Origin of the sequence: Rhodococcus sp. AB351 (assembly GCF_049538275.1) — a bacterium.
Lineage (GTDB): Bacteria > Actinomycetota > Actinomycetes > Mycobacteriales > Mycobacteriaceae > Rhodococcus.
In genome coordinates, this window is record NZ_JBMVFW010000006.1 from 1 (window position 1) to 114,054 (window position 114,054).

Below are 114,054 nucleotides of genomic sequence, written 5' to 3' on the forward strand. Positions count from 1 at the left end.
TTCGTGTTCGGTCATCGACGACTCCCCACACTCCCCGCCCCGCGTCGACCTTTCGGGCAGGGGGGCGGATACTCGATCTTCCCATCGTCACCCCCGGCCCGATCGATACCCTAGGGGCAAAAGTCATCATTCCGGGACGGGGACGACCGTGGCCGATCCTCCGCGCACACCCGATCCGCGGGAGCGGAGACGGTTGATCGTGTCTGCGGTCGCGCGACCCGCACTCACCGCGCTCGTCCTGGTCAGCGTGTATTTCGTCGTTCCCCTGGATCAGGTCACCGGCGTGTCCGACGTGTTGTTCCTCGTCGGGGGTGGCGTAGTGGTCCTGCTCGTCGGAGGGTGGCAGGTCCACAGAATTCTCGCCGCGGAGTATCCGGCGGTGCAGGCGATCGAGGCGCTCATCAGCGTCGTGTCCCTGCATCTCGTGCTGTTCGCGACCGTCTATCTGCGGATGTCCGTCGTCGCCCCGGACGACTTCTCCGAATCGCTGTCCCGGATCGATGCGATCTATTTCTGTCTGACGGTTTTCGCCACGGTGGGCTTCGGGGACATTTCCGCCGAGTCCGAGCCTGCGCGCGCCGTGGTGTCGGTGCAGATGGTTGCGAACCTGATCTTCTTCGCGGTCGGGGTCCGGTTGCTCGCGGCCGCGGTGCAGTGGCGTCGGCGCAGCCGCGGTGACGACGAGGGGTGAAAGATCCGGGTTCGGTCCACCGGATTCCACGACTTCGCATTCCCACTGCAGGCTGCGGGGTGATCCTTGTAGGGATGCGACTGTAGGGATGCGACTGTAGGGATGCGACTCCACTGACGCCTGTCGGAGGCCGACATGTTGGATTGGGGAACCGTCGTCGTCGACAGCATCGTGTGGACGGCGAAAGCGTTTGCGATCACTGCCCTGGTCTTCGTCGCCGTGATCGCCGCGCTCGTGCGGTTCACGCGTTGGGGTCGCCAGTGGTGGCGCATCGCCGCGTCCTTCTTCGACCCGCGCAACGGCGCCGGCGGCCTCGCCCTCGCCGCGATCGTGTTGCTGCTGACGGTGTTCGCCGTGCGGATGAGCGTGCTGTTCTCCTACTGGTACAACGACTTCTATACGGCGATCCAGAATCTGGACGAGTCGGCCTTCTGGCGGTTCATGCGGGTCTTCGCGATCCTGGCGACGGTCCATGTGGTGCGTGCGCTCGTCGACTACCTGCTCGCGCAGACCCTCGACATCCGGTGGCGGACACATCTGAACGAACGCCTCGTGGACGACTGGCTCGAGTCGGGGTCCTTCTACAAGGATCGGTTCGTCTCGTCGCCGGTCGACAATCCGGATCAGCGCATCCAGGTGGACATCACGAGTTTCGTCACTACCACACGGGTGCTGTCGATGGGGGCGGTGACGGCGGTGCTGTCGATCGTCAGTTTCACGGGAATCCTGTGGGATCTGTCGGGACCGATCACGATCTTCGGCACCGAGATCCCCCGCGCGATGGTCTTTCTCGTGATCGTCTACGTGCTCGTCACCACGGCGGTCGCCTTCTGGATCGGCCGTCCCCTGATCATGCTCAACTTCCTGAACGAGAAGCTCGGCGCGACCTACCGGTACGCGCTCGTGCGGGTGCGCGAGTACGGCGAATCGATCGCGTTCTACCGGGGTGAGAGCGTCGAGCGGGGTGGGCTGCTCGCGCGGTTCGCCGCGGTGATCCGCAACTGGTGGCACATCGTGTTCCGGACGCTGAAGTTCAACGGTTTCAACCTGGCGGTCAACCAGACCGCGGTGATCTTCCCGTTCCTCGTGCAGGGGCCCCGTCTGTTCGCCGGCCAGGTGACCCTCGGCGACGTGATGCAGACGAGCAACGCGTTCGGGCAGGTGCACGACTCGCTGTCGTTCTTCCGCGAGTCGTACGACGAGTTCGCGGCGTTCCGCGCGACCACGATCCGCTTGAACGGATTGCTCGACACCACGCATCAGGCCGCCGAGCTGCCCTCGGTCTCGGTCCGGGTGCAGGAGGATCGGCTGGAACTGGCGGATCTGTCGGTGGAGACCCCAGCGGGTGACCCGCTCGTCACCGACCTGTCGCTGGGTGTCGATGCGGGCGAGGCGCTTCTGGTGCGCGGAGTGTCGGGCAGCGGGAAGACCACCCTGCTCCGCACGATCGCGGGACTGTGGCCGTATGCGCGCGGTGAGGTCGACCGGCCGACCGGGGACGGATTGTTCCTGTCCCAGCACCCTTACCTCCCGCTGGGCACCCTGCGCGATGCCGTCACCTATCCCCGCGCGGCGGATCACGACGACGCCGCGCTACGCACGGCGCTCGAGACCGTTGCGCTCGGGCATCTCGCCGAACGACTCGACACCGAGACCGACTGGGCGCGCACCCTCTCCCCCGGCGAACAGCAACGGCTCGGATTCGCGCGCATCCTGTTGTCGTCCCCGGCGATCGTGTTCCTGGACGAGGCCACCGCCGCGGTCGACGAAGGTCTCGAACACGCGCTGTACCGGACGATGCGGGAAGCGCTGCCGGACGCCGTGATCGTCAGCGTCGGGCATCGGAGCACTCTCGACGCCTTCCACGACCGCGTCCTCGAACTCCGCGGCGAAGGACGCTGGGTGGTCTCCGACCTGGAGAAGTCGCGATGATCCCCGCCATCGACCGTCGGTGCCGCGGTGTCGGATCCGGCCGGACCCGACGACTCTTCCGGGAGGTGCGTGAATGTTCGACACTCTTGTGCCCGAGTCCCAGCGACGCAGCCTGACGGAACTCGACGAGCGTCTGGATCTGTCGGTCGGTGATCGGCAGGCGAAGCGGTCGGCGTTCTGGACGATGCTCACCCTCTCGGCGGTCATCGCCGTGGCGGGGGTGGTCAGTGATTCGACGGCCACCGTGATCGGGGCGATGATCGTCGCGCCGTTGTCCACCCCGATCCTGGGGGTCGGCCTGGGGATCGCGGTCGGACGCGGTGTGTTGATCGCGCGCAGCGTCGCCCGGATCCTCGGCGGCATCGTCCTGGTTGTCCTCCTCGGGGTCGTCTTCGCCCAGGTGCTCGCGAACCCGGGCAATGTCCTGTCGAACTCGCAGGTCCTCGGTCGCACGTCGCCGACGTTGATGGATCTGACGGCGGCCATGGCGACAGGACTGGTCGGGGCGATCGCGGTGACACGCCGCGACGTCGGGGACGTCCTGCCCGGGGTCGCGATCGCGATCTCGCTGGTGCCTCCGCTCGCGGTGGTCGGTGTCTGCCTCGGCTCCGGCGCACCGACACTCGCGCTCGGCGCGTTCGTGCTGTTCGCATCCAACGTGGTCGCGCTGATCATCACGGCCACAGCGGTTCTCGTCGCCGCAGGTTACTCCCGGGAGGCGGCGGAGACCGTCCGGCCCCGGTGGCGACGGGCCTACGCCGTCCTCGCGGTGGCACTGGTCGTCGTCGCGGTGCCGATGGTCGTCAATTCGATGGCGTCGTTGTGGGCACGGCAGATCTCCGCGCAGGCCACGCGGTGGCTCGACGGGACACCCGACGCGGAGGTCACCGGGGTGGACTGGCACGGCACCACGGTGGTCGTCTCCGTGCTCGGCCCGGCCGAGCTACCGCCCCTGGACGAGCTCGACGCCGCGGTCGATGCGGTCCTGCCCTGGGATCCCACCCTGCAGCTCGTCCATACCGTGGGCGCGAACATCGAACGGGTCGAACCGGAGTGAGCGAATGGTCAGGGAGTGACGATCGCGAAGTCCGGATCGGGTTCGTCCAGCACGCTCACCAGCGTCGCAAGTACGCCGTCCACCCCGTCGACGGTGATGCTGCCGTCCGCCACGAGCGGCGTCGGGTCGGCGCCGCCGAGCAGCACCGCGACGAGCAGCGATCGGGTCAGCGTGATGGTGGTGTCCGGCGCGGGCAACGAGCCGTCGGTGTCGAAGTGCACCAGGAGCCCGTTTCGCAGTTGAGTGCGATGCACGATGTTCTCGTCGGTGAGGTTCCAGTCGATCGTCAACGTCGTCGACCATGCCCGCGGACCGTCCACACGCAGTGCGAGCGCGTCGAAGAGCTGCTCGATCGAGAGCGCACCGACGATGTCCGGGGCGGCGGTGACGGTCGGCGTGCCGATCGCACCGTGGCGGAGTTCGTAGGCGCCCATGAGGAAGAAGTTCCGCCAGGTGCCGTTCTCGGAACCGAAGCCGAGTCGTTCGAGCGCGTCCGCCTGCAGCGCCTTGGCCTGCGCGTTGTCGGGGTCCGCGAAGATCACGTAGTTCAGCACCTGCGCGACCCACCGGAAGTCGCCGTCCTCGAACGAGCGGCGGGCCTTCTCCAGGACCTGATCGGCGCCGCCCATGAACTCGATGTGCCGCTTCGCCGATTCGACGGGAGGGTGCTCCCACAGGTGGGCGGGATTGCCGTCGAACCAGCCCATGTACCGCTGGTAGACGGCTTTGACGTTGTGACTGACACTGCCGTAGTAGCCGCGCGTGTGCCACACCTTCTCGATCGCCGGTGGCAGTTCGATCGACTCGGCGATCTCGATTCCGGTGGCCCCTTTGTTGATCGCCCTCAGCGTCTGATCGTGCAGATAGCCGTACAGGTCGCGTTGGAGGGACAGATACTCCGTCAGGCGCTCGGTGTCCCAGGTCGGCCAGTGGTGCGAGGCGAACAGCACGTCGGAGCGGTACGCGAACCGGTTGATCGACTCGGTCAGATACTGCGACCACACGTGCGGATCCCGCACGAGCGCCCCGCGCAGCGTCAGCAGATTGTGCAGGGTGTGGGTGGCGTTCTCCGCCATGCACAGGGCCCGCAACTGTGGGAAGTAGAAGTTCATCTCCGCCGGGGCCTCGGTGCCCGGTGTCATCTGGAACTCGATCTCGACCCCGTCGACCGTCTCCGTCTGCCCCGTGTGCTCGATGTCGATCGTCGGAGCGATCAGGGTCGGCGTTCCGGTCGAGGTCGTCGGTCCCAATCCCGCACCGACGGCACCGCGAGGACCTCGTGGCAACGCCGCTCCGTACATGTAGGCGGCGCGGCGTCCCATCGCCGTGCCCGCGTACACGTTCTCTGCGACGGCGTGCTCGACGAAGCCGGCCGGCGCCAGGACCGGGCATCGCCCGGCTGCGACGTCCTCGACCGTCGTGACACCCTTGACGCCACCGAAGTGATCGATGTGGCTGTGGGTGTAGATCACCGCGGTGACCGGGCGGTCACCGCGATGCGCCCGATACAGCGCGAGACCCGCCGCAGCGGTCTCCGCGGAGATCAGTGGATCGATGACGATCACGCCGGTATCGCCCTCGACGAGCGTCATGTTCGACAGGTCCAGACCGCGCACCTGGTAGATACGCTCCGTGACCTCGAACAATCCCTGCCGCGCGCAGAGTCGCGACTGCCGCCAGAGGCTCGGATTCACCGTCGGAGGGCAGTCGTCGTCGAGGAATGCGTACGAATCGCTGTCCCACACGACGTGGCCATCGGTGTTCCTCACGATCCCGGGTTCGAGAGCCGCGATGAAACCGCGATCGACGTCGTCGAAATCCTGGACGTCCGAGAAGGGCAGTGATCGATCCACCTGCGTGTTCCGGACTGCGGCGGGCGTATCGGCCGATGGGTCGGACATCGCGATCCTTCCGGGTGATCTGCGGGACCCGGCACAGCAGGGAGTGTCGAGTTCGTGATTTCCGTTCCTGTCCTCGACTGTATTTCCGCACGCGCTCCCGGATCACGGCTTCCGTCCAGATCGATCGGCGGTAGCGAGACCTCCCGGAGTTCGCAAATCGGACAACAATTCTCGTTTCGGCCGGAAATCGGGCGTCCGGACTTGGCGATACGACCCGGCATCGCGTATTAGTTGTGTCGCGTCATAAACCTGTGACGGGGGTCATGGTTTGACGCACATGTCGACGGGGCACAGGGGGCCTCGTCACGAACTGCCCGGCGATCCGGGCGGAGGAATTGTGCCGATGCGTCCACCCATGTCGCCCACCGATTCGATGTTTCTCCTCGGGGAGTCCCGCGATCATCCGATGCATGTGGGCGGACTGATCCTTCTCCGGCCACGCGAAGGCACGACCGCCGCGGATCTGGGGGCACTGTTCACCGCTGCCGCGGAGGACGGCGAGGTCGCGCCGCTGTGGCGCAAGCGCGCGGTCCGTTCCCTGGGCACCTTCGGCCAGTGGGCCTGGGAGGAGGATGCGAACTTCGACCTGAGCTACCACGTACGACGCAACGCGTTGCCGCAGCCCGGCGGGCTCGACGAATTGTGGGATCTCGTCTCCCGGCTGCACAGCACGCTGCTCGATCGGAGCCGGCCGCTGTGGCAGATGCACGTGATCGAAGGTCTCGCGGACGGCAGGCTCGCCGTCTACACCAAGATCCACCACGCCCTCGCCGACGGTGTCGGCGCCATGAAGTTGCTGCGCCGCGCCCTGAGCCCGGACTCCGAACGGACCGGCATACCGGCACCGTGGGCACCCTTCGACGCGCCGAGCCGCTCCCACTCCTCCGGGACCGCGCTCGATCTTCCCGAGGCCGCGATGCAGGCGGTGCGGACGGCGACGGCCGAGGTCACCGGCTTCGTGCCTGCACTGGCCGGCACCGTGAACAGGGCGCTGCGCGGCGGAGGCGGATCACTGTCGCTGGCCGCACCGAACACCGTGATCAACGTGCCCATCTCGGGGACGCGCCGGTTCGCCGCCCGCTCGTGGCCGCTGGCCCGCCTGCGTGCCGTGGCGAGAGCGGCCGACGCGACCGTCAACGATGTCGTCCTGGCCATGTCGTCGGGAGCACTGCGCGCCTTCCTGATCGAGCAGGAGGCGTTGCCCGACAAGTCGCTCGTGGCCATGGTCCCGGTGTGCCTGCGACCCGACAAGGATTGCGCCGGAAACGAACTCGGTGTCCTGATGGCAGACATGGGCACGGATCTCGCCGATCCGGCCGACCGGCTGGCCAGGGTGTCGGCATCGACGACGGAGGGCAAGGCCTCCATGCAGGGGATGTCCTCCCTGTCCCGGCTGGCGGCCAGTGCACTCGGCGTCGCGCCGCTGGCGGTGGGGATCCTCACGCGCAATCGCGCGCTTCCGCGACCACCCTTCAACGTCATCGTCTCGAACGTGCCGGGTTCGCCGGATCCGTTGTACTGGAACGGTGCTCGTGTGGATGCTGTGTATCCGCTGTCCGTACCCGTCGACGGTCAGGCACTGAACATCACGTGCACGAGCACCGACGACGCCATCGCTTTCGGGCTCACCTCGTGCAGTCGCAGCCTGCCGCAACTGCAGCCCCTGCTCGATCACTTCGACGCGGCCCTCGACGCGCTCGAGGACGCCTTCGACATCGTGCCGGTCACCGACGGGGCATCCGTCCGTGCGGGCTGACGCCGCGGGGTAGCCGCCAGGCACTCGTGTGCCCGAGTCGGACAACTCCCCCCAGGAATCGCCGTTCTCGTGTGAGAAGGCACTCTGCCGGAGCACTATCGACCGATAGCGGTGTGCCCCACGGGAAGCGTGGATTCCGAAACAGGAACTCGCGTCCCACTCCTCGCGGAGAGTAGGTCCGAATGCAGAAGCTGACGCCGTTCTACGAGAAGGTCCAGACCCACTACGACCTGTCCGACGACTTCTTCGAACTGTTCCTCGACCCCACGCGCACGTACAGTTGCGCCTACTTCGAGCGCGACGACATGAGCCTCGAGGAGGCCCAGATCGCCAAGGTCGATCTTGCTCTCCGCAAGTGTGATCTCCGGCCCGGAATGACCTTGTTGGACATCGGCTGCGGGTGGGGCTCGACGATGATGCGGGCGGCTGAGCGATACGACGTGCACGTCATCGGTCTGACGTTGAGCCGCAACCAGTACGAACACGTGTCCGGTCTGCTCTCGGCGATGTCGTCCGGTGGCCGTACCGCGGAGGTTCGCCTGCAGGGCTGGGAGGAGTTCGACGAGCCGGTGGACCGCATCGTCAGCATCGGAGCGTTCGAGCATTTCCGCCGACAGCGGTACGACACCTTCTTCGAGCGTGCCTCCCGCATCCTGCCCGCCGACGGCCGGATGCTGCTGCACACCATCGTCGGGCATTCCCGTGCCCAGCTCGAGGCGATGAAGGTGGCGGTCACCCGCGAGGACGCTCTGTTCCTGCGGTTCATCATGAGGGAGATCTTCCCCGGAGGGCAGCTCCCCGACCGGGACCTGGTCATCACCGGCGCACAGCGAGCCAGTTTCTGGGTGCAGAACATCGAGTCCTTGCAGCCCCACTACGCCCACACACTCGATCTGTGGGCGCAGGCCCTCGAGGCACGTCGCGACGACGCGGTCCGGATGGCCTCCGAGGAGGTCTACCAGCGATACATCCGGTATCTGACCGGTTGCGCCGCGAACTTCCGACGGCGTCTCATCGACGTCCAGCAGTTCACGCTCGTGAAGCAGCGACCCCGATGATGAGGACCTGCACCAGGTCGTCGCGAGCAGGAGCTCGTCACAGGTGGGACCGGGGACGGAACGAATCCGGCGAGGCGGTACGCCAGTCCGCCGCCCACGTCGACGGCGGATCTGCCAGCAGTTCGCCCGGAGCGAGCCACTCGTAGAGCTCCGTGTAGGAGCGGACGACGGTGGGCGACACCTTCTTCCGGAGCATGTCCGTCGTGAGTCCGCTCGGTTCACCGACGCCCATCGACGCCATGAGTTGCATCGCCTGCCGCACCGTGCTCGCGTGGTACCGCTGCACCCGTAAGGCCTTGTCCGCCACATCGAGCGCCCGTGCTCGTTTCGGATCCTGGGTCGTCACACCGACCGGGCACCTGTTCGTGTGACACCGCTGCGCCTGGATGCATCCGAGCGCCATCATCATCGCCCGCGCCGAGTTGGTGTAGTCCGCACCTTGGATCAGCCGCTTCACCATGTCGTTTCCGGTCGCGACCTTGCCGCTCGCGCCGATCCTGATCCGGTCGCGCAATCCGGTACCCACAAGTGCGTTGTGGACGGTCATCAGTCCGTCGGTGAGCGGCAGACCCACGTTGTCCTCGTATTCGAGGGGTGCTGCGGCGGTGCCACCCTCCGCTCCGTCGACGATGACGAAATCGGGGGTCGTCCCTTCGGCGAGCATGGCCTTGCAGATCGCGAGCACGTCGATGCGGGATCCGACACAGAGCTTGAAACCGACGGGCTTCCCTCCGGACAGCTCGCGGAGACCGGCGAGGAAACGGACCAGTTCGCGCGGCGTGGTGAAGACCGTGTGCGCTGCGGGACTGATGCATTTCTCGTGGGCCGGCACACCTCGATAGCGTGCGATCTCCTCGCTCACCTTCGCTGCCGGGAGAACACCGCCCACGCCCGGCTTCGCACCCTGACTGAGTTTGAGGGAGATCGCCTTGACGTGGTCGTGGGCCGACTTGTCGGCGAATTCCGTCGGGTCGAATCTGCCGTCGCGGTCGCGCGTCCCGAAGTAGCCGGATCCGATCTCCCAGACCAGGTCGCCGCCGCCCTCGAGGTGATACGGCGTCAGGCCGCCCTCTCCGGTGTCGTGGGCGAACCCGCCTCGAGCCGCTCCACGGTTCAACGCCCGGATCGCGTTGGCGGACAGCGCACCGAAACTCATCGACGAGACGTTCAGCAGCGACATCGAGTACGGCCGCGTGCAGTCGGGTCCTCCGATGCTCACCCGCGGCGGTTCGTCGGGTTCGGGCACCGGCGCGGTCGAGTGCACGAGGTATTCGTAGCCGACCTCGTAGATGTCACGTTCGGTGCCGAACGACAGTTCGCCGTGGATGCCCTTGGCGCGTTCGTAGACGACGGTGCGCACGTCCCTGTCGAAGGGTCGTCCGTCGAAGTTCCGCTCGACGAAGTACTGCTGCAATTCCGGCCGTACGCTCTCGAGCAGATATCGCATGTGGCCGAGCACCGGATAGTTGCGCAGCACCGAATGCCGGCGCTGCACGAGATCGTAGATTCCGACCAGCAGCAGGAACGTCAGGAGGACGACCAGCACCCACCAGACCCACCCTCCGACGGCGGCGATCACGCCGACCAGAACCAGGGTCAGGCCCAGGAAACCGACGAGGAAGAACCGCAGCACGGTTCACCTTCTCTCCGCCTACCCGGCGGGACACACATGTCGGACAGCGGCGACCACACTCGCCGCCCGACCGGCAGATCAGTGGGAACCGCGGCGCTTCTGCTGCAACTTGGCGAGCATCTCCTTGGCCTTGCGCTGGTTCTCCGGCTTGGCCGCCTCACGTCGGACGATCTGGATCGCCTTCACCGCGGCGGCGCTCTTCATCGCCTTGCCGAACATTCCCATCGAGCACTCCTCCGCGTGTCGTTCCGAACCGTACTTCCACGATACGGACGCGCGGAAACACCGACGAGCAGCCGCTGCCGGCGGCACGGGCAGTCCCCGTGGAACTGCCCGTGCGCGCAACTCAGTTCGCCGCGTCGGCGATGCGACTGTTCGGCAGCTTCCAGCCCGGCCGTGGGAAGTGGCAGGTGTACCCGTTCGGGTAGCGCTGGAGATAATCCTGGTGCTCGGGTTCGGCCTCCCAGAAGGTGCTCGCGGGAGTCACCTCGGTGACCACCGTGCCGGGCCACAGGCCCGATGCCTCGACGTCTGCGATCGTGTCCACCGCGACCTGCTTCTGCTCGTCGTCGAGGTAGAAGATCGCAGAGCGGTAGGACGCCCCGACGTCGTTGCCCTGCCGGTTCAGGGTGGTCGGGTCGTGGATCTGGAAGAAGAACTCGAGCAGTGCCCGGTAGTCGGTGCGTGCGGGGTCGTAGACGATCTCGACGGACTCCGCGTGCCCCGGATGGTTGCGATAGGTGGGGTGATCGTTCTGCCCACCGGTGTAGCCGACCCGTGTCGACACCACCCCGGGCTGCCTCCGGATCAGCTCCTCCATACCCCAGAAGCATCCGCCTGCCAGAATCGCCTTGCGTGTATCGGTCATTACGCCTCCTCGGGAGGTGGAACCGATACGAGGGCCGCGGCATTCCCACCGCGCACGTTCGTGGTCAGAGCACGAACACCGCCGCCCGCTCGGCGAGGTCGAGGACGGGTTGCGGCAGGATGCCGAGCAGCACCGTCGCCACCGCCGCGAACGCGATCGCCGCGCTCGTCGCCACGGTCGAGGTCGCGAGCCGCGGGGCGTCGTCGGTCGGGTCGGTGAAGAACATCAGCACGATCACCCGCACGTAGAAGTACGCGGCGATCGCGCTGATCAGCACGCCGACGATCACGAGCGGAGCCGCACCGCCCTCGATCGCCGCGCCGAAGACCGCGAACTTCGCGATGAACCCGCTGGTGAGCGGAATGCCCGCCAGCGACAGCAGGAACAGCGCGAACGCCCCGCCGAGCAACGGGGAGCGTCGCCCGACACCGGCCCAGCGCGACAGCTCCCATGCCTCGCCGTCCGGGTCGCGCACCAGAGTCACCACGGCGAACACACCGACCGTCCCGATCCCGTAGACGAGCAGATAGAACAGCGTCGACGAGATCCCGGACGCGGTGCCGGCCACGACGCCGGTGAGCACGAATCCGGTGTGGCTGATCGCCGAGTACGCGAGCATGCGCTTGATGTCGTTCTGCGTCACCGCGAGGACCGCGCCGACGACCATCGTCGCGATCGCGACGGCCCACAGGATCGGCCGCCACTGGTCGGCGGAACCGGGGACCGCGACGTAGAGCACGCGCAGCAGTGCACCGAAGGCGGCGATCTTCGTGGCGGCGGCCATGAACGCCGTCACGGGGGTCGGTGCGCCCTGGTAGACGTCCGGCGTCCACGAATGGAAGGGCACCGCCCCGATCTTGAAGAGCAACCCGACGGCCAGCAGACCCACCCCGACGAGCGCGGTGGTCTCGCTGCCCGCACCGGTGTCGATCGCCAGGGCGATACCGCCGAAATGGACGGTCCCGGCATAGCCGTAGAGCATCGCCACCCCGTACAGGAAGAACGCCGACGAGAACGCGCCCAGCAGGAAGTACTTCAGTGCCGCTTCCTGGGAAAGCAACCGGCGGCGCCGCGCCAGACCGCACAGCAGATACAGGGGCAGCGACAGCACTTCGAGCGCGACGAACATCGTCAGCAGGTCGTTCGAGGCCGGGAAGACGAGCATCCCGCCCACCGCGAACAGCATGAGCGGGAAGACCTCGGTGCGCGCGCCACCCGCCGCGAGCGCCTGCCGTTCGGCCGCGGTGCCCGGAATCGCCGACGCCTGGGGCGCGAAAGCGTCGAGATGCGCACCGACCGCGGCGCGGGAAACCGATTGCGTGCGAACCTGTTCGATACTCCGTTCCGCGACGAGCGCAACCGACAGCACCGCCACGATCAGGACCGATCCCTGCAGGAACAGCGCCGGTCCGTCGATCACGACCGCCCCCGACAGGGTGGTCGCACGGGTTCCCGCGAGCATCACGACGGCGACGAACGCCGCCACGAGCGCGCCCGTCGTCAGGAGCACGTGGGCGAGATAGCGTGCCGAGGCCGGCGCGAAGGACTCGACCAGCACACCGACGACGGCCGCGGCGAAGACGATGAGGATCGGTGCGATCAGTCCGTAGTCGATCGCCGGGGCGGGAATCGACGCGGCAAGAACGACGATGCCCTCGGAGGGGTTCATTCGGCTTCACCTTCCTCGGAACCGTGGGCGGGAACACCACTCTCGGCGACGGGTCGCTCGGCGGGCACCACCGGTTCTGGCCGGGAGATCTCGATCGAGACGAGCGTGTCGTCGACCGCGGGGGTGATGACGTCGAGCGCGGGTTTCGGGTAGATCCCCAGGATGAGCAGCAATGCGATCAGCGGCGCGACCACCGCGACCTCACGAGGCACGAGATCGGAGAGCCTGCGGGCGTGTTCGGCACCGTCGTTCCCGTCGTCACCGTCGTCCCCACCGGGCAGGCGCACGGGTCCGCCCATCATGCGCTGGTAGAGCCACAGCACGTAGAGCGCGGACAGCACGAGCGCGAGCGTCGCGATCACCGCCGCGACCTGGTAGCGCGGATAGGTGCCGACGAAGACGAGGAACTCGCTGACGAACGGTGCGAGTCCGGGCAGGGACAGGGTCGCCAGTCCGGCGACGAGGAAGGTCCCGGCGAGGACCGGGGCGACCTTCTGCACCCCGCCGTAGGCCGCAATGGTGCGGTCGCCGCGCCGCGAGACGAGGAAACCTGCGATGAGGAACAGTGCGGCCGTGGAGATCCCGTGGTTGACCATGTAGAGGGTCGAACCGGCCTGCCCCTGCGCGGTCAGGGCGAAGATGCCGAGGACGATGAACCCGAAGTGCGAGATGGACGTGTAGGCGATCAGGCGCATCATGTCGGTCTGACCGATCGCGAGCACGGCGCCGTAGACGATGCCGATGACGGCCAGGGCCACCACGACCGGCGCGAAGGCCACCGAGGCGTCGGGGAAGAGCTGCAGGCAGTAGCGCAGCATGCCGAAGGTGCCGACCTTGTCGACCACGGCCATCATGAGCACCGCCGCGACCGGCGTGGTCCGCACCGCCGCGTCGGGCAGCCACCCGTGCAGCGGCCACAGCGGAGCCTTCACCGCGAAGGCGACGAGAAAGCCGAAACACAGTGCGCCGAGCACGGCGGGGGTCGCGTCGAGATCCCCCGAGACGGCGGCCGCGGTGACGGTCCGGACGTCGAAGGTGCCCACTCCCGCCGTCTCCCCCAGCCCGGATCGGGCAGTGACCACGTACAGGCCGATCAACGCGGCGAGCATCACCAGGCCACCGAGCAGGTTGTACAGCAGGAACTTCACGGCGGCGCGTGCCCGGTCGGCGCGCGGTGTCCCCGGCGAACCGAACCCGCCGATGAGGAAGTACATCGGGACGAGCATCGCTTCGAAGAAGACGTAGAACAGCAGGATGTCGAGGGAGGTGAACGACACGAGCACCATCGACTCGACGAGCAGGATCAGTGCCACATAGGTGTGCGCGGAACGCGGGCGGGCCGCACCGGCCTCCTCGTCGGCGGCGCGGTGATCGTGCCACCCGGCGGCCAGGAGCAACGGCACGAGCGCGGCGGTCAACAGGACCAGCACCAGGGCGATGCCGTCGACGCCGAGCCGGTAGCCGGCGCCGAACGAGGGGATCCAGTCGTGCGATTCGACGAACTGGAAACGCTCTCCCCCGCGGTCGAATCCGACGGCGACGATCACCGCGACGACCAGAACGGCGATCGACACCGCCAGGGCGATCGAGCGAACGGCGGAACCGAGGCGAGCGGGCAGAGCCGCGATCACGGCGGCGCCGAGCAGCGGGAGCACCCACAGGATCGTCAACCAGGGAACGGTGGTCACCAGTACACCCCCATCACAGCGTCACCAGGACGAGCGCACCGACCACGACGGTCGCGCCGGCGAACATGTACAACGCGTACGAGCGGACGAAGCCGGTCTGCAGCCGGCGCAGTCCGCGCGAGAGCGCACCGATCCCGGTGGCGGCACCGGTGACCGAGCCGTCGATGCCGGTGGACTCCACAGCGTCGAGCGCACGCACGAGGCCTTGACCGGGACGCATGAACACCGCTTCGTTCACGGCGTCGCCGTAGAGGTCGCGGCGTGCGGCGACGGTCAGCGCAGACACTGCTTCGGGTGCCGTCTCCGGGACCGGTGCGCGCACGTACTGCCGGTAGGCGACGGCGACACCGGCGAGCACGACCGCCAGCGTGACGATGGTGACCAGCCAGACGGGCAGACCGGCTTCGTGATGGTCGTAGCCGACAACGGGTTCGAGCCAGTGCTGCAACGCGCCACCGAGCACCAGCAGACCGCCGGCACCGATCGAGCCCACGGCGAGGGCGATCATCGGCCAGGTCATCGAGGCCGGCGACTCGTGCGGGGTGGCGTCGGCCGCCCATCGCCGGTCGCCGAAGAAGGTCAGGATCATCACGCGGGTCATGTAGAAGGCGGTCAGCCCCGCACCGAGCAGCGCGACGCCACCGAGCACGATGCCTTCGACACCGCCGGCCGCGAAGGCCACCTCGATGATCTTGTCCTTGGAGAAGAACCCGGCGAACGGCGGGATCCCGATGATCGCGAGATACCCCAGCCCGAAGGTGGCGAAGGTGATCGGCATGACCGCGCGCAGTCCGCCGTAGCGGCGCATGTCGGTCTCGTCGTTCATCGCGTGCATCACCGAGCCGGCACCGAGGAACAGTCCGGCCTTGAAGAAGCCGTGGGTGAGCAGGTGCAGGATCGCGAAGGCGTACCCGGCGGGCCCGAGCCCGGCGGCGAGCACCATGTAGCCGATCTGGCTCATCGTCGACGCCGCGAGCGCCTTCTTGATGTCGTCCTTGGCGCAGCCGATGATCGCGCCGAAGAGCAAGGTCGCGGCGCCGACGATCACCACCGCGAGTCGCGCGGCCGGTGCGGCGTCGAAGATCGCGTTCGCGCGGACGACGAGGTACACACCGGCGGTGACCATCGTGGCGGCGTGGATGAGCGCGGAGACCGGGGTGGGGCCCTCCATGGCATCGCCGAGCCACGACTGCAGCGGCAGCTGGGCGGATTTCGCGCACGCGGCCAGGAGCAGGCACAGGCCGATGGCGGTCACGGTGCCCTCGCTCGCCGCGGGCACCGCGGCGAAGACCGCGTCGTAGTCGAGGCTGCCGAAGGTCGCGAACATGATCATCAGGGCGACGAGCAGCCCCATGTCGCCGACGCGGTTGACGACGAACGCCTTCTTCGCGGCGGTCGCGGCGGTGGGCTTGTACTGCCAGAAACCGATGAGCAGGTACGAGGCGAGACCGACGCCCTCCCATCCGAGATACAGGACGAGGAAGTTGTCGGCGAGGACGAGCACCAGCATCGCCGCGAGGAACAGGTTGAGATAGGCGAAGAACTTCCGGCGCTCCGGATCGTGCGCCATGTAGCCGACCGAATAGAGGTGGATCAGCGAACCCACGCCGGTGATGAGCAGTACGAAGCAGATCGACAGCGCGTCGAGTCGGAGTCCGAGATCGACCTGCAGTTCTCCGACCGGCACCCAGGTGAACACGGTCTGCTGCGCGAGTCTCTCGCGCGCGTCGAGTCCGAGCAGTCCGGCGAACATGACGGCGCCGAGGACGAACGAGGCGATCGCCGTGGCGCATCCGAGCAGATGTCCCCAGCGGTCGCTGCGACGCCCGAGGAGCAGCAGAACGAACGCGCCGGCCAGGGGCAGTGCCGGTATCGTCCACAGCGCCGAGTTCAGGAACGAAGTCATGCCGCGTGTCCTCTCGGTTCGTCGTGGGCTCTCACACTCACCGTCCTCGTGGGGTCGTCAGTACTTGAGCAGGTCGGCGTTGTCGACGGAGGCGGATCGCCTCGTCCGGAAGATGGTCACGATGATCGCGAGGCCGACGACGACCTCGGCGGCCGCGACGACCATCGTGAAGAAGGCGAAGACCTGTCCGTGGAGGTTGCCGTGCATGCGCGCGAAGGTGACGAAGGCCAGGTTGGCGGCGTTGAGCATCAACTCGACGCACATGAACACGACGATGGCGTTGCGGCGCAGGAGGACTCCCACAGCGCCGATGGTGAACAGCAGTGCCGACAGGTAGAGGTAGTTCTCGGGGTTCATCGCCGGTCCTTCCTCGCGTCGTCGTCGGGTTCGCGCAGGCCGAGTTCGGTGTGGTCCCAGTCGCGTCCGATGCGGCCGAGCAGCTCGCCGACCGACAGTTCGGAGAACGATCCGTCCGGGAGCAGGGCCGGGACGTCGGCGGCGTTGTGGCGGGCATAGACGCCCGCGGCCGGCAGCGGTGTGACCCGCTCTCCTTCGCGGAATCTGCGTGCGGCGAGTTCGCGTTGGGTCTGCCTCGGCTGCAGTCGTTCCCGGTGGGCGAGCACCATCGCACCGACGGTGGCGGTGATGAGCAGGGCTCCGGTGAGTTCGAACGCCCAGACGTAGTCGATGAACAGCAGCACCGCCAGGCCCTCGACGTTGCCGCCGGCGTTGGCGGCGTCGAGTCCCGCGAAGCCGGAGACCGCGGTGTTCCCGATGCCACCGATGAGCATAGCCGCGAAGCCGATCGCCACGACGATCGCGAGAACGCGCTGTCCCTTGATGGTTTCGACGAGGGAGTCGGCGGAGTCGATTCCGACGAGCATGAGCACGAACAGGAACAGCATCATCACGGCGCCGGTGTAGACGACGACCTGCACCACACCGAGGAACAATGCGTCCTGCGCGATGTAGAAGACGGCGAGCACGATCATCGTCATGGCGAGGAACAGCGCCGAGTACACGGCTTTCGGTGCGATGACGACGCCGAGCGCCCCGAGTACCGCGACGGCGCCGAGGATCCAGAACTGCACGGCCTCCCCGGTGGAGGTCGTGGTGAGTTCGGCGGCGAGCAGGGCGGTGGTCACCGGTGTTCCTCCCCGTCGGCGGCGGACGCGTGTTCCGGGACGGGGATCGTGCCCCGGTAGTAGTCCTCGTCGGTGGCGCCGGGTGCCATGGGATGCGGGGGTGGCTGCATCCCGGGTTCGAGGGGGGCGAGCAGGCGGTCCTTCTCGTAGATCATGTCGGTGCGGTTGTCGGCGGCCATCTCGTACTCGTTCGTCATCGTCAGCGCGCGGGTCGGGCACGCCTCGATGCACAGTCCGCAGCCGATGCACCGCAGGTAGTTGATCTGGTAGACGCGCCCGTACCGTTCGCCGGGCGAGTACCGCTCCTCGTCGGTGTTGTCGGCGCCCTCGACGTGGATGGCGTCGGCGGGGCAGGCCCACGCGCACAGTTCGCAGCCGATGCACTTCTCGAGTCCGTCCGGATACCGGTTGAGCTGGTGGCGTCCGTGATAGCGGGGTGCGGTGGGTCTCTTCTGCTCCGGATACTGCTCGGTGTTGGGCTTCTTGAACATCGTCGTGAGCGTCACACCGAAACCGGCGAGCGGGCCGCGGAATTCGACCATCACGATCCTCCTGGGAGACGACCCGCCGGGGCGGGCGGACTCGATCGGGTGCTCGACCGAGCAGGTAGTGGCGGCACGGGGAAGCCCCCGGCCATGGCGTCGAATTCCTCGTCGACGTCGGCGGGTGGTTCCGTCGCCTGTGCGATGCGCCGGGTCCGCCGCCCCTGCAGGGTGAGGTAGGCGAACAGCAGGGCGGTGGACAGCACCCCGGCGACGATGAGGCTCGCGGTGCCGGGCAGGACGTCGTCGGTGTCGAGGATGCGCAGCGCGGCCACGATCATCACCCACACCACCGAGACGGGGATGAGCAGTTTCCAGCCCAGGGCCATGAACTGGTCGTAGCGCAGTCGCGGCAGGGTGCTGCGCAGCCACACGAAGACGAACAGCACGACCCACACCTTGATCACGAACCACAGCAGCGGCCACCAGCCCGAGTTCGCGCCGCTCCACAGCGTCAGCGGCCACGGCGCGTGCCAGCCGCCGAGGAACAGGGTGGTCGCGAGCGCGGAGACGGTGACCATGTTGACGTACTCCGCGAGCATGAACATCGCGAATCGCAGCGACGAGTACTCGGTGTGGAATCCGCCCACCAGTTCACCCTCGGCCTCGGGCAGGTCGAAGGGCGCGCGGTTGGTCTCCCCCACCATCGACACCGAGTACACCAGGAAGGACGGCAGTAGCAGCACGACGAACCACAGGTCGTTCTGCGCGGCGACGATGCCCGAGGTCGACATCGTGCCCGCCTGCAGGAAGACCGCGGCGAACGCGAGTCCCATCGCGATCTCGTAGGAGATGACCTGCGCGGTCGAGCGGAGACCACCGAGCAGCGGATAGGTCGAACCGGAGGCCCAGCCGGCGAGCACGATCCCGTAGACGCCGACGGAGGTGATCGCCAGGACGTAGAGCACCGCGACGGGAAGATCGGTGAGCTGCAACGGCGTCCGGTTCCCGAGGATCGACACCTCCGGCCCGAAGGGAACGACCGCGAACGCCATGAACGCCGGAGCCGTCGCGATGATCGGGGCGAGCATGTAGATCGGCTTGTCCACCCCGGTCGGGATGATGCCTTCCTTGAGCGCGAGTTTCAGGCCGTCGGCGACGGTCTGGAACAGTCCCTTCGGTCCCACCCGGTCGGGTCCGACCCGCATCTGCATCCAGGCCATGATCTTGCGTTCGGCGAGGATCATCACGAGGGTGGTCAGGACGAGGAACGCGAAGATGGCCACGGCCTTGACGACGACGAGCCACCACGGGTCGATGCCGAACATCGACAGGTCCACGGGCTGCTGGGCGGTGACGCTCATCGCGGATCCTCCTCGGCCGATCCGGAACCCGTCGTGGCGGCCCGGATCCGCACCACATCACCGGCGGTGACACCGAGATCGCCGTGCACCATCGAGCCCGGGGAGGCGGTGGGCAGCCAGACGACACGGTCGGGCAGGTCGTCGACCACCAGCGGCAGCGTGATCGAGCCGCGCTCGGTGGAGACCGTGAGCGAATGATGGTCGGCGGCGCCGATCTCCGCGGCCGTCGCGGCCGACAGACGGGCGACGGGTTCGTGCGCCGTTCCGGCGAGGTGCGGTTCGTCGTCCTGCAACCGGCCCGCGTCGAGGAGCATCCGCCAGGTGGCGAGGACCGCTTCCCCGAGAACGGGACGTCGCGGAGGCCGCGGGGACACTCCCGGCGACTCGGGGACGGTGCCCGTCCATCGTCCGAGTTCCGCGAGTTCGTGGCGCAGGGTCTCGACGTCGTGGGGACCGGGATCGTCGAGGCCTCCGTCGAGGTCCATCGCGTCGGCGATCGCCGCGAGCACCCGGTGGTCGGGCAGTGCTCCGGTGTCGCGGAGGGCGATCGGGAAGGCACGTTCGCGCCCCTCCCAGTCGAGGAAGCTCCCGGCCTTCTCGACCACCGGCGCGACGGGGAAGACGACGTCGGCGCGGTCGGTCACCGCGCTGCGTCGCACTTCCAGACTCACGACGAAGCCGGCACCGTCGAGACCCGCGAGTGCGGCATCGGGGTCGGGCAGGTCGGCGGGGTCGACGCCGGCGACCACGAGCGCAGCCACATCACCTTCGGCGGCCGCGGCGAGGATGGCGTCGGTGTCGCGGCCCGGCTCCGACGGCAGGGTGTCGGCCGGTAGACCCCACGCCGACTCGACGTCGCGCCGGGCCTGCGGATCGCCGATCGGGCGACCGCCGGGCAGCAGGGTCGGGAAGGCGCCGGCTTCGAGTGCTCCGCGATCACCGGCGCGGCGGGGGATCCACGCGAGGCGGGCTCCGGTCTCGTCGGCGAGGGCCGCAGCGGCGGACAGCGTGCCGGGCGATGCTGCGGCCCGCTCCCCCACCAGCACGATCGCACCGGGAGTCCCGAGCGCCGCCGCGGCGTCGGCGGATGCGCCGGTGCGGATCGCGTCGAGCGCGCGTGCCTCGTCGCCCGGGACGCAATGCTCGACCCGGCCCGACAGCTTGTGGACACCGCGCGAGGCGAACGGTGCGATCGTGAAGACCTGCAGCCTGTTCCGCCGGACCGCCTTGCGCAGCCGCAGGAAGACGATCGGCGACTCCTCCTCCGGCTCGAATCCGACGAGGAGCACCGCCGGCGCACGGTCGAGGTCGCGGTAGGTGACCTCGAGGCGTCGTCCGGCGACCCGCGAGGCGAGGAAGTCCGTCTCCTCCTCCGACAGGGCTCGGCTACGGAAGTCGATGTCGTTGGTGCCGAGCACCGTTCGCGCGAACTTCGCGTACGCGTAGGCGTCCTCGACGGTGAGCCGGCCACCGGTGAGGACTGCGGCCCTGCCGCGCGCCGCCGCCAGCCCGCGCGCGGCGACGCCGAGCGCCTCGATCCACGAGGCGGGGACGAGTGCTCCGGTGTCGTCGCGGACGAGGGGCGTCGTGAGGCGGTCGTCGGCGGTGGCGTAGGTGAACGCCCAGCGTCCCTTGTCGCAGTTCCATTCCTCGTTGGCCTCGGGGTCGTCCCCGGCGAGTCGGCGCAGCACGGCACCGCGACGGTGGTCGGTGCGTTGGGCGCAGCCGCTCGCGCAGTGTTCGCACACACTCGGTGTGGAGACCAGATCGAACGGGCGGGCGCGGAACCGGTAGGCGGCGCCGGTGAGCGCACCGACCGGGCAGATCTGGACGGTGTTGCCGGAGAAGTACGACTCGAACGGTTCCTCGGTGTAGATGCCGACCTGCTGCAGCGCCCCGCGGTCGAGCATGTCGACGAACCGGTCGCCCGCGACCTGGTCGGCGAAGCGGGTGCAGCGCGCGCACAGCACGCAGCGTTCGCGGTCGAGGAGCACCTGCGAGGAGATCGCGATGGGTTTCGGGTAGGTGCGTTTGGTGTCCTCGAAACGGGATTCTGCGCGTCCGTTGGACATCGCCTGGTTCTGCAACGGGCACTCTCCGCCCTTGTCGCACACCGGGCAGTCGAGCGGATGGTTGATGAGCAGCAGTTCCATCACGCCGCGCTGGGCCTTGTCGGCCACCGGCGAGGTGAACTGGGTGCGCACGACCATCCCGTCGGTGACCACCGAGGTGCACGAGGCGAGCGGTTTGCGCTGCCCCTCGACTTCGACGAGGCATTGGCGGCACGCGCCGACCGGCTCGAGCAGCGGGTGGTCGCAGAACCGCGGGATCTGGATCCCGATCAGTTCGGCGGCGCGGATCACGAGAGTGCCCTTGGGCACGGCGATCTCGGTGTCGTCGATGGTGACGTTCACGAGGTCGGTGGTCTCGGATTTCTCCGCTCCGGCACCGGACACGGCGGTCATCGCTCGCCTCCTTCCGCGGGGGTGTCGGCGGCGAGCGTCGACAGGTGCGGGTCGAACGGGCAGCCGCCGTGCTCGAAGTGGGCGACGTATTCGTCGCGGAAGTACTTCAGCGACGATGTGATCGGGCTGGTGGCGCCGTCCCCGAGGGCGCAGAATGCCCGGCCGAGGATGTTGTCGGAGATGTCGAGCAGCTTCTCCAGGTCGGCTTCGGTGCCCCGCCCGTGTTCGAGCCGCTCGAGGATCTGCACGAGCCACCAGGTGCCCTCGCGACACGGGGTGCACTTGCCGCACGATTCGTGGGCGTAGAACTCGGTCCAGCGCAGCACCGTGCGGACGACGCAGGTGGTCTCGTCGAAGATCTGCAGGGCCCGGGTCCCGAGCATCGACCCGGCGGCGGCGACGTTCTCGTAGTCCAGGGGGACGTCGAGGTGTTCGTCGGTGAAGATCGGGGTCGACGAGCCACCGGGTGTCCAGAACTTGAGCCGGTGGCCGGCGCGCACACCTCCGGCGTAGCCGAGCAACTCCCGCAGCGTGATGCCGAGCGGGGCCTCGTACTGGCCGGGGGTGGTGACGTGCCCGGAGAGCGAGAACATCGCGAATCCCGGTGATTTCTCGGTGCCCATCGAGCGGTACCAGTCCACACCGTTGCGGATGACGAGCGGGACGTTCGCGATGGACTCGACGTTGTTGACGACGGTCGGGCACGCGTACAGGCCGGCGACGGCGGGAAAGGGTGGACGTAGGCGTGGTTGGCCGCGGCGTCCCTCGAGGGAGTCGAGCAGCGCCGTCTCCTCACCGCAGATGTACGCGCCCGCACCGGCGTGGACGACGAGTTCGAGGTCGTATCCGGAGCCGAGGATGTCGCGTCCGAGATAGCCGGCCTCGTAGGCCTCCGCGACCGCGGCGTGCAGGCGCCGCAGCACCGGGACGGCCTCCCCCCGCAAGTAGATGAACGCGTGCCGGGCGCGGATCGCGTAGGCGGCGATGATCACGCCTTCGACGAGGGCGTGCGGGGTGGCCAGCATGAACGGGATGTCCTTGCAGGTGCCCGGTTCGGATTCGTCGGCGTTGACGACGAGATAGTGCGGCTTGTCGTCGCCCTGGGGGATGAACGACCACTTGGTGCCGGTGGAGAATCCGGCGCCGCCGCGACCGCGGATCCCGGAGTCCTTCACCGCGGCGATGACCGTATCCGGGTCCATCCCGAGGGCGATGGGCAGGGCTTCGTATCCGCCGTGCCGCCGGTAGGCGTCGAGGGTCCACGCCTGGTCCTCGTCCCAGTAGCGGGTGAGTGCGGGGGTCAGACCCGTCGGTGGTTTCCCGACGGCGACGACGACCTCGTCCTTCTCCGGTGGTTCCGGTGCCCGCATGTCGTGCTTGCGGGCGACCTCGAGCCCGGCGCGGGAGGCCGGTCCGGCGGTACCGGCGGCCTCGAGCGCACCGGGCCGGTCGTCGGGGATCCCCGCGAGCAGGCGCGCGGTGTCGCGGAAGTTACGCAGCGGGGCGCCGCGCGTCGGTGTGGGTGTGCCGCCGGCGAGCAGGTCGTCGACGAGTTCGATCGCGGAGTCGACGGTGCGGTTGTCGAACAGTTCCCAGTCGACGGTCATCACCGGGGCGTAGTCGCACGCCGCGTTGCATTCGATGTGTTCGAGGGTGATCGCGCCGTCGGCGGTGGTTTCGTCGTGTCCGATGCCGAGCCGGGTGCACAGGGCGGAGAAGATCTCGTCGCCGCCCATCGTCGCGCACAGCGCGTTCGTGCACACCCCGACGTGGTGGCGGCCGGTCGGCGAGCGGCGGTACATGGTGTAGAAGGTCGAGACGGCGGCGACCTCGGCGCCGGTGAGTCCGAGCCGCCGGGCGCAGAACTCGATGCCGGCCGGCGTGATGTACCCGTCCTCCGCCTGCACGAGGTGCAGCAGCGGCAGCAGCGCCGATCGGGGCTGCGGGTAGCGCGCGACGATCCGGTCGGCGTCGGCGTCGAGGCGGGCACGCACGTCGTGGGGATAGCGGCGCGGTGCGTCGGGTGGGGTGAGATAGGTGTCCTCGTCGGGTCGCGGCCCGAGCGGGACGAGGACGGGTTCGCGTCCGGCCGGTTCGGTCATCGGCACGGCGGCGGAGGTCTCGCTCGTGGCCGCGGTGCCGGTGGTCTCCGCACCCGCGGCGCGCACGAATTCGGTGCTCATCGGTCCACTCCCCCCATCACCGGGTCGATGCTGGCGACGGCGGCGATCACGTCGGAGACCATGCCGCCTTCGCACATCGCCGCGACGGCCTGCAGATTCGTGAACGACGGGTCGCGGTAGTGCACGCGGTAGGGGCGTGTGCCGCCGTCGCTGACCATGTGGACGCCGAGCTCGCCGCGTGGCGATTCGACGCCGATGTAGACCTGTCCCGCCGGGACGCGGATGCCCTCGGTGACGAGCTTGAAGTGGTGGATCAGGCCCTCCATCGACTCGCCCATGATGTGACGGATGTGGTCGGGCGAGTTGCCGAGTCCGTCCGGTCCGAGCTGCAGTTTCGACGGCCAGGCGATCTTGCCGTCCTGCACCATCACCGGTCCGGGACGGAGCCGGTCGAGGCACTGTTCGACGATCTTCAACGATTCGCGCATCTCCCCGATCCGGACGAGATAACGCGCGTAGCAGTCGGATCCCGCGGCGGTGACGACGTCGAACTCGTAGGTCTCGTACCCGCAGTAGGGTTCGGCTCGGCGCAGGTCGTAGGGCAGGCCCGTGGATCGCAGGATCGGTCCGGTGACGCCGAGGGCCATGCAGCCGGTGAGATCGAGGCAGCCGATGTCGCGGGTGCGTGAGATGAAGATGGGGTTGTCTGTGAACAGGGCCTCGAGGTCGGCGAGGCGGCCGGGCAGCAGGGCGAGCAGGTCGCGGATCATCGGCACGGCCTCGTCGGGCAGGTCCTGGGACAGTCCGCCGGGCCGGATGTAGGAGTGGTTCATCCGCAGTCCGGTGATCGTCTCGAAGACGTCGAGGATCAGTTCGCGTTCGCGGAAGCCGAACAGCATGGGCGTGGTCGCACCGAGTTCCATGCCGCCGGTGGCCAGCGCCACCAGGTGCGAGGAGATGCGGTTGAGTTCCATGAGCATCACCCGCACGACCTGCGCGCGGTCGGGGACGAGATCCTCGATGCCGAGCAGTTTCTCGACGCCGAGGCAGTAGGCCGTCTCGTTGTGGAACGGGGCGAGGTAGTCCATGCGGGTGACGAAGGTGACGCCCTGGGTCCAGTTGCGGAATTCGAGGTTCTTCTCGATCCCGGTGTGGAGATAGCCGATTCCGCAGCGGGCCTCGGTGACGGTCTCGCCGTCGATCTCGAGGATCAGGCGCAGTACTCCGTGGGTGGACGGGTGCTGGGGTCCCATGTTGACGACGATGTGGTCCTCACCGCTGTCGCGTACGGCAGCGGTGATGTCGTCCCAGTCGCGTCCGACGGCGTCGAAGACGGTCTCGGTCGCGGGTTCGCTCGTCACGTGTACGCCCTCCGTTCGTCGGGTGGCGGGATCCGGGCGCCCTTGTACTCCACCGGGATTCCGCCGAGAGGGTAGTCCTTGCGTTGGGGATGTCCGCGCCAGTCGTCGGGCATCTCGATGCGGGTGAGCGCGGGGTGCCCGTCGAAGACGATCCCGAAGAAGTCGTAGGTCTCGCGCTCGTGCCAGTCGTTCGTCGGGTAGATGCGGTAGAGCGACGGGACGTGCGGGTCGCTGTCGGGGATCGCGACCTCGAGCCGCATCCGGCGGTTGTGGGTGATCGAGACGAGCGGATACACCGCGTGCAGTTCGCGTCCCGACTCCTGCGGGTAGTGCACCCCACTGACCCCGAGGCACAGCTCGAAGCGCAGATCCGCATGGTCGCGCAGGGTGCGGGCCACGAGCGGCAGATGGTCGCGGCGGACGAAGACGGTCAGCTGGTGGCGGTGCACGACGACCTTCTCGACCGCCTGCACGTAACCCACCCCGGTGTCGCCGGACCGTTCGTCGAGGACGTCCTCGAGCGTGTCGACGAGCTCGTCGAGGTATCCGCCGTAGGGACGTTCGGTGCTGCCGGGCAGCGATACCCGGCGCACGAGTCGGCCGTAGCCGCTGGTGTCGCCGGATCCGCGCACGCCGAACATGCCGCGCCGCACGGCGATCACCTCGTCGGTGCGGTCGTCGTGGTCGGATCCTGTCCGTTGGAGATCGGTCATCGCGGCGGCACCGTCAGTTCGATGAGGGGGCGTTGGGCCAGGGCCGCTTCCTCCGCGGCGCGGATCGCCTCCGCCCGGTTCACACCGAGGGGCATCTGCGCGATCTTCTCGTGCAGGGTGAGGATGGCGTGCAGGAGCATCTCGGGTCGGGGCGGGCAGCCCGGGAGATAGATGTCGACGGGGACGACGTGGTCGACCCCCTGGACGATCGCGTAGTTGTTGAACATCCCGCCCGAGGAGGCGCACACGCCCATCGCCAGCACCCACTTCGGTTCGACCATCTGGTCGTAGACGCGGCGCAGCGCGGGGGCCATCTTCTGGCTGACGCGACCGGCGACGATCATCACGTCGGCCTGTCGTGGCGAGGCCCGGAAGGCCTCCATGCCGAAGCGGGCGATGTCGTAGCGGCCGCCTGCGGTGGCCATCATCTCGATGGCGCAGCACGCGAGCCCGAAGGACGCCGGCCACAGCGAGCCCTTGCGCGCGAAACCGGCGAGGGTCTCGACGGTGCTGAGCAGGAAACCGCTGGGAACCTTCTCCTCGATGCCCATGCCCGTCACCTCCCCCGGACCCGGACCGGTCGATCAGCCGCCGGTCCTCCGCTCACGGAACCCGTTCGCATCCAGGACATCCCGTCGTACATGCGGGTCGTCAGTCCCATGTCAGGCCTCCTCGTTTCCACTCGTAGGCGTAGGCGACGAAGACGTTGAACATGAACAGCGCCATCGCCGCCAGACCGAAGACGCCGAGCGCGTCGAAATGGACCGCCCACGGGTACAGGAAGACGATCTCGATGTCGAAGATGATGAACAGCATCGCGGTGAGGTAGTACTTCACCGGGAAGCGGCCACCTCCCACCGGCTGGGGGGTGGGGTCGATACCGCACTCGTACGCATCGAGCTTGGCGCGGTTGTACCGGCTCGGGCCCGCGAGGCTCGCCACCGCGACGGAGAAGATCGCGAAGGCGAGCGCGATGCCACCGAGTACCAGGATCGGTACGTAAGCGTTCATGCGACCTCCGGTTGCTCGCGCGAATCCGGCCGCGGGTCTGCTCGTGCCCGCGAACCCACCCCCGCCGTGCGCCGGGCGGTTCCACCCCGGCTCCGGGTTGTGAGTTACGGCACACACTAGTGCTGTTCGCGTCGGACTTGTCGCGATTTCACGCCCTCGATTCGGGGCGGCGTGTCGGACTGCTCCACAACCGGAAGGAGAGTAGATTCTCCGGCCCCGCATACGAGTTCGCGGCCGGGCGGTCGCGCGCCGGAAGGGTCAGGAGGGGCGGGAGCGAGGGGTGAGCAGAGCGAGCACCTGCCGGCCGAGCCTGATCGGGTCGACGGGATGGCGCAGCGCCACCTCCGCGCCCGACCAGCGGGCGAGCCACTCGTCGTCGGCCCGGGCGATCAACACGATGATCGGCGGGCACGAGTCGAGTTCGTCCTCGAGTTGCTTCGCGATTCCCATGCCACCGGCCGGAGCGGATTCACCGTCGAGCACCGCGAGAGCGATGTCGCCGACGTGCATGCGTTCGACAACGACCGGCGGTGTCGCGACCTCGACGTAGTCGAGTGGAGGCAGGTCCGGGTGCAGGCGGGTACCGAGGGCATCACGAACCTGTTGCCGCACGGTCGCATCGTCGCTGTAGACGAGGATGCGCAGCGAGTCGGTCACGGGCAAGATGCTAACCGAGCACACCCGCCCGTCCGGGGAACCCGCGTGTCGCGGCGGCGCCGCGACATCGGCGGGCCGGGACGAGTTCAGGATCCACTACCGAGGGGATGCCACCGCTCTCGGATCTCGGGACGGGTGGCCGTCTCCGTCTCGTCGTCGTGAATGATCGAGGCGGGCGCGATCATCAGGTGCGCCAGCACGATGCATGCGCCGGTGAGCATGGCGAATGCGGCACCGATCAGATACGACCCGGTGAACACCGCAGCCAGGAATCCGATCGTGAGCATTCCCGTGAGCGCGATGATCGCGAGAATCCGCCGATTCGAGCGTGGCATCGAATCGGACCTCTTGTCCGTGGATGCAACCATGAGCATCTCCGTTCCTCCCCGGAACGACGCATCCCGTACCCCCGCATCCACTCATCGTTCCCGGTCGACGAATCGTCGGTGATGAGCGAACCCCCGCGGTGGCCGAGTGCGGCCGTCCCCTCTCCCGCTCGGGCCGTGAGCGGTTTCGGTAACAGAATACTATCAAATGTGACATCCGTCTCGCGATCTGTTTGTGGGACATCACGAAGTCGTGGACCGCCCGGAAATCTGTCGGTAACCCGCGGTCCGGCCAGAAGGTTAGGCTCACCTCTCGACATGGCCCCGATCAGCGAGAGGTACTCATGAAATTCCGATCCCCGCGCCGCCGCGGGCCGCGCGCGGTAGTCGTACTCGTCGCCGCCGCCGTCGCGCTCACCGCGTGCTCGTCCGGCAGTGGCGACGACGCGAACGGCTCTGCGACAGGCGACTTCGAACCCGTCGCGATCGAGCACGCACTGGGCACCGCCGAGATCGACGCGCAGCCCGAGAGGGTCGTCACGCTCGGGATGGGCTCGGCCGAGACGGCGATCGCTCTCGGTGTCACCCCGGTGGGGATGGAGGAGTATCCCTGGGGCAGCGACGAAACGGGATACCTGCCCTGGATCCACGAGGAGCTGACCGAACGCGGCGAGCCGCTGCCCGAGCAGTTCACCGGCGGTACCGAGGTGGACGTCGAGGCGATCGCCCGCCTCGCCCCGGACGTCATCCTCGCGCCGTGGTCGGGGATCACGCAGGAACAGTACGAGCTGCTGTCGGCGATCGCCCCGACCGTCGCCTACCCCGAACTGCCGTGGACGATCACCTGGCAGGACCAGATCGAGACCATCGGCACCGCGCTCGGCAAACACGATGAGTCGCTGGATCTGATCACCGGGATCGAGGACACCTTCGAACGCACCGCGGCCGCACACCCCGAGTACGCCGGCGTGACGTTCTCCTACATCTACAACACCGGGCCCGGCACGCTGGGTGTCTTCATGCCCGACGAGCAGCGCGTGGCGATGGTCCGCGGACTCGGGCTGACGGTCGATCCGGTCGCCGGGACTCTCGAGGAGACCGAGGGCACCGACTCGGCGGTCATCGGCCTCGAGAACGCCGGACTGCTGAAGGACTCGGATCTGGTCTTCACGTTCTATTCCGACCCGGCGAACCGCGCCGAGATCGAATCGCAGCCGGTCTACCAGCAGATTCCGGCGATCGCGCGCGGCTCGCTCGTCGCGCCGGAGGAGCAGCCGTTCGTCACGGGATCGTCGATGATCAATCCGCTCACCGTGCCGTGGTCGATCGACCGCTACGTCCCGCTCGTCGACGAGGCGATCGCGAAGCTCGACCGCTGAGCCGGACGCACCGGTGGTGCGCCCGGCTGTCGGGCGTCACCGCCGGTGCGCGAGCCTGCGGACCATCAGATCACCGATCGACTGCATGATCTGCACCATCACGATGAGCACGACCACCGCGAGCAACAGCACCGGCGTGTTGAACCGCTGGTAGCCGTAGACGATCGCGAAGTCGCCGAGACCGCCACCACCGATGACACCGGCCATGGCCGAATAGCCCACCAGCAGCACGAGGGTGAGGGTGGCACCGGCGATCAGCGGGGACAGCGCTTCGGGCAACAGCACCTTGCGCACGATCTGCGCGTTGGTGGCCCCCATCGCCTGGGCCGCCTCGACCCGGCCCCGGGGCACCTCCCGCAGAGCGGATTCGACGATGCGGCCGAAGAACGGGATGGCACCGATCGTCAGCGGCACGATCGCCGCGGTCGGCCCGATCGCGGTGCCCACGATGAAGCGGGTGAACCCGATCAGCGCGATCAGCAGGATGAGGAAGGGAAGCGAGCGGAACAGGTTGACGATCACGCCGAGGACGGTGTTGAGCGTCCGGCGGGGCCACAGACCGGACGGTGACGTCAACTGCAACACGATCCCGACGAGCACACCACCGACGACGGTGAGCACGAAGGACACCGCAACCATGTAGAGCGTCTCGAGGGTGGCTTCCCACACCTCCGGGAAGGCGTCGTACCACTGCAGTTTGTTCATCGCGCCTGCACCGTCATTCCGTGAGTCCCTCCAGTTCGGTTTCCGTTCCCCACGCCAGGCTCAGATACGGGCGTTCGGCCACGAAGCCCTCGATGAGTGCCCGATCGGTGCCCGCCGTGAACCGCAGGCGCATCCGTCCCACGGTGACGCTGCCGACCTGTTCGACCCGGCCGCCGACCACAGCGATGTCGGCGTCGATCGCACGGATCATCTCCGCGAGCCACGGTCCGTGCGCGGCATCACCGATCGCGGTGACCAGAGCTGTGTCGGCACCCGAACCCGTCGACGGATCGGTGCCGACAGGGACGAGTGCGTGCCCGAGCGCCGACTCGGGATCGGCGACGAGATCGACGATCCGGCCCGTCTCGACCACCTGTCCGGCGTCGAGCCGGGCGGCCGAGGTGCAGATCCGGCGCAGCACGCCGAGTTCGTGGGTGATCACCACGACCGTGACACCCAGTCGTCTGTTCACCTCGGCGACGAGATCGAGGACCTGATCGGTGGTGTCCGGGTCCAGGGCGCTCGTGGCCTCGTCGCACAGCAGCACCTCGGGTTCGGCGGCGAGTGCGCGGGCGATGCCCACGCGCTGCTGCTGACCACCGGACAGCTGCGAGGGATAGCTCTCCCCCTTGCCGGCCAGGCCGACGAGATCGAGCAGCTCGAGCGCCCGCTTGCGGCGCTGTTCCTTGCCGATCCCGGCCACTTCGAGGGGGAACTCGACGTTCCGGATCACGGTGCGCGAGTGCAGCAGGTTGAACTGCTGGAAGACCGTCCCGATCCTGCGACGGGCCGCACGCAGGTCCGCGCCGGACAGGGTCGACAGATCGTCCTTGCCGAGCAGGATCCGTCCCGAGGTGGGCCGCTCGAGCAGGTTCAGGCAGCGCAGCAGCGTGGACTTGCCGGATCCGGACGGGCCCACGATGCCGTAGATCTCGCCGTCCGGGATCTCGAGCGACACCCCCCGCAGCGCCGCGACCTCCCCGGAGCGCCCGGCTCCGGGGAAGGTCTTGACGAGGTTCTCGACGACGATCATCAGTTCGTCGGGTGGACCGGCAGCACGGCGCCGGAGTAGGTCTCCTCGATCCAGGCAGCCGTCTCGGGCGACTCGAGGGCCTCGGCCAGCGCGGTCACGGCCGGGTCGTTCTCGTTCTCGGCCCGCACGACGAGCAGGTTGGAGAAGGGGTTGTCCTCGACCTCTTCGGTGACGATGGCGTCCTCGGCCGGGTTCAGGCCGGCTTCGAGCGCGTAGTTGGAGTTGATCACGGCGGCGGTGATCTGCGCGTCGTCGAGCTGACGGGCGAGCTGCGGACGCTCGATGCCGACGAGGTTCAGGTTCTTCGGGTTGGCGGTGATGTTCGATTCGGTGACCACCGACAGGTCGGCCTCCTCGAAGGGCACGTCCATCTCGAGCAGACCGGCCGATTCGAGCAGGTACAGCGCGCGGGCGTAGTTGGTGGTGTCGCGCGGCACGGCGACGGTGTCGCCGTCCTTCAGCTCGTCGAGCGAGGCGATCTTGTTCGAGTAGAGGCCGATGGGCTCGAGGTGCACGTCGGCGACGGCGACGAGGTCGTCGACACCCTTCTGCTTCTGCCAGTCCGTCAGGTAGGGCTCGTGCTGGAAGAAGTTCGCGTCGACGTCGCCGGCCTCGAGCAGTTCGTTGGGATCGACCTCACCGGTGATCTCGACGATGTCGAGTTCGTAGTCGCCCAGCGCCCCGGTGCTCACGATCTGGTCGAGGATCTCGACGTGCGGGGTGGACGACGCCGAGATCCGGAGGGTGGTGTCGTCCCCTTCGGACGACGAGCAGGCCGCGAGGCCCGCAGCGAGGGTGAGCGCGGCGGACGCGACGACGATACGACGCAGTGACATCGGGTGGATACCTTCCGTTGGAGATGCGGGGACTTCGGAAATGCGGGGACGGACAGATCGATTATCGGTGTGCGGCGAAGCGGGCGAGGAGATCCGCGTGAAAACGCTCCGCCACGTTCGGGTGTGCCCGCAGGCGGGACTTGAGTGCGTTGAGGCCGTAGACGGCGTGCAGCGTGCCGCCGTGGGCGTCGGGGCCCACGCCGCGGGCGGCCGCGGCGAGATCCGCGGGCAGCTCCACCGGCGGGAGTTCGCGGTCGAGACCGGGATTGAGGAAGAAGGGTAGCGACACGCGGTCGGTGCCCGCCGGCGGCGGCAGCACGCGATGGACGGTCGCCTGGAGGTAGCCGCCGGTGGCGACCTCGAGGAGTTCGCCGATGTTGACGATGAAATGCCCTGGGAGCGGGTCGATGTCGACCCACCGGCCGTCGCGTTCGACCTGGAATCCGGTGCTGCCGGGTTCGGGATAGAGCAACGTCAGCGCGCCGACGTCCTTGTGGCTGCCCACCCCCTGATCGGTGACCGAGCGGTCGTGCCCGGGATACCGCGCGATCTTCAGCAGCGGGTCGGGATCGGCGAAGGCGTCCTCGAAGTGATCGGCGGGGGCACCGAGGGATTCGGCCCATGCGCCGAGCAGTCGGCGTCCGACGTTGCCGGCCTCGTCGATCCACCGCAGTGCCAGTTCGCGTAGTCGGGGGACCTGCTCGGGCCACACATTGGGGCCGTGCAGCACCTCCCAGGGGCGGTCGGGGTCGATCGCGGCGACGGCATCGCGTTCCGGGCCGATGTCGAGTTGTTCGCGCCAGTCGACGTAGCCCTGGGTGCGTTCGCCACCGACACGGGTGTAGCCGCGGAAGTGGGGTGAGCGGATGTTCTCGATCGAGAGCTTGTCCGCCTCGGGGAGGGCGAAGAACTCGCGGGCCGCCGCGACGAGTTCGTCGGCGAGCACGGGGTCGATCCCGTGACCCGCGAGATGGAAGAACCCGATCTCGTGGGTGGCCTCCCGGAGGCGATCGAGCAGGGTGTTGCGCGTTGTTTCGTCGCCGTCGAGATCGGACAGATCGATGACGGGCAATACCGTCGAATCGGACATGATGTGCCTTTCGAACCGCATCGGATGCGAGGAATTCCCGGTCACCGCCGGATCGTCGGTCACAGCGGACTCAGGGGAATCGTGAGAGCAGTGCGAGCAGCCCCGGACAGGGGCGATCAGCGGCAACGACAACACGCAGGAGCCACGGCGCGTCGAGCGCGTGTGCTCACAGTCTGCGTGTGAGTGTTGCCCATCTTCTCCTCCGATGAGGTCGCATGCGACCTTCGACGACAGTGGCGCCACGACGTGGTCCTGATCAAGGCTAATCGCCTCCGCGACCACCCGGCAAATCACCCTCGATCGGAGCAGACACACTATTGACAGCATGCTGCCTTTTTGTCAGCATGCTGTCATGACCGAAACAGTTCACGTCGCCGTGTACGACACCCTGGCGGACTGGGAGATCGGATACGTCACGCCGCACATCGCAGATCCCGAATGGCAGCGCAGTCCCGGCCGGTACCGCGTCCGCACGGTCGGAGCCACGACGGAACCGGTCACGACGAAGGGCGGACTCCGCATCCTCCCCGACACCGTGCTCGCAGACGTCACGCCGGAGGACAGCGCGATGCTGATCCTCGCCGGCAACGACATCTGGCCGACCGACGCCTACGCCCCCTTCGTCGACAAGACCCGGCAGTTCCTCGACGCCGGCGTTCCGGTGGCTGCGATCTGCGGCGCGACCGGGGCGCTCGCGGCTGCGGGACTGCTCGACGAGCGGCCGCACACGAGCAACGCTCTCGAATTCCTGCAGGGCGTCGGCTACGGGGGCGCCGATCTGTACCGGGACGAACCCGCGGTCACGGACGGCGATCTCATCACCGCGAGCGGCATCGCCCCGGTCGACTTCGCCCGCGCGATCTTCGCCCGGCTCGACCTGTACGAACCGCGCGTGCTCGACGCCTGGTACGCCCTCTACGGCGAGCGCGACCCGCGCGGCTACTACGAGCTCATGTCCTCCGGCTCGTGACGGAGCAGCACGCGGCCGAGAAGAACGCGGCCGAGCGGCACCCGGTCGAGGCCGAGCTGCTCAGCGCGGCCGCACTGACGGCCTTCCGGCTCAACGGGCAGTTCCTCGCGCTGGCCGAGACCCTGGCTCGTCCCGTCGGCCTGACCGCGGCCTGGTGGCAGGTCCTCGGTGCGGTCTCCCCCGCTCCGCTGCCGGTGTCCGCGATCGCCCGCGAAATGGGCATCACGCGGCAGAGCGTCCAGCGCATCGCCGATCTCCTCGTCGACAAGGGACTGGCGGAGTACCGCCCCAACCCGGCGCACCGTCGCGCCAAACTCGTCGCGATGACGTCGGCCGGGCGCGACGCGATCCGGGCCATCGGTCCCACTCACACCGACGCCGCGCGGGCCCTGTGCGGGGAGACCGGGACCGAGGAACTGGCACGGATCGTGGAGGGCATGCGCGCGCTGTCGGCTGCCCTCGATCGATCGGCCGATCAGCTCCCCGACGGGCGACGCGGCGGGAAGTGACGGATGAGCCCTTCCTGCACGACGGTCGCGACGAGTTCGCCCTCGATGGTGAAGTAGCGGCCCGTCGCCATCCCGCGGGAACCGGCCGCCACCGGGGATTCCGTGGCGTACAGGTGCCATTCGTCGAAGCGGACCGGACGGTGGAACCAGATCGAATGATTGACCGTCGCCGCCACGATCCGGTCGAGTCCCCACGACAGGCCGTGGGTGGTAAGGATCGAGTCGAGGACGGTCGTGTCGGACGCGTAGGCCAGCGTGGCGACGTGGAGCAGCGGATCGTCGGGTAGTTGCCCGTCGGCGCGCATCCACACGCGGTTGTGGCCGAGCTTCTCCCCCGTTCCCCGCAACACCCAGGCGGGGTCGTTGGCGTACCGCATGTCGATCGGCTTGAGCGCGCCGACGAAATGCGGCAATTGCTCCTCGAAGCCGCGCAGACGTTCGCCGATCGGCGGAAGCGCTTCGGGCAGTGGAACATCGGGAACGGTCACCGAGTGTTCGAGGCCCTTGCCCCACCGCTGGAAGGCGGCGAGCATGACGAACAGTTCCTGGTCGTCCTGGTAGGCGGTGACCATCCGGTTCGCGAAGTCGCGGCCGTCCCGGTGGGTGACGACGTGGTAGTCGATGGGCCGCTTGACGTCGCCGCCCCGGATGAAGTGCGCGTTGATCGCGTGCACGGGACGGTCACCGACGGTGCGTCCGGCCGCGATGAGCGCCTGCGCGACGAGTTGGCCACCGAAGGTGCGGCTGCCGACCTGCGCGGGATGGCCGCCACGGAAGACGTTCTCCTCGACCTGCTCCAGATCGAGGAGGCCGAGGAGAACGTCGAGATCCGTTGTGTCCGACAGTGTCACCGGGTGTCTTTCTCGCCCAGCCGGTGCACGTGGATGAGGTTGGTCGAACCCGAGCGTCCCGGAGGCGCTCCGGCGACGATCACCACGAGGTCGCCGCGTTGGTACCTCCCCAGCGACAGCAACGCCGCGTCGACCTGCTCGACCATCTGGTCGGTGGTGTCGACCGGCTCGACCGAGAAGGTCTCGGTGCCCCACGTCAGCGCCAGCTGGTTGCGGATGTGCGGGACGGGCGTGAAGGCGAGCAGCGGCAGCGGGGTGTGCAGCCGCGCGAGTCGTCGCACGGTGTCGCCCGACTGGGTGAACGCGACGAGCGCCTTGGCGTCGAGACGCTCGCCGATGTCGCGGGCGGCGTACGAGATGACACCGCGCTTGGTGCGCGGAACGTGCGTCAACGCAGGCACTTCCGTCGAATCCGACTCGACGGCGGCGATGATGCGCGCCATCGTGCGGACCGTTTCGACGGGGAACTTGCCGACGGAGGTCTCACCCGAGAGCATCACGGCGTCGGCGCCGTCGAGCACGGCGTTGGCCACGTCGGAGGCCTCGGCGCGGGTGGGACGCGAGTTCTCGATCATCGATTCGAGCATCTGCGTCGCGACGATGACGGGCTTGGCGTTCTCGCGTGCGATCTGGATCGCGCGCTTCTGCACGAGCGGCACTTCCTCGAGCGGAAGTTCGACGCCGAGGTCGCCGCGCGCCACCATGACCGCGTCGAAGGCGAGGACCACGGCCTCGAGATTCTCGACGGCCTCGGGCTTCTCGAGCTTGGCGATCACCGGCACGTGCCGCCCGACGCGGTCCATGACCTCGTGAACGAGTTCGACGTCGGCCGGCGACCGCACGAACGACAGGGCGATGAAGTCGACACCGAGGCGCAGGGCGAACTCGAGGTCCTCGATGTCCTTCTCCGACATGGCCGGAACGGAGACGTTCATCCCCGGCAGGGAGACACCCTTGTTGTTGCTGACGGGCCCGCCCTCGATGACGCGGCAGACGACGTCGTTGCCCTCGACCGCCTCGACGACCAGACCGACCTTGCCGTCGTCGACGAGCAACCGGTCGCCGGCGACGGCGTCCTGGGCGAGTTCCTTGTAGGTGGTCGAGACGCGGTCGTGGTCTCCGACCACGTCGTCGACGGTGATGCGGACCACTTCACCGTGTTCCCACACGGTGCGGTCCTCGGCGAATCGTCCGAGCCGGATCTTCGGCCCCTGGAGATCGGCGAGGATGCCTACGGCGTGCCCGGAGGCCTCCGACGCAGCGCGGACCCGGTTGTAGTGGCCCTCGTGGTCGGCGTGTTCACCGTGGCTGAAATTCAGGCGGGCGACGTCCATTCCGGCGTCGACGAGATTCCGCAGGACATCGGGGTCGGCGGTGGCCGGCCCCATAGTGCAAACGATCTTGGTGCGTCGGGTCACGCTTCGAGCCTAGCCTCCGCGCCTGCGACCCTCCATCCCAGCACCCCGGCGCGTGTCGCCGGGGTGCCGAAGGGACGGAGTCGTCGGGATGTCACGGGCGGAGCTGGCGTCCGTTCTTGTCGCGGACCTTGCCGGTGAGCATGAGGATGCCGTCGATCAGCGGCCAGATGCCCCCGATGCCGCAGGTGAGCCACGTGACGGCGATCTGCGCGACCGCCGTACCCGGCTGGTCGAGATAGAAGCGTCCGGCACCGAAGGCGCCGAGCAGGATCTCCAGCACACCCGCGGTGACCTTGCTCTTGTCGGAGTACGGCTCGCCCGTGTAGGGATCGCGTCCGAAGGGCGCCGCGGCGTCGCAACCGTACGGGTTCGACGGGTCGGGGTAACCGTAGGCGGGCATCACCCCGTAGCCGGGCGGCGGACCGTAACCCTGTCCGCCCTGCGGCGGTGGGCCGTAACCCTGCCCACCCTGCGGCGGCGGACCGTAACCCGGTGCCTGGTGCGATCCCTGCGGACCGGTGTAGCGGCCCTGCGACGGATCCTGCTGCGGGGACCCGATCGGGTAGTGCGGATCGGGTGTCCCGTAGACCGGTCCGGTGCCGCTTTCGGGCCGGCCCTGATGCTCGCCGTAGGGATAGTCGCCCGGCGGCGGATAGTCGGACTCGTGGTCGGCCGGCGGCGGATAGCTGGGCGTGGTTCCCCAGCCCGGTCCGTTGCCCACACCCGAGTAGGTGTCCCATCCCGGTCCCGGAGTGCCGGTGGCACCACCGAGGGAGTCGAGGGTGGGCGGTTGAGCGGACAACGATGCCTGCGCGGTGGCGTCGTAGTCGAACGCGCGTCCGAGATCGGGCGGCGGGGTGTGCTCACTGTCCGAGGACCGCTCCGGTGTGTCGGCACCGGAGGCGGACTCGCTCCGCTTGGTCAGGTCGGGCTTGGCAGGCTCCGTCGTGTCGGGCTCCGGCTTGGCAGGCTCCGAATCGGATGCTCCCGAAGTTCCCGGGTCCTGTGTGGTCACGAGTGATCCCCTTTGCTGTCTCCGGACGTCGCTTCGTCGACTCTACCGGCGGAGGATGACGAGCTGCCCGACTCGGCAGCGGCCGACTCCGAGCTGCCCGACTCGGCGTCCGCCGACTCCGAGGCGGGTACCGCCTTCCCTGCGGCCGCCCCGCCCTCGTCCTGCGCGGCCGGCTCCGCTCCGGCGCCCGCAGCCGCCGGGTTCAGCGACGCCGGGTCCTCACGGCCCTTGCGTGCGAGAACGAAGTAGGCGACCGCGAGCACGAACACGATGCCCGAGGTGAACGAGTTGATCCGGATACCGGCGATCTGGGTCGCCGCGTCGGTGCGCATGAGCTCGATCCAGAACCGGCCCGCGCAGTATCCGGCGACGTACAGGGCGAACAGGCGTCCGTGGCCGATCGTGAACTTCCGGTCGACGAACACCAGCAGCAGCACGACGAGGAGATTCCACAGCAGCTCGTAGAGGAAGGTCGGGTGCACGACGAAGGCCACCTCACCGGTGGACACCCCGTCGACCAGCCCGGGCGCGACCTGCCCGGCGTCGTTGCGCCGTTCGTAGATCTCGAGTCCCCACGCCACCGTGGTCTCGCGACCGTAGAGTTCCTGGTTGAACCAGTTGCCGAGGCGTCCGATGGCCTGCGCCAGCAGGATCGCCGGAGCGAGCGCGTCGCCGAAGGCCGGCAGCGGGATCCCCCGCCGGCGGCAGCCGATCCACGCGCCGAGCGCACCGAAGGCGACCGCACCCCAGATGCCGAGGCCGCCCTCCCAGATCTTCAGGGCGTCGACCGGGTCGTTGCCGTCCCCGAAGTACTTCTGCCAGTCGGTGGCGACGTGGTAGAGCCGCCCACCGATCAGGCCGAAGGGCACCGCCCACACGGCGATGTCGAGGACGGTGCCGGCCTGTCCGCCGCGCGCGACCCAGCGGCGGTCACCCCACCAGATCGCCACGACGATCCCGACGATGATGCACAGGGCGTAGGCGCGGAGGGCGAACGGTCCGAGATACCAGACGCCCTGCGGCGGACTCGGCAGATAGGCCAGAACAGACGCAGTGGATGTCACGAGTGCACGTTAGCGGAGCGAACGCCCTTCGCGAGATCCCGAGTCAGTGCGAGCAACGCGTCGTGTCCTTCGGCGACGGCGGAGACCAGCGCCGAGCCGACGATCACGCCGTCGGCATAGCCCGCGATTTCCGCGGCCTGGGCGCCGTTGCGCACACCGAGACCGACGCCGACCGGGATGTCGGAGTGCGTGCGCACCCGGGCGACGATCTCCGGCGCGCGGTTGTCGACGCTGTCGCGGACGCCGGTGACACCCATGGTCGAGGTGGCGTAGACGAAGCCGCGGCACTTGTCGAGGGTGGTCGCGAGGCGCTCGTTGGTCGACGACGGTGCGACCAGGAAGATCCTGCCGAGTCCGTACTTGTCGGCCGCGGCGATCCATTCCTCCGCCTCGTCCGGGACGAGATCGGGCGTGATGATGCCGAGTCCGCCCGCGGCCGCGAGGTCGCGCGCGAAGTTCTCGACGCCGTACTTGAGCACGAGGTTCCAGTAGGTCATCACGACCGCGGCGCCGCCGACGGCGGTGATCGCCTCGACGGCCGGGAAGACGTCGCGGACCCGGACGCCGTTGGCGATCGCCTCGAACGCCGCGTTCTGGATGGTGGTGCCGTCCATGACCGGGTCGCTGTAGGGGATGCCGACCTCGATGAGATCGCAGCCGCCCTCGACGAGGGTCTTCATCGCCTCGACGGAGCGCTCGACGGTGGGATAGCCGACCGGCAGGTAGCCGACCAGTGCGGCGCGGTTCTCGGCGCGGCAGGTCGCGAAGATCTCGGTCAGGCGTTCGTGCGGGGCGCTCACTGGGCTGCTCCTTCGGGGCCGGTCTGGTCTGCGGACTCGTCGGTCGGCAGGTAGCCGAACCACTTGGCGGCGGTGTCGACGTCCTTGTCCCCGCGGCCGGAGAGGTTGACCAGGACGATGGCGCCCTTTCCGAGTTCGAGGCCGAGCTTGACGGCACCGGCGACGGCGTGGGCGGACTCGATCGCGGGGATGATCCCCTCGGTGCGGCACAGCAACGCGAAGGCCTCCATGGCCTCGCTGTCGGTGACGGCGCGGTACTCGGCCCGGCCGGTGTCGGCGAGCCAGGCGTGTTCGGGGCCGACGCCGGGATAGTCGAGACCGGCGGAGATCGAATGCGATTCGATGGTCTGGCCGTCCTCGTTCTGCAGCAGGTACGAGAACGCGCCGTGCAGGGCACCGTGGGTGCCGCCGCCGATGGTGGCGGCGTGCCGTCCGGTCTCCACCCCGTCTCCCCCGGCCTCGCAGCCGACGAGCTTGACCGACGGGTCGTCGATGAACGGGTGGAAGATGCCGATCGCGTTCGATCCACCGCCGACGCAGGCGACGACGGCGTCGGGCAGGCGACCGGTGAGCTCGCGGATCTGTGCGCGGGCCTCGAGGCCGATGATGCGCTGGAAGTCGCGGACCATCGCCGGGAAGGGGTGCGGGCCGGCGGCGGTGCCGAAGCAGTAGTAGGTGTTGTCGGCGTTGGTGACCCAGTCGCGCATCGCTTCGTTGATCGCGTCCTTGAGGGTGCGCGAGCCGGTCTTGGCGGCGATGACCTCGGAGCCGAGCAGACGCATGCGCGCGACGTTGAGGGCCTGCCGTTCGGTGTCGACCTCACCCATGTAGACGCGGCATTCGAGACCGAGCAGCGCGCATGCGGTGGCGGTGGCGACGCCGTGCTGGCCGGCGCCGGTCTCGGCGATCACGCGGGTCTTGCCCATGCGCTTGGCGAGCAGCACCTGCCCGAGCACGTTGTTGATCTTGTGCGAGCCGGTGTGGTTGAGATCCTCGCGCTTGAGGAAGATGCGCGCTCCGCCGGCGTGTTCGCTCAGGCGGGTGGCCTCGTAGACCGGGGACGGGCGGCCGGTGTAGTCGCGCTGCAGGCGGTCGAGTTCGGCCAGGAAGCCGGGATCGACGCGTTCCTTCTCGTAGGCAGCGGTGACCTCCTCGATCACCGCCATGAGCGCCTCGGGCACATAGCGGCCACCGAAGACTCCGAAATGGCCGCGGACGTCGGGTTCGTGCGCGGTCGGAGTGGCGAGGGCTTCGCTCATCGAGGGAAGCCCTCGGCCCTTGGCGGAAAGTGCGGAATCGTCTGCAGTCACGCGTCCAGTCTGCCCCACCACGCGACGCGGATCACGTGGGGGTCCGGACCGGCCGGGACGGTCAGCGTGCGGGCTTGGGGCACGACGGATGCGTGCCCACCGTCACCAGTTCGGCGACTGCCTGGCGCGGATCCCCACTGGTCACCAGTCCCTCTCCGACGAGCACCGCGTCGGCGCCCGCGCCCGCGTACGCGAGCAGATCGGCCGGGCCGCGAACACCCGACTCGGCGATCTTGAGCACGTTGCTGGGCAGGCCCGGCGCGATGCGCGAGAACGTCGTCTTGTCGACCTCGAGGGTCTTGAGGTTGCGGGCGTTGATCCCGATGACGGTGGCGCCGGCCTCGAGGGCACGGTCGGCCTCCTCCTCGGTGTGCGCCTCGACCAGCGCGGTCATGCCGAGCGACTCGACGCGGTCGATCAGCGCCGTCAGCACGGTCTGCTCGAGGGCCGCGACGATGAGGAGCACGATGTCGGCGCCGTGTGCCCGCGCCTCGTGGATCTGGTAGGGACCGACCACGAAGTCCTTGCGCAGCACGGGAATACGGACGGCGCGACGGACAGCGTCGAGGTCGGCGAGGCTGCCGTGGAATCGGCGTTCCTCGGTGAGAACGCTGATGGCGCGAGCGCCTCCGGACTCGTACGCTGCAGCGAGCTCGGCGGGATCGGCGATGTCGGCGAGAGCACCCTTCGAGGGGCTGGCACGCTTCACTTCGGCGATGACCGCGATGCCCGGTTCGCGCAGCGCGGCCTTGGCGTCGATCGGTGGGGGCGCGGCTGCGGCGGCAGCCTTGACGGAGGCGAGATCGAGGGCCGCCTCACGGGCGGCGACGTCTGCTCGCACTCCTTCGAGAATCGAATCGAGAACTGTCATCGTGGCTCGAGTCCTTTCCCACCCTGCTCAATCCCGATGTGATCAAGCTCATCGGATCTGTCTAGAAGAGTAGTGAAGTGGTTTACAGCGGTCACCGGCGGGTGCCTGTATCACCCTCGCCACCGTCGTCCGTGGGATCCTCACCTGCGTCCAGTGCGTCCCACAGACCGCGTTCGGACAGGGGTTCGTCGTTCTCGGCGCGCCGGGCGGCCGCCTCGCGACGTGCTGCCGGGGCGTCGTACTTCGACGACAATCCGGCCGCCTCGCGCGGGGTGCGCCACAGCGTCACCGCCGCGGCGAGGGCCGCGACGGCGCCGACGATCGCAAGGACGGCCGGCAGCGGATAGGTCTCGACGGCGGTCACGGTCGCGCGGTCGGGCAGCGCGGCGACACCGGCCGCGGTCTCGGGGTCCGCGTCACCGGTGAGCAACCGGACGGCGGGGATCGCGGCGGCGACGGCGACGGCCGCGACCACGAGCGAGACGAGTCGCAGCGCGAGTCCGCGCACCGCGAAGACGGCGGCGACCGCCGCGAGCAGCACGAGAGCGAGCGGGGTCAGTGCCGCCGCCCAGCGGCCACCCTCGAGGTCGTCGACGCGGTCGATCCCGAGTCCGTCGGACGAGACCGCGGTGACCCATGTCATCCGGCTCGACGCCCACAGCAGGGCCGCGCCGACCCCGAGCAGCAGGGCGGCGATGACGGTCGGCCGGCGCCGGCGCCCGGTGGTGGGGGCGGCGTCCGGCGTCTCCGCGGTCACCGTGCGTCACCGCCGTAGGTGGTGAGGGTGGATGCGGCGGCCACGGCGGCGAGGGCGGACATGGCCTTGTTGCGGGCCTCGGTGTCCTCGGCCTCCGGATCGGAGTCGGCGACGATGCCGGCGCCCGCCTGTACGTAGGCGACGCCGTCCTTGACGAGAGCGGAACGGATCGCGATGGCGGTGTCGGCGTCGCCCGCGAAATCGAGATAACCGACGATGCCGCCGTAGATGCCGCGGCGGGTGGGTTCGAGTTCCTCGATCAGTTCCATCGCGCGCACCTTCGGCGCCCCCGACAGGGTCCCGGCGGGGAAACACGCCGTGACGGCGTCGAGGGCGTGCTTGCCCTCCGCGAGTCGCCCGGTGACCGTGGAGACGAGGTGCATCACGTGGCTGTACCGCTCGATGTGGCGGTAGTCGTGCACCTCGACGGTGCCCGGCGTGCACACCCGGCCGAGATCGTTGCGGCCGAGATCGACGAGCATGAGGTGCTCGGCGTTCTCCTTCTCGTCGTGGACGAGGTCCTTCTCGAGCAGGATGTCCTCCTCCTCGTTCGCGCCGCGCCACCGGGTCCCGGCGATGGGATGGGTGGTGGCCACCCCGTCCGAGACCGTCACGAGCGCCTCCGGGCTCGACCCGACGATCGAGAAGGCCGTCTCGCCGTCCGGGCCGGGGATGTGGAGCAGGAACATGTACGGGCTGGGGTTGGACGCGCGGAGCATCCGGTAGACGTCGATCGGCTCTGCATCGCAGTCGATCTCGAAGCGCTGCGAGAGCACCACCTGGAAGGCCTCACCGGCCTCGATGTCACCGATCAGTTTGCGGACGTCCGTGCAGAACGACTCGGTGGTGCGTTGACGGCGGTAGTCGGGTTCGGGCCGCGAATAGGTCGCGACGGTGGCCGGTGCGGGCGCGGCGAGCGCCGCGGTCATCCGATCGAGGCGGGCGACGGCGTCGTCGTAGGCCTCGTCGACGCGTTCGTCGGAGCCGTCCCAGTTCACGGCGTTGGCGATGAGCCAGATCATGCCCTCGTGGTGGTCGACGGCCGCGAGGTCGGTCGCCAGCAGCATCACCATCTCGGGGATCTGCAGATCGTCCTCGGCGAGCGTCGGCAGCTTCTCGAGATGACGGACGACGTCGTAGCCGAGATAGCCGACCATGCCGCTGGTGAGAGGCGGCAGTCCGTGGATGCGGTCCGTGTGGAGCAACTGGAGGGTCTCGCCGAGGACGTCGACGGGGTTGCCACCCGTGGGCGCGCCGGCCGGGACGTTGCCGTACCAGGCGGCGTCGCCGTCGACGACGGTCAGCGCGGCCGGGCTCCCGGCGCCGATGAACGACCACCGCGACCACGACCGGCCGTTCTCCGCCGACTCGAGCAGGAAGGTTCCGGGGCGGTCTGCCGCGAGCTTGCGGTAGGCCGACAACGGGGTCTCCGCGTCCGCGAGCACCTTGCGGGTCACCGGGACCACGCGGTGCTCGGCGGCCAGCTGGCGGAACTGCTCGCGGGTGGTCGTCGAATCGGAACGGCCGCCACCCGAGGAGTCGGTGGTGGCTGCGGGAATGGTGGTGGGCTCGCCGGACATGCGCCCCATCATCCCAGGGACCTCGTCCGGCTCTGCAGCCGCCGTCAGGCGACCTGGAACGAGCGCTTGGCCAGGCCCATCCAGAACCCGTCGACGACCTGGTCGATGCCGCGGCCGGGAGCGTCGGAGGCACCGAGCGTGACGAACAGCGGGGCGAAGTGCTCGACCGTCGGATGCGCGTACGGCATGCCCGGTGCGCGGTGCCGGAAGTCGAGCAGCGCGTCGACGTCGCCGCGCGCGAGCTGCTCGGCGGTCCAGTGGTCGAACTCCGCGGACCAGCCCGGCGCGGGTGCCTCGGGACGCGGGTCGCGCAGGAAGGGCAGACCGTGCGTGGTGAATCCGGAGCCGATGATGAGCACGCCCTGCTCGCGCAGCGGACGCAGTCGTGCGCCCAGGTGCAGCAGGCGTTCCGGATCCAGTGTGGGCAGGGAGATCTGCAGCACCGGGATGTCGGCGTCCGGGTACATGACGGTCAGCGGCACGTAGGCACCGTGGTCGAGTCCGCGGTGCGGTTGCTGCACCACCGGTTCGTCGTCGGGCATGAGTGCCGCGACCTGCCGGGCCAGTTCGGGGGCGCCGGGGCTGGTGTAGGTCACCTCGTAGAAGCGGCGCGGGAATCCCCCGAAGTCGTACACGAGCGGGGTGCCGGTGGTCGTCGACCCGATGGTCAGCGGGGCGGATTCCCAGTGCGCGGAGACCACGAGGATCGCCGTGGGGTGCGGCAGGTCGCCTGCCCAGCACTGCAGCTGCGACACCCACAGTTCGCTGTCGACGAGCGGCGGGGCGCCGTGACTGAGGAACAAGGCGGGCGTGGTCGCGGAATCGGTGGTCATGACATCCCCTCAAGTTGAAGCTTCAAGTATCATAGAGGAGAACCCGTCGCGCGGCCATTCCCATTCCCCGGCCGGGTGCGACAACGACCGAACGAGCGAGGAGCAGGCATGAGCAACGAGGACCCGCGGTGGCTCGATCCGACGCAGCAGAACGCCTGGCGGGCGCTCGTCTCCGTCGTCACGCGACTGCCGGCCGCGCTCGACACCCAGATGCAACGCGACTCCGACATGACGCACTTCGAGTACTTCGTCCTCGCACTGCTCTCCGAGCACCCCGAGCGCCGACTGCGTCTCAACGCCCTCGCCGCCGAGGCCAACGCGTCGCTGTCGCGGCTCTCGCACGTCGTCACGCGCCTCGAGAAGCGCGGCTGGGTGCAGCGGGAACCGGTTCCCGGCAGTCGCGGTTCGTACGCCGTGCTCACCGATGCCGGCTACGACACCGTCGTCGAGGCGGCACCGAGTCACGTCGAGGCGGTGCGCCGGCTCGTGTTCGACGGCCTCGACGACGACCAGGTGCGCGCGCTCGCGCGCCTGGGCTCCGCCCTGGTCGAGCAGATCGACGAAGGGATCGCCGGCGGTATCGGCAAGGCCTGAGCCGCCGCCCTACGACCCTCCCGCGCCCGTCACGTGGCGGGGCGACTCCTCGGCACGTCCCGGAACGGGATGTTCGGGTCGTGGCTGCGTTCACGCGGCATGCCGAGCACGCGTTCGCTGATGGCATTGCGCGCCATCTCCGTCGTCCCGCCCGCGATGCACCACACCTGCCGCATCAGATGGTCGACGCCACGTTGCGCGACCGCTCCGTCGGCCTCGTCCCAGGCGGCACCGTTGGCGTCGGTGAACTCGTAGCCGATGGTGACGAGTCGGCTCTCCACGACACCGGACATCAGGCGGGCGATGCTCGCGGCCTGGTCCGACATGGTCCGAGTCGCCACGCCCGTGGACACCCGCTGTTCGAGGGACTGCTTGACCAGTTCGAGCGTCCGCGCCTCCCCGAGCAGGTCGCGGGCGAGCGGGTCGTCGAGCCGGCCGGCGTCGCGGGCCACGGCGAACAGCTCGGGCATCCGCGAGGCGCCGCGCGAGCCCCCCGCCGGGATCGTCGTGTACGGCGAGTTCCGGTACATGCGTTCGTGGAACATCCAGCGGGTGCCCACGGTCCAGCCGTCGTCGACCTCGCCGAGCCGGTCGCTGTCGGGGACACGCACATCCGTCAGGAATTCCTGGCAGAACTCCTTCGAGCCGCTGAGCATCTCGATGCGGTGCACCTCGACCGAGGGCTGCTTCAGCGGCACCATGAAGACGGTCAGGCCCCGGTTCTTCGGGACGTCCCAGTTGGTGCGAGCCAGGCACAGCGCCCAGTCCGACCACCATGCACCGGTGGTCCAGATCTTCGATCCGTTGAGGATCCAGTCCTCACCGTCGCGGACCGCGGTGGTGACGGCGGCGGCGACGTCGGATCCACCGCTGGGTTCGGAGAGCATCTGCATCCACAGTTCCTCGCCCTTCAGGATGGCGGGGATGTGGCGGCGTTTCTGTTCCTCGGTCCCGAATTCGAGCAGCACCGCGGCGCACGGCACGAAGGTGGGCACCTGCAGGCGGGACGGATACTCGTAGCCGGCGAGTTCCTCGTCGAACACCTGCTGGTAGGCACGTGGCAGCCCCTGCCCGCCGTACTCGCGGGGAAAGCAGATGCCGGCGAAGCCCGCGTCGAACATCGCCCGCTGGATGTCGCGCTCGCGCCGGACGAGGGCGAGTTCCTCCTCGTCGGACGCCTCGGGGCGCAGCACCCCGATGTAGGCCGCGGAGTCGGAGCGTTCCAGGTTGGCGTCGATCCACGCCTGTGCCCGCGCCCGGAACTCGTCGAGCGTCTCGGTCACGTCGGCCCTGTCCGAGGTGTCGAGGGTCATCAGGATGCCTCCCGGAGTTCGACGATGTCGGCGAGACGGGCACGATGTTCGGCCGGGGTGCCGAAGCCGGAGCGGTTCGCGGCCGCGCGTCGCGCATAGAGGTGCAGATCGTGTTCGTAGGTCACGCCGATCCCGCCGTGGATCTGGATGCAGTCCTGCACCAGCTCGCTGCCGTACTGGCCTATGTAGGCCTTTGCGGCGCAGACGAGTTCGTCCGCATCGGAGCTCGATGTCGCGACCGCTCCGGCCGCGCGGTCGGCAATCGCGTGACTCGCCTCGATCCAGGTCTTCATGTCGGCGAACCGGTGCTTGAGTTCCTGATAGGAGGCGAGCGGGCGACCGAAGGAGTAGCGGTCGAACGCCCATGCGACGGTGAGATCGAAGACCGCCTGCAGCGCCCCGACGGATTCGGCGCAGGAGATCACGATCGCGGTCCGCCGCGCGCGGGCGGCGTCGTCCGCTCCCCCGCCGGGTCCACCGACGACGGAGCTCAGCGGCACGCGCACCTCGTCGAAGTGGACCGCGGCGTAGCGCCGCGTGACGTCGATCGACCGAAGCGGCGTGATGCTCACTCCCTGCGCGTCGCGGGGTACGAGCACGTTGGTCACATCCTGCCCGGTCCGACCGGTCACGAGCAGGAGATCGGCGGTGATGACGGCCTCGACGGGGCGTTTGGTGCCGGTGACGACCACCTCGTCGCCGTCGATCCGGATCTCCACAGGCGCGGTGGCGGTCCGGCTGCCGGCGCGCGGTTCGTCCAGGCACCAGGCTGCGGTGGCGCGGCCGGCGAGCAGCGCCGCCAGCGTCTCCTCGTGGTCTTTCCCGTACCGGCCGAGCATCTCCGCCGCGATGTTCGTGGGGCACAGCGGCCCGGGGGCGGCGTGGCGCCCGAACTCGTGGGCGACCAGCGTGAGATCGACGAGTCCGAGACCGCTCAGCGATCCTCCGCCGTGGTCCTCGTCGACGAGCAGGCCGGTCCAGCCGAGTTCGGCCCCGGCACGCCAGTAGTCGGCTGCGAAGCCGTCCGGATCGTCACGGAGGCGGCGGATCCCGTCCGGCGGCACCCTCTCCGCGAGGAACCGTGCCGTGGTGTCGCGGAAGAACTCCTGATCCGGACTCGGATCCAGCAACATGCGTGCCCCTTCACCCCGTCGTCAGAACATAACGCTCTCAATACAGAGAACACTATTCTCATCGGATACGAAAGGGGTGCGCGAAGACGGACTCGGGGTGAACCGGGTCGGGTCAGCCGAGCGGAGTTCCGCCCACGCCCCAGTTCTCGCGGGGCACCTCGGTGATCGTCACCCACACCGACGACGGATTCTTGCCCGAGGCCTCGGCGTACGCGCGGGTGACCGCGGAGATCACCTCGGCCTTCTGCTCGTCGGACAGGCCCGGCGTCTGACTGATCTGGATGAGAGGCATGCGGGCATTGTCGCAGCCCGTCGCACGACCCGCCGATCGGTCCTGCCGTCCGCCCCACGAGATGTCGTGCGAACGGACGACATCCGGCTACTCGGCGATCTGCGGTGTCTCGAGCAGGACGTCGGTGTCGAAGCAGGTGTGCGTGCCGGTGTGGCAGGCGGCGCCGACCTGGTCGACGACGAGCAGCACCGTGTCGCCGTCGCAGTCGAGGCGCACCTCGTGCACGTACTGGGTGTGTCCGGACGTCTCGCCCTTGACCCAGTACTGCTGCCGCGACCGCGAGTAGTAGGTGGCCTTGCGGGTCGCGAGGGTGCGGGCGAGCGCCTCGTCGTCCATCCACGCCATCATCAGGACGGCGCCGGTGGTCCGCTCCTGCACGACGGCGGCGAACAGGCCGTCGTCGTTGCGCTTGAGCCGGGCGGCGATCGCCGGATTCAGGATGTCGCTCATCGGACCGTGATCCCTTCCGCGCGCATCGCGTCCTTGACCTGACCGATGGTCAGCTCCCGGAAGTGGAAGACACTCGCGGCGAGCACCGCGTCGGCACCGGCCTGCACGGCGGGTGCGAAGTGCTCGACGGCGCCGGCACCGCCGGAGGCGATGACGGGCACGTGCACGGCCTTGCGCACGGCCTCGATCATCTTCAGGTCGAAACCGTTCTTGGTGCCGTCGGCGTCCATCGAGTTGAGCAGGATCTCGCCGACGCCGAGTTCCTCGCCGCGTCGGGCCCACTCGACCGCGTCGATGCCCGTCCCGCGACGACCACCGTGGGTGGTGACCTCCCAGCCGCTCGGCGTGGGTTCCTGTCCCGCGGGCACGGTGCGGGCGTCGACCGACAGCACGATGCACTGCGAGCCGAATCGCTCGGACATCTCGCGCAGCACCTCGGGCCGGGCGATGGCCGCGGTGTTGACCGAGACCTTGTCGGCGCCGGCGCGCAGCAGGCGGTCGACGTCCTCGACGGTGCGGACGCCGCCTCCGACCGTGAGCGGGATGAACACCTGCTCGGCGGTACGCGTGACGACGTCGAGCATGGTGCCGCGGTCGCCGCTCGACGCGGTGACGTCGAGGAAGGTCAGTTCGTCGGCGCCCTGTTCGTTGTAGAGGGCGGCGAGCTCGACCGGATCACCCGCATCGCGCAGGTTCTCGAAGTTGACACCCTTGACCACCCGCCCCGCATCCACGTCGAGGCACGGGATGACCCGCACGGCCAGCGTCATGTTCGATCTCCTTCGGAACCCAACTGCTCGGCCACGGACTGTTCCGTCGCCGACTGCACAATCTCCAGTATCTCGCCGTGCACTCCGGGCGCTGCAGCGACCACCGATCCGGAGCCGATCCGCCAGGGCCGGCCCGCGAAGTCGGTGGCGATGCCACCGGCGGCCCGCACGAGTGCGACACCGGCGGCGTTGTCCCAAGGGTGGTGGCCGAACACCACGGCACCGCCGATCGCGCCTCCCGCAGTGAACGCGAGGTCGGCGCCGGTGGAACCGTGCATCCGCAGCCGGGCGACGCGCCGGCTCAGCTCGGTGATGACGGCGAGACGCCGGGTGCCGGGCACCCGACCGCGACTGTCGATGTCGAAACTGCCGACGGCGATCATCACGTCCTCGAGCCGGGCCGGCTGCAGCGGTTCGGTGGGCTTGCCGTTCACGAGCAGCGGCCCGTCGGCGATTCCCGCGAAGCGCTGATTCGTCAGCGGCAGCCACGTGAGGCCGAGGATCGGTTCGCCGTCCTCGACGAGAGCGAGGAGGATCCCGGCCATCGGCAGCCCGGCGGAGTAGTTGATGGTGCCGTCGATCGGGTCGAGCAACCAGACGGTGCCCTCCCCTGCGGACGGGCCGCCGAACTCCTCACCGTGCACGGGGATACCGGTGCGCTCGGCGAGGGCACCGGAGATCCGCCGCTCGAGTTCGAGATCGAGATCGGTCGCGAAGTCGTTCGGTCCCTTGTCGACGGAACGCGGCGCACCGTGCCCGGCGACGAACCGTTCCGCGACCTCGTCGAGTACACCGCTCGCGACGGCGAGCAGCCGGTTCAGGTCTGCGGGATCGGTCATCGGTCAGCGCGAGACGGCGTCGAGCGCCTCGGTCAGCGTGAATCGGCCCGCGTACAGCGCCTTTCCGACGATGGCACCTTCGACACCCTCGTCGACGAGCGTCGCGATGGCACGCAGGTCGTCGACGGTCGAGACGCCACCGGAGGCGACGACCGGCGATTCGGTGGCCGCGCACACCTCGCGGAGCAGATCGAGGTTGGGGCCGGAGAGGGTGCCGTCCTTGGTGACGTCGGTGACGACGTAGCGCGAGCAGCCGTCGCGTTCGAGGCGCTCGAGCACCTCCCACAGATCGCCGCCGTCGGAGACCCAGCCGCGGCCGCGCAGTCGCCACTGGCCGTCGAGAAGCTTGACGTCGAGACCCACGGCGATCCGGTCGCCGAACTCGCCGATGACGCGCGAGCACCACTCGGGATTCTCGATCGCGGCGGTGCCGAGGTTGACGCGGGCACAGCCGGTCGCGAGGGCCGCGGCGAGGGTCTCGTCGTCGCGGATGCCGCCCGACAGCTCGACCTTCACGTCGAGTTCGCCGACGACGTCGGCGAGAAGTGCACGGTTGTCGCCGCGGCCGAACGCCGCGTCGAGATCGACCATGTGCACCCATTCGGCGCCGGCGTTCTGCCATTCGAGGGCGGCGTCGCGGGGCGAACCGTAGCCGGTCTCGCTGCCCGCCTCTCCCTGAACGAGGCGAACTGCTTCACCGTTGACGACGTCGACTGCGGGCAAAAGGACCAGGCTCACTGCGTACACATTAGTGCCTGTACCTGTGACATCACCAAACGCGTGGCCGGGGCGTCAGGAAAGCACCGTGCGTCATGCCGACCGTGCCGCGTCGAGGGCCCGGCAGGTCGGGGTCGGGCGGCCGGCGTACTCGTCGACAGGACCCTCGTACAGCACGGTTCCGCCGTGCCGTCCCGGTCCCGGTCCGAGGTCGACGATGTGGTCGGCGTGGCGGATCACGTCCAGGTGGTGCTCGATGACGACGACGGTGTGCCCTCGGTCGACGAGGTCGTCGAAGACGCACAGGAGGGTGCCGACGTCCTCGGCGTGCAGGCCGGTGGTCGGCTCGTCGAGGACGTAGAGGGTCGGCGTCTTCACTCGTCCGAGTTCCTTGGCGATCTTCACCCGTTGACACTCGCCACCGGAGAGCGTGTCGAGCGACTGTCCGAGGCGGAGGTAGTCGAGGCCCACCCCGGCGAGCGCACTCAGTCGACGCGCGATCTCCGGGTGCGGCAGTTCCTCGAGGGCGCGACCGACGGTGAGGTCGTCGACATCGGCGATCGACAGGCCGTTCACGGTGTGCCCGAGCACCTCGGCGGTGAACCGGCGGCCGTGGCAGGTGTCGCAGACGACCTCGCGTCCGTCCATGAAGGCGAGGTCGATGTACACGACACCGGCCCCCGTGCAGGTCGGGCACGCACCCGCCGAGTTCGCGCTGAACAGGCTCGCTGGCACACCGCTGTGTTCGGCGAACATCCGCCGCAGGGTGGGTGCGATGCCGGTGTAGGTGATCGGGGTGGAGCGGCGATTGGCGCTCACCGGCCGCTGGTCGATCACCGTGGCGTCGTACTGATCGACGAGTTCGGCTGCGAGACTGGACTTTCCCGACCCAGCGACGCCGGTGAACACGGTGAGCACGCCGGTGGGGATCCGCACCGTCAGGTCGCGGAGGTTGTTGCGACACGCATCGGCGATCGTGAGACGACCGGTCGCCTCGCGGGCGGGGTGACCGCGGCCGATGGCGCGCCGCAGCGATCGGCCGGTGGGAGTGTCGGCCGTTCGGAGCCGGTCGAAAGTGCCCTGGAAGACGAGGCGACCACCGGACGAGCCCGCACCGGGACCGATCTCGATCACCTGGTCGGCACGGGCCATGACGGCCGGATCGTGTTCGACGACGAGGACGGTGTTGCCGCTGTCACGGAGCCGTTCGAGGAGCTCGATCATCGACTCCACGTCGGCGGGATGCAGACCGACCGTCGGTTCGTCGACGACATAGGTCATCTCCGTCAGGCTCGACCCGAGGTGACGGACCATCTTGATCCGTTGCGATTCGCCGCCCGAGAGCGTGGTGGTCGTCCGGGCGAGCGCGAGATAGCCGAGGCCGATCGTCACCATCGCCTCGAGCCGGCCCACCAGTGCGGATACCACGGGAGCGGCGCGCTCGTCGTCGATCGTGCGCACGAACTCGAGCAGTTCGGCGATCTCGAGGCGGGACAGCTCCCCGATCGTGCGGCCGCGCACTGTGACCGCCCGCGCGGCCGCGTTCAGCCGTTCCCCGCCGCAGTCCGGGCACGCCTCGGCGCGGGTGAAGCGCCGGATGACGTCCTGTTTGCGTTCGGAGAGGTTGTCGGAGGTGTGCAGGTGGATGCGCTCGAACCTTTCGACGACGCCCTCGTAACCGTCCGGCGGTTTGTGGCCCAGCGCCGCTGCGGCCTCGCCGCCGTGGAGCAGTGCCTCGCGCTCGGCGGGCTTCCACTCGCGCAGGGGTGTGTCCGCGTCGAAGGACCCGATGTCGGCGTACTGGGAGTACCAGTACCCGCCGTTGCCGAATCCGGGCACCAGGATCGCGCCCTCGGCGAGGGACCGGTCGAGATCGAGGAACCGCTCGACGGCACTGACGACGATCTCGCCGAGCCCGGAGCAGGTCGGGCACATTCCCGTGGAGTCGTTGAACGAGAAGCGGTTCGACTCGCCGAGGACGGGTGTGCCCGCGCGGGAGTACAGCAGCCGCAGATAGGTCCAGGTGTCGGTGATGGTGCCGACCGTCGAGCGGGCGTTGCCGCCGAGCCGACGCTGGTCGACGACGATCACCGGCGTCAGACCGTCGATGTGGTCGACGTCGGGTCGCGTCCATTTCGGGAGCCGGTTGCGCGTGAACGGCGGGTACGTCTCGTTGAGCTGGTAGCCGGCCTCCGCCGCGATCGTGTCGAAGATCAGCGACGACTTGCCGGAGCCGGACACCCCGACGATCACCACGAGCCGGTTGCGCGGAACGGTCAGATCGATGTCGGCCAGGTTGTGGGTGCGGGCGCGGCGGATCGTGATGGCGCGGTCTCGCACTGCCGCCTCGGTTGTCGTGACGGTGGTGGTCATGGGTTCGACGCTAGGACCGGTTGCGGCCGGATCCTGGCCGCAACCGATGGGAGTATGGCGCCATGGCGGACGTCACCGAGCGGATGCTCGCGTTGTTGTCGATCCTGCAGACCGGACGCGCGATCGGCGGGGACAAGCTGGCCCGGCGGCTGCAGGTGAGCCGCCGGACGCTCCGCCGCGACGTCGACCGTCTGCGCGGCTACGGGTATCCCGTCGAAACCCGTTCCGGGCCCGGCGGTTTCTATCGCCTCGCGTCGGGACGCTCGATGCCGCCGCTGGTACTCGACGACGACGAGGCCGTCGCGGTGCTGCTGGGACTCGGCGCCCTCGCTGCGACCGGGCCGGCCGAAGGAGGGCTGGACGACGCCGCGACCCGTGCCTACGGCAAGCTCGACCAGTTCCTGCCCGCGCGGCTGCGCCCGCGGGTCGCGGCCGTCCGCGGCGCGGTGGAGACGAGTGCGCTGCAGGCGCCCAGCGTGTCGGCGGAGCTGCTCGGCACCGTGGCAGAGGCGATCGCGCGGTGCGACACACTCACCTTCGACTACGTCGACGCGCAGGGCTCGCCCACCTCTCGCCGGGTCGAGCCGTACCGGCAGGTGCACCACCTGGTGCGGTGGTACCTCCTCGGATGGGACGTCGACCGCGAGGACTGGCGGGTCTTCCGTCTCGACCGTGTGCGCGACCTGCTCCGCACCGGCCGCCCATTCGCACCGCGCCCGCTTCCCGCCGGGTCCGCCACGGAATACCTGCGGCAAGGATTCCGGCAGGGGCGGACACCGGTGCACCTGGACGTGGCGGCCTCGGCCACCCGGGTGGCCGACGCGCTGAAGTACCAGGACGCCGAGATCCGCCCGACGGGTGACGATCGGACCGAAGTGGACCTCGCGGTGGAGTCGTGGCAGTGGCTCGTGCTCGCGCTCGCCGCCCTCGACGCCGACGTCCGGATGCGCGCGGACCCGGAGATCGTGCGGTCCTGCGCGATGTTCGCCGATCGTCTGCGCGCGGCGGCGCAGGACGCCGTCGTCCCCTCCGAGGAGCGCGCGAGGTGACTCAGGGCACGGCAGATCGATCTCGAGTCCGCACAGCTGCGTTACCGGACAGTTCGCGCGCCCAACCGGGGTTCGCTACCGCAACACGCCGGGCGAAGCCCGGTTCGGCGCGTCAGCTTCCGGGACGGTCGTCCTCGGCGGGACCGAAGGCCCGGCGGGCCGACCGCGTCGATACGACACCCATGGCCACGACGGCCGCCACGATGCCGACCAACGCGATGACGAGGCCGACGACCGGCGTGGGCCGGACCGCCACCACGACGATGGCGGTGACGAGCAGCACGACGGTCGCCGCGCCGACGGACAGCAGCGCGTGACGGCCGAAGGAGAACTCTCCGCTCGGTCGTCCGCGCCGCGGCCCGGTCACAACGAGTTGACCCAGTTCTGCAGCAACTGTGCGCCGGCGTCGCCGGACTTCTCCGGGTGGAACTGGGTGGCCGAGAGCGGACCGTTCTCGACGGCAGCGACGAAGCGGCTGCCGTGCTCGGCCCAGGTCACCTTCGGCGGCGCGAGACGCTCGGGAGCGTCGAGCTCCCACTTGCGGGCGGCGTAGGTGTGGACGAAGTAGAAGCGGGTGTCGGCGTCCATGCCGGCGAAGAGCACCGAATCGGCGGGGGCCTCGACGGTGTTCCAGCCCATGTGCGGCAGCACCGGCGCGTCCAGACGCTCGACCGTGCCTGGCCACTCGCCGCAGCCCTCGGTCTCGATGCCGTGCTCGACGCCGCGTTCGAACAGGATCTGCATGCCGACGCAGATGCCGAGCACCGGGCGCCCGCCTGCGAGGCGGGTTCCGATGATCTTGTCTCCGCCGACGCTACGCAGGCCCTTCATGCACGCGTCGAAGGCACCGACGCCGGGGACGACGAGTCCGTCGGCGGCGAGCGCGATCTTCGGGTCGGCGGTGACCTCCACATGCACGCCGGTGCGGGCGACTGCCCGCGTGGCGGAGTGGAGATTGCCAGAGCCGTAGTCGAGGACGGCGACCGTGGTTGCGCTCATGATGTCGATTCTATGTGGTGGGACGGGGACGTTCCGACGGCCCGGCCAGTCGGGCCAGCAACGGCAGCGCCGGGACCAGGACGGCGGCAGCGGCGAAGGCCGCGGGATAGCCGGCCGCGGCGGCCACCGCGCCGAGGGCGAACGAACCGGCGCCGGTGCCGGCATCGAAGCCGATGTTCCAGGCCGCACTCGCCGAGCCGGTGTTGCCCGCGCCGGCGCGACGGAAGGCGACGAGCAGCGCCTCGTTCTGCACGACACCGAAGCCGAGGCCGAAGGCGATCGCGGCGACGATCAGCAGCACCGCTCCCCCGCGGTCGTCGGCGACGAGCGCGAAGGGAATCATCGCCAGGCCTGCCAGGCCGAGACCGACGGGCAGCAACTTGCCGGCGCCGACCCGGTCCGCGACGGATCCTGCCGCGTACCGCCCGATCAGCGAAGACGCGCTGAGCACGGCCAACGCCGCCGCGACGGGCAGGCCGGCGACCGCGATGCGTAGCAGCGAGGTGAGACCGCCGTAGGCGATCGCTCCCGCACCGACCGCGACCAGCGGGAACAGCAGCACGACCGGCGGTACCCGTCGCGCCGTCCGGGACTGTTTCGCGGTCAGCCGTGGCAGACGGCTCGCGGCGAGCAGACCGGCGGACGAGATGATCGCGCCGAGCACGAACACCGGCGTGGTGGAGAACCGCTCGGCGATCGCCAGGCCTGCGGGCAGGCCGATCGTCTGGGACGCGGCGATGGCGATGCCGAGCATGCCGGTGGCCCGGCCGAGCAATCGGGGCGGCGCGAGTTCGCCGACGAGGGCGGCCGCCGCCACGGTGATCATGCCGAAGCCGATACCGCGCAGCGCGGAGATCCCGAGCACGGCCGCCGGGGCCATCGACACGAGGAACAGCAGCGACGGCGGCCCGAGGAACAGGCAACCGGCCGCGAGCGTCGCGCGGTGACCGAACGCGCGCAGCAGTCGCGGCATCGCGAGCTGGGTGAGGACGGTGGTGAACATGAACACCGCCGTCACCGACCCGGCGAGCGTGTCGCTGCCGCCGGCCTCGGCGATCGCCCACGGCACGACCGGCAGCAGCAGCGAGAACCCGCCGAAGGCCGCCGCGGACGTCGACCACGCCGGGATCAGACCACGAACGGTGAACAGTCCTTGTTGTTCCGCCACGTCAGAGCAACCGGAAGACGCCCGCGGCGGCCGCCAGGACGGTAAGAGCCAGCAGCACACCCGCGAACAACGTGTTGCGCGCCTTCCACATCGACCACGTTCCGCCCGCGGCGAATCCGGCCACGATGAAGCACAGGTAGGTGAGGACGACATCCATATGTCAGAGACTGCCCTTCGTCGACGGGATGCCGGTCACACGCGGGTCGGGTTCGACGGCCTCGCGCAGCGCGCGGGCGACCGCCTTGAACTCGGCCTCGGTGATGTGGTGCGGGTCGCGGCCGTAGAGCACCCGCACGTGCAGTGCGATGCGGGCGTGGAAGGCGAACGACTCGAACACGTGCCGGTTGATCACCGTCGAGTAGGGCACGCCGGGATATCCCCCGATCACCGAGTGCACCATGTAGTCGGGCTCACCGGTGAACACGCAGTAGGGACGGCCGGAGACGTCGACCGACGCGTGTGCGAGGGTCTCGTCCATCGGGATGAAGCAGTCGCCGAAGCGCCGGATACCGCGCTTGTCGCCGAGGGCCTGACCGAAGGCCTGGCCGAGGACGATGGCGGTGTCCTCGACGGTGTGGTGGGCCTCGATCTCGATGTCGCCCTGCGCCTGCACAGTGAGGTCGAACGAACCGTGCTGGCCGAGCGCGGTGAGCATGTGGTCGTAGAACGGGATCCCCGTGGAGATCTCGGTGCGACCGGTGCCGTCGAGGTCGATCTCGACGGTGATGCTCGATTCCTTGGTGGTGCGTTCGACGCGCGCGATGCGGTCGCTCATCGGGTTTCCTCGATTTCCGTGGCCGCGAGCTTCTCGCTCACTCGCAGCAACTCGTCGTTCTCGTGGGTCAGGCCGATCGTGGTGCGCAGGTAGCCGGGCATCCCGACGTCGCGGATGAGCACACCCTCGTCGAGATACCGCTGCCAGGTGGCGGGGGCATCCGCGAAGCGGCCGAACAGGATGAAGTTGGCGTCGGAGGGGATCACGTCGTAGCCGAAGCGGGCGAGTTCGGCGGCGACGCGGTCGCGCTGGGCGGCCAGTTCGGCGACCGACGCGAGGGTTTCGTCGGCGTGCCGCAGGGCCGCACGCGCGGCGGCCTGGGTGACGACCGACAGGTGGTAGGGCAGGCGCACGAGCAGCAGCGCCTCGATCACCGCGGGGGCTGCGGCGAGATAGCCGAGCCGTCCACCGGCGAAGGCGAACGCCTTGCTCATCGTCCGCGAGACGACGATCTTCGTCGGGTACTCGTCGATCAGCGACAGAGCGCTCGGCTGCGAGGAGAACTCGACGTACGCCTCGTCGACGATCACGATGCCGGGTGCGGCGTCGAGGATCACCCGCAACTGGTCGAGCGGGATGCTGTGTCCCGTCGGGTTGTTGGGGCTGGTGACGAAGACGACGTCGGGCCGACGCTCCCGCACGGCCGCGGCGGATGCCTCGACGTCGAGGGTGAAGTCGTCGCGGCGGTAGGTGGCCAGCCACTCGGTCTGGGTGCCGTCGGCGATGATCGGGTGCATCGAGTACGACGGCACGAAACCCATCGAGGTGCGCCCGGGACCACCGAAGGCCTGGAGGAGCTGCTGCAGGATCTCGTTGGAACCGTTGGCGGCCCAGACGTTCTCGACACCGAGGGGCACACCGGACGCCTTCGTGAGATAGGCGGCGAGGTCGGTGCGCAGCGCGACCGCGTCGCGGTCGGGATAGCGGTGCAGTTGCGTCGCTGCTTCACGCACGGCTTCGGCGACGTCGTCGACGAGCGCCTGCGTGGGCGGGTGCGGGTTCTCGTTGGTGTTGAGCTGGACGGGCACCGTCAGCTGCGGTGCGCCGTAGGGCGACTTGCCGCGCAGGTTCTCGCGCAGCGGCAGGTCGGCGAGGGTGATGCTGGAGCCGGGGATCTGGGTCACTTCAGCGCCTCGAATCGCAGACGGACGGCTTCGCCGTGGGCGGGCAGGTCCTCGGCGTTGGCGAGGGTGATGACGTGACCGGAGACGTCCTTCAGGGCCGCCTCGGTGTACTCGACGACGTGGATGCCGCGCAGGAAGGTCTGCACGCTCAGGCCCGACGAGTGCCGGGCGCAGCCGGCGGTGGGCAGCACGTGGTTCGATCCGGCGCAGTAGTCGCCGAGGGAGACCGGCGCCCACGGCCCGACGAAGATCGCGCCCGCCGAGCGGACGCGCGCGGCGACCTCGGAGGCGTTCTCGGTCTGGATCTCGAGGTGCTCGGCGGCGTAGGCGTTGACGACCTTCAGGCCCTGCTCGATGTCGTCGACGAGGACGATGCCGGACTGGCTGCCGGACAGCGCGGTGGTGACGCGCTCGCGGTGCTTGGTGAGCTCGAGCTGCGCGGCGAGGGCGGTGTCGACGGCGTCGGCGAGGTCGGTGCTGGTGGTGACGAGCACCGAGGCAGCCATGACGTCGTGCTCGGCCTGACTGATCAGGTCGGCGGCGACATGCACCGCGTCGGCGGTGTGGTCCGCGAGGATCGCGATCTCGGTGGGGCCGGCCTCGGCGTCGATACCGACGACCGCGCGGCACAGCCGCTTGGCGGCGGTGACGTAGATGTTGCCGGGGCCGGTGATCATGTCGACCGGGGCGAGTTCGGCGCCGTCGGTGTCGGTGCCGCCATAGGACAGCAGTGCGACACCCTGTGCGCCGCCGACGGCCCACACCTCGTCGACGCCGAGCAGGGCCGCGGCGGCGAGGATGGTCGGGTGCGGCAGTCCGCCGAAGTTCTTCTGCGGCGGCGAGGCGATGACGAGCGATTCGACGCCGGCGGCCTGCGCCGGGACGACGTTCATCACGACCGACGACGGGTAGACCGCGTTGCCGCCGGGCACGTAGAGGCCGACGCGCTCGACCGGCACCCAGCGTTCGGTGACGGTGCCGCCGGGGACGACCTCGGTGGTGACGTCGGTGCGACGCTGGGCCGCGTGCACGACGCGCGTGCGCGCGATGGCCTCCTCGAGGGCGGCACGGACCGCGGGGTCGAGTTCGGCGAGCGCGCGGTCGAGTTCCGCGGCGGGAACACGCACGGAGGCGGGGCGGACCCCGTCGAACTTCTCGCAGTAGTCGAGTGCGGCCTCGGCGCCGCGGTCGCGGATGTCGTCGACGACGGGACGGACCTGATGGAGCACCGCGTCCACGTCCACTCCGCCGCGGGGCAGCGCGCCCCTGAGCTCCGCAGTGGTGGGAGTACGACCGCGCAGGTCGGTGCGGGCAAGCATGAGGTGTCCTCTCTCGTCGAACAGGGATCACCCTCTACTATCCCGCATCCCCTGATGACGTTCGAAGTCGCGCCCGCGTGAGGAACCTCTCGGCACGGATCACCGTGCTTATGCTGTCGGCATGGACGAGGACGAGTCGCGCCCGAGCACGTTGGGCGAGTTGATCCGCCGCCAGCGTGAGCTCGCAGAGTTGCCCATGCGTCAGCTCGCGGCGATGGTGGGCATCTCGAATCCGTACCTGTCGCAGATCGAGCGGAACCTGCGGGCGCCGAGCGAGCGTGTGCTGCAAGCGATCGCCGAACAGTTGCATCTGTCCGCGGACACCCTCGCGGCCCACGCGCAGGCCGACGACGGAGCGGAGTCCGCCGTCCTGCGGGCGATTCGCGAGGATCCCGACCTGACCAATCCCCAGCGGCGTTCGCTGGAGGAGATGTACGAGGCGTTCCGCGAGGTCACCGTCGCGCGCCGCCGGCGTGGTGGAGGACGCGAACCCGACGAGGAGTGAGCATTCTCACAATCGGCACCGGGCGCGTTCGTGCGTCACGCAGCATCCGAGGTCAGCCCGATTTCGTTGCCTCGTCGACGAACATGCAGGTAGCACGTACCTGGGGGTAAGGTGCGCGGCTCCGTCGGCGACGTCACCATCGGCTCCGGACCATTCACCCAGTTCTGGAGTTGCTCGGTGCTCAACCATCTGCAGAAGAAGCTCACCTCCTCCCTCGACCCGATCGGGTGGGGACCGGCCGTCGCATCCGTCGCCGGCCGTGCAGTGAAGAATCCGCGGGCCGTGGCCGGCGCGACCACGGAGTACGCCGGCCGTCTGGCGAACATCCCGGCGGCGGCGACACGCGTGTGGAACGCCGCCGATCCGCAGCCCCCGGTGCCGCTGGATCCGAAGGACCGCCGGTTCTCCGATGCCGCCTGGAAGGAGAACCCGGCCTACTTCTCGCTGCTGCAGAGCTATCTCGCCACCCGCGAGTACGTCGAGGATCTCGCCGACGCCGGCTCGGGCGATCCCGTGCAGGACGGCAAGGCCCGCCAGTTCGCGAACCTGATGTTCGACGCGCTCGCCCCGTCGAACTTCCTCATCAACCCGGGTGTGCTCGTGCGCGCGCTCGACACCGGTGGCGCGAGCCTGTTCCGCGGCGCGAAGTACGCCCTCGAGGACGTCGTGCACCGGAAGGGATTGCCGCTCAAGGTCGATCGTGAGGCGTTCACCCTCGGCGAGAACATGGCCGCGACCCCCGGCAAGGTCGTCTTCCGCAACGACCTCATCGAGGTCATCCAGTACGCCCCGCAGACCGGCGAGGTACACGAGATCCCGATCCTGGCGGCGCCGCCGTGGATCAACAAGTACTACATCCTCGATCTCGCGCCGCAGCGCAGCCTCATCGAGTGGGCCGTGCAGCACAACCGCACCGTGTTCGCGATCTCGTACCGCAACCCGGACGAGTCGATGCACGAGATCACGATGGACGACTACTACCGGCAGGGTGTCGCGGCAGCTCTCGACGTCGTCGAGGAGGTCACCGGTTCCTCGCGCATCGAGGTGCTGTCGATCTGCCTGGGCGGTGCGATGGCAGCGATGGCCGCGGCGCGCATGGGCAAGCTCGGCGACAAGCGGATCAGCGCGTTCACGATGCTCAACACGCTCCTCGACTACAGCGAGGTCGGCGAGCTGGCACTGCTGACCGACCCGGCGACGCTCGACCGTGTCGAGTTCCGGATGAGCAAGCAGGGCTTCCTCTCGGGCAACGAGATGGCCGGCAGCTTCGACATGATCCGTGCGCGCGATCTGATCTTCAACTACTGGGTGTCGCGGTGGATGAAGGGCGAGAAGCCCGCCGCCTTCGACATCCTGGCGTGGAACGAGGACAGCACCCGCATGCCGGCGAAGATGCACTCGCACTACCTGCGGTCGCTGTACGGCCGCAACGAGCTCGCGCGCGGTGTGTACGAGCTCGACGGCGAGGTCCTCGACCTGTCGGACATCACGTGCGACACCTACGTGGTGGGTGCCATCAACGACCACATCGTGCCGTGGACCTCGTCGTACAAGGCCACTGGTCTGCTCGGCGGGTCGGTCCGATACGTCCTGACCAGCGGTGGCCACGTGGCCGGCGCGGTCAATCCCCCGAACCCGAAGGCGTGGTTCGAGGCCGTCGGCGCGCCCGACGGCGAGAAGCTGCCGAAGCTGCCCGAGGACCCGAAGACGTGGTCGGAGAAGGCCACTCGCACCGCCGGGTCGTGGTGGGAGGACTGGACCGCATGGTCGACGAAGCGTGCCGGTGAGCTCGTCGCTCCCCCGGCGATGGGCAGCGCGCAGCATCCGCCACTGTGCGATGCCCCGGGAACCTATGTCTTCGAGTGACATTGCGCGTTAGCTATCATTTTGCTAACCTGCTAACAGCGCTGATCCGAGCGCACCCCCACAGGGGAAGCCCCGCTCCTGTCACGAGCGCCCACGGAAGGTACACATCATGACCGCACCGACCAAGACCACCGCCGCCAACGCCAAGGCCACCGATGCCGCTGCCAAGGCGACGGAAGCCGCCACGAAGGCCGCCGCCGAGGCCACCGCAACGGCCCAGCAGTCGGCCGAGAAGCTCACCTCGACGGCCGCTGCGGTCGCCGACAAGGCCGCCACCGAGTTCACCAAGACCGTCGACGAGGCCACCGAGCGCTTCCAGGAGTTCAACGCGAAGTTCATCGACGCCGCGAAGCAGAGCGGAAACCTCGGCGTCGACACCTACGAGAAGGCCGTCTCGAGCATCCTGGATCTGCAGGAGAAGGTCGCCGACGCCACCCCCGTCGAGTGGGTCGCCGATCTCGCCAAGGCGCAGGTCTCCTTCGCTCGCGAGCTCACCACCACCGTCACGAGCACCGCTCGCGACCTCCTGAAGTAATCGTCGACTCCTCGATGCAGTCGATACCGAACACCGCATCAGCGGACGTTCTCCGGTGCAGTGCATGCTGCCACTGACACCCGCCCGGATCGCCGCGGCCCCGTTTCGTCTCGGGACCGCGGCGATCGCCGGTTGGAGCGCCTATTTCGCCGGTCTCGTGCGACGTGGCGCCACACCGTGCACATTGGTCTCCGACGCGAACCGGTACAGCCGCGCCCTGACGTCGGCCACGCCGCCGCGCTGGACCACGGACTGGCCGGTCGTGCGCCGGTGGCCCCTCGGAGGTCTGCGTGATTGCAGCACCTCCGACCCCGCACGCGATGAGATCCCGACGCTGCTGCTGCCGCCGCAGGCCGGCACCCACTCGTGCATCGTCGACCATTCCGCCGACCGCAGCCAGGTCGAAGCCCTCCGAGCCGGTGGCCTGACCCGCCTGCACTGTCTCGATTGGGCACCCGCGACTCCCGCGACGGACGGCTGCTCGATCGACGAGCACCTGGCGGTCGTCGCCGAGGCGGTCGACCATCTCGGTGGCCGGGTGAACCTGATCGGCGACAGCCAGGGTGGGTGGCTCGGCACCGTCTACGCGGCACTGCATCCCGGGAGCGTGCACTCGCTGACCGTGGCGGGAGCACCCATCGATTTCCACGTCGACCAGCCGGCACTGTCGGTGCTGGCCCATGCGCCCCGCGGGGCCGCGGCCACGACGATCGACTTCTGGTACGGGGCGGCACGGGCCGTCGGGGTGCCGACCACCGATCCGATCGGTGAGATCGAACGGGCGATGACTCTGCTCGGACTGCTCGACGATCCCGACGAGGTCGCGCGCTGGGAAGCCGAACGGCACTGGTTCACGTGGAAGCAGGAGATCCCCTCGTCCTTTCGCGAGTGGATCATGCGACACCTGTTCGTGGGCAACGAACTCGTCGCCGGCACGCTGAGGGCCGAAGGACGCGTCGTCGATCTCGCGGCCGTCGACTGTCCTATCCACCTGATCGCCGGGTCCGCCGACCCGATCGCGACTCCCCGGCAGGTCAACGTGCTGGCCGAGCACGTGTCGACCCGGCCGGAGAGGATCACCACGACGATCGCCGATGCCGGCCACATCGGGCTGTTCATCGGCCGCCGTGCACTCACGGAGGTGTGGACGCCGCACGCCCGACGGCTGGCGGCGTCGAACTGAGCGCGCTGTCCCCGGCCGTAGCGCGGTCGGGGACAGCGATCAGGACGAGCTGTCCACCCCGAGGCGCGTACACGCCGCCTTGTAGAGATCGACGACGGCCGTGCGAAGCCCGGCCCGGTCGGTCACCGGCTCGAGCCACGGGATGCGCACGGTGTGATCGCGACCGTCGATGACGACGACCCACTCCCCCGCCTCGCGGTCGACGCCGGTCATCCGCGCCTCGACGGCACCGGGCTCGGCGAAGGCACGCACGATGAGCAGGCTGTCGGCCGCGTGGTCGTCGTTCATGTGGGCGGTCACAGCCGCCACCACCTGGCTGTCGAAGTCGGTCACGGGCGCTGAGCGTAGCCAATCGGGGCGGACGACGAGCGCGTCGGTCCCGGTCGCGACCGCCGACGGTTCATTCGACGATGCGGCGCAACGATTCTCGGCACTCGCGATACACCTCGACCGGGTCGCGGTCGTCACCGGCGAGGGCAAGTTCCCCCCACCTGTCCCAACTCGTGCGCCACACCGTCACGGCCAGGTCGGCCACCAGGCGCACCGTCGTCGGATCCACATCCTCCGCCTGCTCGGCGATCCGCTCGCGCAATCGCTCCACGAGTGATGCCTCCTGCGCCGCGGCAAGAGCCTGCAGTTCCGGGTGAGCGGCGAGCAGACGGGCGACGCGGCGATGCTCGTCGAGTTCGGGGTCGCTGTCGCGGCCGACGACCTTCTCCGTCGCACGCTCGATCGCGCGCAGGATCACGGCGGGTTCGGAACCGGCGATGTCGAGCGATTCGATCATCGTCAGAAGTCGCCACTGCCCCGGGAGCGCGGCCTGCTCCTTGGAAGTGAAGTAACGGAAGAAGGTGCGCGAGGACACCCCCGCGCGGTCGGCGATCTGCGCGACGGTCGTCTCCCGCACCCCTTGCGTCTCGAACAGATCCATTGCCGCACTGTGGATCTCGTTTCGGGTGTCGAGCCGCCGGCGAGCCTGGAGATCTCGGGGCGGGCTGTCTTCGGCCGCAGCCATCGGGCCCCCTTCGTTCGGTGCGATCTCGCACACATCGGTTGATTGTCAGCTTACGCCACGTTGTCACATTGTGACACCATCCCGTGGTCGCAATCCCCACGAGAAAAAGGTCCAGATGACTGACGTCCGACATCGGGAAGATCTCCCGGCCGGTGACGCAGCGGGTGAGAACATCCCCTCCACCCGCACGCTCACGAAGGTGATCGGTGTGCTGGTGCTCGCCGCACTGCTCATGATCCTCAACGAGACGGTGCTCAGTGTCGCGCTGCCACAGCTGATGCAGGACTTCTCGGTCACGGCGGCGACCGCGCAGTGGCTGACCACCGGCTTCATGCTCACCATGGCCGTGGTCATCCCCACCACCGGCTTCATGCTGCAGCGCTTCACGACCCGCGCACTGTTCCTCGTCGCGATCGTGTTGTTCCTCGTGGGCACGGCACTCGCGGTGGTGGCCCCGACCTTTGCGCTCATGCTGCTCGCGCGTGTCGTCCAGGCCGCCGGCACCGCCATCATCCTGCCGTTGCTCATGACCACGACGATCTCCGAGGTGCCCGTGCAGCATCGCGGCACCGTGATGGGCCTGAATTCCGTGGTCATCTCGGTGGCTCCTGCGATCGGGCCGACGCTGGCCGGTGTCGTGGTCGACGCGCTCAGCTGGCGTTGGTTGTTCGGCATCATGTTCGCGCTCGGTGTGGTCGTCTTCGCCGCGGGCTTCGCCTTCGTCCACATCCGCAGCCTCACCCGCAGGGCGCCGTTGGACGTGGCGTCCATCGTGGTCTCGGTGTTCGCCTTCGGCGGCCTCGTGTACGGTCTCGCGAACATCGGCACGCTCGTCTCGGACGGCGCGCTCACCCCGGTGGTGTCGCTGGTCGTCGGCGTGCTCGCACTCGCGCTGTTCGTCACGCGTCAGCAGAAGCTGGTCCAGGAGGGCTCGGCCCTGCTCGACCTGAAGCCGTTCACCGTCCCCACCTTCCGACTCTCCGTGGGCATCGTCATCGTGTGCATGGCGACGATGCTCGGCACCGTGATCGTGCTGCCGATCTACTTCCAGTCGGTTCTCGGGGTCTCCGTGCTCACCACCGGCCTGCTCCTGCTGCCGGGCGGACTCGTGCAGGGCGTGATCTCCCCGATCATCGGACGCCTCTACGACAAGGTCGGACCGCGCCCCCTCGTGATCCCGGGCGCGCTGCTGCTCGCGGGCGGGCAGTGGTGGCTGACGCAGCTGGGCACCGACACCGCGCTCGGTGTCGTCGTCGCGATGCACGTCGTCTTCTGCATCGGCATGGCGATGCTCATGACCCCGCTCATGACGGCCTCCCTCGGTTCGCTGCCCCCGCGCCTGTACGGCCACGGCAGCGCCATCATGAACACTCTGCAGCAGCTCGCCGGCGCCGCAGGCACCGCGGTGCTCGTCGCCGCCATGACCATCGGCGCCGAGAAGGCGAGCGCCGTGAGCGAAGCCGGTGCTCTGGCCTCCGGCGTGCGGACCGCATTCGTCCTCGGTGGATGCATCGCTCTCGTCGCGGTCGTCCTGGCCCCACTCGTGCGTCGCGTCGAGGATCGTTCGGCGCTCGAGCCGGTCGGCGCATAGGCACCGGAGGGGCAACAGGGCCGGCCGGGAGCATCCCGGCCGGCCCTGCCTCGTTTCGAACGGAGCGATCAGCCGTTCCCGGCGTCGCTCTCCCCGCTGTCCGCGTCGTCGACCTCCACCCGGACGCCGAGGGCGGATTCCAGCGCCTCGAGTTCCTCGTCGAAGTGATCGAGCAGCCGGACGAGATCCGGGACCGTGCGACCGCACGCCGTGAGACCGAAGGCGATCTCGTCGTCGGTGCTCGTGCACGTGATGTTCAGCGCCTGCCCGTCGACGGGCACCGACAGCGGATACAACGCGTCGACGCGCGCACCGTTCCAGTACAGCGGAGCGTCGGGGCCCGGCACGTTCGAGACGATCACGTTGAACGGCGGTCGCGGCAGGGCCCGATTGCCGGTGAGCACACCCACCGCGAGGGGTGCCACACCCACCGCGCTCGTCGCGAGACGACCGAGCTTCGACATCGAATTCATCGCGTGCTTGCCCTCGATCATCGAACCGCGCACGCGCGCAAGACGTTCGACCGGGTCGACGCACTGCGTCCCGAGCGTGCACATCAGGATGCCGATCTCGTTGCCCGACGAGTTCGCGCTCTGACGCAACGACACCGGAACCATGGCGACCAGCGAATCGTCCGGCAGCGCATCGTGTTCGGAGAGATACGCCCGCAACGCCCCGCCCGACAGTTCGAGGACGACGTCGTTGAGTGTCGCGTCGGCGGCCTTGGCCACCATGCGCAGTCGTTCGATCGGCCAGGACCGTGCCGCGAACCTGCGCGATCCGGAGATCTGACGGTTGAGGATGGTGTTCGGAGCGCCCAGCGACAGCGAACCCCCGCGATTGTGCAGTGCCCGGTCGACGGTGCCGACGATCGCCGGGACCAGCGCCACCGCCTCGGACACCACGTTCACTGCGTCGTTCATCACGCCGGTCGCCGCACGGACGACGGCACCGGGGAATCCGATCGCGGTGCCCATGGCCGAACGGCTCGTCGACCGGGCGTCGGCGACCGCCCACGGGGCCGGCATGTCGGTGCGGTCCGGGTCGGTGCTGAGCGCGCGGCGCAGCAGGCGCATCGCACCGACCCCGTCTGCGAGCGCGTGGTGGATCTTCACGTACAGGGCGTAACGACCGTCGGCGAGCCCTTCGATCAGGTGCATCTCCCACAGGGGGCGCGTGCGGTCGAGCAGGGACGCGTGCAGGCGGGAGACGAGTTCCCACAGATCGTCCATCGTGCCCGGGGACGGCAGCGCGTTGAACCGCACGTGGTAGTCGATGGAGAAGCGCGGATCGTCCTCCCATGCCCACTGCCCGAGGGTGAACAGCGACCGGGTGGGCCGCTTGCACCACAGCGGCCCGGCAGGTTCCTCGCGGGCGAGCGCCTCGGCGAACATCGACCGCAGGTCGCTCGCGTCCTTGCCTTCCGGCGGCTGGAACAGCAGCAGACCGCCGACGTGCATCGGATGATCGCGCGACTCGCCGAGCAGGAACATCGAGTCGGTCGGTGCCATCGGTAACCGCATCGCGTTCTGTCTTCCTCCCCCACAAAGCACCGGCCACCACCGGAGCCCGCCCCCACGTGACCGGTCCCGGCACGTCGATGTGCTGTCAGTTCTACCCCAGAAGGCGCGAGTGCGGGGACCGTCGCACCGACGAATCTTCCGGTGACGCGTCCGATTCGTCCGGTCGGTGACGTGCGACCTACGCCCTACATGTCCAGGCCGAAGTCCAACACCGTCACCGAGTGGGTGAGCGCACCCACCGCGAGGTAGTCGACGCCCGTGCGCGCGTAGTCGGCGGCGACGTCGAGGGACAGGCCGCCGGAGGATTCGAGTCGTGTCTGCGGCGCGTGGGTGTTGCGCCGCTGCACCGCGATCTGCGTCTGCCACAGCGGGAAGTTGTCGAGCAGGATCAACTCGACGTTCTCGGCGAGCACCTCGTCGAACTGTTCGAGGGTGTCGACCTCCACCTCGCACGCGATGTCGGGGGCGTGTTCGCGGACGGCTCGCAATGCGGCGACCACCGAACCGGCCGCCGCGACATGGTTGTCCTTGATCAGCGCCTCGTCGCCGAGCCCCATGCGGTGGTTGACGCCGCCACCCATCCGCACCGCGTACTTCTGCAGCGCGCGCAGTCCCGGCAGCGTCTTGCGGCTGTCGCGGATCTTCGCTTCGGTGCCCGTCACCGCATCGACCCAGTGCGAGGTCGCCGTCGCGATGCCCGACAGGTGACACAGGAGATTGAGCATCGTGCGCTCGGCGGTGAGCAGACCGCGGGTCGGCGCCTCGACGGTCAGGACCGAATCGCCGGGCAGCACCCGCTCCCCGTCGGACCTGCGGTCGAGCACGCCGTAATGACCGGCACCGATGACCTCGTCGAGGACGAGCAGACCGACGTCCAGACCGGCGAGGGTGCCGGCCTGCCGCGCGACCACCGAGGCGGTGGCGACAGCGTCGGCGGGCACGGTGGCGTCGGTGGTGACGTCCGGGCCGTAGCGCAGGTCCTCGTCGAGCGCCTTCCGGACCAGCTCGCGGGTCTCGGCGAGGTCGAGTCCGTCGGGCAGCGCGGTGGTCATCTCAGTTGACTCCTGTCAGTTCCGGTGTGGTGAAGGACAACTCGCCGTCATCGTCGATACGCAGCTCCAGACTGCGAGCCTGCGCCGGGTCGGTGTCCGGATGATCGCTGCGGGTGTGGCATCCCCGCGATTCGGTGCGTCGCTGCACCGCGAGCAGCAGGGCCCGCGCGGTGACGGTGAGCGCCGCGTCCTCGAGTCGCTCCGCGTCGGCACACGCCGTGGCGACGCTCGCGCCGTCGAGTTCGACTGCAGCAGCGGACAATCCGTCGGCGTCGCGCACGACCAGCGCGTGCCGGGTCATGAGTTGCTGCAGCACCGCACGATCGCAGACGGTCGGGGCGACGACGGGAATGCCGTCGGTCTCGACACGCGTTCCGGCCCGTTCGATCGCCGCCGCCACCCCGGCGCGCTCGCCGAGGACGAGTCCTTCGAGAAGGCTGTTGGAGGCGAGCCGGTTCGCGCCGTGCAGGCCGGTGCGTGCCACCTCACCGGCCGCGTACAGACCGGGGATGCGGGTGCGGCCGTGCACGTCGGTGACGACACCGCCGCACGAATAGTGGGCGGCGGGAGCGACCGGCAGCAGATCCCGGGCCGGATCGAGACCGGCGTCGGCGCACATCGTCGTGATGGTCGGAAAACGTGTGGCGAAACCGTCGAGGTGACGTGCGTCGAGGTAGACGTGGTCCTCGCCGAGCGCGGTGAGACGCTCGGCGATCGCCCGTGAGACGACGTCGCGGGGTGCGAGGTCGCCGAGCGGGTGCACGCCCTCGGTGATCGATCGGCCGCGGGAGTCGACCAGTCGCGCTCCCTCACCGCGCACCGCTTCGCTGATGAGCGGCCGACGTCCGGTGCCCCCTTCCGCGAACAGCACGGTCGGGTGGAACTGGACGAACTCGAGGTCGGCGACGCCGGCGCCGGCGGCCAGGGCCAGCGCGATGCCGTCGGCGGTGGCGCCGGGCGGATTCGTGCTGCACGCGTACAACTGCCCGAGGCCACCGGTCGCGAGCAACACGGCCGGGGCGTGGACGACGCCGTACCCGCGCTCGTCGAGGACGAGCAGTCCGGTGACACCCCGCGCGTCGGTGAGGACCCGGGCGGCAGCGGCTCCGAACAGGACGGGCAAGCCCGCCTCGCCGAGGGCGCGCTGAACTTCGGCGCCGGTTGCGTCGCCACCGGCGTGGATGATGCGGCGGGTGCTGTGTCCACCCTCGCGGGTGCGGGCGATGTCGCCGTCTCCGGCGGTGTCGAACACCGCGCCGAGATCGCGCAGGGCGGTGACGGCGTCGGGGCCGGCCGTGACGATCGAGCGCACCGCGTCCTCGTCGCACAGTCCCCCGCCTGCGGCAAGTGTGTCGGCGACGTGGGCGTCGACGCTGTCGCCCACCGGCGCCACCACCGCGATGCCGCCCTGGGCGTACTGGGTGGCCGTGTCGGTGGGGCCGCCCTTGCTCACCGTGAGCACCCGCGCGCCGCGCCGGGAGGCGGCGCGCGCGGCCGTGAGACCGGCGACGCCACCCCCGACGACCACCAGGTCGGCGTGGTCCTCCCACGCGACCGTGATGGCGGTGGTCACTCGCCGCTGCCCGGGTTGCCGATGGCGATCATGCGCTGCACCGACAGGCGGGCCCGCTCGGCGACGTCGGCGGCGACGTGGACCTCGTCGCGTCCCTCCTGCAGGCAGCGCAGCAGTGCGGCGGGGGTGATCATCTTCATGTAGGGGCACGACGCGCGGTCGTTGACCGCCTGGAAGTCGATGCCGGGCGCGGCCTTGCGGAGCTGGTGCAGCATGCCGACCTCGGTGGCGACGAGGACCTGCTTCGCGCCGGTCTCCCGCGCGGCGTCGATCATGCCGCCGGTGGACAGGATCCTGACCTTGTCGTCGGGCACGAAGCCCTCCCCGGCGAGGTAGAGCGCCGAGGTGGCGCAGCCGCACTCGGGGTGGACGAACAGGTCGGCGTCGGGGTGCGCCTTGGCCTGCGCGGCGAGCTCGTCGCCGTTGATACCGGCGTGCACGTGGCACTCCCCGGCCCAGATGTGCATGTTCTCGCGGCCGGTGACGCGCTTGACGTGGGCGCCGAGGAACTGGTCGGGCAGGAACAGCACCTCACGGTCGGGGTCGATGGACGCGACGACGTCGACGGCGTTCGACGAGGTGCAGCAGATGTCGGTCAGGCCTTTGACCTCGGCGGTGGTGTTGACGTACGAGACGACCACGGCGTCGGGGTGGTCGGCCTTCCACTCGCGCAGCTGGTCGGCGGTGATCGAATCGGCGAGCGAGCAGCCGGCGCGCTCGTCGGGGATGAGCACCGTCTTGTTCGGGCTGAGGATCTTCGCGGTCTCGGCCATGAAGTGCACGCCGCAGAAGACGATGGTGTCCTCCTCGGCCTCGGCGGCGATACGCGAGAGCGCGAGCGAGTCGCCGACGTGATCGGCGACGTCCTGGATCGCGGGAAGCTGGTAGTTGTGCGCGAGCAGCGTGGCGTTGCGCTCACGGGCCAGCCGACGGACCTCCTCGGCCCACTCCGGCGTCGCCTCGACGCCCGTGTATCCGCCGGGGCCGTCGACGATGGTGGCGGCTCCCGCCCACTCGGTCGTGGTCATGGCCTAGCTCCTTCGAGGGTGTCATCCCGGCGGGTTGTACCGGAATTGCCGTGTTCGAGGTTTTCGACTTAGGATCGAAAACATGCCACATAGTAACACCCGTCACGAAGTGCTCATCGCCGTGTTCCAGGTTCGCCGCTTTCCGGACACCTCGGGAACCCTCCGCGAAGAACCTGAACTCGGGGTGCTGCTGTGGCAACGGGCCCTCGATCCGCAGGTCGGCACGTGGTCGCTCCCCGGCGGGCAACTGCGCAACGACGAGGACCTCACGACGTCGGCGAGGCGGCAACTCGCGGAGAAGGTCGACGTCCGCAAGGTCGCGCATCTCGAACAGTTGTCGGTCTTCTCCGACCCGGATCGGGTGCCGGGTCCACGCACGATCGCGTCGACCTATCTCGGCCTGATCCCTCTCACTTCGGATCCCCAACTACCTGCCGACACGGCCTGGCATCCGGTCTCGGACCTTCCCGAGATGTCCTTCGACCACGGGGTGATGGTGGCGAACGCCCATGCGCGCCTCGCCGCGAAGCTGTCGTACACGAACATCGCGTTCGGCCTCGCGCCGGCGGAGTTCTCCATGTCGACTCTGCGCGACATCTATTGCGCTGCACTGGGATACGAGGTAGATGCCACCAATCTCCAAAGGGTGCTGGCGCGCCGGAACGTGCTCACCCGCACCGGCAACACCGCACCGTCCGGAAAAGCGGGAGGTCGCCCCCCGGCGCTCTACCGCTTCACCGATTCCCGGCTGCGCGTGACGGACGAATTCGCCGCCCTGCGACCGCCGGTGTGAACCTCCGCGAGGAGGTCAGAAGGGCCGACCCATGATGACCTCGAGCAACTGCAGCGGCATCGTCAGGAAGGCCGACCCGACAAACAGCGCGGAGCGCAGCGGATCGCCTGCCAGATAGCCTTCGCTGATCCATTCCAGAATGTCGACCGAACCCATGCTGCCCCTCCCCGTTCGTCATGCACAGATCGTCATGTGATTCCGACGTGTGTGTCGGACAAGATGAGTCGTGCGTTACATGCCTGCAGACGGGATGCCCTCGGCCGAGCGCGTCAGGCTGGCGAGGACGGTCTCGACCAGTGTGCGAACGTAGTCGTCCGAGGGGGGTTCGCCGGTGGCCGACCACTTCTGGGCGACCGGTGCGAACAGCAGGTCCACGGCGACGTCGAGATCGAGGTCGTCCGGCAGTTGCCCCGCATTCTGCGCGGCCCGGAGCCGGGCCTTCTTCATCTCCCGCATCGGTGCGTCGAGCCGGTGTTCGTATTCCGCTGCGAGTTCGGGGTCTTCGAGTACCGCCACGGTCAACGCGCGCAGCGGGACGGCGAACGTCGGATCACGCAGTTCCGCCACGGTGGCCTGCAGCACCGCGATGAGGTCCGCGCGCAGGTCGCCGCTGTCGGGTAGCGCGGCCTCGTCCCCGGCGTCGCCCTGCGTGCGCGCCAGGTACGCGTCGAGGAGCACGGCTCCCTTCGACGGCCACCAGCGATAGATCGTCTGCTTCCCCACGCCGGCCCGGGCGGCGATCGCCTCGATACCGAGTTTCGAGTAGCCGACCTCCGCGACCAACTCGAAAGCGGCATCGAGGATCGCTTTCCGAGAGGCGGGGTTCCGCCGGGAGTGTCCGGCTTCGGGGAGTGCGGGCATGAAACGACGATACCGCACCGAGACGAGACGTTGCGTCTTGACAGACGCCCCTCGGCGGATCATGCTCGAACGGACGAGACGGACCGTCTCGTCTCATCCAGGAGGTATCCATTGAAGACCCAACCGACAATCCCATCCCCCGCCACCCCTGGCCTGCGTCCCCGCACCTGGTTGATCACCGGCGCGAGCCGCGGCCTGGGCAGGGAGTTCGTCCGTGCCGCGCTGGCGAGAGGTGACAACGTCGTGGCCGTCTCACGATCGATCGAATCGGCCGATCTCCCCCGGGATCCGGAGCGTCTCCTCCGAATCCCGGCCGACGTCACCGACCGCACGGCGGTGTTCGCCGCATTCGACAGGGCACGCGAACATTTCGGAGACCTCGACATCGTCGTCGACAACGCGGGCACCATGGCCTACGGATTCGTCGAGGAGTTCACCGAGGAGCAGGCGCGTGCACAGTTCGAGACGAACTTCTTCGGAGCGATGTGGGTCAGCCAGGCCGCCATGGCGACCTTTCGGAGCCGAGAACGCGGGCATCTCGTGCAGATCTCGAGCATCGGGGGCGTACTGAGCGGGCCCGGCACAGGGCTGTACAGCGCGAGCAAGTTCGCCCTCGAAGGACTCAGTGAAGCACTGGCCGTCGAAGCCGCGCATTTCGGCATCGACGTGACGATCGTCGAGCCGGGCGGCTACTGGACCGACCTCTACACCACCATGACGGTGAGCACTCCGCGATCGGACTACGACTCGCTGCGAGCCGAGATCGAGGAGCAGAGCGCGTCCACGAGCATCGACAGCCACCCCGCCCTGGCCGCGCGGGCACTCCTCGAGGTCGTCGATGCCGACCGGCCGCCGCGACGCATCGTCCTGGGCAGCGCCGTCCTGGATGCGGCCGTGGCCGCCACCCGGGAGAAGGTCGACACCTGGCTCGAGTGGGAGTCGGTGAGCCGTGCCGCGGAAGATGCCGTACCGGCACCGGAATCCGTGAGTGGGGAGCGATCCGCGATCTAGAATGGGCGGATCGTGTGTCCGGCGGACCCCAGGTCAGGTGATCCCATGAACGTCGACGACATCTGGAACACGATCGACGAGCAGCGCGCACGAACTGCCGACCTGCTGGAACAACTGACCGACGACGAGTGGCGCCGGCCGTCACTGTGCGAGGGCTGGACCGTGCGCGACGTCGCCGCGCACCTCACGTTGCAGCAGCTCACCGTGGTCGATTTCGTGCGGATGGTCGTGCGTCATCCCGGAGGGGTGAACACGATCATCCGCGAGTCCTCTCGCGACCGTGCCCGGCGACCGACGCAGGAGTTGATCGCCGGCCTCCGGGGGATGATCGGTTCCCGGCGGCACAACGTGGGCATCACCCCGCTCGAGGCCATGATCGATCTGCTCGTCCACGGCCAGGACATCGCGGTGCCGCTGCAGCGCGACCTGCCGATGCCACCGGATGCCGCAGCGGCGGGCGCCACTCGGATGTGGTCCACCCGCGGCACCGGGAAGGCCCGGGTCTTCGCCGACGTCCCGCTCGACGGATTCCGTTTCACCGCAACCGATGTCGATTGGTCCGCCGGTTCCGGACCCGAGGTGCGGGGACCGATCTCCGCGATCCTGCTGCTGCTCGCGGGCCGTCGTGCGGGGTTGTCCCGATTGGAGGGCGACGGAGCGGAGGAACTACGCCGGCGGGTGGCGCACGCGTGATGGGACGATGGGGGCCATGAGCGCCGATTCCCGTGTCCTGTGGACCATCGGCCACTGGACGTGTCCGCAGTCCGTCCTGCTCGACACCCTGACCTCGGCCGACATCGAACTCGTCGTCGACGTGCGGAAGATGCCCGGTTCGCGCCGCAGCCCGCAGTTCGACGCCGACGAGATGCCGTCCTGGCTCGACAGCGCCGGGATCGGCTACCTGCACCTCACCGAACTGGGCGGCAGGCGGCCGAAGCAGAAGGACATCGATCCGACCGTCAACGCCGGCTGGAAGAACGCAAGCTTCAAGAACTACGCCGACTACACACTCACCGACGACTTCGAGGCCGGACTGGAGCGCCTCACCGACCTGGCCGAGCATCAGCACGTCGCCATCATGTGCGGCGAGCCGATGCCGTGGCGCTGTCACCGGCTGTTGATCGCGAACACCCTCGCCGCACGGGGATGGACCGTCGTGCATCTCGTCAACAACGCGAAGCCGCGACAACACGAACTGGGACAGTGGGGCGCGACACCGTCGGTGGATTCCGACGGCGTCGTGACCTATCCGGGCGATCCCGACGACGATGGGTGAAACCCCTCGGCCGTCGAATCGGGTCGGCGCTCAGCGCCGTTCGCTCAGCGCCGAGTCTACGGTCCCGTGACGCGAGCACCGCGCCCACCACCCGTCCGGCGCGATCTGGACGATCATCCGCCGACCGCACTGCGCGCAGAACCGTGGCGGTTCGAGTCCGAGTTGCACTGCTGCGGAAGGGGTTCGGACCGTCCCGTCGACGATCGCTTCGCCGGTGAACGGGTCGAACATCAGATCGTCTCGCCGAGGGCCTTGATCGGCATCTTCAGTTCGCCGAGCAGATCGAGATCGGTCTCCGCGGGCCGGCCGAGCGTGGTGAGGTAGTTGCCGACGATGACGGCGTTGATCCCGCCGAGGATCCCCTTCTGCGCGCCGAGGTCGCCGAGCGTGATCTCGCGGCCGCCGGCGAACCGGAGGATGGTGCGCGGCAACGCCAATCGGAAAGCCGCCACTGCCTTGAGCGCCTCGGTGGCAGGCAGCACCTCGAGGTCGCCGAAAGGGGTGCCGGGGCGCGGGTTGAGGAAGTTCAGCGGCACCTCGTCGGGTTCGAGCGCCGCGAGGTCGGCTGCGAATTCGGCTCGCTGCTCGATGGTTTCACCCATCCCGAGGATGCCACCGCAGCACACCTCCATACCTGCCTCGCGCACCATGCGCAGCGTCTCGAAGCGCTCCTCCCAGGTGTGGGTGGTGACGACGTTCGGGAAGTGCGAGCGCGCGGTCTCGAGGTTGTGGTTGTAGCGGTGCACGCCCATCGCGACGAGCCGGTCGACCTGGTCCTGGGTGAGCATGCCGAGCGAGCACGCGATCTGGATGTCGACCTCGTTGCGGATGGCCTCGATACCGGCCGCGACCTGCGCGAGGAGGCGTTCATCGGGTCCGCGTACGGCCGCGACGATGCAGAACTCGGTGGCTCCGGTCTTGGCGGTCTGCTTCGCGGCCTCGACGAGCGACGGAATGTCGAGCCGGGCGGCTCGCACCGGAGAGGCGAACAGGCCGGACTGTGAGCAGAAATGGCAGTCCTCGGGGCAGCCGCCGGTCTTGAGGCTGATGATCCCCTCGACCTCCACCTCCGGTCCGCACCACGTCATGCGCACGTCGTGGGCGACCGCCAGCAGGTCGTCGATGCGGTCGTCCGGCAGTTGCAGGACCTCGAGGGTCTGGTCGCGGTCGAAGCCGATTCCGCGACCGAGCACCTGGTCGCGAGCGATTTCGAGGATGTCGGTGCGGGCGGGCGCCTGGGTCACTGCCGTCTCCTGGGGTGGCGAGAACTTGAACATCGTTCAATTGAACAGCGTTCAGGTTAGGGCGAAGCGTCCGATAGTGTCAAAGGCACGAATCCTTCGGTTCGGATCCCCGGCGGCGCGGTACCGCCGCAGGCAGCAGGAGAAGCGGGAGCGAAGAAGCAGTGCAGTTGCGACGCGGCGACGTCCTCGACGGCGCCATGGCGATCCTCGACGAGTACGGGCTCGGCGACCTGACGATGCGCAAGCTCGCGTCGTCGCTCGGCGTCCAGCCCGGTGCGTTGTACTGGCACTTCCCGAACAAGCAGACCCTGCTCGGCGCCATGGCCGACCGCATCCTCGACGGTGTCGACGAACCGCCCGCGAGCGATGCCTGGGACGACGCCCTCTCGGAACTCGCGCACCGTTTCCGCGCCGCTCTGCTCGCCCACCGCGACGGCGCCGAACTCGTCGCCTCGAGCTACGCCTCCCGGCTGACCACCTCGCGGGCCCGCGACGCCTTCGTGGCCATCGCGGAACGCGCGGGTCTGTCGCGGGCGTACGCCGAACTCACCGGCTACGCACTGCTGCACTATGTGCTCGGCCACACGGTCGACGAGCAGTCCCGCGTCCAGCTCGAAGAGCTCGGTGCGCTCACGCGCGCACCGCTGTCCCCCGATGTCGCGACCGAGCAGCCGGCCGACGCCGACGACGACCTGCTCGACGGCGACCCCGCCGTCCGGTTCGAATTCGGCCTGCGATTGTTCGTCGACGGCATCCGCGCACGTCTGGAGACCCGTGCGACATCCTGATCCCGCGGTTCCTGTCGGACCCGTCTCCTACCTTCGACGCTCGTGACCGCCCCCTGGACCCTCCAGCAGATCGACGCCGTCGCACCCGATCCGTCCTCGATGACGGCTGCGCGCGGCGTCGCCTCCGCATGGCTCGAGACCGGTCACGACACCACGGCCCTGTGGGGACTGTGCCGCGGGCGTGGCACCACGCCGTACCGCACGGCGATCGACCCGAGCGCTCCTGCCTACACATGCACGTGCCCGAGCCGGAAGCTGCCCTGCAAGCACGCCCTGTCGCTGCTCGTGCGCTGGTCCGAGGGTGCCGTGCCGACCTCTGAGGCACCCGACTTCGTCACCGGATGGCTCGCTGCCCGCGCCGCGTCCACCACACTTCCCGCCCCGGCGGACGAGCCGGTCAAGGCGCCCGATCCGGCGACCGCCCAGCGCCGCGCCGAGCGGGTCGCGGCAGGACTCGACGACCTCGACCGCTGGCTGACCGATCGCATCCGGCACGGCCTCGGGGCGGTCGATCACGGCTACGACACCTACGAGGCGATCGCCGCCCGCATGGTCGACGCCCAGGCTCCCGGCGCGGCGTCGGCGCTGCGCGCTCTGGCCACCGTCGTGAACGACGAAACCGATTGGCCTGCCAGGCTGCTCGCCGAGTACGCGCGCCTGCACCTGATGACCGTGGCGTACCGGCAGCGCGACGGGCTACCGAGGTCGCTCCTGCGTTCGCTGCAGACCCATCTCGGTTTCAGCACCCGTAGCGAGGAGGTCCGCGCCGAACCGGCCGTGCGCGACCGCTGGCAGGTCCTCGCCGTGCGCGTCACCGAGGAGAGCCGGATGTTCACCCGCAAGGCGTGGCTACGGGGGCGGACGAGCGGACGCTGGGCGATCCTGCTCGACTTCGCCCATGGCACCGCGCGTTTCGCCACGCCGCTCCCCTTCCCCGGTTCGCTGGTCGACGCCGATCTGCACTTCTACCCCGGCGCGGCCCCGCTGCGAGCGGTGCTCGGCCGGCAGCACGGGGAGACGGAGCCGTTCACGACCCTGCCCGCCACCGGACTCGACGCCGCGCTGGACGAGTACGCCCGCATGCGCGGAGCAGATCCGTGGTTGCGCAGCTGGCCCGTCCTGCTCGACGCGGTCACTCCCACCGACAGCGAGGAGGGCTGGTACGTCGTCGACCCGTCCGGGCGGGCACTGCCGCTGGCCGGTGACGACGACAGCCGCTGGCGGCTGCACGCCGTCGCAGGGGGCCGTCCCGTGACGGTCTGCGGCGACTGGGACGGAACTGCTCTCGCCCCGGTCTCCCTGTTCACCGAAGGACAGGTGATGACCTGGTGACCGCCCTGCCCGAATCGCTCACGACGGCAGCACTTCTCGGCACTGCACGCTCCGCGCCGGAGTTCGACGCGCTGCACACGGCCGACGCCGCGGTCGAACTCACCGGAGACCCCGCCGCGACGCTGCTCGCCGCCGCCGCTCTGGAGACGACCTTCGTCACCGCCGCGACCGTGCCCGTGATCCGCGAACTGCCGTCACCGGCCCCGGACGACGACCGTCCCGTCCTGCCCGACGCGGCTGCCGAACGCCTGCGCGCGCTGCTCGCCGTCCGCTCCCCACTGCTCGACGAGTGGTTCGAGGTGGCGGCACGATTCCGAGCGTCGTACGACATCGTGGTCGACCTGCTGACCGTCGCGACCACCGACGCGGTGCACCGCGACCGGCTGGTCGCACTCACCGGTGCCCGTGGGCGCTGGGTGGCCGCGCGCAACCCGGAATGGGCCGATCTGCTGCCGCCCGACCCGCTCGACGACTCGCCCTGGCACGCCGGTCCGCCCGCCCGTCGACGCCGATGGTTCGAGGCGCTGCGCGCGCACGACCCGGCCGCGGCGACGGCGACACTCGCGGCGTCGTGGGGTGCGCAGACCGCGGCCCAGCGGGCCGAGCTCGTCGCCCTGCTCGCGGTCGGTCTCGGTCCGCACGACGAAGACCTGCTCGAACGCGCTCTCGACGACCGCAGCCGCAAGGTCCGTGCCGTGGCACTCGACCTTCTCCCCCGCCTCCCGGACTCCGCATTCGCGAGGCGCATGGCCGAGCGGGTGCGGCAGTGGCTGCTCGTCGACGGCGCGACGGTCACCCTCGCCGTCCCCGAACGGCCGGACGAGAGCGCACTCCGCGACGGTCTCGCCGACGATCCCGCCCGTGATCTGCTGGTGGCGGCCGTTGCGGCGGCTCCGCTGTCGGTGTGGCGCGAGTACGCCGGGGACACGGTGCTGCCGGAGTTCGACGTCGACGACACCGTCCGCACGGCACTGACGGACGCGGCACTGACAGACGCGGCACTGACAGAGGCGGCACTGACAGAGGCGGCACTGACAGAGGCGTGGGGCCGCGCGGTGGTCCGGCAGCGCGACGGCGACTGGGCCGCGGCGTTGCTGCGACGCGACGGCACCGTCGACGCGGCGGTGGCGCAGGTCGTGCCCCGCAACATCCTGCTCGCGCATCTGCGCGGCGCGTCGCCGTCCGCGGTTCTCGACGACGCGCTGCTCGCCGCGCTCCCGGCGCCGTGGCCGCGCGATGTCGCCGAGAAGGTGCTCACCGCGCTGTACACGAAGCTGACGACCACCCGCGTGGTGCGCGACGTGCTGACGTTGCTCGCCCACCGGGCACCGTTCGAGCTGGCCGATCTGCTGGCCGACGCCGCGAACCGCACCGACGATCTCGGTCGCCTGCACCTGTTCGCGAGCGCAGCCGACACCCTGACCCTCCGCAAGACGATCCACGAGGAGCTGAGTTGACCGACTTCGAGTCGACCCCCGCAGTTGTCGGCACCGACGAAGCTGCGGCGTCCGATACCGGCACGTCCGATACCGACGCGCCCGAGGCCGACGCGCCCGACACCACCGAATCCGGCGTATCCGGCACCGACCTGCTGCGTCCGCACGCCGAGCAGCAGTACGCGGATGAACTCGCAGCACTCGCGCGACTCGACGACCGGCCGCGCCCGCCGTCGTGGCAGCTGTCGCCGTGGGCCGTGGTGACCTACCTGCTCGGCGGCGAACTGTCCGACGGCACCGTCATCACCCCGAAGTACGTCGGCCCACGCCGGTTGATGGAGGTCGCCGTCGCGACCCTGGCGACCGACCGGGCACTGCTGCTGCTCGGGGTGCCGGGCACCGCGAAGACCTGGGTGTCGGAGCATCTCGCCGCCGCGATCAGCGGTTCGTCGACGCGGCTCGTGCAGGGAACGGCAGGCACGACCGAGGAGTCGGTGCGCTACGGCTGGAACTACGCGCGGCTGCTCGCCGAAGGGCCGAGCGCCGCCGCGCTGGTCGCCTCCCCGGTCATGACCGCGATGCGTGACGGTGCCGTGGCGCGTATCGAGGAACTCACCCGCATCCCCGCCGACGTGCAGGACGCGCTGATCACCATCCTGTCGGAGAAGACGCTTCCCGTCCCCGAACTCGGCATCGAGGTGCAGGCGACGAAGGGGTTCAACGTCATCGCCACCGCCAACGACCGCGACCGCGGGGTCAACGACCTGTCGTCCGCGCTGCGTCGACGGTTCAACACCGTCGTGTTGCCGTTGCCGGCGAGCGAGGAGGACGAGGTCTCGATCGTCACCCGCCGCGTCGAACAACTCGGCGCCGCACTCGAACTGCCCGCCGTGCCCGCCGCCGCGGAGGAGATCCGCCGCGTCGTCACGGTCTTCCGGGAGTTGCGCAGCGGTGTCACCACCGACGGCCGGACCAAGCTGAAGTCCCCGTCGGGCACCCTGTCCACCGCCGAGGCGATCTCGGTGGTCACTGGTGGCCTGGCGCTGTCGGCGCACTTCGGTGACGGGGTGTTGCGGCCCGCCGACGTCGCGGCCGGGATCCTCGGTTCGGTGGTCAAGGACCCCGTCTCCGATCGCGTGGTCTGGAACGAATATCTCGAGGCCGTCGTCCGGGAACGCGGCGACTGGACCGACTTCTACCGGGCGTGCCGGGAGATCACCGGGTGACCGACGCTCTCTTCGACCGCGCGGATGCGCCCGCGGAGATCCGGGTCTTCGGGATCCGGCACCACGGGCCGGGTTCGGCGCGCGCGGTCCTGCAGGCACTCGCAGAGTTCGAACCCGACACCGTGCTCATCGAGGGGCCGTCGGACGCCGAGCCGGTGCTTGCGCTCGCCGCGGCCGACGACATGGTTCCGCCGGTCGCACTGCTGGCGTACGCCCGCGACGAACCGGCGCGGGCGGCGTTCTGGCCGTTCGCGGCCTTCTCGCCCGAGTGGCAGGCGTTGCGCTGGGCCTACCTGCACGACGCCGACGTGCGGTTCAGCGACCTTCCGGCGGCGATGTCGCTCGCCGCCGAACGCGAGGTCGGCGACCGCGCGACCGACGACCTGCTCGGCATGCTCGCCCGCGCCGGCGGCTACGCCGACTTCGAGCAGTGGTGGGACGCGGTGGTCGAGCACGGCACCGCACAGGCCTTCGACGAGATCACCGACGCGATGCGGGCGCTGCGCGAGGATGTCGGGATCGACGACCACACCGCGCGACGCGAGGCGCACATGCGGCAGGTGCTGCGCGCGACGGTCAAGGCCGGGGCCCGCGCGATCGCCGTGGTGTGCGGGGCGATGCACGCGCCCGCGCTGACCGGCCGGCTCGGACCGGCCGCGCCCGACGCGCGCCTGCTCAAGGGCATGCCCAAGGTCAAGACCACCCTCACGTGGGTGCCGTGGAGCCACTCCCGGTTGTCGCTGTCGTCGGGCTACTGCGCCGGCATCACCTCACCCGGCTGGTACCACCACCTGTTCACACAGCCTGCGGACACGACCGCACGCTGGTTCACCCGCGTGGCCCGTGTCCTGCGCGAGGAGGATCTGCCCGTCTCGAGCGCCCACGTCATCGAGGCGACGCGCCTGGCCGACACGCTCGCGGCGCTGCGCGGTCGCGCGGTGGCCGGACTCGACGAGGTCGTCGAGGCGACCCGATCGGTGCTGTGCGACGGCGACGACGTCCTGCTCGACCTCGTCACGCGGCGGCTCGTCGTCGGCGAGGCCCTCGGTTCGGTCTCCGAGGACACCCCCACCGTCCCGCTCGACACCGACCTGCAGCGCAATGCGAAGTCGTTGCGTCTCAAGCGGTCCGCCGAAGCGAAGAACCTCGATCTGGACCTGCGCCGCGAGATCGACGTCGCGCGGTCGCGACTGCTGCACCGCCTGGCGCTGCTCGGGATCGACTGGGGCACGCCCACCGAAAGCGAGGTGCGCTCGACCGGCACCTTCCGCGAGACCTGGACGCTGCGGTGGGAACCCGAATTGTCGGTGGCGATCGTCGAGGCGTCGCGGTGGGGCACGACGGTGGAATCCGCAGCGGGCGCCACAGTGGCCGACCGTGCCGCACGTTCCGGGATCGCGCTCGCCGACCTCACCGAACTCCTCGAACGGGCGCTGCTCGCCGACCTGCGGACCACGATCCCGTCGCTGGTGACGGCGATCGACGCGGCCGCCGCACTCGATCACGATGTGCTGCACCTGATGAGCGCACTGCCGACCCTCGTGCGCACCGTCCGGTACGGCGATGTGCGGGGCACCGATCTGTCCTCCCTGGACCACGTCTGCGACGCCCTGCTCGCGCGGGTGTGCGCCGGTCTCCCGGCGGCGGTCACCGGTCTCGACCACGACGCCGCCGATGCGCTGCGCACCGCGATCGACGACGTGCACCTCGCTCTCGCGCTGCGCGCGGATCCGAGCGCGACCGGTCGATGGCTCGACACGCTGACATCGGTGAGCGAGCGCGACGACGTCGACGGTCTGCTCGTCGGGCGCACCACCCGGATGCTGCGCGACACCGGCCGACTCGGCGAACACGACGCGGCCGTGCGGGTCGCGCGGGCGTTGTCGGTGGGGTCACCCGCGCCCGCGAAGGCACGCTGGATCGACGGGTTCCTCGGCGGGGGTGGGCTCCTGCTCGTCCACGACAGCGCACTGTTCGATCTCGTCGACGAATGGATCAGCGGTCTCACCGACGACGATTTCGTCGACGTCCTGCCCGTCCTGCGGCGCACCTTCGGGTCGTTCGCGTTCGGTGAGCGACGCCTGCTCGGGCAGACGGTGCGCGGCGAACGCACCCGCCGCGCGGAGACACCGCCCGCTGTGGACCGCGGCCGGATCGCCCTGACCGCCACCGCGTCGATCCTGGGAGTGTCGGCATGACAACCGAATCCGGAGACACCGAACGCCTGCGCCGCTGGCGGCTGGCACTCGGCGAGGCCGCCGAGGACTCCACGGGCTCGCTGTCCTCGGCCGACGACAGCGCGATGGACGCCGCGCTCGCCGCGCTGTACGACACCGCGCCCGGCGACGGCACCGCACCGCGCACGGCAGGTCTCGGCGCGTCCGCGCCCCGGGTGGCGCGCTGGCTCGGCGACATCCGCACCTACTTCCCGACATCCGTCGTCCAGGTGATGCAACGCGACGCAGTGGATCGGCTCGGGTTGACCCGGCTGCTCCTCGAACCCGAGATGCTCGAGGCCGTCGAACCGGACGTGCACCTGGTGGGCACGTTGCTGAGCCTGAACCGCGTGATGCCGGAGACCACCAAGGCGACGGCACGGACGGTCGTCGAGAAGGTCGTGCGCGAGATCGAGGCTCGCATCGCGCAGCACACCCGCGCCGCCGTCACAGGCGCGCTCGACCGGTCGTCGCGGACGTCGAACCCGAAGCTGCGCGACATCGACTGGGACCGCACGATCCGCGCGAACCTGGCCCACTACCTGCCGGAGCATCGCACCGTGGTGCCCGAGAAACTGGTGGGTTACGGGCGCCGGTCGCAGGCGGTGAAACGCGACGTGGTGCTCGCGGTGGACCAGTCCGGGTCGATGGCGTCGAGCGTGGTCTACGCGTCGGTGTTCGCGGCGGTCCTGGCGTCGATGCGGGCGCTGCGCACCTCGCTGGTCGTATTCGACACCGCGGTGGTGGACCTGACCGACAAGCTCGCCGACCCCGTGGACGTGCTGTTCGGCACCCAGCTCGGCGGCGGCACCGACATCAATCGGGCGATCGCCTACAGCAGGTCGCTGATCACGCGCCCGGCCGATTCGCTGTTCGTGCTCATCTCGGATCTGTACGAGGGCGGCATCCGCGCCGAGATGCTCTCGCGCATCCGGGAGATGCTCGCCGCGGGGGTGCAGGTCGTGGTGCTGCTCGCGTTGTCCGACGACGGGGCACCGTCCTTCGACCGCGACAACGCGGCGGCACTCGCCGAACTCGGAGTTCCCGCCTTCGCGTGCACGCCCGACCGATTCCCGGAACTGCTCGCCGTCGCGCTCGAGCGGGGTGACGTCGGACGCTGGTCGCACTCGGTCTGACCGCCGGACCGACCCGGACGGCGTGAGGATCCGGGTTCAGTGGGCCGGTTTTTCGGACGAGTCGACCGCCGCGTCACCGTCCTCCTCGGCGTACCGCTCGAGCAGCGCGATCTCGGCCGTGCGTGAGGGGAACGCGAAGGCCACCAACGCTGCTCCGACCAGCACGATCGCGATCGCGGCCGTGTAGGCGCGGGTGTCGCCGTCGAGGAAGGCCGACCGGGCCGCCTCGATGATCTGCGGCGCGTACTGCGGATAGTGCTCGGCGATCCCGACGGCTCCCGCGAACGACTTCTCCAGTGCGGTCTCGGTCTGCTCGTCGACGGCCGTGGCCTGAGGACTCGCCGCGATCGTCGCGGCGAGGGAGGCCGAGTATCCGGCCGTGAGCAGCGCTCCGAGGATCGACTGGACGATCGCGCCGCCGAGATCGCGTTGCAGATCGGCGGTGCCGGAGGCCATTCCGGCGCGGGAGACCGGCACCGATCCCGTGAGCGAATGCGAGGCCGGGGTACCGGCGAGACCGACACCGGCGCCGAGGCACATGTATCCGAGGGCGATCACCCAGTAGTGCGCGTCCTCGTCCCACAGCATCAGTGCGACGACGAGTCCGGCCACGATCGCGACGTAACCCGACAGCAGGGTGAAGCGGGAGCCGCGCGACCCGACGAGTTTCGCCGACTGCGGTGCCACCAGCACCATCACGAATGCGGCGGGCAGCGCCGCCGATCCTGCCGCGAGCGTCGAGTAGCCGAGCACGTTCTGCAGGTACTGCTGGCTGATGTACATCGTGCCCATGAGGGTGCCGAACACGATGATGCCCGCGACGGCCGCGACCCAGAACACGCGACGCCGGGCGACCCGCAGGTCGAACAGGGGATTCGCCGCGCGCAGCTGCCGCATCACGAAGAGGATCACCGCGACGAGAGCGATGACGAGGGCGGACACCGCGATGGTCTTCATCCCGTCGACGGGCACGAAGTTGATGCCCAGGACGAGCGAACCGACGAGCACCACCGAGACGAGGCCGCCGAGATGATCGACCGGGTCGGTCGACTCGTTGACGTGGCTCGGCACGAACATCCAGGTCAGGGCGAGCGCGATCAGCGCGAGCGGGATCGTCACCAGGAAGACCGATCCCCAGAAGAACTGTTCGAGCAACATGCCGGCGACGAGCGGGCCGAGCGCGGTCAGGCCGCCACCGATCGACGACCACAACGCGATGGCGCGCGTGCGCGCCGCGCCCGACCACAGGGCGGTGATCAGGGCCAGGGTGGTGGGGAACGCCAGACCGGCGGAGACGCCGCCGAGCACCCGGGCGGCGAAGAGCACGTCGGTGTTCGGCGCGAATCCGGCGACCGCGGAGGCGGGAACCGACAAGACCATGCCGAGCAGCAGCATCGTCTTGCGTCCGTAGCGGTCGCCGACGGCCCCGAGGTAGAGCACCGACGCGGCGAGACCGACGGAATAGCCGACGGCGACGAGGTTGAGCTGGGTCTGGCTCGCGTCGAACGCCTTCCCGATGTCGGGCAGTGCCACGTTCGCGACGGCGAGGTTCAGGTTCGCCACGGCGGCGACGAGGATCAAGGAGGCGAGCACCAGGTTCGCCCGTGCCGGCCGACCGTCGTCAGGTGGGGTCACGGACACATACTGCGCGCTCGAACAGCCGTCCTGCGCGGTTTCCGGCGGGTTTTCACCTTCGGTCACCCCACCGGGTTAGGATCGCCTCACTTGTTGTTCGACAGACTCGAGGCCCGCCATGACACGCCGATCCGCTGCGTTGCTCCGTTCCGCCGCTCTGTTCACGGCCACCGCGATCGCGCTGACCGCGTGCGGATCCTCCGACACGGAGTCCGACTCCGGTTCGGCTCCGTCGGACGGTGCCTTCCCCGTCACCGTCGACACGAAGTTCGGGGAGGTCACCATCGAGTCCGCCCCCGAACGCGTCGCGGCTCTGGGCTGGGGCGACGCCGAAACCGCACTGGCGCTCGGTGTTCAGCCGGTGGCGGCGAGCGACTGGCTCGCCTTCGGCGGCGACGGTGTGGGGCCGTGGGCGCAGGGGTTGTACGACTCGCCGCCGGAGCTCATCGGCACGATCGAGCCGTCCTTCGAGCTGCTCGCGGCGCAGGAGCCCGATCTGATCCTCGACACCAAGAGTTCCGGTGAGCAGGCCCGCTACGAGACTCTGTCGGGGATCGCCCCGACCGTCGGCGGCCCGGAAGGCAGCGACGCCTATCTCACCTCGCTCGACGACCAGGTGACCTCGGTGGCAACGGCGCTCGGTGTCCCGGACAAGGGTGCCGAGTTGCTGTCGCAGATCGATGCGGATTTCGAGCAGGCCGCCGCCGACAATCCCGAGTTCGCGGGCAAGACCGTCACCGTCGCCTCCTACACGTCGGAGGGGTGGGGCGCCTACGTCGTCGGCGACTCGCGCGTCGACTTCATGACCGAGCTCGGCTTCGTGAACAATCCGCAGGTGCAGGCCGCGGCGACGGACGATTTCTTCATCACCGTCTCCGACGAGAACCTGGACATGCTCGACTCCGACCTGCTGATCGTGCTGCCGATCTACGTGCCGGCCGCCGAGGTGACCGACAATCCGGTCTTCCAGCAGATCCCGGCGGTGCGCGACGGCCGGTTCCTCGTGCTCGACAGCGATTCCGACATCTCCGCGGCGTTCTCGACGAACTCGGTGCTGTCGGTGCCGTTCGCGCTCGACGAGCTGGTTCCGCTGGTCGCCGAACGCGTGAACTGAGCCGGTTCCTGCGTCCGGTTCAGCGCCGGAACAGCTTGTTGCCGAGCCAGACGATCGGATCGTAGCGACGGCCGGCGACGCGTTCCTTCATCGGGATCAGCGCGTTGTCGGTGATGTGGATGTTCTCCGGGCACACCTCGGTGCAGCACTTGGTGATGTTGCACATGCCCAGGCCGTGCTCGTCCTGCGCGACGTCGCGCCGGTCGGCGACGTCGAGCGGGTGCATCTCGAGTTCCGCGATGCGCATGAGATAGCGGGGACCGGCGAAGGCCTCCTTGTTCTCCTCGTGGTCGCGCACCACGTGGCAGACGTTCTGGCACAGATAGCATTCGATGCACTTGCGGAACTCCTGGGAGCGCTGCACGTCGACCTGTTGCATCCGGTACTCCCCCGGCGCCAGATCCGGAGGCGGCGCGAAGGCCGGTATCTCGCGTGCCTTGCGGTAGTTGAACGAGACATCGGTGACGAGATCTCGGATGATCGGGAAGGTGCGCATCGGGGTCACGGTGATCGTCGCGTCGGGATCGAACAGCGACATGCGGGTCATGCACGTCAGGCGCGGGCGACCGTCGACCTCCGCCGAACACGATCCGCACTTGCCCGCCTTGCAGTTCCAGCGCACGGCGAGATCCGGTGCCTGGGTGGCCTGCAGGCGGTGCAGGATGTCGAGGACGACCTCCCCTTCGTTGACCTCGACGGTGTAGTCCCGCAGTTCCCCGCCGTCGGCGTCGCCCCGCCAGATCCTGAACGCCGCCTGGTATCCCATCTCAACCCCTCCGTCCGGGATGGTCCGCGAGTTCCTCGTCGGTGTAGTACTTCCCGAGTTCGTCGATGTCGAACAGCTCCAGCAGGTCGCGGCGCATCGGTTGCTGCCGTTCGGCGGTGACCGTCACGTCGGGGACGAACGGGTCGCCGCCGTCCAGGCGACAGGCGAGCAGAGTGCGACGCCATTCGGGGTCCATCGACGGGTGGTCGTCGCGGGTATGTCCCCCGCGGCTCTCGGTGCGCTGCAACGCGGCCCGTGCGACGCACTCGCACACGAGGAGCATGTTCCGCAGGTCCAGGGCGAGATGCCAGCCCGGGTTGAACTGGCGGTGGCCCTCCACCGCGACGTTGCGGATCCGTGTGCGCAGGGTGTCGAGTTCGCGCAGGGCGCGTTCGATCTCGTCCGCGCGCCGGATGATGCCCACGAGATCCTGCATGACCTGTTGCAGGTCGGTGTGCAGGGTGTAGGGGTTCTCGGCGCGATCGGCGTCGGCCGGATCGAAGGGCGAGAGCGCCGCGCGGGCGGCGGCGTCGATGTCGGCGTCGCCGACGGTCGGCCGCGACGTGAGTCCCTGCACGTAGTCGGCGGCGCCGAGACCTGCCCGGCGACCGAAGACCAGCAGATCGGACAGCGAATTCCCGCCCAGCCGGTTCGATCCGTGCATGCCACCGGAACATTCCCCGGCGGCGAACAGCCCCGGGACTGCCGCAGCGGCGGTGTCGGGGTCGACCTCGATGCCGCCCATCACGTAGTGGCAGGTCGGGCCGACCTCCATGGCCTCGGCGGTGATGTCGACGTCGGCGAGTTCCTTGAACTGGTGGTGCATCGACGGCAGGCGGCGCATGATCTCGTCGGCCGGCATCCGCGAGGCGATGTCGAGGAAGACTCCGCCGTGCGGGGTGCCCCGGCCGTCCTTGACCTCGGAGTTGATGGCGCGGGCGACCTCGTCGCGTGGGAGCAGGTCGGGCGTGCGGCGATTGTTCTCCTGGTCCTCGTACCAGCGGTCGGCCTCCTCCTCGGTCTCCGCGTACTGGCCTTTGAACACCGGCGGGATGTAGGAGAACATGAATCGTTCTCCCTCGGAGTTCTTCAGCACTCCGCCGTCGCCGCGCACACCCTCGGTGACGAGGATGCCCTTCACACTCGGCGGCCAGATCATTCCCGTCGGGTGGAACTGGACGAACTCCATGTTGATGAGGGTGGCGCCGGCGCGCAGGGCGAGGGCGTGCCCGTCGCCCGTGTACTCCCACGAGTTCGACGTGACCTTCCACGACTTGCCGATACCGCCGGTGGCGATGACGACCGCGGGCGCCTCGAACAGCACGAATCGTCCGGTCTCGCGCCAGTATCCGAACGCGCCGGCGATGCGTCCCTCCGCGTCCTTCAGCAGTTCGGTGATGGTGCATTCGGCGAAGACCCGCACCCGGGCCTCGTAGTCGCCGTGCTCGGCGTGATCCTCCTGCTGCAGTGACACGATCTTCTGCTGCATCGTGCGGATGAGTTCGAGTCCGGTGCGATCGCCGACGTGCGCGAGCCGCGGATAGGTGTGACCGCCGAAGTTGCGCTGGCTGATCCGTCCGTCGGGGGTGCGGTCGAACAGTGCTCCGTAGGTCTCCAGCTCCCACACGCGGTCGGGGGCCTCGCGGGCGTGCAGTTCGGCCATCCGCCAGTTGTTGAGGAACTTGCCGCCACGCATCGTGTCCTGGAAGTGCACCTGCCAGGAGTCGCGGGGGTTGGCGTTGCCCATCGCGGCGGCGCATCCGCCTTCGGCCATCACGGTGTGGGCCTTGCCGAACAGGGACTTGCACACCACGGCAACGGAGAAGCCGCGCTGCCGCGCCTCGATCACCGCGCGCAGCCCGGCGCCGCCTGCTCCGATCACGACGACGTCGACCTTGTGCCGTTCGACATCCACCATCCGTGTTCCCCCTCCTCCGGTGCGGCCGGTGTCGTGCCGTGCGCGTCAGCCGATGAACCGCAGATCGGCGATGGTGTCGCTCGCCACGAGCATGATGTAGAAGTCCGTGAGGATCAGGGTCCCCAGCGTGATCCACGCGAACTGCATGTGCCTGGTGTTGAGTTTCGAGACGAACGTCCAGATCCGGTAGCGCACGGGGTGTTTCGAGAAGTGCCGCAGCCGGCCGCCTGTGACGTGCCGGCAGGAGTGGCACGACAGCGTGTAACCCCAGAGCAGCACGACGTTGATGAGCAGGATCAGGTTGCCGAGTCCGATGCCGAATCCGCTCGGGCTGTGGAAGGACAGGATGACGTCGTAGGTGTTGATCAGCGACACCACGAAACCGGCGTAGAAGAAGTAGCGGTGCGAGTTCTGCAGGATCAGCGGGAACCGCGTCTCGCCGGTGTAGTGTCGGTGCGGTTCGGCGACCGCGCACGCCGGCGGCGACAACCAGAACGATCGGTAGTAGGCCTTGCGGTAGTAGTAGCAGGTCAGCCGGAAGCCGAGGAGGAACGGCAGCGACAGGAAGGCGAGCGGGATCCACATCGGGAGTTCGCCGACCCACGTGCCGAAATGGCGGGCGCCGTCCACGCAGGACGCGCTCACGCACGGCGAGTAGAACGGCGTCAGGTAGTGGTAGTCCTCGACGTAGTAGGCGCTGCGCACGAACGAGCGGATCGTCGCGTACACCACGAACACACCGAGACCGAGGACGGTGAGTGCGGGTGTCTGCCACCACCGGTCGATCCGCAGCGTCCGCGCGGTGATCCGTGCGCGGCCCTCGGAGCGGACGCCGGTGGCCGGCTCACCGCGCGCCGCCGGCGTCGCCTCGGAGGTGCTCACCGCGAGCCGTGCAGCCCGCCGAGACCTTCGTCGTCCGTATCCGTTCCGCGGAACAACGAGTCGTCGTACGGCGTATCGGGAATCGGGATGCGTTCACCGAGACTGTTGACGACCTCGCGCGGAGGATGTTCGGCGAAGTCGCGTATGTCGATGTCGAGACGTTCGACGTCGTTCGACAGCCTCTTCACCGGGGCTGCGTCCCCGTAGCGCGATCGTAGGGATCCGAGGCATTGGCGCAGGTGGGCGGCGGTGCGCTGAAGTTCCTGCAATTCGCTGATGGACATCAGTACCTCCGGGCCGAGCGGTCGACATGTCCCTTCCGTAGCGGGTATCGGCATGTCGCGCCGGCCGACACGATGGGAACAGGCCAGTTGCAGTGTGGCATCCATCACAGTACAGCGGAAGCTCCGCCCGCACGCCGTTTCGTCGGGAGCGGCAGATCCGACCACCGAGAGGCACGGGTGGCGAAGACGCGGGCGTCGAGAGCGCCGCTGCCGGCCGGGATCCTGCCCACGACGGGGACGCCGGTGACGTCGGGAAGGTCGTCGAGATTGCACCGTTCCGCCAGATCCGGTGCAGTAGGCCAGGATCCGATGATCACCCCCGGACACTCGACCCCTGAAGAGCGGAGCGCAGCCACGGTGAGCGCGGTGTGGTTGAGCGTGCCCAGTCCCGCGGCGGCGACGATCACCGCCGGCGCTCCGAGCATGGCCGCGACGTCGGCGAGGGTGAAGCCGCCCGCACCGAGCCGGACGAGCAGACCTCCCGCACCTTCGACCAAAGTGAGGTCGTACTCGGCGTCGAGCATCCGGACGGTGTCGACGATCTCCTCGAGGGTGAGCAGCGGGCGTCCGCTGCGCCGCGCGGCGGTGTCGGGTGCGAGCGGATCGGGATACCGCGCGAGTTCGACGAGCCGGACACGGTCCCCGGCCAGTCGCCGGATCTCCTGCAGGTCGCCCGGCCCGTCGTCCCTCACGCCCGTCTGGGCGGGTTTGCACACCGCGACCCGCAGTCCCGCGGCCACGGCGTTCGCGGCGAGTGCCGCGGTCGCGACGGTCTTGCCCACATCGGTCGACGTGCCGGTGACGACGAGGATGCTCACGCCCGGGCTCCCGCGAGGACGTCGGTGAGCACCTCGTCGACGAGGGCGCGTTCGTCGTCGGTGAGGTTCGCGCGTGCCGTCAGGCGCAGCCGCGAGGTACCGGCCGGAACCGAGGGCGGCCGGAAGCAGCCGACGTGCACGCCGCGGTCGCGGCACTTCGCCGCTGCGTCGGCGGCGACGTGCGGGTCGCCGAGGATCACCGACACCACAGCGGACGGCGGCACCTCGACGCCCGTGAGACGAGCGAGGTGCGCGGCCTGCTCGAGCACTGCAGCGGCACGGGCGGGTTCGGCGCGCAGCACCTTCAACGCACCCCGGGCGGCACCGACGGCGGCCGGGGCGAGTCCGGTGTCGAAGATGAAGGTGCGGGCGGTGTCCACGAGATGTTCCCGTACACGCCCGTCGGCGAGGACGGCTCCGCCCTGGGAGGCAAGGGATTTCGACAGCGTCGCGGTGACGACCACATCGGGCTCGCCGGCGAGACCCACTTCGTGGACGAGTCCGCGGCCCCCCGCGCCGCGGACCCCCACTCCGTGGGCCTCGTCGACGAGGAGCAACGCGCCGTGCGCTCGGCAGACGCGATGCAGTTCCCGCAGCGGCGCGAGGTCGCCGTCGGTACTGAACACCGAGTCGGTCAGGACGAGCGCGCGGGCCTCGGTGCGGGTCGCGAGGGCGTGCGCGACCGCGTCGACGTCGTTGTGCGGGGTGACGACGATCCTCGAGCGGGACAGCCGGCACGCATCGACGAGCGAGGCGTGACCGCCGGCGTCCGAGACGATCAGTGCGTCCTTGCCACCCAGGGCGGCGACGGCACCGAGGTTCGCGGCGTATCCGCTCGAGAACACCAGGCCGCTGTCGGCCCCGACGAAGTCGGCGAGTTCGCGTTCGAGGAGTTCGTGTTCGGCGGTGGTGCCGGTGACCAGCCGCGATCCGGTGGCGCCGGCTCCCCATCGCCGCAGGGCAGCGGTGGCTCCCGCGAGGACCTCGGGATGGCCGGTCAGGCCGAGATAGTCGTTGGAGGCGAGGTCGACGACGGTCGAGCCGGGGGTGCGGACGACGGGGTCGCGGTGCAGACCCGCTGCGCGTCGCGCCGCCGCGGTGTCGTCGAGCCACGCCAGGGCGGGATGTGCGGTCATGAGCGGTGACCATACTTGAACACCGTTCAAGTCGCCATATCGGTCGGCTCGGATCGTAGGCTCGGACGGTCCGGCAGACCCCGACGAAAGGCAGGTGACGTGGTCGTCCACATCGAGTCCCGGGACGGAACGACGATCGGATTCCGCAGGCTCGGGCAGGGACCGGGTCTCGTCGTCGTGCACGGCAGCATCGCGACCGGGGACGAATGGTCGCGCGTGGCCTCCGTCCTGGCGGACCGCTTCACCGTCCATCTCGTGGACCGGCGCGGGCGCGGGCTCAGCGGCGACGCCGACGCGTACTCGATCGACACCGAGATCGCCGACATCGCCGCGGTTCTCGACGCCGCCGGACCGGACGCCTCGCTCGTCGGGCACTCCTACGGCGCACTGTGCGCCCTCGCGGCGGTCGCCTCGGGAGTCGACGTGCCCGGACTCGTCCTCTACGAACCGCCGGTGCCGGTCGCCGGGCCGCTCGCCGGAGCCGCCCTCGCACCGTATGCGGCAGCAGTGGACGCCGGGGACCTCGACCGCGCGCTCACCATCGCCATGATCGACATCCTCCGCGTCCCCGCAGCAGGGGTCGATCGGCTGCGCGGCACCCCGATCTGGTCCCGGATGGCGGAGCTGGCACCCACCTGGGTGCGCGAACTGCGCGTCATCGACGGTCACGGGCCGGATGTCGCGAGGTACGCCTCCGTCACGACCCCGACCCTGTTCCTGCAGGGCTCGCGGACCGCGCAGCACCACGTCGTGGCCACCGAGGCCCTGCGGGCCGTCATGCCCGACACCCGGTTGGTCGAGTTCTCGTGGCACGAGCACTTCGCGCACGTCACCACCCCCACGGCGGTGGCCGACGCGATCGCGGAGTTCCTCACCGCGGTCCGCTGACCGCGGCGGTCACCGGGTGTTCGCGCCGACGGCGGCGATCATCCCCGAGGTGATCGCCGCGAGATCGTCGGCCGAGCAGATGTAGGGCGGCATCGCGTAGACGAGATTGCGGAACGGCCGCAGCCACACCCCGGCCGCCACAGCGGCGTCGGTGGTCGCGCGCATGTCCACCGGATCGGTGAGTTCGATCACGCCGATGCCTCCGAGGACGCGGACGTCCGCGACCCCCGGCAACTCGCGTGCCGGCGCGAGCCCTTCCGTCAGTCCCGCGTTCACCGCCGCCACCTCGGCCCTCCAGTCGCGGGAGAGCAGCAGTTCGACCGCCGCGACGGCGACGGCGCACGCGAGCGGGTTGCCCATGAAGGTCGGACCGTGCATCACGCCACCGCCCTCCCCCGCGCTGATCGCCTCGGCGACGGCCCGCGTGCACAGTGTCGCGGCGAGGGTCATGTATCCGCCGGTGAGTGCCTTGCCCACGCACATCACGTCCGGGCTCACCTGTGCATGGTCGGCGGCGAAGAGTTCGCCGGTGCGCCCGAAACCGGTCGCGATCTCGTCGAAGATCAGCACCAGTCCGTGCTCGTCGCACATCCTGCGCAGCTCGCGCAGATACCGCGGGTCGTGGAAGCGCATGCCGCCGGCACCCTGGACGACCGGCTCGACGACGATCGCGGCGAGCTCGTCGACGTGCTCGAGCAGAACCGCCTCGAACTGCGCGACGTAGCCGGGATCGAAGTGAGCCGGTGGGGCCGGCGCGAAGACCTGCCGTGCGAGCATGTCGGTCCACAGTGCATGCATGCCGCCTTCCGGGTCGCACACGCTCATCGGGGCGAAGGTGTCGCCGTGGTAGCCGCCGCGCCAGGTGAGCAGGCGACGCCGTCCCGGTCTGCCGACGGCACGCTGGTACTGCACCGCCATCTTCATGGCCACCTCCACCGACACCGAACCCGAGTCGGCGAGGAAGACCGTGTCGAGACCGTCGGGGGTGATGTCGACGAGCAGTTCCGCGAGCCGTGCGGCGGGCTCGTGGGTGAGACCGCCGAACATCACGTGGCTCATGCGGTCGAGCTGATCGCGGACGGCGGCGTCGAGGACCGGATGCCCGTATCCGTGCACCGCGGCCCACCACGAACTCATGCCGTCGACCAGCTCACGACCGTCGGCGAGGACGATCCGGGTACCGTGGGCACGGTCGACCACCAACGATTCGGTGGTCGCCGGAAACGCGCCGTAGGGGTGCCAGAGGTGCCGAGCGTCGAGGGTGCGGATCCGCTCGACCGGGAGAGGAGAGTTGCCCACGCCCAGACTGTAGGCGGTTGGAAGTCGCCGCCCGCAGCCGCGTAGTCTGCCCGAGTTGCCGTGAACGACGCTCACGGCAATCGACCGGTGCGCTCGTCGCCGGTTCGCAGCACAGCCGAACACGTAAGACACCGGGGGTATCCGTCACATGTCCGTCCACACCTCGGGACCGGAACTCGAGAGTGGTGCGCGGACAGCAGGCACGCGCCCCGCACGTCGTGCCGACATCGACGGACTGCGCGGTCTCGCGATCGCGCTCGTGGTGATCTTCCACGTCTGGTTCGGTCGCGTCTCCGGTGGTGTCGACGTCTTCCTGGCGCTCTCCGGCTTCTTCTTCGTGGGCACGCTCCTGCGGACGGCCGACTCCTCGGCCCCGCTCGATCCGCGTCCGGTCCTGCGGCGGATCGGCCGGCGTCTGCTGCCGCCGCTCGTCGTCGTGCTCACCGCCGTCGCGGCCGCCACGGTGGTGCTGCGGCCGTTCACGCAGTGGCTCGAGGTGGCCGACCAGACCGGCGCGTCGCTGCTCTTCTTCCAGAACTGGCACCTCGCCCGCACGGCGAGCGACTATCTGGCCGCCGATCCGATGGTCAGTCCGCTCCAGCACCTGTGGTCGATCGCCGTGCAGGGCCAGTTCTACATCGCGGCGCTCGTGGTGGTGTTCGGCTTCGCGTGGCTGCTGCGGCGGATGTCGGTGCCTGTCCGTCTGCCACTGACGGTGCTGCTGGCCGTCCTCACCGCGGCGTCGCTGGCGTATGCGGTGCTCGCCGACCGGCCGCAGTCGTGGCTGTACTACGACAGTGCCGCCCGTGCGTGGGAGCTGACCCTCGGTGGACTGCTGATGTGCCTGTCGCCGTGGCTGCGGGTTCCGCGCGTCCTGCGGATCGTGCTCGGCGCCCTCGGCCTCGCGGTGCTGCTCGCGTGCGGCTTCGTCCTCGACGGCAACTCCCTCTTCCCCGGCCCGTGGGCACTCGTCCCCGTCGGTGCGGCGATGGCGCTCGTCGTCGCGGGCATCCGCTCCGGCTCCGGTCCTGACTCCGACTCCGGCGCCGAGCACGACACACCGTCGGCGCGACTGCTGGCGTCCGCGCCCATGGTGCGCCTCGGGGCGATCGCCTACGCGCTGTACCTGTGGCACTGGCCGATCCTCATCGGCTACCTGATCGTGCGCGGCCATACGTCGGTCGGCCTCGTGGGCGGGCTCGTCGTGATCGCCCTGTCGCTGCTGCTCGCCGAGGCGTCGACCCGGTGGTTCGAGGACCCGATCCGCCGCGTCGAACCCCCTCGGCCGTCCCGCACCGCGCTCGTAGGTGTCGTGACGGTCCTGGCCGTCGCCCTCGTCGGGGCCGCGAACCTCTGGCACACCCATGTCGACCGTTCGACGGAGACCCTCGACGACATCGCCGCCCTGCCGACGGAGCTGTATCCCGGCGCGGCGGTGTTCGATCCCGCCGTCTCCACCGAGCCGCAACCGGTGCAACCTCCGCTGCTCGTCGCCCACCGCGACCTGCCTCCTGCGACGCTCGAGAACTGTATTGCCCAGCACACCAACCGCACACCGTTGACCTGTACCTACGGCGACCCGCTCGCGACGCGCCGCATGGTGATCGTCGGGGGGTCGCACTCGGAGCACTGGCTCGCCGCGCTCGACGCGCTCGGCATCGAACACGGTTTCCGCCTCGACACCTATCTCAAGGTCGGGTGCCCGCTCTCCGATCCCCTCGCCCCGCTGGTCGAGGAGTCCCCGACGGTCGAGTGCGACACGTGGTCGACCGCCGTCCTCGCGGAACTGCGCGCCGATCCGCCCGACTACGTGTTCACCACGTCGACGCGCACCAAGGACCAGGGCGAGGGACCGGGCGACTTCGTCCCGTTCTGGTACGTCGATCTGTGGGAGACGCTCGCCGACTACGGCATCCCGGTGGTGGCGATCCGCGACAACCCGTGGCTGTTCCGCGGCGACGTCGCCTATCGGGCCGCCGACTGCCTCGCCGGAGGCGGCACCGCGGAGACGTGTGGCGTGCCCCGTGAGGAGGCGCTGGACCCGGTCGACCCGGCCGTCGCCGCGTCCGCGCACCTGCCCACGGTGTCGCTGCTCGACCTGTCCGACAAGTTCTGCCGGCAGGATCTGTGCCGGGCGGTGGAGGGAAACATCCTCATCTACCGTGACGAGAACCACCTCACCACGACCTACGTCCGGACGCTGACGCCCGAGCTCGGCCGACAACTCGGTCCCGCCACCGGTTGGTGGTGACGCGCTCACCCGGTGCCGGGACCGCCGGAAGACTACTGTTGGCGGGCATGGAGACCACCGAAGCGAGCGCCAGCGACGAGATGTCCGAGACCCTGGAAGTGTGGCCGGGATCCCCCTATCCCCTCGGCGCGACCTACGACGGGGCGGGCACGAACTTCGCACTGTTCTCCGAGATCGCCGAGAAGGTCGAGCTGTGCCTGATCTCCCGTGACGGGACCGAGACCCGCATCCCGCTCGAGGAGGTGGACGGTTACGTCTGGCACGCCTACCTTCCGACGGTCTCCCCCGGCCAGCGTTACGGCTACCGCGTGCACGGTCCGTTCGATCCGGAGAACGGTCACCGGTGCGATCCGAGCAAGCTGCTTCTCGACCCGTACGGGAAGGCGTTCGACGGGTCGTTCGACGGCGACCCGTCGCTGTTCTCGTACCCGCTGCCCGGCGCCGAGCCCGAGGCCGACAGCGGTGCGGACGAGAACACGGACGACACCGCAGACCCCGAGGACACCGACACCGAGGACGCCGACACCGGCGACGCCGCGTCCACCGACGATGCCGAGCCCGAGGCGATCGCGACGGGGCAGACCTCCGACGCCGCCGCGGAGCTGCCCGGCCTGGATTCGCTGGGCCACACCATGACGACCGTGGTGATCAACCCGTTCTTCGATTGGGCGATGGATCGTCATCCCCGCCGCCCCTACAACGAGACGGTCATCTACGAGGCCCACGTCAAGGGAATGACAGCCACGCATCCGGACGTCCCCGAACACATGCGGGGCACCTACGCCGGTCTCGCGCACCCGGCGATCATCGACCATCTCCTCGATCTCGGCGTCACCGCGATCGAGCTGATGCCCGTGCACCAGTTCATGCACGACCAGGTGCTGATCGACCAGGGACTGCGGAACTACTGGGGGTACAACACCTTCGGGTTCTTCGCGCCGCACGCCGAGTACTCGTCGTCGACCAAGCCGAGCGCCGTGGTCTCCGAGTTCAAGGCGATGGTGCGGGCCTTCCACGAGGCGGGCATCGAGGTGATCCTCGACGTGGTCTACAACCACACCGCCGAGGGGAACCATCTCGGTCCCACCATCTGCTTCCGCGGCATCGACAACGCCGCCTACTACCGCCTCGTCGACGACGACAAGGCCTACTACATGGACTACACGGGAACGGGCAACAGCCTCAACGCCCGTCACCCGCACACTCTGCAGTTGATCATGGACTCGCTGCGCTACTGGGTGACCGAGATGCACGTCGACGGCTTCCGGTTCGATCTCGCGTCGACCCTGGCGCGCGAGCTGCACGACGTCGACCGGCTGTCGGCCTTCTTCGATCTCGTCCAGCAGGATCCGGTGGTCTCGCAGGTCAAGCTCATCGCCGAGCCGTGGGACGTCGGTGAGGGCGGTTACCAGGTGGGCAACTTCCCCGGTCAGTGGACGGAGTGGAACGGCAAGTACCGCGACACGGTCCGCGACTACTGGCGCGGCGAGCCGGCCACCCTCGGCGAGTTCGCGTCGCGCCTGACCGGCTCGTCGGATCTGTACGAGGACACCGGCCGCCGTCCCGGCGCGTCGGTCAACTTCGTCACCGCCCACGATGGGTTCACCCTCGCGGACCTGGTGTCGTACAACGAGAAGCACAACGACGCCAACGGCGAGGACAATCGCGACGGCGAGTCGCACAACCGGTCGTGGAACTGCGGGGTGGAGGGCCCCACGGACGATCCCGAGGTCCTCGCGCTGCGCGGGCGCCAGCAGCGCAACATGCTCGCGACGCTGATCCTGTCGCAGGGCACGCCGATGCTCGCCCACGGCGACGAGTTCGGCCGCACCCAGCAGGGCAACAACAACGTGTACTGCCAGGACAACGAACTGTCGTGGGTGGACTGGTCGCTCGCCGAGTCCAACGCCGACCTGGTCGCGTTCACCCGCAACGTGATCGCGCTGCGCACCGACCATCCTGTCTTCCGGCGTCGCAGGTTCTTCGAGGGCCGGCCCATCCGCAGCGGCGATCAGTCCCGCGACATCGCGTGGCGCACACCGGCCGGCGACGAGATGATGCCCGAGGACTGGGACAGCGGTTTCGGCAAGTCGCTTGCGGTCTTCCTCAACGGCGAGGGGATCCCCGAACCCGATCAGCGGGGGCAGCGCGTCGTCGACGACTCGTTCCTGATGTGCTTCAACGCCCATCACGAGCCGATCGAGTTCGTCACCCCCGACGGCCCGCACGCCGAGGAGTGGACGGTCGCGCTCGACACCGACGTTCCCGACGGTCTGCGCGAGGAGGTCGTCGTCGCCGGTAAGCCGGTCCGGGTGCAGGCGCGCTCGGTGCTGGTGCTCCGGAAGACCCGGTGACGACCGGCGGTACGGAGTCGGCAGGTGTGAGCAACGCCGGCGCGGGGAATACTGCGCCGGTGTTGTCCACCTACCGACTCCAGATGCGCGGCGACGAGTGCACCTTCGCCGACGCCGTCGCCCTGCTCGACTATCTCGACGCCCTGGGTGTCTCGCACGTCTACCTCTCCCCCGTCCTCAGCGCGACGATCGGGTCCACCCACGGATACGACGTGGTCGATCCCGGCACGGTCTCCGAGTCGCTCGGAGGACGCGAGGGTCTGGAACGGTTGTCGCGGGAGGCACGCGCACGGGGTATGGGGCTGGTCGTCGACATCGTCCCCAACCATGTCGGGGTGGCCGACCCACGTCAGAACGCGTGGTGGTGGGACGTCCTGAAGCACGGCTCCGGGTCGCGCTACGCGTCGTTCTTCGATCTCGACCTCGCCGGCGACAACGGTGTGGACGGTCGGATCGCTCTGCCGGTGCTCGGATCGGACGACGCAGTGCAGGAGCTGACCGTCGACCGCTCCGGCGACGAGCCGATGCTCGCCTACTACGACAAGCGATTCCCGATCGCTCCCGGGACCGACGAGGGCACCGGTGAGGAGGTCCACGCGCGGCAGGCCTACCGGCTCGTGGCGTGGAACTCGGGGTTGATCGGATACCGCCGCTTCTTCAACGTCGACGATCTCGCCGCGGTGCGGGTGGAGGATCCCGCGGTGTTCGACGCGACGCACGAGCAGGTCGCGTCGTGGATCGCCGACGACCTGGTCGACGGGATCCGTGTCGACCATCCGGACGGTCTCGCCGATCCGTCCGGTTATCTCGCGCGTCTGCGCGAGGTGATCGGCCCCGAGCGGTGGCTCGTGATCGAGAAGATCCTCGGCGATGCCGAACCGCTGGATGCGACGCTGCCGGTGGACGGCACCACCGGCTACGACGCGCTCGGCGAACTCTCGACGGTGTTCGTCGATCCGGCCGGCGAGACGGAGCTGAACGCCCTGTCGCGCAGGTTCACCGGCGCCGAGGGCGACGCGCCGTGGCTGCACGCCCGCGAACACGACCTCAAACGATCGGTGCTCGGCAGCGGGCTCGCACCCGAGGTGCGCCGCCTCGTGCGGGCGATCCGACGCGAGACCGGCGACACCGGAAGCGACGACGCGGCGCTGCGCGAGGCCGTGATCGCCGTCGCCGCACAGCTTCCCGTCTACCGCGCCGACTACGCGCCGCTCGCGACCCTGGTGCCGCGCATCGTCGGCGACCTCGCGCGGACGCAACCCGCGCTCGATCCCGCGCTCGCGGTGTTCGCCCGGGCGATGGCCCTCGGTGGTGAGGCCGCGGCCCGCTTCGGCCAGGTGTGCGGTGCCGCGACGGCCAAGGCGGTCGAGGACTGCCTGTTCTATCGGGCGGCGCGGCTGATCTCGCTGCAGGAGGTGGGCGGGCAACCGGGCCGTTTCTCCGCCACCCCGGCCGAGTTCCACCTCGCGTGGACCCAGCGGGCACGGCAGTGGCCGCGAGCGATGACCACCCTGTCGACCCACGACACCAAACGCAGCGAGGACGTCCGCGCGCGGATCGGCGTGCTCTCACAGGTCGCCGACGAGTGGTCCCGCCGGCTCGGGACGTGGAACGACCGTGCGCCCGCACCGGATCCGGCGATCGGCCTGTTCCTGCGGCAGACCCTGTTCGGGGTCTGGCCGCTCGACGGAGTGGTGACCGCCGAACTGCGCGAACGGATGCACGCCTACGCGCAGAAGGCGCTGCGGGAGAACGGGACCCGCACCACGTGGACGGAGGTCGACGAGGAGTTCGAGACCGCCGTGGGCAGCTGGCTGGACGCGATCTTCGACGGGCCGGTCGCGGGCGAGCTCACCGCATTCGTCGCCGAGCTCGAACCGCACGTCGCGGCCGTCTCGTGCGGGCAGAAGCTGCTGCAACTGCTGGGGCCGGGTGTTCCCGACGTCTATCAGGGCACCGAGCTGTGGGACGACTCGCTCGTCGACCCGGACAATCGACGGCCGGTGGACTTCGACGCCCGGCGGCGACTGCTCGACGCCCCCGATTCGGCCCCGGCGAAGTTCACGATCGTGCGCACCGCGCTCCGGTTGCGCCGCGAACGACCGGCAAGCTTCGTCGGTGGCGCGTACGTTCCGGTCCTCGCCGCCGGCCCGGCCGCCGAGCACCTGCTCGCGTTCGGCCGCGGTCCGGCTCCGGACGACCTCGACGTCCTCGCGGTGGCCTCCCGCCGCACCGTGGCGCTGTCGCGCTCGGGCTGGAAGGACACGACCGTGGATCTGCCGGACGGCGACTGGTCGGACGCCCTGACCGGACGCTCTTTCACCGGTCGGGTCCGGGTCGCCGATCTGCTCGATTCCCAGCCGGTCGCAGCGCTCGTCCGCGCCCGTTAGTCCTCGAGCGCGTCGAGCGCTTCTTCCGCGTCGAGCCGGCGCTGGGTGCGTCGCCGACTCCAGGCGAGAACCAGTCCTGTGAGGACGATGACGACCGCCGCGCCGGCGACGCGCCCCGCCCAGGTCGCGGCGTCGTTCTCGAAAGGCCGTCTCTCGTAGCGCAAGCGGAGGAAGATGCCGGCGACGCCGACGAGATAGAGCGCGGCGGCGGCGGCACTGCGGGGTCGCCACAGTTTCGCGGTGGCGTACAGGTCGACGTCGCGTTGCCGCGCGTACAACTGGGTCACGATCGACACGACGAACCAGGCCACGAGGATGCCCAGTGCCGTCCACGCCCCGGGGCGGCCGGCGAGCCACGGGAGCAGTGCCGCCGCCACCAGCGCGATCCACAGGGACAACTGGAATCCCACCGCCGATGCTTCGTTCCAGACGTCTCGCTGACGTTCGTCGCGGTAGAACTCGTCGTCCAGATCGCCGATGAAGCGCGCGGTTTTCACGAAGACCGTCATGAGGGCTCCTTGGTGGTGAGCGGGAACAGTTCCTCGACCGTGCTGTCGAGTCTGAGGGCGAGACGCAGAGCGAGGTACACGCTGGGCGCGTAGTCACCCTTCTCCGTCGAGACGATGCTCTGTCTGCTGACGCCGACCGCGTCGCCGAGCGCGGCTTGGGTGAGTCCCGCTTTCTTGCGGAATTCGCGGACCCGGTTGCTCCTCGGTGTGTCGGTCACATCAGAAGTAAACTCTGCTTGTCATTTTATGTCAAGCATTCTTGTCATTTTCGATCGTCGAACCACCCCGGCACACCCGTCGAACTGGACATGCGATCACCCCTCGGCGCAGTCGATCACGAAATGGAGAATTACATTCTCTCAATCGAAGGTTCCGACACCGCTCCGGCCTTCGGCGAATCATGCAACAATACCGCGATTTCCGAGCGGGATCCGATCCCGACGAGGGGGTGGATTCGGGATCGTCACCTACGGAATCCATCCGATACGCAGCGATCCTTGATTTATGTTCTCGAATACGGAAATCTAGTTCTCATCGCGAGCGCCGACGCCGGCAGGACCTTTGCGCAGCCCAGGGAGAGGATTCGATGAAAACCGAAGACATGGTGATGATCAGCATCGACGACCACGTCGTCGAACCCGCGGACATCTTCGAGAAGCACTTCCCCAAGAGCCTGATGGACCAGGCTCCCAAACTCACCGCCCATCCCCGCAACCCCACTGTGCAGGCCTGGCAGTTCCAGGGCACCGTTGTCGGCAGTTCCGGCCTCAACGCGGTCGTCTCGTGGCCCAAGCACGAATGGGGCATGGACCCGACCGGCTACGCCGAGATGCGGCCGGGCGTCTACGACATGGACCTGCGGGTGCGCGACATGGACGCCAACGGCACCCTCGCCGCGACCCTGTTCGCCACCTTCCCCGGCTTCGCCGGCACCCACCTGGCGAGCCTGCCCGACAAGAAACTCTCCCTCGCCGCACTGAAAGCGTTCAACGACTGGGTCGTCGGCGAGGTCCCGGACGCCCACCCGGGGCGGTTCATCCCCATCGGCATCGTCCCGTTCTACGATGCCGATGAATCGGTGAAGGAGATCGAGCGCATCGCCGCCATGGGATGCCGGTCGATCAGCATCCCGGAGACGCCGTACGGCGTCGGTGAGGGTTATCCCGATTTCAAGTCCGGGCACTGGGATCCGATCTTCAAGGCGTGCGTCGAGCACGACATCGTGCTGTCCCTGCACATCGGCGGCGGCATCAACCTGGTCAAGCGCCCGGCCGGTTTCAACATCGACGACATGATGATCCTCACGCCGCTCATCTCCACCATTGCGGCGACCGACATCATGCTCAGCGGCGCCTTCCAGAAGTTCCCCGATCTGAAGGTCGCGATGAGCGAGGGCGGGGTCGGATGGGTCGCCCCGTGGCTCGACCGTCTCGACCGGCACATCGTCAACCAGTCCTGGACCGGCACCAGCTTCCTGCCGGCCGGGATGAGCCCGACGGACGTGTGGCGCAAGAACTTCCTCGCCTGCTACATCACCGAGCCGAGCGGGCTCAACAACCGTCACAGGCTCGGCGTCGACACCATCGCGTGGGAATGCGACTACCCGCACTCCGACTCGACGTGGCCGAACTCCCCCGAGATGCTCAAAGAGGAACTCGACGCGTGCGAGTGCACCGACGAGGAGATCGACAAGATCACCTTCGCGAACGCCGCGAAGTTCTTCGGCTGGGATCCGTTCGAGCACATCCCGCGCGAGGAGGCCACCGTCGGCGCCCTTCGCGCCCGCGCCACCGACGTCGACATCAGCGAGACATCCAAGGAGGAGTACCGCCGCCGTTACGAGCTCGCCAACTCCGGCTCGTAGGGCCTGCTCCACAAAAGCCCACAACAGACGATGCCCGCCGATCCGGATCGGCGGGCATCGTCGTGTCTGCTGGGTCCTGCCTACCGTCGTGTCACGGTCGGCTCATACCGGGTCCTTGCGCCACAGCAGTGCGTGCAGGCACTCGACGGCCTCGGCGGGCGATTCGACGTCGAGCACTCCCGCGGCGGGCATCCGCCAGCCTCCGATCGCGATGACCGGCACACCGATGCGGACGGCGAGCGCGATCTCGCTCATGGTGCCCCAGCTTCCACCCACCGCGATCAACGCGTCGCTGCTGCGCACGAGCAACGCGTTGCGCATCTCTCCGAGGCCCGTGGGAACGGCCACCGTCAGATAGGGATTGCCCTCGGCACGGTCGTCTCCGGGAAGCAGGCCGAGGGTCGTCCCACCGGCTTCCACAGCGCCACGGCAGGCTGCCGCCATCACCCCACCAAGACCGCCGGTGACCACGACGGCCCGGCGTCCGGCGAGGAGTCCCCCGACCTGGCGGGCGAGGCGTCGCTGTTCGGGCGTGGCTTCACCCGGCCCCACGACCCCGACATAGCGCTGCGCATTCATGTTCGGCATTCTGCATCATGGAGCGCTCCGGAGCGCGCGGTCCGAGAACATCATTCGCACTCGGTGATCGTCCGCTCCCACAGCCACCGCCCCGCGGTCGGCCGACCGAGCCCCTCGGGGGACACTGTGGCCATGAGCAGAGCCGACCGCAGCACCGACACCCGCCCGGACTCCCCGTGCCCGTGCGGTCGCGGCGTTCCCCTGTCCGAATGCTGCGGGCCGCTGCTGGCCGGTGCGAGCGCGCCCACCGCCGAACGGCTGATGCGTTCGCGGTACACGGCATTCGCGACGCGCGATGCGGCGCACCTGCTGCGCACCTGGCACCCGTCCACGCGTCCGCGCTCGATCGAGTTCGACCCCGATCAACGCTGGACCGGTCTCGAGGTGCTGCACACCACCGGAGGAGGATTCCTGCACACCACCGGCACGGTGGACTTCCGCGCACACTGGACAGCGGACGGGGTGCCCGACTCGATGCGCGAGCACAGCCGGTTCGTGCGGGAGGACGGCGAGTGGCTCTACCTCGACGACCGCGGCGACGACTGAACCGACTCCGTCACGGCGCCGTTCGTCGCAACAGCGTCGCGCGCAGCGTCCCCGAGAGCCACTGACGGTACTGGTCGACGTCCCATCCGCGATCCCGTCTCAGCAGCGCGTGCACCTGCGGGGAACTCAGGGTGAACAGGACATCGGCCGCGTGCTCGACGGTGACGTCCTCGCGCAGCCAGCCTGCGTGTTCGAGTCCTTCCGCGAGGGTGCGGGCGTTCTCGGCCGTCGCCTTCGCGTCGTCCGCGGCGAAACGACGCATGTCGGGATCGGCCCCTGATGATTCCACGGAGGTCATGAGCAACCCGCCCGCGCGTTCGAGCATCGCGGTGCCGTAGCGGACCACCTGCTCGACCACCAGATCGACGTGCGACACCGCGCCGCTGCCGTGGGACGGTTCCGGGTCCGCCGCCGCGGCCGCGCGCGGATCACCGCCGCCGGCCACCGCGTGATCGAGCGCCTCGCGGAAGATCTCCGCCTTGCCGCCGGGGAAGGCGGTGAACACCGTCCGCACCGCGACGCCCGCCTCGTCCGCGATGTTCTTGACGGTGGTGCTGACGTAGCCGTCGCGAACGAACAGCCGCGCCGCGGCGTCGCGGATCGTCTCGCGGGTTCGGCGGGCCGCTTCCTCCCGCAACGGTGAGGTGTACCGTCGGCGGGCTCGCTCGGGATTCGGGTTCACTCCCCCAGTATCGAGTGCACAGCAGCTGCAACAAAATTGACGCGCGGCAGGTGGGCCGCCGGTCGGCGCCATCCCCTGCACCGGCGCCGTCGACACGGCATGCTGGTCGAGTGCACACCTTCGAGGTCTGGGCTCCGATCCCGTCGTCCGTCCGGCTGTTCGCCGACGGACGGCTCCACGACATGCAACGCGACGGCGACGGTTGGTGGCGCACCACCGTCGAGGTCGCTCCCGACGCCCGATACGGTTTCGTGCTCGACGACGACACCGGGACGGTCCTTCCCGATCCCCGGTCGCCGCGCCAGCCGGAGGGCGTGCACGAGCCGTCGCAGCTGCACGTGCTCGACGAGTCGAAGTGGACCGACCACGGCTGGACCGGCCGGCAGCTGACGGGAAGCATCGTCTACGAGATGCACGTGGGGACCTTCACACCCGAGGGCACTCTGGACTCGGCGATCGAGCGTCTCGACGAACTCGTGGACCTCGGCGTCGAGTTCGTCGAACTCATGCCGCTCAACGCGTTCAACGGCACCCACGGATGGGGCTACGACGGCGTGCTCTGGTACGCGGTGCACGAACCCTACGGCGGCCCCGACTCCCTGCAGCGTTTCGTGGACGCCGCCCACGCGCGCGGCCTCGCAGTGGCGCTCGACGTCGTCTACAACCACCTCGGTCCGTCGGGGAACTATCTCGGGCGCTTCGGCCCCTATCTCTCCGCGGCGCCGGGCATCTGGGGCGACAACATCAACCTCGACCTCCCCGGATCCGGGGAGGTACGCCGGTACATCCTCGACAACGCGCTGCGCTGGTTCCGCGAGTTCCACATCGACGCGCTCAGGCTCGACGCCGTGCACGCGCTCATCGACCACACCGCCACCCACCTCCTCGAGGAGATGTCGGTCGAGACGTTCCGCTTGTCCGCCCATCTCGGTCGCCCCCTGTCGTTGATCGCCGAATCGGACCTCAACGATCCGAAGCTGATCACTCCCCGGCCCGGCGGTGGATACGGACTGCACGCACAGTGGGCCGACGACGTCCACCACGCGATCCACGCGGCGGTGTCCGGTGAACGGCAGGGCTACTACGGCGACTTCGGTTCCCTGGACTGCCTCGCGTACACGCTCGGGCACGGTTTCTTCCACGCCGGGACGTACTCGAGTTTCCGAGGCCGGGTCCACGGGCGCCCGCTCGACACCCGGCGCACACCGGCGAGCGGTCTGGTCGCCTACACCTGCACGCACGATCAGGTCGGCAACCGGGCGCTCGGCGACCGGCCGGGTGCCTATCTCGAACCCGGTCAGCTCGCACTCAAGGCCGCCCTCGTGCTCACCTCCCCGTTCACTCCGATGTTGTTCATGGGCGAGGAGTGGGGTGCGAGCACACCCTTCCGGTACTTCACGTCGCATCCCGAACCGGAACTCGCCGCCGCCGTCGTCGAGGGTCGCCGGCGCGAGTTCGCCGAACACGGCTGGGACGCGGCCGACGTACCCGACCCGCAGGCTCCGGAGACCTTCATCGGCTCGAAGCTCCGCTGGGACGAACGCGACGAGGACGGGCACGCCCGGTTGCTGGAGTGCTACCGCGCGCTCATCGCGCTCCGGCGGGACCGCGCCGAGCTCACCGATCCCTGGCTCGAGCACGTGCACGTGACGTACGACGAGGACGAGAAATGGCTCGTCGTGCACCGCGGTGCGCTGCGCGTGGCGTGCAATCTCGGACCCGACCCCGTCACCGTTCCGGTCGGCGGGAGGCCGCTGCTCTGGTGGGACGAACCGGTGGTCAACCGCACCGAGTCCGCAGTGCTGATCCCGGGCTGGTCCTTCGCGATCCTGGAGGCACCCGAAACGCCACGCCGATAACGTTCGTCAGGCGAAAAAGTCGTTGATTATGCCACGAGTGGGCGAGTACCGTCTCAAGTACCGTCGAATTCTCGAGGTGAATCACCATGAAACCCAAGAAGATTCTGGCGAGCGTATTCCTCAGCACCGCCCTCGTCCTCGCCCCTGCGGGGGTTGCCTCGGCGTCACCGGTGGTCGACACCTCCCCTGGCGTCGTCGCCGTCAACCACGACCACCGCGGCTACGACAAGCACCACGACAACGATCACTGGAAGGATCGCGACCACGGCAAGCACCACAACAGGGACTGGGACCGCCGTTGGGACAATCCGTGGCGTCCCGACTGCTTCTGGTTCGGCCCCTGGCTGGTGTGCTCACCCTGGTAGCGGCTCCGACTAGGTGAGATAACGGTAGGCCGGCGACCCCGGCTCGAGTCGCTGCGCGTCGATCGGCGACGCGTCCATGCGATTGAGAAGGGCCGAAAGGTCTTCCGCGGCACCCAGTTCGATACCGACGAGGGCAGCGCCGGTCTCCCGGTTGTTGCGCTTGACGTACTCGAACAGGGTGATGTCGTCGTCCGGTCCGAGGACTTCGTCCAGGAACCGGCGCAGTGCGCCGGGCTCCTGGGGGAAGTCCACGAGGAAATAGTGTTTGAGCCCGCGGTGGACGAGCGACCGCTCGATGATCTCGCCGTAGCGTGAGACGTCGTTGTTGCCGCCCGACACCAGGCACACCACGTTCGCTCCGGGCTGCACCGAGATCGACTCGAGGGCAGCGACGGACAGGGCGCCGGCGGGCTCGGCGATGATGCCCTCGTTCTGGTACAGATCGAGCATCGTGGTGCACAGCGCACCCTCGTCGATCTGGGTCATCCCGAACGGGGCCCGGCCGAGCCCCTCCCGGCGCAGCGTGGCCACGAGCGGCAGGCTCGAATGGGACACGACCTCGGCACCGAGTTCGGAGACGACGGCGTAGGGGACGTCACCGATCCGCTTGACCGCAGCACCGTCGACGAACGGCTCGACCTCCGGCAGCGTGACGGGACCGCCCGCGACCAGCGCGGCGGTCATCGACGCTGCGCCGGCCGGCTCGACGCCGACGATCGACGTACGTGGGGACCTCTCGCGCAGATAGGCGGCGACACCGGCGATGAGGCCGCCCCCTCCCACGGGGACGAGCACGACGTCGAGATCGCCGTCGAGCTGTTCGAGGACCTCGCGCGCGATGGTGCCCTGCCCGGCAGCGGTGCGGGCGTCGTCGAAGGGCGGGATCATCGTCGCCCCGGTGCGGATCGCATCGTCGGCTGCCGCTGCAGCCGCGGCGTCGAAGGTGTCGCCGACACCGATGAGTTCGACGCTGTCGCCGCCGTGGACACGGATCCGATCGCGCTTCTGCTTGGGCGTGCGGGTGGGCACGTAGATCCGGCCCTGGATTCCCATCACCCGGCACGCGTAGGCGACACCCTGCGCGTGATTACCGGCGCTGGCCGTGACGACGCCCGCGGCGCGCTCGGCCGCGTCGAGCTGCGCCATGGCGTTGTACGCCCCACGGAGCTTGAAGGACCGCACCCGGGTGAGGTCCTCACGCTTGAGGTAGACGTTTGCGCCCACGAGCGCCGAGAGTCGAGGGCTGCGCTCGAGCGGCGTGGGGGCGACCGCCTCCGAAATTCGCTCGGCAGCCGCATCGATGTCGGCCGCGCGGGGCACGGCGGTCACAAGCGTCGGTTCTGCTGTTCGCGAAGTGGAGGTCACCCGTCAATGCTGCCACTCCCCCGATTCGCCCACCACGGCGGGACCCGCATCGAGGGGTGGCAGCACAGTCCGTCCGATCGTGCCCGGTCTACGAGCCCTCGACCGGTTCGAGAACGAAGACGGGGATCTCGCGGTCGGTCTTCTCCTGGTACTCCGCGTAGGGCGGGAACGCCTCGACGGCACGTTCCCACCACTGCGCCTTCTCCTCGCCGTGGACCTCGCGGGCGGTCATGTCCCATACCTCGGTGTGGTCCCTCACCTCGACGTGCGGGTTCGCGACGATGTTGTGGTACCAGACGGGATGCTTCGGCGCCCCGCCGAGCGAGGCGACAGCGGCGTACCTGCCCTCGTGCTCGACCCGCATGAGGGGGATCTTGCGGAGCTTGCCGGACTTGGCGCCGACCGTGGTCAGGATGATGACCGGCCGCCCCTGGAGGGTCGTGCCGCGGGTTCCGCCCGACGACTCGTACTCCTCGACCTGCTTGGCGCTCCATTCGACGGGACTCGGTTCGTATTCTCCGTGCAGTGGCATACCGACCAGTCAACACACTTGTTGTGACAGTCGCCGCCCGATCGCCGAGTTCGGTGGCCCGAACTCTTCCCTGCGCCTATCCTGAAGAAAGAATTCCGCGCGGCCTACAGCCGCCCTGTCCACAGGAGGTGCACCGCGATGTCCGTGCTCGATACCCGGATACGCCGTGAGCGCACCGACGGTGTGGACATCGCCGGCACGATCTGGCCTTTGTACAAGCTCGAAGCACTCGCGGCCGGTCTCCTGACCCTGCTCGTGGTCCTCGTCGTCACCACCAGCGTCCAGAGCGCCGTCCTCGGTGCCGCTGCGGTCACCGTCGTCGTGTGGTGGGTCCGCAGGATCCAGCAGCACACACGGCGCGCGTAGGCGAACCGGCCGACCCCGGCTTCCCGCGCGGCGCTCACCGAAGGGCTCGCGCCGCGCGGCGGACCGCTAGGTGGCCAGGCAGCCCGGCCCGAGCAGGGCCTTGAGGTCGCCCATGAGCGCCGACGACGCTTCGACCCGCAGGCTGTCGTCGAGCTTGAGGACGGTGACCTTGCTGCCGGTGATGAGCCGCACGTGCACGTCGGACGAACCGGGATGGCGCGTGAGCACGTTCTTGAGGGCACCGACCTTGTCGGGGGTGCACAACCGGGTGGGCATCGACACCGAGACCGGCTTCGCGACCCCGATCTGCGACAGGTCGGGGACGGCGAGATCGTTGGCGATCAGGGAGATCCGGTCGTCGCGGATCGACACCCGGGCCTTGACCAGCACCACCGAGTCCTCCACGACGTCCATGCCGTAGACGGCGTAGGACTGCGGGAAGAACAGCACCTCGATGCCACCGGTGAGGTCCTCGAGCTGCGCGGACGCCCAGGCGAGACCGTTCTTGTTGATGCGCCGGTTCACCGAGGCGAGGATGCCGCCGACGGTGACCTGGCTGCCGTCCTTGAGCGCGCCTTCGAGGATCGCGGGGATCTGGGTGTCGGCCTGGGACGCGAGGACGTGCTCGACGCCGTTGAGCGGGTGCCCGGAGACGTACAGGCCGAGCATCTCCCGTTCGAGGGCGAGTCGGTGCTTGGTGTCCCATTCCTCCTCGGGGATGCGGACGTTGAACACCGCGGCGACGGATTCGTCGGCGTCGTCGCCGCCGAACAGGTCGAACTGGCCGATCGCCTCGGCCTTCTTCGTGCTCATCACCGCGTCGATCGCGTCGGCGTGGACGAGCATCAATCCCTTGCGCGGGTGCCCGAGCGAGTCGAATGCGCCTGCCTTGATGAGGGATTCGGTGACCTTCTTCGAACACGCGACGGTGTCGATCTTGTTGAGGTAGTCGGAGAAGTCGGTGTAGCGACCCTTCTCCTCGCGTCCCTTGATGATCGAGGCGACCACGTTCGTGCCGACGTTGCGGACGGCGCCGAGGCCGAACCGGATGTCCTCACCCACCGACATGAAGTTGGTGTGCGACTCGTTGACGTCCGGCGGCAGCACCGTGATGCCCATCTTGCGGCAGTCGGACAGGTAGACCGCGGCCTTGTCCTTGTCGTCGCCGACAGAGGTGAGCAGACCGGCCATGTACTCGGCCGGGTAGTTCGCCTTGAGGTAGGCGGTCCAGAACGAGACGAGACCGTAGCCGGCGGCGTGCGACTTGTTGAACGCGTAACCGGCGAAGGGAAGAACGGTGTCCCACAGCGCGGTGATCGCCGCCTGCGAGAAGCCGTTGTCCTTCATGCCCTGCGCGAAGCCGTCGTAGGCCTCGTCGAGGATCTCCTTCTTCTTCTTACCCATCGCGCGACGCAGCAGGTCTGCCTGTCCGAGCGAGTAACCGGCCACCTTCTGAGCGATCTGCATGATCTGCTCCTGGTAGACGATCAGGCCGTAGGTGTCGGCGAGGATCTCCTTGAGCGGTTCCTCGAGCTCGGGGTGGATCGGCTTGACCTCTTGCCGCCCGTTCTTGCGGTCGGCGTAGTCGTTGTGCGCGTTCATGCCCATCGGGCCGGGGCGGTACAGCGCGAGCACGGCGACGATGTCCTCGAAGCCGGTGGGCTGCATGCGGCGCAGCAGGTCGCGCATGGCGCTGCCGTCGAGCTGGAACACGCCGAGCGTGTCACCGCGCGCGAGCAGTTCGTAGGTCGCCGGATCCTCCAGCGGGAGGGTGTCGAGGTCGAGATCGATCCCGCGGTTGACCTTGATGTTCTCGATCGCGTCGCCGATGACGGTGAGGTTGCGCAGACCGAGGAAGTCCATCTTCAGCAGGCCGATGGCCTCGCAGGACGGATAGTCCCAGCCGGTGATGATCGCGCCGTCCTGCGCGCGCTTCCACAGCGGGATCGCGTCCATGAGCGGCTCGGACGACATGATCACCGCGCAGGCGTGGACGCCGGCGTTGCGAATCAGGCCCTCGAGTCCGAGGGCGGTGTCGTAGATCTTCTTGATGTCCGGATTGGACTCGATCAGCTGGCGGACCTCCGCGGCTTCCTTGTAGCGCTCGTGGCTCGGGTCGGTGATACCCGAGACCGGGATGTCCTTCGCCATGATCGGCGGCGGCAGGGCCTTGGTGATCTGGTCGGCGATCGCGAATCCGGGCTGGCCGAACTGCACTCGCGCGGAGTCCTTGATCGCGGCCTTCGTCTTGATGGTGCCGAACGTGATGACCTGGGCGACCTTGTCGTTGCCCCACCGCTCGGTGGCGTAGCGCACCATCTCACCGCGGCGGCGATCGTCGAAGTCGATATCGATATCGGGCATCGACACGCGCTCGGGGTTGAGGAACCGCTCGAACAGCAGACCGTGCGGGATCGGGTCGATGTTGGTGATGCCCATCGCGTAGGCGACGAGCGAACCGGCGGCCGAACCACGGCCGGGGCCGACGCGGATTCCGACCTCGCGGGCGTGGTTGATGAGGTCGCCGACGACGAGGAAGTAGGCGGGGAAGCCCATCTGGTTGATGACGCTGATCTCGTACTCGGCGCGCTCGACGTACTCGCGGGGCGGGCCGGCGGGGAAGCGCCGGTCGAGGCCGCGCATGACCTCCTTGTGCAGCCAGCTCGCCTGCGTCTCCCCTTCCGGCACCGGGAAGACCGGCATGCGGTCGCGGTGGGTCC

Annotated in this window: 108 protein-coding genes (1 of these 108 only partly in view); 35 read left to right on the top strand and 73 right to left on the bottom strand. The window is 69.0% G+C overall.

The window, feature by feature from the left end; genetic code table 11:
* The first annotated feature begins 148 nt into the window (after positions 1-148).
* The 3 genes from ACPCXD_RS14075 (at position 149) to ACPCXD_RS14085 (ending at position 3,680) form a co-directional block, all read left to right on the top strand.
* The gene (locus ACPCXD_RS14075) at positions 149-691 is read left to right on the top strand and encodes a potassium channel family protein (protein ID WP_120283080.1); all 543 of its coding nucleotides are present in this window, start codon (positions 149-151) and stop codon (positions 689-691) included.
* Positions 692-829: 138 nt separating this feature from the next.
* Positions 830-2,623 (top strand): ABC transporter ATP-binding protein/permease, encoded by a 1,794-nt coding sequence (locus ACPCXD_RS14080; protein ID WP_423660216.1) that lies wholly within the window; start codon positions 830-832, stop codon positions 2,621-2,623.
* A gap of 73 nt (positions 2,624-2,696) precedes the next feature.
* Entirely contained in the window at positions 2,697-3,680 is a 984-nt protein-coding gene (locus ACPCXD_RS14085; protein ID WP_016696076.1) for a TIGR00341 family protein, read from the top strand.
* Between the two features lie 8 nt (positions 3,681-3,688).
* Here ACPCXD_RS14085 and ACPCXD_RS14090 read toward each other — a convergent pair whose 3' ends face one another.
* A complete protein-coding gene (locus ACPCXD_RS14090) occupies positions 3,689-5,581 on the bottom strand; it encodes an alkyl/aryl-sulfatase (protein ID WP_026061878.1) in 1,893 nt (630 codons plus the stop codon).
* Positions 5,582-5,924: 343 nt separating this feature from the next.
* Here ACPCXD_RS14090 and ACPCXD_RS14095 point away from each other — a divergent pair, with 343 nt between their 5' ends.
* Both ACPCXD_RS14095 and ACPCXD_RS14100 read left to right on the top strand, forming a co-directional pair.
* Positions 5,925-7,337: a WS/DGAT/MGAT family O-acyltransferase gene (locus tag ACPCXD_RS14095; RefSeq protein ID WP_232622258.1), complete on the top strand. Its 1,413-nt coding sequence runs from the start codon at positions 5,925-5,927 to the stop codon at positions 7,335-7,337.
* A 182-nt stretch (positions 7,338-7,519) separates the two neighbouring features.
* On the top strand, positions 7,520-8,395 hold the full coding sequence (locus tag ACPCXD_RS14100; RefSeq protein WP_016696073.1) for a cyclopropane mycolic acid synthase family methyltransferase: 876 nt from the start codon (positions 7,520-7,522) through the stop codon (positions 8,393-8,395).
* Positions 8,396-8,432: 37 nt separating this feature from the next.
* Here the strand turns inward: ACPCXD_RS14100 and ACPCXD_RS14105 are convergent, their stop codons facing one another.
* The 18 genes from ACPCXD_RS14105 to ACPCXD_RS14190 all read right to left on the bottom strand — a co-directional run bounded on the left by ACPCXD_RS14105 (position 8,433) and on the right by ACPCXD_RS14190 (position 27,815).
* Positions 8,433-10,028 carry a glutamate synthase-related protein gene (locus tag ACPCXD_RS14105; protein WP_160875886.1) on the bottom strand — a complete coding sequence of 532 codons (1,596 nt, stop codon included), beginning with the start codon at positions 10,026-10,028 and terminating at the stop codon, positions 8,433-8,435.
* 78 nt (positions 10,029-10,106) lie between these two features.
* Positions 10,107-10,253, bottom strand: a complete 147-nt coding sequence (locus ACPCXD_RS14110) for a hypothetical protein (RefSeq protein WP_186455093.1) — start codon at positions 10,251-10,253, stop codon at positions 10,107-10,109.
* 121 nt (positions 10,254-10,374) lie between these two features.
* Positions 10,375-10,896, bottom strand: coding sequence for a peptide-methionine (S)-S-oxide reductase MsrA (gene msrA / locus ACPCXD_RS14115; protein ID WP_423660009.1), 522 nt, complete (start codon positions 10,894-10,896; stop codon positions 10,375-10,377).
* A 64-nt stretch (positions 10,897-10,960) separates the two neighbouring features.
* Complete coding sequence (gene nuoN, locus ACPCXD_RS14120; RefSeq protein WP_192378481.1) at positions 10,961-12,565, bottom strand: NADH-quinone oxidoreductase subunit NuoN; 1,605 nt, start codon at positions 12,563-12,565, stop codon at positions 10,961-10,963.
* Entirely contained in the window at positions 12,562-14,253 is a 1,692-nt protein-coding gene (locus tag ACPCXD_RS14125) for an NADH-quinone oxidoreductase subunit M (RefSeq protein WP_423660011.1), read from the bottom strand. The genes nuoN and ACPCXD_RS14125 overlap by 4 nt, the downstream gene beginning before the upstream one ends.
* A gap of 13 nt (positions 14,254-14,266) precedes the next feature.
* Positions 14,267-16,159 carry an NADH-quinone oxidoreductase subunit L gene (gene nuoL, locus ACPCXD_RS14130; RefSeq protein ID WP_423660013.1) on the bottom strand — a complete coding sequence of 631 codons (1,893 nt, stop codon included), beginning with the start codon at positions 16,157-16,159 and terminating at the stop codon, positions 14,267-14,269.
* A gap of 57 nt (positions 16,160-16,216) precedes the next feature.
* Positions 16,217-16,516, bottom strand: a complete 300-nt coding sequence (gene nuoK, locus ACPCXD_RS14135) for an NADH-quinone oxidoreductase subunit NuoK (RefSeq protein ID WP_006554035.1) — start codon at positions 16,514-16,516, stop codon at positions 16,217-16,219.
* Complete coding sequence (locus ACPCXD_RS14140; protein ID WP_423660016.1) at positions 16,513-17,304, bottom strand: NADH-quinone oxidoreductase subunit J; 792 nt, start codon at positions 17,302-17,304, stop codon at positions 16,513-16,515. The genes nuoK and ACPCXD_RS14140 overlap by 4 nt, the downstream gene beginning before the upstream one ends.
* Entirely contained in the window at positions 17,301-17,846 is a 546-nt protein-coding gene (gene nuoI, locus ACPCXD_RS14145) for an NADH-quinone oxidoreductase subunit NuoI (RefSeq protein ID WP_006554037.1), read from the bottom strand. The genes ACPCXD_RS14140 and nuoI overlap by 4 nt, the downstream gene beginning before the upstream one ends.
* The gene (gene nuoH / locus ACPCXD_RS14150) at positions 17,846-19,150 is read right to left on the bottom strand and encodes an NADH-quinone oxidoreductase subunit NuoH (protein ID WP_160875881.1); all 1,305 of its coding nucleotides are present in this window, start codon (positions 19,148-19,150) and stop codon (positions 17,846-17,848) included. The genes nuoI and nuoH overlap by 1 nt, the downstream gene beginning before the upstream one ends.
* Positions 19,147-21,615, bottom strand: a complete 2,469-nt coding sequence (locus ACPCXD_RS14155; protein WP_423660019.1) for an NADH-quinone oxidoreductase subunit G — start codon at positions 21,613-21,615, stop codon at positions 19,147-19,149. Before ACPCXD_RS14155 ends, nuoH begins: the two co-directional genes overlap by 4 nt.
* A complete protein-coding gene (nuoF, locus tag ACPCXD_RS14160; RefSeq protein ID WP_423660021.1) occupies positions 21,612-23,798 on the bottom strand; it encodes an NADH-quinone oxidoreductase subunit NuoF in 2,187 nt (728 codons plus the stop codon). The genes ACPCXD_RS14155 and nuoF overlap by 4 nt, the downstream gene beginning before the upstream one ends.
* Positions 23,795-25,099, bottom strand: a complete 1,305-nt coding sequence (locus tag ACPCXD_RS14165; RefSeq protein ID WP_423660022.1) for an NADH-quinone oxidoreductase subunit D — start codon at positions 25,097-25,099, stop codon at positions 23,795-23,797. The genes nuoF and ACPCXD_RS14165 overlap by 4 nt, the downstream gene beginning before the upstream one ends.
* On the bottom strand, positions 25,096-25,812 hold the full coding sequence (locus tag ACPCXD_RS14170) for an NADH-quinone oxidoreductase subunit C (RefSeq protein WP_160875876.1): 717 nt from the start codon (positions 25,810-25,812) through the stop codon (positions 25,096-25,098). Before ACPCXD_RS14170 ends, ACPCXD_RS14165 begins: the two co-directional genes overlap by 4 nt.
* Positions 25,809-26,363: a NuoB/complex I 20 kDa subunit family protein gene (locus ACPCXD_RS14175; RefSeq protein ID WP_059381031.1), complete on the bottom strand. Its 555-nt coding sequence runs from the start codon at positions 26,361-26,363 to the stop codon at positions 25,809-25,811. The genes ACPCXD_RS14170 and ACPCXD_RS14175 overlap by 4 nt, the downstream gene beginning before the upstream one ends.
* 100 nt (positions 26,364-26,463) lie before the next feature.
* The gene (locus tag ACPCXD_RS14180; RefSeq protein ID WP_016696057.1) at positions 26,464-26,823 is read right to left on the bottom strand and encodes an NADH-quinone oxidoreductase subunit A; all 360 of its coding nucleotides are present in this window, start codon (positions 26,821-26,823) and stop codon (positions 26,464-26,466) included.
* 258 nt (positions 26,824-27,081) lie between these two features.
* Positions 27,082-27,486, bottom strand: coding sequence for a hypothetical protein (locus tag ACPCXD_RS14185; RefSeq protein WP_229565008.1), 405 nt, complete (start codon positions 27,484-27,486; stop codon positions 27,082-27,084).
* Between the two features lie 80 nt (positions 27,487-27,566).
* The gene (locus ACPCXD_RS14190; RefSeq protein ID WP_229565009.1) at positions 27,567-27,815 is read right to left on the bottom strand and encodes a hypothetical protein; all 249 of its coding nucleotides are present in this window, start codon (positions 27,813-27,815) and stop codon (positions 27,567-27,569) included.
* Positions 27,816-28,150: 335 nt separating this feature from the next.
* Between ACPCXD_RS14190 and ACPCXD_RS14195 the strand changes: the two genes are divergently transcribed.
* Positions 28,151-29,185: an iron-siderophore ABC transporter substrate-binding protein gene (locus tag ACPCXD_RS14195; RefSeq protein WP_423660026.1), complete on the top strand. Its 1,035-nt coding sequence runs from the start codon at positions 28,151-28,153 to the stop codon at positions 29,183-29,185.
* 36 nt (positions 29,186-29,221) lie between these two features.
* Here the strand turns inward: ACPCXD_RS14195 and ACPCXD_RS14200 are convergent, their stop codons facing one another.
* From ACPCXD_RS14200 to ACPCXD_RS14215, 4 genes are all read right to left on the bottom strand, one after another.
* Positions 29,222-29,890 carry a methionine ABC transporter permease gene (locus ACPCXD_RS14200; RefSeq protein WP_016696053.1) on the bottom strand — a complete coding sequence of 223 codons (669 nt, stop codon included), beginning with the start codon at positions 29,888-29,890 and terminating at the stop codon, positions 29,222-29,224.
* A 13-nt stretch (positions 29,891-29,903) separates the two neighbouring features.
* On the bottom strand, positions 29,904-30,923 hold the full coding sequence (locus tag ACPCXD_RS14205; protein WP_145691111.1) for a methionine ABC transporter ATP-binding protein: 1,020 nt from the start codon (positions 30,921-30,923) through the stop codon (positions 29,904-29,906).
* On the bottom strand, positions 30,923-31,759 hold the full coding sequence (locus ACPCXD_RS14210) for a MetQ/NlpA family ABC transporter substrate-binding protein (RefSeq protein ID WP_016696051.1): 837 nt from the start codon (positions 31,757-31,759) through the stop codon (positions 30,923-30,925). Before ACPCXD_RS14210 ends, ACPCXD_RS14205 begins: the two co-directional genes overlap by 1 nt.
* Before the next feature lie 61 nt (positions 31,760-31,820).
* The gene (locus ACPCXD_RS14215) at positions 31,821-32,849 is read right to left on the bottom strand and encodes an isopenicillin N synthase family dioxygenase (protein ID WP_423660029.1); all 1,029 of its coding nucleotides are present in this window, start codon (positions 32,847-32,849) and stop codon (positions 31,821-31,823) included.
* Positions 32,850-33,201: 352 nt separating this feature from the next.
* Here ACPCXD_RS14215 and ACPCXD_RS14220 point away from each other — a divergent pair, with 352 nt between their 5' ends.
* Together ACPCXD_RS14220 and ACPCXD_RS14225 are read left to right on the top strand one after the other, a co-directional pair.
* The gene (locus ACPCXD_RS14220; RefSeq protein ID WP_229565013.1) at positions 33,202-33,819 is read left to right on the top strand and encodes a DJ-1/PfpI family protein; all 618 of its coding nucleotides are present in this window, start codon (positions 33,202-33,204) and stop codon (positions 33,817-33,819) included.
* Positions 33,816-34,328 carry a MarR family winged helix-turn-helix transcriptional regulator gene (locus tag ACPCXD_RS14225; protein WP_229565014.1) on the top strand — a complete coding sequence of 171 codons (513 nt, stop codon included), beginning with the start codon at positions 33,816-33,818 and terminating at the stop codon, positions 34,326-34,328. Before ACPCXD_RS14220 ends, ACPCXD_RS14225 begins: the two co-directional genes overlap by 4 nt.
* Here ACPCXD_RS14225 and ACPCXD_RS14230 read toward each other — a convergent pair.
* From ACPCXD_RS14230 to ACPCXD_RS14275, 10 genes are all read right to left on the bottom strand, one after another.
* A complete protein-coding gene (locus ACPCXD_RS14230; protein ID WP_229565015.1) occupies positions 34,295-35,179 on the bottom strand; it encodes an acyl-CoA thioesterase II in 885 nt (294 codons plus the stop codon). The two genes, ACPCXD_RS14225 and ACPCXD_RS14230, sit on opposite strands and share 34 nt — an antisense overlap.
* Positions 35,176-36,597: a pyruvate kinase gene (pyk, locus tag ACPCXD_RS14235; RefSeq protein ID WP_026061874.1), complete on the bottom strand. Its 1,422-nt coding sequence runs from the start codon at positions 36,595-36,597 to the stop codon at positions 35,176-35,178. Before pyk ends, ACPCXD_RS14230 begins: the two co-directional genes overlap by 4 nt.
* 91 nt (positions 36,598-36,688) lie before the next feature.
* Complete coding sequence (locus ACPCXD_RS14240; protein ID WP_423660033.1) at positions 36,689-37,612, bottom strand: TM2 domain-containing protein; 924 nt, start codon at positions 37,610-37,612, stop codon at positions 36,689-36,691.
* The gene (gene lgt / locus ACPCXD_RS14245; protein ID WP_229565016.1) at positions 37,609-38,676 is read right to left on the bottom strand and encodes a prolipoprotein diacylglyceryl transferase; all 1,068 of its coding nucleotides are present in this window, start codon (positions 38,674-38,676) and stop codon (positions 37,609-37,611) included. Before lgt ends, ACPCXD_RS14240 begins: the two co-directional genes overlap by 4 nt.
* Entirely contained in the window at positions 38,673-39,476 is an 804-nt protein-coding gene (trpA, locus tag ACPCXD_RS14250; protein ID WP_423660035.1) for a tryptophan synthase subunit alpha, read from the bottom strand. The genes lgt and trpA overlap by 4 nt, the downstream gene beginning before the upstream one ends.
* Complete coding sequence (trpB, locus tag ACPCXD_RS14255) at positions 39,473-40,735, bottom strand: tryptophan synthase subunit beta (RefSeq protein WP_160875910.1); 1,263 nt, start codon at positions 40,733-40,735, stop codon at positions 39,473-39,475. Before trpB ends, trpA begins: the two co-directional genes overlap by 4 nt.
* A gap of 112 nt (positions 40,736-40,847) precedes the next feature.
* Positions 40,848-41,657, bottom strand: a complete 810-nt coding sequence (trpC, locus tag ACPCXD_RS14260; protein ID WP_016696041.1) for an indole-3-glycerol phosphate synthase TrpC — start codon at positions 41,655-41,657, stop codon at positions 40,848-40,850.
* Positions 41,658-41,748: 91 nt separating this feature from the next.
* A complete protein-coding gene (locus ACPCXD_RS14265) occupies positions 41,749-42,414 on the bottom strand; it encodes a TIGR02234 family membrane protein (RefSeq protein ID WP_016696040.1) in 666 nt (221 codons plus the stop codon).
* Entirely contained in the window at positions 42,411-43,994 is a 1,584-nt protein-coding gene (locus ACPCXD_RS14270) for an anthranilate synthase component I (RefSeq protein WP_024101208.1), read from the bottom strand. Before ACPCXD_RS14270 ends, ACPCXD_RS14265 begins: the two co-directional genes overlap by 4 nt.
* Positions 43,995-44,038: 44 nt before the next feature.
* Positions 44,039-44,827, bottom strand: a complete 789-nt coding sequence (locus ACPCXD_RS14275) for a dioxygenase family protein (RefSeq protein WP_423660038.1) — start codon at positions 44,825-44,827, stop codon at positions 44,039-44,041.
* Between the two features lie 108 nt (positions 44,828-44,935).
* Here ACPCXD_RS14275 and ACPCXD_RS14280 point away from each other — a divergent pair, with 108 nt between their 5' ends.
* Entirely contained in the window at positions 44,936-45,421 is a 486-nt protein-coding gene (locus ACPCXD_RS14280) for a MarR family winged helix-turn-helix transcriptional regulator (protein ID WP_016696037.1), read from the top strand.
* Positions 45,422-45,450: 29 nt separating this feature from the next.
* Here the strand turns inward: ACPCXD_RS14280 and ACPCXD_RS14285 are convergent, their stop codons facing one another.
* From ACPCXD_RS14285 to ACPCXD_RS14320, 8 genes are all read right to left on the bottom strand, one after another.
* On the bottom strand, positions 45,451-46,734 hold the full coding sequence (locus ACPCXD_RS14285; protein ID WP_016696036.1) for an acyl-CoA dehydrogenase family protein: 1,284 nt from the start codon (positions 46,732-46,734) through the stop codon (positions 45,451-45,453).
* The gene (locus ACPCXD_RS14290; protein ID WP_423660041.1) at positions 46,734-47,867 is read right to left on the bottom strand and encodes an acyl-CoA dehydrogenase family protein; all 1,134 of its coding nucleotides are present in this window, start codon (positions 47,865-47,867) and stop codon (positions 46,734-46,736) included. The genes ACPCXD_RS14285 and ACPCXD_RS14290 overlap by 1 nt, the downstream gene beginning before the upstream one ends.
* 112 nt (positions 47,868-47,979) lie before the next feature.
* Positions 47,980-48,159, bottom strand: a complete 180-nt coding sequence (locus ACPCXD_RS14295; protein ID WP_016935788.1) for a tautomerase family protein — start codon at positions 48,157-48,159, stop codon at positions 47,980-47,982.
* Between the two features lie 87 nt (positions 48,160-48,246).
* Complete coding sequence (hisI, locus tag ACPCXD_RS14300; RefSeq protein ID WP_423660043.1) at positions 48,247-48,609, bottom strand: phosphoribosyl-AMP cyclohydrolase; 363 nt, start codon at positions 48,607-48,609, stop codon at positions 48,247-48,249.
* On the bottom strand, positions 48,606-49,379 hold the full coding sequence (gene hisF / locus ACPCXD_RS14305) for an imidazole glycerol phosphate synthase subunit HisF (RefSeq protein WP_016696031.1): 774 nt from the start codon (positions 49,377-49,379) through the stop codon (positions 48,606-48,608). Before hisF ends, hisI begins: the two co-directional genes overlap by 4 nt.
* A complete protein-coding gene (locus tag ACPCXD_RS14310; protein ID WP_016696030.1) occupies positions 49,376-50,218 on the bottom strand; it encodes an inositol monophosphatase family protein in 843 nt (280 codons plus the stop codon). Before ACPCXD_RS14310 ends, hisF begins: the two co-directional genes overlap by 4 nt.
* 3 nt (positions 50,219-50,221) lie before the next feature.
* Positions 50,222-50,956 (bottom strand): bifunctional 1-(5-phosphoribosyl)-5-((5-phosphoribosylamino)methylideneamino)imidazole-4-carboxamide isomerase/phosphoribosylanthranilate isomerase PriA, encoded by a 735-nt coding sequence (priA, locus tag ACPCXD_RS14315; RefSeq protein ID WP_423660046.1) that lies wholly within the window; start codon positions 50,954-50,956, stop codon positions 50,222-50,224.
* 72 nt (positions 50,957-51,028) lie between these two features.
* On the bottom strand, positions 51,029-53,308 hold the full coding sequence (locus ACPCXD_RS14320) for an ATP-binding cassette domain-containing protein (protein WP_423660048.1): 2,280 nt from the start codon (positions 53,306-53,308) through the stop codon (positions 51,029-51,031).
* 62 nt (positions 53,309-53,370) lie between these two features.
* Between ACPCXD_RS14320 and ACPCXD_RS14325 the strand changes: the two genes are divergently transcribed.
* Positions 53,371-54,357 carry a helix-turn-helix transcriptional regulator gene (locus tag ACPCXD_RS14325; RefSeq protein WP_423660050.1) on the top strand — a complete coding sequence of 329 codons (987 nt, stop codon included), beginning with the start codon at positions 53,371-53,373 and terminating at the stop codon, positions 54,355-54,357.
* 112 nt (positions 54,358-54,469) lie between these two features.
* Here the strand turns inward: ACPCXD_RS14325 and ACPCXD_RS14330 are convergent, their stop codons facing one another.
* The 7 genes from ACPCXD_RS14330 to hisD are packed head-to-tail and all read right to left on the bottom strand — an operon-like array spanning position 54,470 to position 59,742.
* Entirely contained in the window at positions 54,470-54,724 is a 255-nt protein-coding gene (locus ACPCXD_RS14330) for a hypothetical protein (RefSeq protein WP_423660052.1), read from the bottom strand.
* Positions 54,721-55,356 carry an imidazole glycerol phosphate synthase subunit HisH gene (gene hisH, locus ACPCXD_RS14335; protein ID WP_088898428.1) on the bottom strand — a complete coding sequence of 212 codons (636 nt, stop codon included), beginning with the start codon at positions 55,354-55,356 and terminating at the stop codon, positions 54,721-54,723. Before hisH ends, ACPCXD_RS14330 begins: the two co-directional genes overlap by 4 nt.
* A 10-nt stretch (positions 55,357-55,366) precedes the next feature.
* Entirely contained in the window at positions 55,367-56,524 is a 1,158-nt protein-coding gene (locus ACPCXD_RS14340) for an MFS transporter (protein ID WP_145691134.1), read from the bottom strand.
* A 1-nt stretch (position 56,525) separates the two neighbouring features.
* Positions 56,526-56,681 carry a CG2302 family histidine operon protein gene (locus ACPCXD_RS14345; RefSeq protein ID WP_016696019.1) on the bottom strand — a complete coding sequence of 52 codons (156 nt, stop codon included), beginning with the start codon at positions 56,679-56,681 and terminating at the stop codon, positions 56,526-56,528.
* A 3-nt stretch (positions 56,682-56,684) separates the two neighbouring features.
* A complete protein-coding gene (gene hisB, locus ACPCXD_RS14350) occupies positions 56,685-57,299 on the bottom strand; it encodes an imidazoleglycerol-phosphate dehydratase HisB (RefSeq protein ID WP_006554074.1) in 615 nt (204 codons plus the stop codon).
* On the bottom strand, positions 57,296-58,423 hold the full coding sequence (locus ACPCXD_RS14355) for a histidinol-phosphate transaminase (RefSeq protein ID WP_145691136.1): 1,128 nt from the start codon (positions 58,421-58,423) through the stop codon (positions 57,296-57,298). Before ACPCXD_RS14355 ends, hisB begins: the two co-directional genes overlap by 4 nt.
* Positions 58,420-59,742 (bottom strand): histidinol dehydrogenase, encoded by a 1,323-nt coding sequence (hisD, locus tag ACPCXD_RS14360; protein ID WP_145691138.1) that lies wholly within the window; start codon positions 59,740-59,742, stop codon positions 58,420-58,422. The genes ACPCXD_RS14355 and hisD overlap by 4 nt, the downstream gene beginning before the upstream one ends.
* Positions 59,743-59,863: 121 nt before the next feature.
* Between hisD and ACPCXD_RS14365 the strand changes: the two genes are divergently transcribed.
* The 4 genes from ACPCXD_RS14365 to ACPCXD_RS14380 all read left to right on the top strand — a co-directional run bounded on the left by ACPCXD_RS14365 (position 59,864) and on the right by ACPCXD_RS14380 (position 63,831).
* Positions 59,864-60,247 carry a helix-turn-helix domain-containing protein gene (locus tag ACPCXD_RS14365; protein WP_088898432.1) on the top strand — a complete coding sequence of 128 codons (384 nt, stop codon included), beginning with the start codon at positions 59,864-59,866 and terminating at the stop codon, positions 60,245-60,247.
* A gap of 111 nt (positions 60,248-60,358) precedes the next feature.
* A complete protein-coding gene (locus ACPCXD_RS14370) occupies positions 60,359-62,113 on the top strand; it encodes a PHA/PHB synthase family protein (protein ID WP_261379850.1) in 1,755 nt (584 codons plus the stop codon).
* Between the two features lie 109 nt (positions 62,114-62,222).
* Positions 62,223-62,648 (top strand): hypothetical protein, encoded by a 426-nt coding sequence (locus ACPCXD_RS14375; protein WP_016696014.1) that lies wholly within the window; start codon positions 62,223-62,225, stop codon positions 62,646-62,648.
* Positions 62,649-62,712: 64 nt separating this feature from the next.
* On the top strand, positions 62,713-63,831 hold the full coding sequence (locus ACPCXD_RS14380; RefSeq protein WP_145691140.1) for an alpha/beta fold hydrolase: 1,119 nt from the start codon (positions 62,713-62,715) through the stop codon (positions 63,829-63,831).
* Between the two features lie 39 nt (positions 63,832-63,870).
* Here the strand turns inward: ACPCXD_RS14380 and ACPCXD_RS14385 are convergent, their stop codons facing one another.
* Both ACPCXD_RS14385 and ACPCXD_RS14390 read right to left on the bottom strand, forming a co-directional pair.
* Complete coding sequence (locus ACPCXD_RS14385) at positions 63,871-64,164, bottom strand: DUF2470 domain-containing protein (protein ID WP_145691141.1); 294 nt, start codon at positions 64,162-64,164, stop codon at positions 63,871-63,873.
* Positions 64,165-64,231: 67 nt separating this feature from the next.
* Complete coding sequence (locus ACPCXD_RS14390) at positions 64,232-64,762, bottom strand: TetR family transcriptional regulator (protein WP_160875838.1); 531 nt, start codon at positions 64,760-64,762, stop codon at positions 64,232-64,234.
* Between the two features lie 199 nt (positions 64,763-64,961).
* Between ACPCXD_RS14390 and ACPCXD_RS14395 the strand changes: the two genes are divergently transcribed.
* Positions 64,962-66,437 (top strand): MDR family MFS transporter, encoded by a 1,476-nt coding sequence (locus ACPCXD_RS14395; protein WP_145691145.1) that lies wholly within the window; start codon positions 64,962-64,964, stop codon positions 66,435-66,437.
* A gap of 68 nt (positions 66,438-66,505) precedes the next feature.
* Here ACPCXD_RS14395 and ACPCXD_RS14400 read toward each other — a convergent pair whose 3' ends face one another.
* The 4 genes from ACPCXD_RS14400 to nadA all read right to left on the bottom strand — a co-directional run bounded on the left by ACPCXD_RS14400 (position 66,506) and on the right by nadA (position 71,613).
* Positions 66,506-67,948, bottom strand: a complete 1,443-nt coding sequence (locus ACPCXD_RS14400) for a wax ester/triacylglycerol synthase family O-acyltransferase (RefSeq protein ID WP_160875836.1) — start codon at positions 67,946-67,948, stop codon at positions 66,506-66,508.
* Between the two features lie 197 nt (positions 67,949-68,145).
* Positions 68,146-69,012: a carboxylating nicotinate-nucleotide diphosphorylase gene (gene nadC / locus ACPCXD_RS14405; protein WP_423660059.1), complete on the bottom strand. Its 867-nt coding sequence runs from the start codon at positions 69,010-69,012 to the stop codon at positions 68,146-68,148.
* 1 nt (position 69,013) lies between these two features.
* The gene (locus tag ACPCXD_RS14410) at positions 69,014-70,585 is read right to left on the bottom strand and encodes an L-aspartate oxidase (RefSeq protein ID WP_423660061.1); all 1,572 of its coding nucleotides are present in this window, start codon (positions 70,583-70,585) and stop codon (positions 69,014-69,016) included.
* On the bottom strand, positions 70,582-71,613 hold the full coding sequence (gene nadA, locus ACPCXD_RS14415; RefSeq protein ID WP_019289717.1) for a quinolinate synthase NadA: 1,032 nt from the start codon (positions 71,611-71,613) through the stop codon (positions 70,582-70,584). The genes ACPCXD_RS14410 and nadA overlap by 4 nt, the downstream gene beginning before the upstream one ends.
* An 82-nt stretch (positions 71,614-71,695) precedes the next feature.
* Between nadA and ACPCXD_RS14420 the strand changes: the two genes are divergently transcribed.
* The gene (locus ACPCXD_RS14420; RefSeq protein ID WP_026061870.1) at positions 71,696-72,406 is read left to right on the top strand and encodes an NUDIX hydrolase; all 711 of its coding nucleotides are present in this window, start codon (positions 71,696-71,698) and stop codon (positions 72,404-72,406) included.
* A 15-nt stretch (positions 72,407-72,421) separates the two neighbouring features.
* Here the strand turns inward: ACPCXD_RS14420 and ACPCXD_RS14425 are convergent, their stop codons facing one another.
* Together ACPCXD_RS14425 and ACPCXD_RS14430 are read right to left on the bottom strand one after the other, a co-directional pair.
* Positions 72,422-72,562, bottom strand: a complete 141-nt coding sequence (locus tag ACPCXD_RS14425) for a hypothetical protein (RefSeq protein ID WP_016696004.1) — start codon at positions 72,560-72,562, stop codon at positions 72,422-72,424.
* Positions 72,563-72,637: 75 nt separating this feature from the next.
* Positions 72,638-73,267: a TetR/AcrR family transcriptional regulator gene (locus ACPCXD_RS14430; protein ID WP_423660065.1), complete on the bottom strand. Its 630-nt coding sequence runs from the start codon at positions 73,265-73,267 to the stop codon at positions 72,638-72,640.
* A 171-nt stretch (positions 73,268-73,438) separates the two neighbouring features.
* On the opposite strand from ACPCXD_RS14430, the gene ACPCXD_RS14435 reads away from it, so the two are divergent.
* The 3 genes from ACPCXD_RS14435 to ACPCXD_RS14445 are packed head-to-tail and all read left to right on the top strand — an operon-like array spanning position 73,439 to position 75,554.
* A complete protein-coding gene (locus ACPCXD_RS14435; RefSeq protein ID WP_423660218.1) occupies positions 73,439-74,278 on the top strand; it encodes an SDR family NAD(P)-dependent oxidoreductase in 840 nt (279 codons plus the stop codon).
* Between the two features lie 45 nt (positions 74,279-74,323).
* Positions 74,324-74,971: a maleylpyruvate isomerase family mycothiol-dependent enzyme gene (locus ACPCXD_RS14440; RefSeq protein ID WP_423660067.1), complete on the top strand. Its 648-nt coding sequence runs from the start codon at positions 74,324-74,326 to the stop codon at positions 74,969-74,971.
* 16 nt (positions 74,972-74,987) lie between these two features.
* The gene (locus tag ACPCXD_RS14445; RefSeq protein WP_145691165.1) at positions 74,988-75,554 is read left to right on the top strand and encodes a DUF488 domain-containing protein; all 567 of its coding nucleotides are present in this window, start codon (positions 74,988-74,990) and stop codon (positions 75,552-75,554) included.
* Between the two features lie 30 nt (positions 75,555-75,584).
* Here ACPCXD_RS14445 and bsaP read toward each other — a convergent pair whose 3' ends face one another.
* A complete protein-coding gene (gene bsaP, locus ACPCXD_RS14450; RefSeq protein WP_423660069.1) occupies positions 75,585-75,785 on the bottom strand; it encodes a biotin synthase auxiliary protein BsaP in 201 nt (66 codons plus the stop codon).
* On the bottom strand, positions 75,785-76,798 hold the full coding sequence (gene bioB, locus ACPCXD_RS14455; protein WP_423660071.1) for a biotin synthase BioB: 1,014 nt from the start codon (positions 76,796-76,798) through the stop codon (positions 75,785-75,787). The genes bsaP and bioB overlap by 1 nt, the downstream gene beginning before the upstream one ends.
* A gap of 161 nt (positions 76,799-76,959) precedes the next feature.
* On the opposite strand from bioB, the gene ACPCXD_RS14460 reads away from it, so the two are divergent.
* The 6 genes from ACPCXD_RS14460 (at position 76,960) to ACPCXD_RS14485 (ending at position 84,932) form a co-directional block, all read left to right on the top strand.
* Positions 76,960-77,586 carry a TetR/AcrR family transcriptional regulator C-terminal domain-containing protein gene (locus tag ACPCXD_RS14460; protein WP_016695787.1) on the top strand — a complete coding sequence of 209 codons (627 nt, stop codon included), beginning with the start codon at positions 76,960-76,962 and terminating at the stop codon, positions 77,584-77,586.
* Between the two features lie 42 nt (positions 77,587-77,628).
* Positions 77,629-78,918 (top strand): SWIM zinc finger family protein, encoded by a 1,290-nt coding sequence (locus ACPCXD_RS14465; RefSeq protein WP_160875820.1) that lies wholly within the window; start codon positions 77,629-77,631, stop codon positions 78,916-78,918.
* Positions 78,915-80,375 carry a DUF5691 domain-containing protein gene (locus ACPCXD_RS14470; RefSeq protein WP_423660074.1) on the top strand — a complete coding sequence of 487 codons (1,461 nt, stop codon included), beginning with the start codon at positions 78,915-78,917 and terminating at the stop codon, positions 80,373-80,375. The genes ACPCXD_RS14465 and ACPCXD_RS14470 overlap by 4 nt, the downstream gene beginning before the upstream one ends.
* Before the next feature lie 131 nt (positions 80,376-80,506).
* Positions 80,507-81,580, top strand: a complete 1,074-nt coding sequence (locus tag ACPCXD_RS14475) for an ATP-binding protein (RefSeq protein ID WP_026061628.1) — start codon at positions 80,507-80,509, stop codon at positions 81,578-81,580.
* Complete coding sequence (locus ACPCXD_RS14480; RefSeq protein WP_423660076.1) at positions 81,577-83,778, top strand: DUF5682 family protein; 2,202 nt, start codon at positions 81,577-81,579, stop codon at positions 83,776-83,778. Before ACPCXD_RS14475 ends, ACPCXD_RS14480 begins: the two co-directional genes overlap by 4 nt.
* A complete protein-coding gene (locus ACPCXD_RS14485; protein ID WP_301845360.1) occupies positions 83,775-84,932 on the top strand; it encodes a VWA domain-containing protein in 1,158 nt (385 codons plus the stop codon). The genes ACPCXD_RS14480 and ACPCXD_RS14485 overlap by 4 nt, the downstream gene beginning before the upstream one ends.
* A gap of 36 nt (positions 84,933-84,968) precedes the next feature.
* On the opposite strand, the gene ACPCXD_RS14490 is transcribed toward ACPCXD_RS14485, so the two are convergent.
* Entirely contained in the window at positions 84,969-86,573 is a 1,605-nt protein-coding gene (locus ACPCXD_RS14490; protein WP_258260744.1) for an MFS transporter, read from the bottom strand.
* A gap of 112 nt (positions 86,574-86,685) precedes the next feature.
* On the opposite strand from ACPCXD_RS14490, the gene ACPCXD_RS14495 reads away from it, so the two are divergent.
* Positions 86,686-87,681 carry an iron-siderophore ABC transporter substrate-binding protein gene (locus tag ACPCXD_RS14495; protein ID WP_258260672.1) on the top strand — a complete coding sequence of 332 codons (996 nt, stop codon included), beginning with the start codon at positions 86,686-86,688 and terminating at the stop codon, positions 87,679-87,681.
* 19 nt (positions 87,682-87,700) lie between these two features.
* Here the strand turns inward: ACPCXD_RS14495 and ACPCXD_RS14500 are convergent, their stop codons facing one another.
* From ACPCXD_RS14500 to ACPCXD_RS14525, 6 genes are all read right to left on the bottom strand, one after another.
* Entirely contained in the window at positions 87,701-88,447 is a 747-nt protein-coding gene (locus ACPCXD_RS14500; RefSeq protein ID WP_016694390.1) for a succinate dehydrogenase/fumarate reductase iron-sulfur subunit, read from the bottom strand.
* A 1-nt stretch (position 88,448) separates the two neighbouring features.
* Positions 88,449-90,365, bottom strand: a complete 1,917-nt coding sequence (locus ACPCXD_RS14505; protein ID WP_423660079.1) for a fumarate reductase/succinate dehydrogenase flavoprotein subunit — start codon at positions 90,363-90,365, stop codon at positions 88,449-88,451.
* A gap of 45 nt (positions 90,366-90,410) precedes the next feature.
* A complete protein-coding gene (sdhC, locus tag ACPCXD_RS14510; protein WP_160875806.1) occupies positions 90,411-91,247 on the bottom strand; it encodes a succinate dehydrogenase subunit SdhC in 837 nt (278 codons plus the stop codon).
* On the bottom strand, positions 91,244-91,531 hold the full coding sequence (locus ACPCXD_RS14515; RefSeq protein WP_016694393.1) for an Rv0250c family protein: 288 nt from the start codon (positions 91,529-91,531) through the stop codon (positions 91,244-91,246). Before ACPCXD_RS14515 ends, sdhC begins: the two co-directional genes overlap by 4 nt.
* Before the next feature lie 104 nt (positions 91,532-91,635).
* Positions 91,636-92,349: a dethiobiotin synthase gene (gene bioD / locus ACPCXD_RS14520; RefSeq protein ID WP_160875804.1), complete on the bottom strand. Its 714-nt coding sequence runs from the start codon at positions 92,347-92,349 to the stop codon at positions 91,636-91,638.
* A complete protein-coding gene (locus tag ACPCXD_RS14525; RefSeq protein WP_160875802.1) occupies positions 92,346-93,485 on the bottom strand; it encodes an aminotransferase class I/II-fold pyridoxal phosphate-dependent enzyme in 1,140 nt (379 codons plus the stop codon). Before ACPCXD_RS14525 ends, bioD begins: the two co-directional genes overlap by 4 nt.
* 99 nt (positions 93,486-93,584) lie before the next feature.
* Here ACPCXD_RS14525 and ACPCXD_RS14530 point away from each other — a divergent pair, with 99 nt between their 5' ends.
* Positions 93,585-94,373, top strand: a complete 789-nt coding sequence (locus ACPCXD_RS14530; RefSeq protein WP_423660082.1) for an alpha/beta fold hydrolase — start codon at positions 93,585-93,587, stop codon at positions 94,371-94,373.
* A gap of 9 nt (positions 94,374-94,382) precedes the next feature.
* Here the strand turns inward: ACPCXD_RS14530 and ACPCXD_RS14535 are convergent, their stop codons facing one another.
* The gene (locus ACPCXD_RS14535) at positions 94,383-95,672 is read right to left on the bottom strand and encodes an adenosylmethionine--8-amino-7-oxononanoate transaminase (RefSeq protein ID WP_160875798.1); all 1,290 of its coding nucleotides are present in this window, start codon (positions 95,670-95,672) and stop codon (positions 94,383-94,385) included.
* A 148-nt stretch (positions 95,673-95,820) separates the two neighbouring features.
* Between ACPCXD_RS14535 and ACPCXD_RS14540 the strand changes: the two genes are divergently transcribed.
* From ACPCXD_RS14540 to treY, 3 genes are read left to right on the top strand one after another with little or no spacing between them, the layout of a single operon-like run.
* On the top strand, positions 95,821-97,923 hold the full coding sequence (locus ACPCXD_RS14540; RefSeq protein WP_423660085.1) for an acyltransferase family protein: 2,103 nt from the start codon (positions 95,821-95,823) through the stop codon (positions 97,921-97,923).
* A 47-nt stretch (positions 97,924-97,970) separates the two neighbouring features.
* A complete protein-coding gene (glgX, locus tag ACPCXD_RS14545; RefSeq protein ID WP_423660087.1) occupies positions 97,971-100,277 on the top strand; it encodes a glycogen debranching protein GlgX in 2,307 nt (768 codons plus the stop codon).
* Positions 100,274-102,667: a malto-oligosyltrehalose synthase gene (gene treY / locus ACPCXD_RS14550; RefSeq protein WP_423660089.1), complete on the top strand. Its 2,394-nt coding sequence runs from the start codon at positions 100,274-100,276 to the stop codon at positions 102,665-102,667. Before glgX ends, treY begins: the two co-directional genes overlap by 4 nt.
* Here the strand turns inward: treY and ACPCXD_RS14555 are convergent.
* Positions 102,664-103,176 (bottom strand): DUF2029 domain-containing protein, encoded by a 513-nt coding sequence (locus ACPCXD_RS14555; protein WP_423660091.1) that lies wholly within the window; start codon positions 103,174-103,176, stop codon positions 102,664-102,666. The two genes, treY and ACPCXD_RS14555, sit on opposite strands and share 4 nt — an antisense overlap.
* Positions 103,173-103,394: a helix-turn-helix transcriptional regulator gene (locus tag ACPCXD_RS14560; protein WP_120283190.1), complete on the bottom strand. Its 222-nt coding sequence runs from the start codon at positions 103,392-103,394 to the stop codon at positions 103,173-103,175. The genes ACPCXD_RS14555 and ACPCXD_RS14560 overlap by 4 nt, the downstream gene beginning before the upstream one ends.
* A 368-nt stretch (positions 103,395-103,762) precedes the next feature.
* Between ACPCXD_RS14560 and ACPCXD_RS14565 the strand changes: the two genes are divergently transcribed.
* On the top strand, positions 103,763-105,040 hold the full coding sequence (locus ACPCXD_RS14565) for an amidohydrolase family protein (protein ID WP_229565035.1): 1,278 nt from the start codon (positions 103,763-103,765) through the stop codon (positions 105,038-105,040).
* A gap of 102 nt (positions 105,041-105,142) precedes the next feature.
* Here ACPCXD_RS14565 and ACPCXD_RS14570 read toward each other — a convergent pair whose 3' ends face one another.
* Entirely contained in the window at positions 105,143-105,628 is a 486-nt protein-coding gene (locus tag ACPCXD_RS14570) for a TIGR00725 family protein (RefSeq protein WP_060652834.1), read from the bottom strand.
* A gap of 123 nt (positions 105,629-105,751) precedes the next feature.
* Between ACPCXD_RS14570 and ACPCXD_RS14575 the strand changes: the two genes are divergently transcribed.
* On the top strand, positions 105,752-106,165 hold the full coding sequence (locus ACPCXD_RS14575) for a YchJ family protein (RefSeq protein WP_088898457.1): 414 nt from the start codon (positions 105,752-105,754) through the stop codon (positions 106,163-106,165).
* Between the two features lie 10 nt (positions 106,166-106,175).
* On the opposite strand, the gene ACPCXD_RS14580 is transcribed toward ACPCXD_RS14575, so the two are convergent.
* Positions 106,176-106,847, bottom strand: coding sequence for a TetR/AcrR family transcriptional regulator (locus tag ACPCXD_RS14580; RefSeq protein WP_423660094.1), 672 nt, complete (start codon positions 106,845-106,847; stop codon positions 106,176-106,178).
* Positions 106,848-106,957: 110 nt separating this feature from the next.
* Here ACPCXD_RS14580 and treZ point away from each other — a divergent pair, with 110 nt between their 5' ends.
* Both treZ and ACPCXD_RS14590 read left to right on the top strand, forming a co-directional pair.
* Entirely contained in the window at positions 106,958-108,706 is a 1,749-nt protein-coding gene (gene treZ, locus ACPCXD_RS14585; RefSeq protein ID WP_160875780.1) for a malto-oligosyltrehalose trehalohydrolase, read from the top strand.
* 86 nt (positions 108,707-108,792) lie between these two features.
* The gene (locus ACPCXD_RS14590; RefSeq protein ID WP_016695724.1) at positions 108,793-109,071 is read left to right on the top strand and encodes a hypothetical protein; all 279 of its coding nucleotides are present in this window, start codon (positions 108,793-108,795) and stop codon (positions 109,069-109,071) included.
* 9 nt (positions 109,072-109,080) lie between these two features.
* Here the strand turns inward: ACPCXD_RS14590 and ilvA are convergent, their stop codons facing one another.
* Both ilvA and ACPCXD_RS14600 read right to left on the bottom strand, forming a co-directional pair.
* Positions 109,081-110,400, bottom strand: a complete 1,320-nt coding sequence (gene ilvA, locus ACPCXD_RS14595) for a threonine ammonia-lyase IlvA (protein ID WP_016695725.1) — start codon at positions 110,398-110,400, stop codon at positions 109,081-109,083.
* Between the two features lie 124 nt (positions 110,401-110,524).
* Positions 110,525-110,968: a nitroreductase family deazaflavin-dependent oxidoreductase gene (locus ACPCXD_RS14600; protein WP_016695726.1), complete on the bottom strand. Its 444-nt coding sequence runs from the start codon at positions 110,966-110,968 to the stop codon at positions 110,525-110,527.
* 138 nt (positions 110,969-111,106) lie between these two features.
* Between ACPCXD_RS14600 and ACPCXD_RS14605 the strand changes: the two genes are divergently transcribed.
* Positions 111,107-111,334, top strand: coding sequence for a hypothetical protein (locus tag ACPCXD_RS14605; RefSeq protein ID WP_160875778.1), 228 nt, complete (start codon positions 111,107-111,109; stop codon positions 111,332-111,334).
* A 66-nt stretch (positions 111,335-111,400) separates the two neighbouring features.
* On the opposite strand, the gene dnaE is transcribed toward ACPCXD_RS14605, so the two are convergent.
* Positions 111,401-114,054, bottom strand: partial view of a DNA polymerase III subunit alpha gene (gene dnaE / locus ACPCXD_RS14610; RefSeq protein WP_160875776.1) — the 3' portion only. 883 nt of this gene lie beyond the right edge of the window; 2,654 of the gene's 3,537 nt are visible here — the last part of the coding sequence; its start codon lies off the right edge, out of view; its stop codon occupies positions 111,401-111,403.

Bases quoted from the DNA above. Each gene is read 5' to 3' on its own strand.
- ACPCXD_RS14295 (WP_016935788.1), bottom strand. From the start codon at position 48,159: ATGCCTCTCATCCAGATCAGTCAGACGCCGGGCCTGTCCGACGAGCAG.
- ACPCXD_RS14400 (WP_160875836.1), bottom strand. From the start codon at position 67,948: ATGGCACCGACCGACTCGATGTTCCTGCTCGGCGAGTCGCGCGATCAT.
- ACPCXD_RS14310 (WP_016696030.1), bottom strand. From the start codon at position 50,218: ATGACCGATCCCGCAGACCTGAACCGGCTGCTCGCCGTCGCGAGCGGT.
- ACPCXD_RS14180 (WP_016696057.1), bottom strand. From the start codon at position 26,823: ATGAACGCTTACGTACCGATCCTGGTACTCGGTGGCATCGCGCTCGCC.
- ACPCXD_RS14605 (WP_160875778.1), top strand. From the start codon at position 111,107: ATGTCCGTGCTCGATACCCGGATACGCCGTGAGCGCACCGACGGTGTG.
- ACPCXD_RS14365 (WP_088898432.1), top strand. From the start codon at position 59,864: ATGGACGAGGACGAGTCGCGCCCGAGCACGTTGGGCGAGTTGATCCGC.
- ACPCXD_RS14220 (WP_229565013.1), top strand. From the start codon at position 33,202: ATGACCGAAACAGTTCACGTCGCCGTGTACGACACCCTGGCGGACTGG.
- nadA (WP_019289717.1), bottom strand. From the start codon at position 71,613: ATGACCACGACCGAGTGGGCGGGAGCCGCCACCATCGTCGACGGCCCC.
- nuoK (WP_006554035.1), bottom strand. From the start codon at position 16,516: ATGAACCCCGAGAACTACCTCTACCTGTCGGCACTGCTGTTCACCATC.
- nuoL (WP_423660013.1), bottom strand. From the start codon at position 16,159: ATGACTTCGTTCCTGAACTCGGCGCTGTGGACGATACCGGCACTGCCC.
- ACPCXD_RS14445 (WP_145691165.1), top strand. From the start codon at position 74,988: ATGAGCGCCGATTCCCGTGTCCTGTGGACCATCGGCCACTGGACGTGT.
- ACPCXD_RS14525 (WP_160875802.1), bottom strand. From the start codon at position 93,485: ATGACCGCACATCCCGCCCTGGCGTGGCTCGACGACACCGCGGCGGCG.
- ACPCXD_RS14205 (WP_145691111.1), bottom strand. From the start codon at position 30,923: ATGATCGTCGTCGAGAACCTCGTCAAGACCTTCCCCGGAGCCGGGCGC.
- ACPCXD_RS14155 (WP_423660019.1), bottom strand. From the start codon at position 21,615: ATGACCGCCGTGTCCGGTGCCGGAGCGGAGAAATCCGAGACCACCGAC.
- ACPCXD_RS14380 (WP_145691140.1), top strand. From the start codon at position 62,713: ATGCTGCCACTGACACCCGCCCGGATCGCCGCGGCCCCGTTTCGTCTC.
- ACPCXD_RS14095 (WP_232622258.1), top strand. From the start codon at position 5,925: ATGCGTCCACCCATGTCGCCCACCGATTCGATGTTTCTCCTCGGGGAG.
- msrA (WP_423660009.1), bottom strand. From the start codon at position 10,896: ATGACCGATACACGCAAGGCGATTCTGGCAGGCGGATGCTTCTGGGGT.
- ACPCXD_RS14345 (WP_016696019.1), bottom strand. From the start codon at position 56,681: ATGGATGTCGTCCTCACCTACCTGTGCTTCATCGTGGCCGGATTCGCC.
- ACPCXD_RS14395 (WP_145691145.1), top strand. From the start codon at position 64,962: ATGACTGACGTCCGACATCGGGAAGATCTCCCGGCCGGTGACGCAGCG.
- ACPCXD_RS14390 (WP_160875838.1), bottom strand. From the start codon at position 64,762: ATGGATCTGTTCGAGACGCAAGGGGTGCGGGAGACGACCGTCGCGCAG.
- ACPCXD_RS14110 (WP_186455093.1), bottom strand. From the start codon at position 10,253: ATGGGAATGTTCGGCAAGGCGATGAAGAGCGCCGCCGCGGTGAAGGCG.
- nuoI (WP_006554037.1), bottom strand. From the start codon at position 17,846: ATGGTCGAATTCCGCGGCCCGCTCGCCGGTTTCGGTGTGACGCTCACG.
- nuoH (WP_160875881.1), bottom strand. From the start codon at position 19,150: ATGAGCGTCACCGCCCAGCAGCCCGTGGACCTGTCGATGTTCGGCATC.
- ACPCXD_RS14375 (WP_016696014.1), top strand. From the start codon at position 62,223: ATGACCGCACCGACCAAGACCACCGCCGCCAACGCCAAGGCCACCGAT.
- hisF (WP_016696031.1), bottom strand. From the start codon at position 49,379: ATGACGCTGGCCGTGCGGGTCATCCCGTGCCTCGACGTGGATGCGGGG.
- hisD (WP_145691138.1), bottom strand. From the start codon at position 59,742: ATGCTTGCCCGCACCGACCTGCGCGGTCGTACTCCCACCACTGCGGAG.
- ACPCXD_RS14420 (WP_026061870.1), top strand. From the start codon at position 71,696: ATGCCACATAGTAACACCCGTCACGAAGTGCTCATCGCCGTGTTCCAG.
- nuoF (WP_423660021.1), bottom strand. From the start codon at position 23,798: ATGAGCACCGAATTCGTGCGCGCCGCGGGTGCGGAGACCACCGGCACC.
- ACPCXD_RS14100 (WP_016696073.1), top strand. From the start codon at position 7,520: ATGCAGAAGCTGACGCCGTTCTACGAGAAGGTCCAGACCCACTACGAC.
- ACPCXD_RS14430 (WP_423660065.1), bottom strand. From the start codon at position 73,267: ATGCCCGCACTCCCCGAAGCCGGACACTCCCGGCGGAACCCCGCCTCT.
- trpB (WP_160875910.1), bottom strand. From the start codon at position 40,735: ATGAGCGAAGCCCTCGCCACTCCGACCGCGCACGAACCCGACGTCCGC.
- ACPCXD_RS14215 (WP_423660029.1), bottom strand. From the start codon at position 32,849: ATGTCCGATTCGACGGTATTGCCCGTCATCGATCTGTCCGATCTCGAC.
- ACPCXD_RS14565 (WP_229565035.1), top strand. From the start codon at position 103,763: ATGAAAACCGAAGACATGGTGATGATCAGCATCGACGACCACGTCGTC.
- hisB (WP_006554074.1), bottom strand. From the start codon at position 57,299: ATGAGCGACCGCATCGCGCGCGTCGAACGCACCACCAAGGAATCGAGC.
- ACPCXD_RS14200 (WP_016696053.1), bottom strand. From the start codon at position 29,890: ATGAACAAACTGCAGTGGTACGACGCCTTCCCGGAGGTGTGGGAAGCC.
- nadC (WP_423660059.1), bottom strand. From the start codon at position 69,012: ATGACCACCGCGCTGCCCGACGGACTCGACCTCGCCGAGACCCGCGAG.
- ACPCXD_RS14440 (WP_423660067.1), top strand. From the start codon at position 74,324: ATGAACGTCGACGACATCTGGAACACGATCGACGAGCAGCGCGCACGA.
- ACPCXD_RS14540 (WP_423660085.1), top strand. From the start codon at position 95,821: ATGTCCGTCCACACCTCGGGACCGGAACTCGAGAGTGGTGCGCGGACA.
- ACPCXD_RS14285 (WP_016696036.1), bottom strand. From the start codon at position 46,734: ATGACCCTCGACACCTCGGACAGGGCCGACGTGACCGAGACGCTCGAC.
- ACPCXD_RS14505 (WP_423660079.1), bottom strand. From the start codon at position 90,365: ATGGTGGATGTCGAACGGCACAAGGTCGACGTCGTCGTGATCGGAGCA.
- ACPCXD_RS14555 (WP_423660091.1), bottom strand. From the start codon at position 103,176: ATGACGGTCTTCGTGAAAACCGCGCGCTTCATCGGCGATCTGGACGAC.
- ACPCXD_RS14085 (WP_016696076.1), top strand. From the start codon at position 2,697: ATGTTCGACACTCTTGTGCCCGAGTCCCAGCGACGCAGCCTGACGGAA.
- trpC (WP_016696041.1), bottom strand. From the start codon at position 41,657: ATGACAGTTCTCGATTCGATTCTCGAAGGAGTGCGAGCAGACGTCGCC.
- ACPCXD_RS14590 (WP_016695724.1), top strand. From the start codon at position 108,793: ATGAAACCCAAGAAGATTCTGGCGAGCGTATTCCTCAGCACCGCCCTC.
- ACPCXD_RS14485 (WP_301845360.1), top strand. From the start codon at position 83,775: ATGACAACCGAATCCGGAGACACCGAACGCCTGCGCCGCTGGCGGCTG.
- ACPCXD_RS14170 (WP_160875876.1), bottom strand. From the start codon at position 25,812: ATGACCGATCTCCAACGGACAGGATCCGACCACGACGACCGCACCGAC.
- hisI (WP_423660043.1), bottom strand. From the start codon at position 48,609: ATGAGCGACATCCTGAATCCGGCGATCGCCGCCCGGCTCAAGCGCAAC.
- ACPCXD_RS14325 (WP_423660050.1), top strand. From the start codon at position 53,371: ATGGCGGACGTCACCGAGCGGATGCTCGCGTTGTTGTCGATCCTGCAG.
- ACPCXD_RS14500 (WP_016694390.1), bottom strand. From the start codon at position 88,447: ATGGGATACCAGGCGGCGTTCAGGATCTGGCGGGGCGACGCCGACGGC.
- ACPCXD_RS14575 (WP_088898457.1), top strand. From the start codon at position 105,752: ATGAGCAGAGCCGACCGCAGCACCGACACCCGCCCGGACTCCCCGTGC.
- ACPCXD_RS14600 (WP_016695726.1), bottom strand. From the start codon at position 110,968: ATGCCACTGCACGGAGAATACGAACCGAGTCCCGTCGAATGGAGCGCC.
- ACPCXD_RS14190 (WP_229565009.1), bottom strand. From the start codon at position 27,815: ATGCCACGCTCGAATCGGCGGATTCTCGCGATCATCGCGCTCACGGGA.
- ACPCXD_RS14275 (WP_423660038.1), bottom strand. From the start codon at position 44,827: ATGACCACCGATTCCGCGACCACGCCCGCCTTGTTCCTCAGTCACGGC.
- hisH (WP_088898428.1), bottom strand. From the start codon at position 55,356: ATGAGCGCAACCACGGTCGCCGTCCTCGACTACGGCTCTGGCAATCTC.
- ACPCXD_RS14175 (WP_059381031.1), bottom strand. From the start codon at position 26,363: ATGGGCATCGAGGAGAAGGTTCCCAGCGGTTTCCTGCTCAGCACCGTC.
- ACPCXD_RS14515 (WP_016694393.1), bottom strand. From the start codon at position 91,531: ATGTCCATCAGCGAATTGCAGGAACTTCAGCGCACCGCCGCCCACCTG.
- ACPCXD_RS14210 (WP_016696051.1), bottom strand. From the start codon at position 31,759: ATGTCACTGCGTCGTATCGTCGTCGCGTCCGCCGCGCTCACCCTCGCT.
- ACPCXD_RS14270 (WP_024101208.1), bottom strand. From the start codon at position 43,994: ATGTCCGGCGAGCCCACCACCATTCCCGCAGCCACCACCGACTCCTCG.
- ACPCXD_RS14425 (WP_016696004.1), bottom strand. From the start codon at position 72,562: ATGGGTTCGGTCGACATTCTGGAATGGATCAGCGAAGGCTATCTGGCA.
- glgX (WP_423660087.1), top strand. From the start codon at position 97,971: ATGGAGACCACCGAAGCGAGCGCCAGCGACGAGATGTCCGAGACCCTG.
- ACPCXD_RS14195 (WP_423660026.1), top strand. From the start codon at position 28,151: ATGAAATTCCGATCCCCGCGCCGCCGCGGGCCGCGCGCGGTAGTCGTA.
- ACPCXD_RS14320 (WP_423660048.1), bottom strand. From the start codon at position 53,308: ATGACCACCACCGTCACGACAACCGAGGCGGCAGTGCGAGACCGCGCC.
- ACPCXD_RS14290 (WP_423660041.1), bottom strand. From the start codon at position 47,867: ATGTTGCTGGATCCGAGTCCGGATCAGGAGTTCTTCCGCGACACCACG.
- ACPCXD_RS14280 (WP_016696037.1), top strand. From the start codon at position 44,936: ATGAGCAACGAGGACCCGCGGTGGCTCGATCCGACGCAGCAGAACGCC.
- nuoN (WP_192378481.1), bottom strand. From the start codon at position 12,565: ATGAACCCCTCCGAGGGCATCGTCGTTCTTGCCGCGTCGATTCCCGCC.
- bsaP (WP_423660069.1), bottom strand. From the start codon at position 75,785: ATGTTCGACCCGTTCACCGGCGAAGCGATCGTCGACGGGACGGTCCGA.
- ACPCXD_RS14090 (WP_026061878.1), bottom strand. From the start codon at position 5,581: ATGTCCGACCCATCGGCCGATACGCCCGCCGCAGTCCGGAACACGCAG.
- ACPCXD_RS14570 (WP_060652834.1), bottom strand. From the start codon at position 105,628: ATGCCGAACATGAATGCGCAGCGCTATGTCGGGGTCGTGGGGCCGGGT.
- ACPCXD_RS14495 (WP_258260672.1), top strand. From the start codon at position 86,686: ATGACACGCCGATCCGCTGCGTTGCTCCGTTCCGCCGCTCTGTTCACG.